A 110,658-nucleotide genomic window follows, 5' to 3' on the forward strand; every position below is an offset into this window, starting at 1 on the left:
TGTCATCAGATACATACTGCTATGCATCCAACAAGCATTGACGGTTCTATTTTTTCTTGTACTACTTGTATTGTTTATCAATATTTCAAAGAACTTGGTTGCTTTCGTTTCAAAAGCGGGTGCAAAGGTAAGGGATTTTATTTTAACTGCCAAACGTTTTCGGAAGTTTTTTTTAATTTTTCTTTTTATATCGTTTCTCAGGCTCTCTTGCGAAAGGGAAAGAAGGTAAAGAAGAAAAACAAACCGCGTTTCTTTGCGAATCGGACTGCAAAGATAAGAACTTTATTCAATAACATCCAAAACTTTCCGGAAGTTTTTTTGTTCTTATTTTAAGCTGCCGTACGCTTTTACACTAAGTCAACTTATCAAGGCTTTCTTCTCTTGGAAAGCGGGTGCAAAAGTAGTAGCTTTCAGCTTATGCTCCAAAATTATCGGACTGTTTTTTTGAATTATTTTTGGATATCCATGCTAAGGGGCTGATTCAGAAGGATGTTGTAGAACATAAATTTACCGGGGATGGCAGAAAGGGGGAAAGGGACACACCTTATTATATTCACACACGCGGATGCGGGCGCGAAGGGAACAGATTTCAACAGGAAGGAAGGGAAGGATAGCGGTGAGTCATTCATGAAGACAGTATGGATGGACTAAAAGCGGAGAAGAAACTCTCATGGAAAAGGGTTTTTCTATTGTCACTTGTCACTTTTCAAGTCAAACAGTTATTTATCAATGGATTAAGAGTGACAACAAGGTGATAATAGAGGTGATAACAGGGTGACAATAGGAAAAGCATGTGAGGGTATTGTCACTTTTTGGGGAACAGATTATCGCAGACAGACAAGGGACGTTCATGGGAAAGTGGCGGCTGAAAGGAAAAGAAGAAACTCCGAAAGTATACTGATAGCGATAAAGAAATACGGGGATGCAGGCAAGGGATTAGTTTCATGCGGGGAAAACAAAGGTTTCATATAGGAGAAACTCTAGTTTCAAGCAGGGGAAACTAAAGTTTCAAACCATCTGGAACTGGAGTTTCAAGAGGCAAGAAACTTCAGGAAACAACCGGAGACGGGAGCAGAGGACCGCATGAGTGGATAAGGAGGAACGCATGATTGGAGTGAAATGAACGCACGATTCAATCAACCCGACCATAACAATGTCCCGATTAACCTGTTCTCTTAGAAAAAACAGGAGTATGGATATAAGCGAAAAAAGCATTTATCACACAATAATAGAGGAAGTATCAGATCTTAATACCTGATATATCAATTATTAACAGATGGAACGTCAATTATTAATAGTTGACAGATAAGAGGTTAACATACTGAATACGAAACTATAGCATCAAGAAAAATGTGTATTAAAGCATGAATATAGAGTGAGAGCAAATGCCTGCTACCACACTTGCTACCACAGCTGCTATCACAGCTGTAACAACGATGAATAAAGGGATACAGACAGATAGTGAGAGCATGGGAGCAAAATCTATACTAAATCAATAGGAGGCTGAATCAGATGCAGCCAAATAAAGATTGAGCATCTCCGAGCAAAATCCACCTCCAGTTGTTATTCAAAGACAAGGATATATTATACAATAAAAAGTCAATGTCATGGAAAAAAACATTTTTAAGTTAGATAATGAACAGCTCAAAGTGATTGCATGCTCATTTCGTGATAAAATAGAAGAAGGGTTAAAGACAGAAAATGCAGAGATACAATGTATTCCGACTTTCATTACTCCCCAAACAACTCATATCAATGGTAAATCACTGGTACTCGACCTGGGAGGAACCAATTATCGAGTGGCAATCGTAGATTTCAATAAAGCAGCCCCTACCGTTCATCCGAATAATGGCTGGAAGAAAGATATGTCAATCATGAAGTCTGCCGGATATACCCGCGAAGAGTTATTCAAAGAACTGGCCGACATGATTGTAGGAATAAAGCGTGAGGAAGAAATACCCATCGGTTATTGTTTTTCCTATCCAGCCGAATCTGTACCGGGTGGAGACGCCAAACTGTTGCGTTGGACCAAAGGGGTAGATATAAAAGAAATGATCGGAGAATTTATCGGAAAACCTTTGCTTGACTATCTGAATGAAAGAAATAAGATCAAGTTTACAGATATCAAAGTACTCAACGATACTATAGCCAGTCTATTCGCCGGTCTCACGGACAGCAGTTACGATGCATACATCGGCCTCATCGTAGGGACAGGAACCAATATGGCTACTTTTATCCCTGCTGATAAAATACAAAAACTAAATCCGGCATACAACGCACAGGGGATGATACCGGTAAATCTGGAATCAGGCAATTTCCATCCACCCTTCCTCACTGCAGTAGATGACACCGTCGATGCAATCTCCGGTAACCCGGGAAAGCAACGCTTTGAGAAAGCGGTATCCGGCATGTACTTGGGAGACATTTTGAAAACGGCTTTTCCACTGGAAGAGTTCGAAGAGAAATTCGATGCTCAGAAACTGACTTCCATTATGAACTATCCGGATATATACAAAGATGTATATGTGCAGGTGGCACAATGGATATATGGCAGATCTGCACAATTGGTTGCCGCCTCACTTACAGGACTTGTCATGCTGCTGAAATCGTACAATAAAGACATGCGAAAAGTTTGTCTGGTAGCCGAAGGCAGCCTTTTCTGGAGTGAAAACAGGAAAGATAAAAACTATAACATTCTTGTTATGGAGAAATTAAGGGAACTTTTCAAGCTGTTCAACCTGGAAGATGTCGAAGTGGATATCAAAAGCATGAATAACGCGAACCTGATAGGAACTGGAATTGCAGCATTATCCTAATGCCCCTGGCATCGTTTGCTTCACATCGTATATGCATGTGCTGAAATCGACAGGAAAGTGAGACCGGGACTCGCAATAAGGGGATCAATATGTCTGTATCATTATTTGGGGTACGAATTATGCGGATTAACACGGTTTCCAGTAGTATATATAATCTCTTGGAACTGTGAAATCCGCATAATCTGTGCCCAAATTAGGTCTATTAGCAAGCCAATATTCATTTTGCCCCTTATCTGCCCGGCACTATTTATTATATGGAATAACGCTTAAACGATAATTGTCGTCAGGCAACAATTCCGAATCAAATTCGATTTCAATATCTTTAGACTCACCTTTCAGCAATGTAAAATAATTATCATTCATCAGCGCAGGTAATATACGTTCTCCGTCTGACGAACGGACGGCCTGCACGTGAACAGCAAAAGCGACTGATGGACCTACATTCTTAATCGTAGCTTTTATCACTTTCTTGTCTCCATGATCCGTCCGGTTCACTAGCTGAGATGTCACATTCAGCTTCGCTTTTGATAAAGTATTCAATGCTTTATAGTCGCCCGGCTTGTTGGAACGCCAATAGAAGTTGTCAGAAAGCAGATTTCCATTCGCATCGTTCAATTCCAGTTTTATAAAATGAACCGGAGACAAATCCGTCGGTTTCTTTTTCTTGCCATACAGTTCAAATTCATAGAGTGAATACCCCCACATAGTAGCGCATTTCACTCCCTGCATTTTTACATAGCGAGTACGTACAGGCTTTATCTTTATTTCTTCCAGTCCGCCTTTACAATCTTCATTGGAATAAATTTCCTTCCAATGCGCCGCATCATCAGAGATCAACAGTTTATAGGACTTGGCATGAGCTGCTTCCCAGTTCAACGCAATGGTGGCTATTTCCGCAGGTTCGCCCAAATCTACATAAATCCATTCATCATCACGAGGCTCACTCGCCCAGCGACTGCCGTCACTGGCATCAATAGCGGCCCCGGGCTCACCGGCATCTTTAGAGACGGAAGAAGCAAACGCTTTTTTACCAAAAGCAAGATTGTCCGTAGTAAAATTCAGATGGAAACAATAAGAATCCTTATTGGCAGCTGCATTCAATGTGACATTCTGAGTGTAACGTCCCATTTCTTTCCCATCCAGATTGTAGACTCTGGCGGTTGCTTTCAGTCCCTGCAAATCTTGTAAAGTAGTATTAATAACCTTCACACTATTATCAGCATAGCTCCACTGGATGTGAACAGGTTCGCACGCCTTCTTAATTCCCCAGTAAGCTCCTGTCAGATCATAATAATAATCATAGGTCTGCCACACCAAAGAAGGATAAGCCGACTGTCCCATCCAAGTCAGGATGCCGGATGCATCGTCCCATATATGATGCTGGAAACCTTCGTACATCGCCTTGTTCACTTCTACATTCACCAACTGGGCTTTCCGACAGAAATCTTCGATTCCCTTAGCTTTTCCATAATTATACTCCACCGTAGAGAAATATTTGTCAGGTCCCGCATTACCTCCGGAGTTACCAAAGAAATGTTTATTCCACATTTCATTGCGCGGCCACCAGTTCTTTTCGGGAATAAATTTCTTGAAGCTTTCGAAAGTAGTGAAAACTGCCGTACCAATTTCCGTACGAAGTCCCCACCCTCGGGTGATATTAGCACCATACCCATAAGGAGCTTTCGTAAAATACCAGTTAGGATGAGAATTCATCCAGGGGCCGCTACCGGAAAGCCCATCGCTGTGCGAATTGGCATGGTATGCCCTATCCCCTCCATCGTAAACATTCACATCTTCTTCCAGCCATTTATTGAGTGGGGGTAACGGATAACCCTCATTATCTCCGCACCACACAGCAATGCAGGCGTGATTGCGTAAACGCTTTATCTTTTCAACAGCATTCATATTGAAGGCAAAGACGTCATCAGGGAGATTGGAGTTTGAATTCAGCCAGAAATCATCCCAAACCATGATACCATATTTATCGCAGGCCTGATAAAACTCGTCATCAGTAACAGAACCTATCCAATTCCGTATCATATTGAAATTCATCTCCTGATGAAGCTTCACTTTCAAATCATATTCTTCCCCCCGACAGCGTAACATATATTCACTCATTCCCCAGTTGCCACCTTTAAGATATACAGGTTCACCATTTATTTTGAGATGAAGTATGCCATCCACCATTTCATAACCATATTCCCTTATACCGAATGTAAGCAGCTGTCTGTCTGAGACTTTTCCACCGACAGAGTATGTCAGCTCACACGTATAGAGATTCGGTTCACCGTAGCCGTTAGGCCACCACAAGGCAGGGTTACGGACTACCAGTTGCTTCAATTTCGTGTTATCGAGCAAGAAGTCACGTTGCTTGCCCGCTTCAATTTCCATTTCTTCCGAAAACTCAATGTTACCGGGCCGGATCACTCCTTTCAGTATTCCTTTCTGATCGACCGCTGTATTATTTCTCAGTTCCAGCTGCAGGCTTAAGGTCGCTTCGTCCCTGGAAGGCACCTTCGAACGTATCCATGGATCGATCATGGACACTTCACGGGTCTTAGTCAAATAGACATCATCGGTTATGCCACTTAAAAGTCCCGGTACATAAGGCATCCAGTCCCAGCCTGCACACGAAACGTAAGTAGGACTTGCATAGTTGGGAACCGGCGTTCCAACCCAATGTACAAGAACGGCCAGTACATTCTTGCCTTCTTTTGACAATAAGTCCGTTACATCAAAGTTTCCTCTGTGCATAAAACCATCAAGCAACCCCAGGCGTGTTCCATTGAAGAATATTTCTCCCTTGCGGTTCACTCCTTCAAAATTCAGCCAGACTTTTTCTCCGGTTTCCACTTTGGGAGAAAGAAATTCTGTGCGATACCAAAAATTGCGGTCGTACTTCGATTTATCTATCGTATACGCATTATCACCAAAATTCGGATCGGGCTCCAACCCTTCCGAAACGTACGAACCGAAAACAGTTCCCGGCACCGTTGCCTTCACCCAGCCTTCCGTATTATACCGGACGGACATAATCAACGAAGGATCGGTAACTTCCGCCTGTGCCTTCACTCTCCAGACAGCCAGATTTCCTTCGCTATTCAATGATATTTTTTCCTTTTGCGCTTGAGACGTGATACTTGATAACAGTAATGTAAGTATCAGTGTAATCTTCCAAATATTCATGCTCTTCTATGATTAATATTTCTTCTTTTACTAATAAACAATTAGTATTAGGACGATTGAACACTCAAATACTACTAAAAAAAGAAAGTTGATTATAGACTCACGAATCCTCTGTATGTGGTATGGTATTAGCAGATTACTTATAGTAAGGAGCTGTCTTAAAAGTACAGGCACCGAAGCTAACAATATGATTGTTAATGATATAATAAGATTCAGAGGAATAGGTTAAGCTTTGCACACCTCTCCTTTTTGAAAAAAGCATATCATTTTGAAAAGAGTAAGAACCCATAAATTATCAGATGACAATGAAAGTTTGCAAATTTGAAAGAATGAATAATGAGGATGAAGTCAAGCAAGTAATCGGTTGCATACAGAAAGAGCATCCTTACGTAGCCGTCATTCCTGTATTGACACAATTGCAGGAATGGTTACAGGCTATTTCCGTCAGTTGGTTTCATGAAGAAGATGAAACGTCTCATACGATAGTTAATGCCATTGAGGAATATTGCCGTACTCTGACCGACCGTCTCATTTCAGACCGGAAACTGAATCAAGACATGAAAGTCCAAATTGAGAAATGCATAGAAAAGATACAGGTCTTGGTGGAAGATAAGGCAGACTTACTGACCGACAAAATAATAAAAGCCGAAGTATACGGACTGTCCAATGAATTATTTGCCTGCTGCCTACGTCAGCAAGGGCTTCGTGCACAAACTCTGGATACCGGAAAGTTCATGCAAATCAACCTCGAAAGGAAACCGGATATTCCATATATCAAGGAGTCTGTTCAACAGTACATCAGCGAAAAACGGGATGCCGATATTTTCATCGCTCCACTTTCCCTCTGTAAAAATGTATATGGCGAAACAGATTTCATGAATGAAAAACGTAACGACTACTACGCCACAGTACTCGCCACCGCATTCGGAGCAGACGAACTGCTCTTATCTACCCAGATCAACCATATCTATGCAAACCGTAACAGCCGGAGAGAACAGCACTCACTGACATATACAGAGGCCGAACAACTGATCAACAGCGGAGTATACTTGCTCTATGCCGACTGCATCAGCTTAGCGGCACATTCCAATATAACTATCCGGCTGACGGACACTCATGACCTGACAACGGAACGGCTTTATATCTCATCCCACGACACGGGCAACAGCGTCAAAGCAATACTTTTTCAGGATTCTGTCACATTTGTACGTTTTACATCATTGAATGTCCTCCCCGGATATTTACTAGTGGGCAAATTGCTGGAAGTAATCAACAAATATAAGATCAATGTCATTTCAATGGCATCATCGAATGTATCCATTTCTATGGTGATATCAGCCAGCCCTGACACTTTGCGGATTGTGCAAAAAGAGCTCCACAAGTATGCCGAAATGGTTATTGACGAAAATATGTCTGTGATACATATCATTGGTTCGCTCCATTGGCAGCGTACCCAAGTAGAAAGTCATATAATGAACACTATCAAGGATATCCCCATTTCACAGATTTCTTATGGAGGAAGTGACCAGTGCTTCACCTTATCTGTACATACCACGGATAAAAACAGACTTATCAGTTTGCTGGCCGCCCATTTCTTTGAGAACGAGTTTGCTACCTGACTTCAATCCAGACATCCCACTTTGTCAGATCTTATACTCCTCGATCTTACGATATAAAGTAGTGAGACCTATCTTCAACAAACGGGCAGCTTCGGTCTTATTGCCTTTTGTATATTCCAAAACACGGGCAATGTGCCTTCGCTCCATTGCAGCCAGTTCAAAACTGCCCATGCTATCGTCCGAACATTCATAATGAGTATTCTGAATTTCAAGAGGCAAGTCACACACATCCAGACGTCCACCTTCACAAACAATCAGGCTGCGTTCAATTACGTTCCTCAATTCGCGGATATTGCCCTTCCACGGTTGTTGCTCCAGTGCTTGCAGAAAAGCCGGAGTCATTTCGCTGATTGCATACGACAGTTTTTCAGAAAAGCTCTTGGCAAAAGCAGTAGCAAGGATTCTTATATCACCGGTACGCTCACGGAGAGCCGGAAGATGTACCTGGAATACGGAAAGCCGATAAAATAAATCCTCACGGAAACGTCCCGCTTTGATTTCCTCTGCCAGGTTACGGTTGGTAGCAGCTATGATGCGCACGTTCACCCGGGTAGGTTTCGTATCTCCTATCTTTATATATTCGCCGGTTTCGAGGATACGCAATAACTTGGCTTGCAGTTCAAAAGCCATTTCACCGATTTCATCCAAGAAGATGGTTCCATTATTAGCTTCTTCGAACAGTCCTTTTTTATCTTTCAAAGCTCCAGTGAATGATCCTGCTTTATGCCCGAACATTTCACTCTCCAGCAGTTCCTTGCTAAAAGACGAACAGTTCACGGCAACAAAGTTCTGCTTATTCCGCTTACTATTATAATGTATAGCCTGAGCAAATACTTCTTTTCCGGTTCCCGTCTCCCCGGTCAATAAAACCGGAACATCAGTCACCGATACTTTCTGTGCCAGCATAACAGCCTCTTTCAGTACTTTCGATTCTCCCAGAATGGAATCAAAAGAATATAGCTGGCTGACTTTCTTTTCCAGTTTCTCCAACCGTACATTCATCTTCGCCTTTTCGACGGCACGGCTGATCAAAGGAATGATCTTATTATTATCGTCTCCTTTCGTGATATAATCGAATGCACCGTTTTTGATTGCCTGCACCCCGTCGGGTATATTACCGTGAGCAGTAAGAAGAATAACCTCTACATTCGGGGCTGTCTTTTTAATATTCAAGACCAGGTCGACTCCATTTCCATCGGGAAGAAAGACATCACACAAAGCCACATCCGGCTGTTGAATTTCCAACTGTCTGATAGCTGCCTTGCAATCACCCGCCTGACATACCTCATAGCCCTCCAGTTCGAGCATACGAGCCAATAGGCTACGAATCTGAACCTCATCGTCAATGATAAGAATTTTACTCATAATTAATTTATAAAAAATGAAGAAAGACAAACAGGGTGCGCAAATATAAGTCTTTTTTCTATGATCCGAGAACAATTCTCTCCACTTTATTGTTATTTCCATAGGAAACTATTTACGTGATAAAATTATGAAGATAATTATTATTGGAGGCGTTGCCGGAGGAGCTACCACTGCTGCCCGGATCAGACGCACAAATGAAACAGCTGAAATTATCCTTTTAGAAAAAGGGAAGTATATCTCTTATGCCAATTGTGGGCTGCCCTATTATATAGGAGGTGTGATTGAAGAACGGGAAAAGTTGTTTGTACAAACACCCGAAGCATTTTCTACGCGCTTCCGTGTAGATGTCAGAACTGAAAATGAAGTCATCTTCATCGACCGGAAGAGAAAGACAGTGACAGTGAGACAAAGCAGTGAAGACTCGTACGAAGAAAGCTACGACAAATTACTGATATCAACCGGAGCTTCTCCTGTAAGACCTCCCCTGCCGGGTATCGACCTGAACGGAATCTTCACACTGAGAAACGTTACAGACACAGACCGAATCAAAGAATATATCAACAGCCATGCTCCCCGAAAGGCTGTTGTCATCGGAGCCGGATTTATCGGGCTGGAAATGGCAGAGAACCTGCACGCGCAAGGAGCAAAAGTTTCTATTGTGGAAATGGGAAATCAGGTGATGGCCCCCATCGACTTCTCGATGGCATCTCTTGTACACCAACATTTGATGGACAAAGGAGTGAACCTGTATCTGGAACAGGCTGTGGCATCCTTCGAAAGAGACGGAAAAGAACTGAAAGTGATCTTTAAGAACGGAGAGTCTATCTCTGCCGACATTGTCATCCTTTCCATCGGCGTTCGCCCGGAAACGACATTGGCACGTGCAGCAGAGCTAACAATCGGCGAAGCAGGAGGAATTGCCGTCAACGACTATCTGCAAACTTCGGACGAATCGATTTACGCCATCGGTGACGCAATCGAATTCCGCCATCCGATCACCGGAAAACCGTGGCTTAACTACCTTGCCGGCCCTGCCAACCGTCAGGGGCGAATTGTAGCAGACAATATTCTGGGAGCACACATCCCCTATGAAGGAGCCATCGGGACTTCTATCGCCAAAGTGTTCGATATGACGGTTGCCTCTACCGGCCTCCCCGGCAAGCGATTGCGGCAGGCAGAAATCAATTATATGTCTTCCACCATTCATCCGGCCTCTCACGCAGGATATTATCCGGATGCCATGCCGATGAGTATCAAAATCACTTTCGATCCGAAGACAGGCAAACTGTACGGCGGACAGATTGTCGGCTATGACGGTGTAGACAAACGAATTGACGAAATCGCACTCGTCATCAAGCATGAAGGTACGGTCTATGACCTGATGAAAGTAGAGCAGGCTTATGCTCCTCCATTTTCTTCAGCCAAAGATCCGGTAGCCGTTGCAGGATATGTAGCCGAAAACATCATCACAGGGAAAGTACAACCCGTCTATTGGAGACAGCTAAGGGATATCGAACTGGAAAACAATTTCTTGCTGGATGTACGTACTCACGACGAATTCTCGCTCAACACACTGCCGGGTGCAGTGAACATTCCCCTGGACGAACTACGCGACCGGCTGGACGAACTGCCGAAAGACAAGATGATTTATACATTCTGTGCTGTCGGCCTCAGAGGATATCTTGCCTATCGTATCCTGATACAACACGGATTTGAAAAAGTACGCAACCTTTCCGGAGGATTGAAAACATACCGTGCTGCCACAGCACCTATCATCCTGAGGGAAGATAATGACAACGAAATAAAGGAAGCACCTGCACAGCCGAAGGCAAGCATACAACAGCCAACTCCTACCGTATCGCCTGTCGAAGCCGTGAAAACAATCCGTGTAGATGCCTGCGGACTGCAATGTCCGGGTCCGATTCTGAAAATGAAAAAGACGATGGACACGCTGGCTTCAGGAGACCGGGTAGAAATCACCTCAACCGATCCGGGATTTCCTCGTGATGCCGCCGCATGGTGTAATTCGACAGGAAATCAATTGATCTCCAAAGAGGCGACAGGAGGAAAATCTGTGGTCGTGATAGAAAAAGGCGAACCTAAATCCTGCAACATTGTTACTTCCTGTGAAGGCAAAGGGAAAACTTTTATCATGTTCAGTGATGATTTAGACAAAGCTTTAGCTACCTTTGTACTCGCCAATGGAGCAGCTGCCACCGGACAGAAGGTAACGATCTTTTTCACTTTCTGGGGACTGAATGTTATCAAGAAACTGCACAAGCCGAACGTAGAAAAAGATATCTTCGGAAAAATGTTCGGAATGATGCTGCCTTCCAGCTCCCGAAAACTGAAACTCTCTAAAATGAGCATGGGAGGAATAGGAGGAAAAATGATGCGGTACATCATGAACCGGAAAGGAATTGACTCGCTGGAGTCTTTACGCCAGCAGGCTCTTGAGAACGGTGTAGAATTTATCGCCTGCCAAATGTCTATGGATGTCATGGGAGTAAAACAGGAAGAACTTCTGGATGAAGTGACAATAGGTGGAGTGGCAACATACATGGAACGGGCCGATAATGCAAATATCAATCTGTTTATATAAAAAGAACAAACAAAAAGAACAAGCAGTATATGAAAACAATATGTGTAATGCGCGATGTATTCAAAGCAATGGCAAGATTTGAAGATTCATTTGAAAAAGTATATAAGATATCCTTAAATGAAGCGATGATCCTATGTGCCCTGCAAGAAGCCTCGCCAAAGAATATGACAGCTACAAGCCTGTCTAAACGGACGGAACTGACACCCTCACACGCTTCAAAAATGCTCCGGATTCTGGAAGAAAAAGAACTGATCGTCAGAACTCTCGGAGAAGTAGACCGAAGATTGATGCAATTCCATCTCAGTCAGAACGGTAAAAAGCTAGTCGGAGAATTAGAACTCGAAAAAGTGGAAATACCGGAATTACTGAAACCACTGTTCGAATCGACAGATTAATCAGGCAGTCGGATACTTTAAATATCGACTCGCTAAATAATAAAACGGTGAACCCTCTATAGTTATGTTACAGGTTGTTCACCGTTTCTTATTTATCCATTACCGCGTATTACTCTTATCGGATATACGCGCGTATCCTTATTCTTCAAGCCATCCTTTAAGAAGTGACATCACTTTTTGTTTCTGATCTTCGGGCATCGTACCGATGCGTGCCAGATGACTGCCTCCCGGCTCTACAAAAACATGAATATTCTTTTTATCCTTCAGCCAAGTCACTCCGGCAGCCGTCCAAGGATCATTCTGGCCATAGATGAAAATCATCTTCGGATCGTTCTTCTTCAGAAACCGTACAATCTGTTTGCTCAGTGTTTTATCGAATTTCATATTCTTCAGGTCTTCCGGCAGCATCAGCCGGCGCAGATAATCCTTACTGGTCTTTATAGAAAGGTAAGGCTTAAAGGGACTGATGTCATATCCATAATACCCTAATTCACGGGCAGCCTGCACGAAGAAAGAAAGAGTCGGACTGTCTGCTATAAAATAAGAAGGGCCGCTGATTGCCAGCAAATGATCCAGAAGTATATCATCAGAAGCGGATATTTCGGGGATACTATGAATGTCCGTTCCCCATTGCCAGATAGAAAAAGAGTATTCCAGCACACAGAAATCGTAAATCTCTTCTAAAGGAGCCCGGAATGTATAGTTCTTTTCAGCACATATTTTTTCAAAACGGGGTAACAAACGGGCCTTTCGTTTCAATACTTCCAACTGGAAATCTTCTATTTTTTTCCTATCGGCTTCCGTACCTGCCCGGCGAAGAAAAGGTTCGTGCCGCCCGTCTTCGCGGGCATAGCAGAGAGGGGCCACATAAGGCACGGAAACATCCACATCATCGGGAAAGAAAGCACGATATAATAAGGAAGTCTGCCCGCCTTTACTGATCCCCGTACTGATCCATTTGCCCGGATACAAGGCCTTGAAGGTTTCCCTCACGGCATGCAAATCTTCGGCAGAATTCGCAGCTGTCAGATATTGCCAGTCGCATGGTTCGGGAGTGGATTCGAGAAAGTAGCGGTGCTCTACAAAGATCATATTCGCATCGAACAAGTCTGAAAGTTCTTCCCGGTAAGTGGGGCGCAGAGCATACGCCGCCCCATATCCTTCGGTAACAATCACTGTGGGACGGTCATAACCGACATGCCCTACAATCACCCGCTGACGGAAACTTCCCTTTTCGGGATGCCGATGATCCAGCGGTTGAGTGAGGTACATTACATACTTTTCGGGGAACCGGCTCGTATCGAGAGACTTTATTCCGCTGACGGAATTATTTTTTTCGATCTTCTGAATAAACGATTCCTGTGCCGACAACGAGATAGGCGCAACTGCGATCAGCAGCACGATAGAGAACCATACGAAAAGAGGCATCCGAATATGTTTCATAAGCATTTGAGTGTTAATTTTCTCGCAAAGATAATCATTTGCACGAACCTTTTTACACATTTCTTGTTGTTTGTAACAAAAGCCCCAAGGTACCAGGGCGTGATTTTTATATAACCTAAACATTATAAAAGATATGAAGAAATTAATTCCTATTTTATTGGCGGTCTTTGCACTCGCTTCTTGCGAAAAAGACCCGGACATGGGTAAGCTGGATGACAACTATCTGGTATACACTAACTACGACAAGCAAGCCAACTTCAAAGACTTCAGCACATTCTACCTGGCTGACAAAATCTTGGTTATCTCTGACAGCAAAGAACCGGAATATCTCGAAGGAGAAGGCGCTGAGCAAATTCTGGCTGCTTATACAGAAAATATGGAAGCAAAAGGTTATCAACCGGCTGCCGATAAAGAAAGTGCCGATCTTGGTATTCAGGTAAGCTACATCGCAAGTACTTATTATTTCACCGGCTACACTCAACCTGAATGGTGGTGGGGATATCCCGGATACTGGGGAGCTAGCTACTGGGGTAACTGGGGTGGATGGTACTACCCGTATGCTGTGACTTACAGTTATAGTACCAACTCATTCATTACAGAAATGGTGAACCTGAAAGCAGATGAAGGTGAAGGCAAAAAACTTCCTGTAATCTGGACAAGCTATCTGACTGGATTTGAAACAGGCTCTAAAGCTATCAACCGCACTCTTGCCATTGAAGCAGTGAACCAATCATTCACTCAGTCACCTTATCTTACTAACAAATAAACAACTACAACTGTTATGAAAACAAGAAAGAATATATATTTCAAGGTAGTGGCGTTAGCAGCCATTGCCATCGCCTTTGCCATGCCGGCTAAGGCACAGCTATCAGACAATGGATATGCTAATATAGACTGGCAGTTCAATGTTCCATTGAGCAACAATTTCGCAGACAAAGCCAGCGGTTGGGGTATGAACTTTGAAGGTGGTTATTTCGTCACTCCCAACTTGGGTCTGGGTCTTTTCCTGAACTATCACAGCAACCATGAATATATTCCTCGTGAAACATTCAAATTGGGTGCAGGTGACGTTACTACCGATCAGCAACACACTATGTTCCAGTTGCCTTTCGGTGCCGCTGCCCGCTACCAGTGGAATCGTGGTGGATCTGTACAACCTTATGTCAGTGCTAAATTAGGTGCTGAATATGCTAAAATCCGTTCCAACTTCAACATGCTGGAAGCCAGAGAAAACAGCTGGGGATTCTACGCTTCTCCTGAAGTAGGTGTCAATGTATTCCCTTGGGTTTACGGACCGGGTCTGCACTTTGCTCTGTACTACAGCTATGGTACCAATAAAGCTGATGTACTGCACTACAGTGTAGACGGACTGAACAACTTCGGTTTCCGCGTAGGTGTTTCATTCTAACCCGAGCAACTACTTGATTTTACATTAATAAGCAAGAGCCCTTCTGTTTCGGCAGAGGGGCTCTTCACTTTTTATTTGTTTTGAATGGCATCATAGATTGCATCCTGTATCTGTTCGCGAATCTCCAGACGGCTTAATTTCCGGTTCGTAACATCCGGATAAATCCGGTTGCTCAGAAATACATATACCAATCTATTATCAGGGTCTACCCAGGCACACGTCCCGGTAAATCCAGTATGACCATATACTTTCGCCGGTGCATGCGTTCCGCAAGGACTCTTTTCCTGATTACGGGTATCCGGCTTGTCAAATCCAAGCCCGCGACGACTGATTTTAGAGACTTCCGCTGTAAATAGCTGACAGGTTTCTTTGCTCAAATAACGCTGCCCGTTCAGTTCACCACCATTCAGTAACATCTGGTAGACTTGTGCCACTTCACGTGCATTCGAGAATAATCCGGCATTTCCCGAGACTCCACCCTGAAAGGCAGCCGCCTCATCGTGCACAAATCCCTGAAGCGTAGTCTTACGCAAGAAGCGATCGACAGAAGAGGGAACGATTTCCGACTTCGGGAAACGGCGCAAAGGCAGATAACCCGTACGTTCCAGCCCCATCGGTTCGTAAAATTCACGTTGTAAGTAAGCATCCATCGGCATGCCTGCAAGCTTCTCCACCAAAAGCCGCAGCAGAATAAAACCTACATCACTATATCGATATGTCTTTGGCTTCATCGGAGCGTCTACAATCTTCTTCTCCATTTCCTTGAAGAAAGAAGGATTCAGCCACAGACTATCACAGATTTGCAAGGTGTAATCTCCGGTTTTAACCTTTGAAACATATTCCTTTTTAAATGCAAAATTAGGATTCACCCATGTGGAAGTTCCCAACTGCAACGGATGCCGTGCATCTTTACGGGACATGAACAGTCTGCCTTCATAACTATCTTCATCGATGGCTTCCCGATAGAAAGCAATTCCGGGCGGTAAACCGGACTGATGATAAAGGAGTTCCTGAATGGTGATATCTTTCTTGTTAGTTCGCTGAAGGAAAGGAAGATAGTCTGCAATCTTGTCTGTCAGGTTAAAGCGTCCCTTATCATAAAGCTTCATTAAAGCAAGCACCGTGCCTGTAGTCTTGGAGAGCGAGGCCAGATCGTAAATGTCAGTCGGCTGTACACGTGCACTTCCCGTTCCGGTGTGAGTGCCGAACGATTTGTCTACCATCACGTGACCATCTTTCATCACAATCACCTGACAACCGGGATAGGCTCCCTGACGCACTCCGTCCAAAGCAATAGAATCAATCCGTTGCAGGGCGACAGATGAAAGTCCATGTTCCTCCGGGATAAAGTGCAAAGGAGTTTTCGGAGTAATCGTTATACCGTCTCCTGCCTGAAAGAGTTCTCCGAGACTGGCTGATAATTTTCCATCTGCCGAGGCTTTGGCAAATAAGACATCCGCTACTTGTTTCTGTACATCTTCATTCGGGCTATGTCCCAGCACCACCGCCGAAGCACGGGCAACCGCACGCTGTATCTGCAACATCATTTTCCCCTGCGTAAAGAAAGCATAGATCACCGGAGTGTCAGTAGTAAACTTGCTGAAGAACGGCTGATAGGGTGATAGTTTCTGCTCGCTTACCGCTACAATAATCCGTTTATATGCAGCCAATGAATCCCTTAGCCGTTGGTTTGTTTCTTCTGTCATGCCGGGACGAAGACGGAAACGCGACAAAGAAGTATATTTTGACAACTGTTCCGCCAGGGCATCAGTTTCGCCTGCGTCACCGACTTCAAGCAATGCCATCGCTTCTTTTTTGTCCGCATGCAAAGGAAGAACATGATTTTCATTATTCAGCACAGTAATCGCAGCCAGATTCAACCGGCGGATTAAATCACGCGTCTGGGGAGTGTTAATCCGTTGTCCCAGCCCGGAGAGCTGAATAAAAGGTTTCTTTTTTAATCCCAGCACGTATTTATAGGTCAGCACCTTGCGACATTTTTCTTCAATATCTTCCCGTGTCAGTTCACCTTTGTCGATAGCTTCGAGTACAGCGGCTATCTCCTCCTTCAGATTACGGGGAGCCAGCACCATGTCATTCCCCGCCTTCAGTGCCTGCAGACTGACATTTCCATTGCCCGAAACACCTTTCATGGCAAGTGCATCCGTGAAGATCAGTCCTTTGAAAGCAAACTCTTCTGTCAGCAAATCATAAACGATATTACGGGACAGAGAAGAAGGAAGCCCGCCTACCGGCTCGATAACCGGCACTTGCAAGTGTCCGACCATCATACCACTCAGTCCGGCACGAATGGCTTCTTTAAAAGGATGAAGTTCTACACTGTCCAGCCGTTCACGAGTGAAAGGAAGTACCGGAAGAGCCTTATGCGAGTCTACATCCGTATCCCCGTGTCCGGGGAAGTGCTTACATACCGAAAGCACGCCGCCACTTTCCAGACCGGAAGCATAAGCTACCACTTTATCCGCTACCCGCACAGGGTCTTCACCGAAGGATCGGGTATTGATCACCGGATTCTTGGGGTTGATATTTACATCCGCTACCGGAGCAAAATTAACTTGTACCCCGAGTTGAGCGCATTGACGAGCCATCTCACGCCCGTATTCATAGATCAATTTATTGTCCTGAATACATCCGAGTACCATATTTCGAGGGAAAACGGGTGTGCCACGCAAACGCATTGCCAGCCCCCATTCTCCATCAAAAGTTATCATTAACGGTAGCTTAGCCATGCGTTGAGCCTGATTCGTCAGTTCCGCCTGAGTCTGCATCTTCCCACCGGAGAATAACAGCCCTCCGACTTTGTAGGTATCGACGGCATCCTTCAGAAGTAATTGGTTACGCTTGGTGTCTACCGGAGCAATCGTATATATAAATAGCTGACCGACTTTCTCTTTAAGAGTCAGCTTATTCATGATGGAGTCTACCCATTGATGACAACGGACATCTTGTTTAGCTTTATAAAGAAGTAAAGGTTCTACAGGAGTATCTGCCCCTTCTCCCTTGGCCTTGACAGGAAGAAGTAGCAGAATAACCAGTATATATGTCAATAATCTCATTTTTTATTCAAGGTCAAGTCCAGTCGTCCAACATAAATTCCATTCTTTCCAGTGTGCATAACGGGGACATTCTTCCCGTCTATATTCAGGTAATTTTTTGGGCCTTCCATAAAGGTATGTGAGTGACCGCCCAAAATGACATCAATATTACGGGTGTTGGCTACTAACTTCTCATCCATCTGGATGCCCAGATGTGACAGACATACAATAACATCACATCCTTCTTCTTTCAGTTGCTCAGCTATTTCATTGGATACGGCAATCGGGTCTTGATAGATTACTCCTTCGCACTTATTAGCTTGTATTAATCCTTCCGGTTTCGCACCCAATCCAAAAACTCCGACCTTCAATCCGAAACGTTCCAAAATGACGTAAGGCTTTACTAAGTCCTTAAGCACGGTAGCGTCAAGATCATAGTTGGCACATACTACCGGAAACTTGGCTAATTTAAACAGACGAGCCATGTTGTCCAGACCGAAGTCAAACTCATGGTTACCGATTGTCATCGCATCGTATCCCATTTCATTCATCAGGTTGACTTCTACTTCACCCTTGAACATATTGTAATAAGGAGTACCTTGAGAGATATCGCCACAGTCGAATAGCAGTACATCCGGATTTTCTTTGCGGAACTGTTGCAGGAAAGTGGCCCGGCGGACAAACCCGCCCTGACCATAATTCCGGTCACCTTCCTGAGTCATAGGTTCAATCCGGCTGTGCACATCACTGGTTTGCAGTATGATTATCTTTTTTGTTTCTTGAGCGATTGCCAATGCAGGAATTAAAAAAAGGAAAAGCATCAGCCGTTTTCCGGTTCTTCCTTTGAATATGTTCAAAATAGAAGTTATATGATTATGAGTTGTCATAGAATACTAAAATTTCATTGTAAGCCTTCGTTATTTATTCTCTTTTATTTCTTTATTTCTGGTCAGATGCCGGCACAACGGTGATACGTCCATCCAGTTTAGAGGTGATCTTTTTGCCCGCTGCCGTTTGTTGTCTTACATAATCGAGAAAGAGTCCGCGCAATGTCATTCCGTCCGGACACTCACGTTTATCAGCATTTGCCAAGGGAGTGAGTCCGTCGTTTCCATCCGCCAGATAGTCTATTGTAGCTACGGTATAGTCTTTATCATCTTCTATTTCTTTTCCCTGTACAATCGCTTTCAGTAGTTTTCCATCCTTGGTTATTTCCAGGTGTGCTCCGCTCAGTCCTTCGCCACGCAAAGAAGCTATTACTTCCATCAGTCTTTTCATTTCCGTACCCTTCATTGTCAGTACACAGAGAGAATTTTCAAAAGGAAGTATTTCAAAAACAGCATCGACCGTGATGTCACCTTGTGGGAGAATGTTACGCAAGCCTCCCATATTCATGATTCCGATATCTGCGGAATGCTTCAGTACACGATCTGCAGAAAGTCGCAACACCTCGGCTACCAAATTAGAAAGTAAGCTCTCCGGACGTCCTTTGTCCATCGTCGCCTCGCTGACGCCAATCACCTCATACATCATTTCATCTATTTTTTCTTTATAAGGTTTCAGTATGGCAGCAGCCTTTTCATCGGGATGAGTATCCCAAATTGAATCTATGCAAATCCGGGTTCCTTCTATTTGGGCAACTTCATAATTTGCCTGAACTTCACGGGGAGATTGGCAGGAAGTGAATAGGAATAGTCCTGTCAGAATGACTCCCGAAGTAAACTTTACGTAATTTCGTTTCATCTTCTTTCTTTTGTTTATGCTACAAATGTACATTTTATATTTTAAAGTCATGCGGAAGAAGAAGAAACTTATAGCAAGTTTAGTCCTATTTCAAGGAGAATTAGCTGCAAAATGCACTTAAAAATGTTAATTGAAAGTATTCTGAGGCAGAGTTGATTTAATTAAAAAAAGGACGTTCCCAGGGAAAAAGGGGAAATTAGGAACGTCCCTTGAATAGAGTTATCGAAAAGTCCGGTCTTTCGCAAGTGCGAACCTTTCCTCTCTTCACTAAAATAAACTAAGGACTATAGTGGGGAAATCCTTAGTGGGAAAAACGATTATCCGCTTCTTCACAGAAGCCGTATAATCGAAAAGTAGTCGCATTCGGCATTAGAGTGTCATTGATGTTTTGCATCACCAAAAACACCTTCATACCGATGAAGCAACCTATTTTCTTCGAAATATCTTCTTTATAATATCTTGTTCGTATCTCTGTTTATTCAGCGATGCAGATACTCACGCGGTTTTCTTCTGGTGTTTTGTAAGGCTGAACCGTGTCACCTTTCGAATCAACAATGATTCTATCAACGGTTACTCCTTTCGCTTTCAGAGCGTCTGCAACATTAGCTGCACGTTTTTCAGACAAAGTTTTATTAATTTTAGAATTACCAGTATTAACATCTGCATAGCCAATCACTTTTACTTTTGCTGACGGATTCTTCTGCAAATACTCTACCAGCATTTCAATCTTAGACTTCTGATCTTCTTGAATACGTGCAGAGTTCAAGGCAAAAAAGATATCCTGTTTCATTGGCTGTGCCACAACAACTTCTTTCTTGGGTTGTGGCTGTTCTACCACAGGTGCAGGTTTCGGTTGTTCCACTGCCACGGGCTCTGTTTCGTAATATACAGGTTTAGTTTCTGTATAGCCTTTTCCGAATTTAATATTCAAACCTACTAAAGCATTAAACTGCCAGTCAGCATTTCCTGCTTTCTTAGAGTTGAACTTGTCAGAGAGGACATTGGCGTTACCTTCGATGTTGATCGACAAGCGGTCGTTCAGCCGTAAATTACACCCCAATCCCATGCGTCCGGCAACGAGAAACTTTCCGTCTTGCCAGAGATATTCCATCTCATAAGTCCGTGTATCCAATGCATTCGCTTCATCGTTATCAAAACCACGGTTTAGCCCTCCTCCAAGAAAGACATAACCATTGAATACACGTTTAGGATTGAAACCACAAAACAGTGCACTAAGGTCAGAAACGATGTCGATGTTACCTTGCAAATATTTGTACTGGTAATCCTGTTGTGGAGAAACCCAGCCTCCTTTTGCCTGCCATCCACTGACGCCAACACGTGCCCGCCATGCCGGAGCAAACTGATAACCCACGTTGAGTGCTGCTGCCGGAGACATAAGATCACTAAACTTAGCTTCGCCAAGTGTATGAGCAGCACCTACTTGTACTTGCATAAGCCAATGAGGTCTGAACTCAGTTTTACCTGCTTCTTTTATTCTTTGTTCCTGTGCAAAAATAACTGTATTGCTTAATAGTAAAGCGAATACAGGCATCCACAATTTCTTTATGTTCATGCTTATCTTTCCTTTCTAATATGATATTGCATTAACTTTATTAAAGAAGGGTATCCTTCTTTTGAAAAAGATACCCTTCTTATCTTTGTCGATATTGCTATCGTGACAGATCGTATAGATTAGTCGTGAGTCGGAGTAATTGTTAATGTTACTGTGCTGGTTACTTCACCAAAAGTGTATTTAACCGTTACAGGAATAAACAATTTGAATGGTGCATTTATGGTAAATTTACCATTTTCATAAACGAGATCACCATATGTTATATCATCTGCCGTTTTCTGAAGATTGCATGTATAATTAATTGACATATTAGGTGCAACATCTTTCAACAGTTTTGGCGCAGCTTCGCTTGCATTCAATGTTGTCATAATTTTATCTTTGTCAATTGCAATTGCATTAGCACCCTCAACTCCATAATAATTATAGAAGTCTACTGGTGTAACAGCAAATGCTTTACCTCTCCAGTCTGTCAAACCAAGTAACTTACTCATGTCGATTTTAGCAGTTCCTGTAGTTGCATCCTGTAGTTCAGCAGACTTCAAGTCAACTACATTGATAGGACGCAAGAACTTCACATCAAATTTGTTACCAGTCAATGGCAAGATTTCATCACATTCATTAGTTACTACAATTTCAATGCCTGCAGTGAACGGATCCACGTTGTAAGCAGACTTATTCAGCAATGTCTGTGCATTCTTGTCATCCTTATTGTAAGTAATAATACCTTCAGCATCAATTGTAGCAATCTTAGTTGCAACAGCACCATTCTTGCTAGCATTCAATTGAGTACCGTTAGCAGTTACAGTGAATGTGTACTTATCAGTTCCAATAGTTACGACATTAGCTCCTGAGAAGATAAACTTCGCAGTCAACTTATCCTTCGCAAATGATGGGAAGTTTGTATCATTAACATCAGAAACAACTACCTTACGACCTTCAAATACATCAAACAGATCGAGCTTGAAGTCTGTTACCGCAGTAGTAACCGGCTCTTTCACATCAGCCTTTACATAAGACTTATCTGCTGACCAAGCTTGAGTTATCTTCTGATCATTCTTAATCACACCATTAGGCATTGCAATGCCTGCTTTCATCGTTATTGTAATATCTCCGCGAGTGCCGTCTACAGATTCGTAAGTTACATTAGCGAACATTTCAGCCTTCGAAGCTTTTACAAGAGCCAAAGCCTGTGCCGGAGTTACAACCCAATTCAATACATTAGTGGCAGTAGCCGGATCATCTTTAATTTCTGTTACTACACCAGTACTTCCTGTTCCAAGAACGATATTACCTGAACCGTCAACTTTCAATTTATAAGCATTATGGAACTCAGTTTTATTTAACTTCGCTTTAGCATAAACATCATTCATGTCAATGTAGGACAATGATTTGTCGAAGTTATCACAACCGTAGTAATAAGTACCCTTATTAAACTCTACTGGGAAACCATCTGTTGTACCCTTCACAATTTTCGTCTTGATCCATCCTACAGCTACCACCTGATTAGTAGCAATATCTACTAATTCCACACGTAACAGCGGTTCGCGATTTTCTGTAGCTTCTGAATCTTGTCCTTTATATTCAGGATTGATAGTACCTAATGCAGCGTCTGCAGCATTGAAGAATGTATTCTGCTCTGTTTCGTTGTTAGCACCTCCAATGTAGTTAGAAGGAGTAAAGACATACTTCAAGCCATAGTCTTCCACATTCTCCATCTTTATCAATTCAGTACCACCATTTTCCTTATAATAAGTAGTGATCAACTTAGCCAATTCTAGTTTACCATCAGTAGCTACAGTATAATCTTCTGCTGCAGTGATGGCTTCTTCTGCTTTACCCGCTAAAGCATTAGGAGTAGTACCAGTACGCGGCGTGGTCTGTCCATACAGAACCTTATTGTCAGTACCAACCAAAGTTTTCAAGACAAAATCTTTCATAACTACTCTGTATACGCTAGCATAATCAGAAGTAATCACTTTAGCTTCTTCACCACCAATTGCCTTAGTCTTAGCCTGCAAAGCATACACAGCTACCTTACCCGAATTCATTGCTGGTATTTTTTCTGCATCCGCATCCATTGCTACCTTAAGATAACGCTGTCCGTCCTTTTCAGTCTCAACTTTTGATTTTGCTTTGTTAGCAATCGGATTCATCTCAGCTGCACGAGATACAGGATAATAATCTTTATCAGCTGAAAGGAACGCCAATGTTTCAATCTGATCCATTGAGGCACTTGCCGGGTTCATGTGATAATATGCCCAAATCTGCGGAGTAATATAAGACTCCGTATCAGCAACCTTATAGATTTCACCTGTTTCTGTAGGAGCATCATATTTCTGAGCATTCCACTTATTATAAGTAAGATTGCTGGCTTTCAATGAAGGAATGCCTCCAACAAAACAGCTAGGCGCAAAGGTCAATCCCTTCAAGGGAACAGCATCAACAATAGAAAACGTACCATTAACAGGCTTACCGTCTTCAATGGTAGTAATCGTATAACCAGTAACAACACCTTCCGCATTTTTTATAGCTACGATAGAGCTTGTAGGAGTAGGTGTGGCAGGTATAGTAACACCTGTTTTCTTACCATTATATAAAACTTCGCCCTTGTCATTCATTGTCAGTTTTGCAGGGTCGAACTCTTCATACGTTGGTATTACTGGATCATCAGGGAAAGTGATATTGCCGGAACTTACTTCTGTTCCGTTCTTCTTCAAGATAACTTTTCCCTCTTTTGTGACCTCAAGAGAGTACTCAGGCATTTCCTTTGGCATCGGAATAGTGTATTCTTTGGTATCTGCACCAACCACAGTCAACTTACCTGTAACCGGATCGTAAACCACAGACTTCACATAGCCTCCCACTTGAGCTTGCAATTCCGAGAGAGTTTTTTCAATTCCATCGACTCTGGCATTTACCGCGTCAATGTCATCATCGTAGTCTTTACAACCTACGAACGATGCACCGGTAGCAAGCGCCAACGCTCCGAAAAACATCACTCTAATAAATTTTTTCTTCATAACTACTTAAAAATTACATTAATAATATATTATTAAACACTAAGTTCAAATAATACCTGCCCGTTACTTCTTAGGTAACGGGATAACGCATTTTCCCACTCCGTCAGAGGCGTCTGCGGGCTATTTTCAATAAATAAGTTATGACATTTTTAACCCCTGCTTTTGAGAGGCGGCAGAGGGGAGGGAAAGCTTTTGCAAAAATTAGAGAGCAAGGCGTGTGCTTCACAAAAAATCCGCGGTTTTGTCCGATGTGTTTCCTTTTTTTAGTAGTTTATTAGAAATAATATCTTTTTTGTTTGCATGTTTTCCAAAATATGTCCATATTTGCAGCGTATTTTCTTGCCGTTACCTAAGAAGTAACACCATATTAATCAGCAGCTTATCTTCAAAAACGTTTTTCTAAAGGGAGAGAAAACCGTTGCATTAGCCTCATCAATTTTCTTATTCTTAAAAGGTTTCAGATAAGTCTCTGTTACTGTGATGGATGAATGTCCCATAGCTTCCGAAATGATACCGGGATGCACTTCACTATAATATGCCATCGTAGCCCATGTATGACGGGCAGTATATGAACTTAAGTCAGCAGTCAGTCCTAACACTCCTTTCAGAATCACCAGTTGGCTATTGAAATAACGAAGGGCCTGCTGATATTCCCGATATGCTTCTTCTGTTCCTTCCTTGCTGGCGATCAGTGAAAAAAGATAAGGAGAGGCAGGATCAGTATTCATGTATTGCCTGATCAGTTTCATAGCTTCGGGCAGAAGAGTTACGGTCAGCATTCTGCCGGTCTTTCTTCGGCGGTAAGTCAGGACATTCCCCTCTATGTCACGTTTCTTTAGATAAGCAAGGTCCACGAATGGAATGCCACGAAGCATAAACATTAATAAAAACAGAGCACGTGCACGTTGCAAGTCCCTTGTTCTCAAACGGAGTTGGTTCGGAAATCTTGCCATCAATCGTTCCATATCCTCTTTATCCAATGCACGCTTCCTGTCAGCTTTCGTTCCGGTATAAACATAACGAAAATGATGAGGTACATAAACCGCTAAATGCCGGTCAACTGCCCGATTATACACTGCACGCAATGTACGCATATAGGTGGAAACTGTATTCCAGCTACAATCTCTTCCACGCAAATACGTTTCAAAATTCTTAAGAAACTCCTGAGTTACTTTCCGAAAAGGAAGATTCTCGCTTCCATGGAATGAAATGACGGCTCTCATACTACTTCTGTAAATATGAGCGGTCCCATAATTCCCACTTTCCCGCAGCCCATTAGCTACGTTTTTCATAAATGAAATTAAATTCCCCATTTTATACGAATTTAAATGATACTTAAAAGGCTGTTTTAAGAAGAAAACGTTTCCCTTTCCCACGTTTCTTCCATAACACCTTTTCTTTCTATTTCCCTAAATCTTGAAAGACAAAGATAGGGATATATTTGTTCAAAATCCCAGAGTACTATTAAACGTGTGACATTTTTGCAGATATCTTAAGTTTTATACAGGGAAAATAAAAAAGGGACGTTCCCAGGGAAAAAGGGGAAATTAGGAACGTCCCTTGAATAGAGTTATCGAAAAGTCCGGCCTTTCGCAAGTGCAGACCTTTCCTCTTTTCACTAAAATAAACTAAGGACTATAGTGGGGAAATCCTTAGTGGGGAAAACGACTATCAATCGCTTCACAGAGACAGATAACCGCAAAGAAGTCGCATCCGGTACTTACTGTACCGAGGAAGCAACCTGTTCTTCAGATTCTTTTTTATTATATCTTATCGATATTTCTATTTATTGATTACTCAGCAATACAAATACTCACACGGTTCTCTTCTGGTGTGTTGTAGGGCTGAACAGTGTCACCTTTAGAATTAATAAGCATTCTGTCGGCAGTTATTCCTTTTGCCTTCAAAGCGTCGGCAACATTAGATGCACGTTTTTCAGACAGAGTTTTATTAATTCTGGGATTACCTGTATTGGCATCAGCATAACCGGTCACTTTCACCTTTGCTGACGGATTCTTTTGAAGATACTCTACCAACATATTTATTTTAGCATGCTGGTCGTCTTGTATCTTTGCCGAATTCAAGGCAAAGAAGATGTCTTGCTTCATAGGCTGCACCACTACTGCTTCTTCTTTCAGCTGTTCTACCACCACAGGTGCAGGTTTCGGTTGTTCTACTACCACAGGCTCCGGCTCGTAATATACAGGCGGAATTTCTTTGTAGCCCTTGCCGAACTTAATATTCAGACCAAGGAGAGCATTGAACTGCCAGTCGGCATTTCCTGCTTTCTTAGAGTTGAACTTGTCGGACAGAACGTTGGCGTTACCTTCGATGTTGATAGACAGGCGGTCATTCAGACGCAGGTTACATCCTAAGCCTAAGCGCCCTGCTGCTAGGAATTTTCCTTTTGTCCAGAGATGGCCCATTTCGTATCCGGCTGCGTCTATTGCAACAGCCTCGTCATTGTCAAAGCCACGATTGAGACCTACGCCGGCGAAAACATAACCATTCAATACACGTTTGGGGTTAAAGCCGCAAAACAGCGTACTCAAATCCGAAACAATATCTACATTGCCCTGCAGATATTTATATTGGTAGTCTTGTCGGGGAGCGACCCAACTACCTTTTGCCTGCCATCCGCTGACACCCACACGGGCACCCCATGCGGGAGCAAACTGATAGCCTATATTTATGGCGGCAGCCGGAGAGATAAGGTCAGTAAACTTAGCTTCACCTACTGTATGGGCAGCGCCTACTTGCACTTGCATAAACCAATGACGCTTAAATTCTGTTCTTCCTTCCTCCTTGATTTGTCTCTCTTGTGCGGAAGCAAATGTTCCACTCAATAATAAGGCAAATACAGCTATCCACAAATTCTTTTTATTCATGCTTATCTCCTTTCTTTTCTATGTTAAGTATGATATTGCGATGATTTTATTAAAGAAGGGTATCCTCTTTGATGAAGATACCCTTCTAAAACTATATTTTCATTAAAGATTTACTTTAATTTAATCCTAAAGTCTTATCATTCTTACCCTCGTTGTTCTTTAAGAACCCAACAGACGGCATCTTATATTCTGTGTCGGCACGTTTCACAGGAACAGTAATCTTAAGTACCTTAGAAGTACAATTCTTGTTCCAGTCATGTGTAATTGTAACTGTCACGACAACCGGTTGATCATTAGTAACCGCGCTACCACCTTCCTGAGACAAGTTACTCCATGACAGAACACCCTTATCCGAAATAGATGCGTGAGTTACGACGAATTCTTTATTCTCTACCTGATCTGCAGCATTGATCGCATACTTAATGTTTACGTTATGTACTTCGTACAATGATTCACCTATTTTCAAACCATTGCGTACGAACCAACCGTTCTGAATAGCCGGATCCCACATCAAACCATTGGTTGTAGTCTTGTGAGTATCCCACAACTTGAACAGACGATATATCGGCAAATAATGACCTTCGTTTACATTGTCAGCAGCACCGTCAACCAAGTACCAAGAACCATTGTTTACTACTTCATAAGAAACAGGATCTACGAAACGTACATTGAATGTATAGAATCCGGTAGGCTCTTTCTTAGTTGTAACACCCGGTATTGCAATAGGAATCTTACGATCGACACCATAGCTACCAACATAAACATATGCTCTGATTTCAAGCGGTTGTTCAAGCCATTTACAGTCGAATTGATTGATTGTCAATACATGTTTGTTAGTCTCTTCATTATATGCCAATGTAACATCTCCACCATATTGAGTCGGGTTAACCAATTCGAAGCAAATAGTACCGCAAGGTAATACTTTAGCAAGGTTATTAGTCAACATTCCATCTTCAATATTACAGCTCATTTTAAACGTTCCACTGAATGGTTTTTCACCAGTGTTACTTTCTTCAGTCGGATAGCCATATCCCAACATATATTCTGTTCCGGCAATATGGTTGTTACCAGCAGCCCACATAGATGGGTTGTAAGTCCATTCTGCAGCAGGATCAGTTACATTGAACTCAGCCTTGATCTTGAATGCTTTATAAGTAGCTAACGTACTCTCAGTAGAGAAGCTCAATTCCACTTCATATTTACCAGCATGAGCTTCCGGAGTCAATCCGAAGTATAGGTAATTATTCTCAGTTGTCGGACCTCCAAAGATGTTCGCCCAGTCAATCATCAGATTCCAGTTCTTTGACGGATCTTTGTAGATATAACCACTGTTTATGTATGCAGCCCACTTCGTGTATTCGGTTCTAACACCGGTCTGTGCATCAGTAAAGAATACCTTCACACTGTTGGTACCACCTGTAATACCATCACCATACAATTCTACAAACTTCTCTTTACTTACACCTAACTTATTGAAGTACTGATCGAAGTCAATCTTAAGTCCATCAACAACATTAGCATTCGCAAATGCGCCATTACCCCACTGCTTCATATCTTCTCCACCAACGAGTGCAGTGCAGCCAAGTACCTGGTCTGTCAGATCTTCATTAGTCCAAGTATCAGTCAACTGTTCTGTTTCAACCAACTTGATTTTCAAGAGTTTAGACATTACCCATTTACCGTCAACAAACATTTTAACTTTAACAACCGGTTCACGGCCAATAGAAGCTGTCTGAACTTTACCATCTACTAAGATCGGAGTCATTTTTCCTGTCTTAGAGTCAAACGTCACATAACGTTCAGTCTGTCCTACTTCAGCCTCAGTATAATGAACATCTTCAAATTCGAAAGTAATATTTTCGAAGCCAAGATCTTCCAGTCTGTATTGTCCGTCTTTTGAAGAAAAGTCGGTATTCGTATAGAATTTAACAGCATAATCACGAATATAGTCTAACAATACCGGTTGGTCAGTATACAAGACATTGGCGATTACAGGTACGTTAATATTACTAGCAATGTAACTATTTCTTTGAGCAGCATTAAGCTCCTCAGCATACATGTGAGTCAAATCCGTAAATGTAGTAACCTGATCATTCAAATTACCATCTTTTATAGTTATACCGATCATTGCATCGTCCTGCTCAACCACCATACGTTTAGTGGCTACAAAATCAGAAACAACAATACCGTCATTAATAAACTTCTCGTTTTCATTCGTATTCTTAACGCGATAAGCAAGCATATTGACTTTACCGGCTTCACCGTATTTGCTGGATTCCTCCATAGGTTTGCCATCCGGATTATCATATACATTTTCTTCTGTTTCTTCAGAAGCTTTATACATCTTAAATACGTTCGGATTATCAGTATTATTACCAGCAGAAGCTTTCACAACCAGCTTACCTTGAGAGTTTACCGAAATCTTAGACAAAGGCAGTCCTATTTCAACAGCCCTGGTAGTGGTAGTAGCAGTCTGTTCAATAAAACCTAATCCCTCATAATATTTAGGATTAACGTTTGCAGGATTCAGCTTATACTCATATTCAGCCCATCCATTGACCAATGTGCGGTATAATGGCTGAAGAGCACTGTTGTATTCATATACTTTAGTAATACCTGTAGAGTTCTCATCATACCCGATAACCGGCAAGAATACAACATCGCCTAAATCTTCATTGATATTAGAAGTTACGTGAACTAAAGAAGATACGAAAGTAGCAGAATACTTATAAATCTTAGCAGAAGTAGCTTCGCCGGTTTCAGTTCTCAGATTACTGAAAATATAGTAATCTCCCATATCGGCCACAGAAACAACTCCCGGGATAATCCAAGTCATATCAGTCTTGTTCTCCGGTTTCACTTCATTCTTGTACCAGAATCCGTCTTCGCCCGGGATATAAGTATCACCATCGATTCCAGGCTCTCCTTGTTCACCCGGCTTTCCTTGTTCACCGGCAGGTCCTTGTTCACCCGGATCTCCCTTGTCTCCTTTAGCCTTGAACTCTGTTTTCTTACCATCTTGATACCAGTATCCGTCTTCACCAATCGTCCACTGAGTACCATCTTTTCCGGCATCACCATTTTTAATGGTAAAGCTCTTACCGTTGCTCAATGTTACTTCCACACCACCGGTAATGTTCTCAACTTTTGTGATTACAGATCCCCCTTCGATCAGCTTGTTGATTTCCGCAATAGCGTTGGCATTTTCGGTTATCTTCTGCTCTAACCGATCGATATCGTCATCGTAGTCCTTACAACCTACATATGAAAATGTGGTTAGCGCCAATGCTCCGAAAAACATCACTCTAATAATTTTTTTCTTCATAACTACTTAAAAATTACATTAATAATATATTATTAAACACTAAGTTCAAATAATATTCGCCCGTTACTTTGTAGGTAACAGGAAACAGCCTGTAGCTACTTCTGAAGAAGCGTCTAAAGGGTAGACAAGAAACATAAGTATCAAAATATATTTAACCCCTGCTTTAGAATAGCAGCAGAGGGGAGGGAAATCTTTTGCAATAATAAGAGAGCATGGTGTGTTCTTCACAAAAAATCCGCAGTTTTGTTTGGTGTATTTCCTTTTTTTAGTAGTTTATCAGAAAAAATATCTTTTTTGTTTGCATGTTTTCCAAAATATGTTCATCTTTGCAGCGTATTATCTCCCCGTTACCTACAAAGTAACAGGCTTTAATTCAAATAATTACCTACCGAGAAAGACTTCCTAAAGGAAGAGAAGACCATTACATTCGCTTCATCAATTTTCTTATTCTTGAAAGGTTTCAGATAAGTCTCTGTGACAGTGATAGATGAATGTCCCATTGCTTCTGAAATGACACCGGGATGTATCTCACAATAATAAGCCATCGTAGCCCATGTGTGACGCGCTGTATATGAACTCAGATCCGTAGTCAGTCCCAGCACTTGTTTCAGAATCATCAGCTGATAATTAAAGTTACGCAATGCCAACTGGTATTCCTTATATGCCTCCTCCGTTCCTTCCTTGCTGGAAATCAACGAAAAGAGATAAGGAGAAGCAGGATCGGTATTCATATGCTGTTTGATCAATTTCACCGCTTCCGGCAAAAGAGTCACAGTCAGCATTCTGCCTGTTTTCCTCCGACGATAAGTAAGGACATTTCCGTCTATATCATGTTTTTTCAGATAAGCAAGATCGACGAAAGGCATACCACGCAGCAAAAACATTAATATGAAAAACCACGGGCACGCTGCAATTCCCTGTTTCCCGAGTGCAGCTGTTTCGGAATATCTTTCATAAGACGTTCCATATCCTCTTTTTCCAATGCACGCTTTTTATCGGCACGTGTCCCCGTATAGACATACCGGAAATGATGCGGTACATAAGGTGCAATGCGTCGGTCTACTGCCCGATTGTACACAGCTCTCAGCGTACGCATATAAGTAGAAACCGTATTCCAGCTACAATTTCTTCCACGCAGATACGCTTCAAAACTTTTCAAAAACTCCGGAGTCACTTTTCGGAAAGGCAGATTACTGCTTTCATTGAATGCGACGACAGCACTCATGCTACTCCTGTAAATATGGGCGGTCCCATAATTCCCACTTTCCCGTAGCCCGTCGGCTACCTTCTTCATAAATGAAATTAAATTCCCCATTTTTTACTGTTTAAAATGATCAATAAAGGCTGCTGCCAAAGAGAAGTGAACCCTTCTCCACATTCCCCGGCAGCGCCTTTTTTCCTATTCCCAATCATAAAGATACAAATCTATTGCCACATTTGTTTGATGTAACCCCAAAAACATTCGATACCAGCTCCCAGCCGATCATTTTCTCCAAAACATTTGGCTATCTGACAAATAATTCGTTACTTTGCACCGCTTTCGCGCAATCGCTGTCAAGAGAAGAGATACTTGGTATGTTGCGTTGTAACGATAAAACAATTTAATAATAGCAACAATGGATTTAATTAAAATTGCAGAAGAAGCATTTGCTACCGGTAAACAGCACCCGAGCTTCAAGGCAGGAGACACTGTAACAGTAGCATATCGTATCATCGAGGGTAACAAAGAACGTGTACAGTTGTACCGTGGTGTTGTTATCAAAATCGCCGGTCACGGAGACAAGAAACGTTTTACTGTACGTAAAATGTCAGGTACTGTAGGTGTAGAAAGAATTTTCCCAATCGAATCACCGGCTATCGATAGCATCGAAGTGAACAAGGTAGGTAAAGTTCGTCGCGCTAAATTGTATTACTTGCGTGCTCTTACCGGTAAGAAAGCTAGAATCAAAGAAAAAAGAGTTAACAACTAAGCTGAACTCTGAGATTCGAAATAAAAAAGAGGAAGTTCCGGTAACGGGATTTCCTCTTTTTTATTGCCAAATTCTCAGCATAAAAATGAGAAACAGTTTTGGTTTTAAAGGAATATGAGCTTGGTTTTAAAGGAACGGAGTATTTCTTTAAAACCAAGCTCAGTTTGCTCACCGAACATCGTAATTTTATCAACTTTCAAGCGATTGAAATTCTATTTCATCTCAGATGCCCAACATTCTTCAAATATCATTTTATTTAAAACAAGAAATAAATTAGAGTAAAAAGCTAACAATCATCTCAAAAACATATCTAAATCAACAACAAACACATAATACAAAAACATCAAGAGAATCATAAATGCAAAATTTATCGCCTATTCGTAAGGAATATAAGGATTGATAACTTTATTGCAATTCCAGATGCATAAAATGTCCTGAATGTCCACTTCAAAAAAAGAATCGATTTTTAAAATAAAGTAGTTACTCCTATTCCATCTCTTGTGTTTTGAAAAGCAAAATATTATTTTGTTTTTCAAAACGAAATAATTATCTTTGCATAAAAGAGTGCAAACATGAGAATAATAGCTAAAAGCAAAATCGTTGATTATTACACCGAAAATCCAGAGGCTGAAATAGCCCTTGAAGATTGGTATCACAAAACAAAACTGACAGAGTGGAATAACTTCGCCGACATGAAAAAGACATTTAATAGTGTCGATAATGTAGGCAATCAACATTATGTTTTCAATATCAAGGGTAATAATTACAGGCTAATAGTAGTGATCAAGTTCACAATTAAAACGATTTTAATTCGATTTATTGGCACTCATGCAGATTATGATAAAATAGATGTTAAAAACATATAGATATGACAAAGATTCAGAATGAGACAGCTTATAAAGCTACAATGGAAAGAATAGAAGAACTTCTTCCATTAGTTGATGATAATACTCCTTTGTCTGACAAAAATCTTATTGAACTAGATTTATTGTCAGGGCTTGTAGAGGAGTATGAGGATGAGCATTATCCAATAAAAAGCCCATCTTTGGCTGATATAATGAAACTTCGTATGTATGAAATGGGACTTAGCCAAGCCAAACTATCAGAGTTGCTTGGAGTGAGCCCTTCTCGTATCAGTGATTATTTTACCGGCAGAAGTGAGCCAACCTTGAAAGTGGCTCGTGAAATCAGTAAAAAGTTGAATATTGATGCCAATATTGTATTAGGAATATAAAATTCGATGCAATCTTTTTAGCATATCTGAAAACACAAAAAATCCCCGGAAACTCAACGCCCCCGGGGATTCAATTACCTTTATTATAAAAAATCGATATTATTCTTTCAGATCTTTCAATTCCCAAGCCAAAGCACTGGCACCCAGCACCGCAGCATCAGAATCTTTCAGTTCGGAGACAAGCAATTTAGTCTTGCCTTTATAAATATTCAGAATATTGTCATCGATTGCTTTCTGAATCGGTTTCATGATATAATCACCCGATTTTGCCAGACCACCAAACAAAACAATAGCTTCAGGACTAGAGAATGCAATAGCATCTGCCAAAGCCTCACCCAAAATATTACCTGTAAATTCAAAGATTTCCTGTGCCAGCTTATCACCTTGTACCGCTGCATCGTATACGTCTTTCGAAGTGATGTTTTCAGCAGGAATATTACGAAGCAAGCTTGCATCAGTACGGGCAGCCAGGAATTCACGAGCTGTACGAGCTACGCCGGTAGCCGAACAGTAAGTTTCCAGACAACCTTTACGACCGCAACCACAAATGCGACCGTCACGACGTGCAATTACGTGTCCTAATTCTCCGGCAAAACCATCATGACCATAAACCATCTGACCATTGATAACGATACCACTACCTACACCTGTACCCAGAGTAATCATGATAAAGTCTTTCATACCACGGGCAGCACCGTAAGTCATTTCACCGATAGCGGCAGCATTAGCGTCATTTGTCAAAGCGGTAGGAATACCCAATCTTTCTTCAAACATAGCAGCCAACGGAAGAATTCCTTTCCAAGGCAAGTTCGGAGCAAATTCAATAGTTCCGGTATAATAGTTACCATTAGGAGCACCGACACCGATACCTCTGATCTTATCTACACCACCATTAGCAATGATCAACGGAAGCAAGTTTTTGCATACCTCATCCGCATATTCTGCAGCAGTCGGATAGCCGGCTGTTTTAATTGAGCTACTGGCAATAATAGTTCCGCGTGCGTCTACAATCCCAAAGACGGTGTTTGTTCCGCCTATGTCAATACCTACTACGTAGGGTTTCTCCATGTTTGAATTCATGATACTTTATTTAAAAGGGTTAGTTAATTATAAAGTTTACTGCACACAAATTACGTAAAGAAGATTGAGTCTACAAAATGTTTTTTCAAAAAAGTTCACTCTGTTTGCAACTTTTCGTATCTTTCGTGCGTCTAATAGTGAAAAACTAAAAGGAAAAAGAAACTTAATAAGGGAAATTGTGATAAAACTAACAGGCATTAACAAGACCTACAACAACGGAGCACCTCTCCATGTACTCAAGGGCATCAATCTCGACATTCAGCGAGGTGAGTTTGTTTCCATCATGGGAGCTTCGGGTTCGGGCAAATCTACTTTACTAAATATATTGGGGATACTGGATAATTACGATACCGGAGATTATTATCTGAACAACGTTCTTATCAAAGACTTGAGCGAAACGAAAGCTGCCGAGTATCGAAACCGTATGATCGGATTTATCTTCCAGTCATTCAATCTGATATCATTCAAGGATGCCGTAGAGAACGTGGCCCTTCCCTTATTTTACCAAGGTGTAAGCCGCAAAAAGCGAAATGCACTCGCTCTGGAATATCTCGACCGCCTGGGACTGAAGGAGTGGGCACATCACATGCCGAATGAAATGAGTGGAGGGCAGAAACAACGTGTAGCCATTGCCCGTGCATTAATCACCAAACCACAAATAATCCTTGCCGACGAACCGACGGGTGCTCTGGACAGCAAAACATCTGTAGAAGTAATGCAGATACTGAAAGACTTGCACCGAATGGGAATGACCATCGTCGTCGTAACTCATGAAAGCGGTGTTGCCAACCAGACTGACAAAATTATCCATATCAAAGATGGGATTATCGAACGGATCGAAGAAAATCTCGACCACGATGCCTCTCCATTTGGTCAGAACGGAATCATGAAATAAGTATTAGGTAATAAGTATTAAATATTAATTCCATGCGGTCACAACGCAGCCTAATACTTAATACCTATTATTTATTTTATTACTAATCACTTATTACTCAAAAAAATGATTGATATCTGGCAAGAAATATATAGTACCATCAAACGCAATAAGTTGAGGACTTTTCTCACGGGATTTGCCGTCGCATGGGGAATATTCATGCTCATCGTCCTGTTGGGCGCCGGCAACGGACTAATTCACGCATTCGAGCAGTCGGCCTCCGAACGGGCTATGAACTCTATCAAAATCTATCCGGGATGGACCAGCAAATCATACGACGGCCTGAAAGAAGGAAGACGGATACGACTGGACAACAAAGACCTGAATACGACCAATAAGAATTTCCCGGATCATGTTATCAAAGCCGGAGCCACTGTATATCAGGGAGGCGTAAACCTGAGCTTCGGATCGGAATATGTCAATCTGAATCTTTCCGGAGTATACCCCAATCATACAGAAGTGGAAGTGGTAAAACTCTTTAAAGGGCGTTTCATCAATGAAATCGATATTAAAGAACGACGGAAAGTAATCGTACTCCACAAAAAGACTGCCGAAATCCTGTTTGACAAAACACATACCGATCCCATCGGACAATTCGTGAATGCAGGTAATGTTGTCTATCATGTAGTAGGTCTGTACAACGACAAAGGAGACAGCGGCGACAGCGATGCTTACCTTCCATTTACAACTCTGCAAACCATTTATAATAAAGGAGACAAGCTGAACAACCTCATTATGACTACCAAGAATCTGGAAACAATAGAATCTAATGAAGAATTCGAAGCTCACTATCGCAAAGTGATCGGTGCCAACCAGCGTTTTGACCCGACCGACCATAGTGCTATCTGGATATGGAACCGATTCACCAACTACTTGCAACAGCAACAGGGGTCAGCAATGCTCCGTATCGCTATCTGGGTAATTGGTATTTTTACCTTATTAAGCGGGATTGTCGGAGTTTCGAACATCATGCTGATTACTGTAAAAGAACGTACCCGCGAATTTGGCATCCGCAAAGCACTCGGAGCCAAACCTCTTTCCATCCTTTGGCTGATTATCGTAGAAAGTGTCACGATTACCACCATATTCGGTTACATAGGCATGGTTGCAGGCATCGGTGCTACCGAATGGATGAACAATACCTTCGGAAACCAGACTATGGATAACGGTATATGGTCCGAAACGGTATTCCTGAATCCGACGGTCGATATAGGAATCGCCATTCAAGCTACACTCACATTAGTAATAGCCGGAACATTAGCCGGATTGTTCCCTGCCCGAAAAGCAGTCAGCATCCGACCGATTGAAGCACTTAGAGCCGATTAAAGATTATGAGAATAGACATAGATACTTGTGAGGAAATCCTCATCACCATCACAAGAAATAAAACGAGAAGCCTGTTGACGGCATTCGGCGTATTCTGGGGAATCTTCATGCTCGTAGCTCTTATCGGCGGCGGACAGGGATTGCAGGATATGATGCAAAAGAACTTTGAAGGATTTGCCACCAACTCCGGTTTCCTCGCCGCCCAAAAAACGGGAGAAGCCTATAAAGGATTCCGTAAAGGACGCTGGTGGGATCTGGAGGCCATTGACATCGAACGTCTTCGCTCCCAAGTGAAGGAAGTGGAAGTCATTACTCCTTCTGTTGCCCGCTGGGGGTCCAACGCAATATATGGAGACAAGAAATACGACTGTAGCGTGAAAGGATTATATCCCGACTATCTCCACATCGAATCACAGGAAATGGCATACGGACGTTTTATCAACGACGTAGACATCCGTGAAGCACGTAAAGTCTGCGTCATCGGCAAGCGTGTTTACGAAAGCCTGTTCAAACCGGGAGAAGATCCGTGTGGCAAATATATACGGGTAGACGGCATCTACTATCAAATCATCGGTATGTCTTCTTCCGAAGGAAACATGAACATACAGGGACGTGCCTCGGAAGCAGTCACCCTTCCATTTACCACCATGCAGCAGACTTACAATCTGGGCGGGCAAATTGACGTAATCTGTTTCACCGTCAAACATGGTGTGAAAGTATCTGATGTACAACCTCAAATGGAGTCCATCATCAAAGCCGCACACTACATTGCACCTAACGATAAACAAGCGCTTATGTACCTGAATGCCGAAGCCATGTTTTCCATGGTAGACAATTTATTCAACGGTATCCATATTCTGATCTGGATGGTAGGTCTGGGCACTCTGCTGGCAGGAGCTATCGGAGTGTCGAATATCATGATGGTCACCGTGAAAGAACGTACTACAGAAATCGGTATACGCCGTGCCATCGGCGCACGCCCCAAAGATATCCTCCAACAAATCTTATCTGAAAGCATGGTATTGACTACGATTGCCGGAATGTTCGGTATTTCTTTTGCCGTCATGGTATTGCAACTGGTTGAAATGGGAGCAAACTCAGACGGGGGAGACGCACATTTTCAGGTCAGCTTCGGTCTGGCAGTCGGAACCTGCGCACTGCTAATCGCATTGGGTATGCTGGCAGGACTGGCACCCGCCTACCGTGCAATGGCTATCAAGCCGATTGAAGCAATCAGAGATGAGTAGCAGTGGAATGATAAATGAAGAACAAAGAATTAAAAATTAAACATATATATTCAAGATGAAAAAGTATCTGAAAATCACGTTATTGGTAATTATCGCCATAATCCTTGTCGGAACATTTGTATTTCTTTATCAGAAATCCAAGCCAAAGGTTATAGTTTATGAAACATTGGCAGCAGAAGTGACAGACCTTGAAAAAACGACAGTAGCCACCGGAAAAGTGGAGCCAAGAGATGAAATTCTAATTAAGCCTCAAATTTCCGGTATTGTTGACGAGGTTTTTAAAGAAGCAGGTCAAAGCGTAAGAAAAGGGGAAGTAATCGCCAAAGTAAAAGTAATCCCCGAACTCGGACAGCTAAATTCAGCAGAAAGCCGTGTTCGTCTGGCAGAAATCAATGCAAAGCAAGCAGAAACCGATTTTGCCCGTATAAAAAAACTGTACGAGGATCAGCTGATCAGCCGCGAAGACTTTGAAAAAGGGGAAGTGGCAGTAAAACAGGCACGTGAGGAAAATCAGACTGCCAAAGATAACCTGGAAATTATTAAAGAAGGAATCACTAAAAACAGCGCTTCATTCAGTAGTACCATGATTCGTTCTACCATCGACGGGCTTATTCTGGATGTGCCTGTGAAAGCCGGTAACTCCGTAATCATGAGTAACACCTTCAATGACGGCACTACCATTGCTACAGTGGCAAACATGAACGACCTCATTTTCCGGGGAAATATCGACGAAACCGAAGTAGGACGTATCCACGAGGGAATGCCGATCAAACTGACAATCGGTGCTTTGCAGAACCTGACCTTCGATGCTATTCTTGAATATATCTCTCCCAAAGGAGTGGAGACCAACGGAGCAAACCAGTTCGAGATTAAAGCAGCCATCACGGTGCCGGATACCGTACAAATACGTTCCGGTTATTCTGCAAATGCAGAAATTGTATTGCAACGTGCCAACAAAGTGCTGGCAGTACCCGAAAGTACCATCGAGTTCAATGGTGATTCTACGTTCGTATATATCATGACGGATTCCGTGCCACAACAGAAGTTTAAACGTACACAGGTGACTACCGGAATGAGTAACGGTATCAAAATTGAGATAAAGAAAGGTGTAACCGCTCAAGACAAGCTACGCGGTGCTGAGAAAAAAGATAAATAACTGATTCCGAATGAAAGCAATTTATAAAACTATAGCAATTGTTCTGTTGAGCGGAACCGGTATCGGTTCCATTCAAGCACAGAATACCACCTCGCAGGCCTGGACTTTACGGCAATGTATCGACTATGCCATTGAGCACAATATCGACATTCGTCAGACAGCCAATGAAGCCGAACAAAATAAAATAAGTGTAAACACTGCTAAATGGGCACGTCTCCCGAACTTGAATGGTGGTGTCAGCCAAGGATGGAGCTGGGGCCGTACAGCTTCTCCCAAAGATAACTCATATAGTGACACTAACAGTGCCAGTACAGGTTTGAACTTGAGTACCAATGTACCTCTTTTCACGGGCTTGCAATTATCCAATCAATATTCGCTTGCCAAGCTCAATTTACAAGCGGCTATCGAAGATTTGAATAAAGCAAAAGAGGATATTGCAATCAATGTTACCTCTGCCTATCTGCAGGTTCTCTTCAATCTGGAATTGAACAAGGTAGCACAAAGTCAGGTAGACCTTAGCAAAGATCAGCTGAAACGTATTAAAGGACTGCATGAAGTAGGTAAGGCCTCACCTGCAGAAGTAGCAGAAGCACAGGCTCGTGTAGCACAAGATAATATGACAGCTGTACAAGCAGACAATACTTATAAATTGTCATTACTAAACTTAAGCCAGTTATTAGAATTGCCCACACCGGAAGGTTTCATCCTTGAAAATCCTAAAGAAGAGCTGGAGTTCGAACCACTAACGGCACCAGACGACATTTATACTCAGGCACTTGCATATAAGCCGGGGATTAAGGCAGCAGAATATCGCTTACAAGGCAGCTTGAAAAATATTCGTATTGCCCAAAGTGACTTCTATCCGCAACTTTCTTTCAGTGCAGGATTAGGAAGCAGCTACTATACACTAAACGGTGAATCGGAATTCGGTTTCGGACGCCAATTAAAAAACAATCTGAGCAAATCCCTTTCTTTCAACCTAAGTGTTCCGATCTTCAACCGTTTTACTACCCGCAACCGGGTACGTACCGCCCGCCTGCAACAAGCAAATCTCGCCTTACAACTGGATAACACCAAGAAAGTACTTTATAAAGAAATACAGCAGGCATGGTATAATGCCGTAGCTGCGGAAAGCAAATACAACTCCAGCGAAGTCGCAGTGAAATCCAATGAAGAATCTTTCCGGTTGATGAGCGAAAAGTTCAATAACGGAAAAGCTACTTTTGTTGAATACAACGAGGCCAAACTGAATCTGACCAAAGCTCTTTCAGACAAGTTACAGGCTAAATACGAATATCTGTTCCGTACCAAGATACTGGATTTCTATAAAGGACAGGCTATTGAATAGAAAGAGTTTCTGCCCTGTCAAAGAACAGTTATTTTAAAACATATCCGTTGGCTCATTCGTTATTATAGAAAGAACCAACGGATATGAAGCATTTAATTATCGCTGTCATTCTGATCATCAGTAATGTATTTTTAGGGATAGCCAAGCCAATGAAGAATCAAGCAGAAATCTATCTTGCAGGAGGATGTTTCTGGGGAACAGAACACTTTCTGAAACAAATCAGGGGAGTAGAAAGCACCCAGGTAGGATATGCCAACAGCAATGTTGCCAATCCGAGTTATGAACAAGTATGTTCGGGCAAAACGAATGCTGCCGAAACAGTAAAAGTCGTTTATAATCCCGAAGAAGTAAGTCTGGACTTATTGCTCAACCTGTATTTCCAGACTATAGATCCCACCAGCCTCAACCGCCAGGGAAATGATCGTGGAACGCAGTACAGAACAGGTATATATTATATCAGCCAAGCCGATATATCTGCCATCAATAAAGCTATTCAAGTATTGTCCACTCAATATCAAAAACCAATTGCTATTGAGGTAAAGCCACTGACAAATTTCTACCCGGCAGAAATCTATCATCAGGATTATCTGGATAAGAACCCGAACGGATATTGCCACATCAATCCGGCATTATTTGAAATGGCACGCAAGGCCAATGCTTCTAAAACCAAAAACTATCAAAAGCCGGATGATGCAACTCTCCGTAAGAAATTATCTGCGGAACAATATGCCGTGACTCAGAAGAATGCAACAGAACCTGCTTTCCATAACGAATTCTGGAATGAACACCGACCCGGTATCTACGTAGATATCACCACCGGAGAACCTTTGTTTGTTTCAACTGATAAATTCGATTCCGGCTGCGGATGGCCTAGTTTTTCCAAGCCTATCCAAAAAGAACTGATTGCCGAGAAGAAAGATACAACTCACGGAATGATACGGACGGAAGTACGCAGTAAAACAGGTGATGCCCATTTGGGACATGTATTCACTGACGGTCCGAAAGAAAAAGGCGGACTGCGGTACTGCATCAACAGCGCTTCACTACGTTTCATCCCCAAAGAGAAAATGAAAGAAGAAGGATACGAAGAATACCTGTCACTTATTAAATAGAATAACTTACATTGTTTCCAGACAGATACAATAAAAAACGGTGGATTCCTTGTCCGGGTAATCCACCGTTTTCGTTTGTTAACCTTAAGAGAGAAAGAGAATTTCACAATCCCCTGAGTATCGTTATTTTCCGGCAAGCAGCAGGTCTGCTTCATCTATTACCGGAGTCTGTATATTCATTGCCCAGTTACCTGCCGATTCTTCAATCCACTTGTAGTCATTCCACTTATAGTTCATATATGCAATCGGCATATTAGCATCGTTCAGTTCATAAACGCTCTTTTCTACAGAGTCGTCATAAGCTTTATGTGATTTATTCCAGCGTGCGTATAACAATGTGATCTCATTAGAAGAATAAGTATAATCTATCTTGAAATACGGAATCCACTTTTCGCTGGATGAATCCCATTTGAAAGCTTCTTTGGACGCCATTCTTTTTTGTTCATCATACGTAAAATCATATTTCATGTGACGATAGAGAGAGCCATCGAGTCTGTAAATAACCTTCGATACAACAACATCATCCACTTTCTCTTCATTAGTAATGAAGTTATTGTTCTGTGCTTTCAACTCTGCATTAGCGATACCGGCAAATACCATTGCTACTAAAACCATCATTCTGAATAATACTGTAGTTTTCATAATTGTATATTTTTTATTTGTTCAACTTTCTTTTTTGTTCTTCTGTTTATTAGACGGAACATCTATATTGAATGGTTGCAACTTTCTGAACTTTTTTTCATTTTTCAGTTGCCCGCCTTCGATTATATAAATGCAAGGGGTATGCCAAAACAGTAAACACCTAATAATCAGAACAAAGAAGGTATAAGCAGATGTACGAAAATGAACAGTTGTTCGCTCATAAACGGACATCATGTTAAAAAAGAACGACTTATATCCGGTTGAACAGAATATTATCTACCTTTGCATCCAATAATTTATTTAAAGGCAAATGATGAAAAAGAACAGCAAACAAAGTATTCTCCTGTTATCAATTGGAGGAATCTTATTTATCTGCCTTGTCGGTGTCTATCTAAGCCGTAGCATTCTTCTACGGAGTATAGCCAATAAACGTACTACTCACATCGAACAAACATACGGGCTGCACATTCACTATGAGAATCTGGAAATGTGTAGTCTGAATGAAGTCTCCATTCAGGGACTTTCTGTAGTTCCCGAGCAAAGGGATACTCTCCTTACGCTGCAAACTGTCAACGTCAAACTGACCCCCTGGAAACTACTGAAAGGAAACTTTGAAGTACGCAATATCCGTATGGACGGACTAACGATTGCTTTTATCAAACGGGACAGCGTAGCAAACTATGATTTTCTATTCTCCAAACGCCAATGCCAATCGGAAGCCACAACCAAACCTGCCACCGAAAGCAACTACAGCCATCGTATCGACCGGATATTGAACTTAATATATGGCTTTCTGCCCGAAAACGGACAACTGACTCAACTCAATATAACCGAACGGAAAGACAACAATTTTGTTGCCCTAAGCATCCCCGCCTTCACGATTGAAGACAATCGTTTTCAGTCGGCCATCAAGATAAAGGAAGATACCCTGACACAACAATGGAAAGCCACAGGCGAACTGAACAGAAAAGCCCGGATGTTGAAAACAGAACTTTTCGCTACCGGGAAAAAGAAAATCTCACTGCCTTATATCAACCGCCGCTTTGGGGCAGAAGTTACTTTCGACACCTTATATTATAGCATGACCGAAGAAAATCTTGCAAATAATCAGCTACGACTGAACGGTAAAGCCAGAGTCAGCGGTCTTGATATATTCCACAAAGCCCTTTCGCCGGAAGTTATCCATCTGGATCGAGGACAGCTTACGTATCAGATGAATATCGGCAATCATACGCTGGAGTTGGATAGCACCACTACAGTTCTATTCAACAAAATACAATTCCACCCCTATCTGCGAGCAGAAAAGAAAGAAGCTCAATGGCACTTCACAGCTGCCATAGATAAATCCTGGTTCCCGGCTGACGATTTATTCGGTTCTCTCCCCAAAGGGTTATTCAGCAATCTGGAAGGAATAAAGACAAGAGGTGAGTTGGCTTATCATTTTCTGCTGGACATCGATTTCGCTCAATTAGACAGCCTCAGATTTGAATCGGAGTTAAAAGAAAAAGATTTCCGGATCATGGAATATGGTGCGACACCTCTTTCCAAGATGAGCGAAGAGTTCACTTACACTGCTTATGAGAATGGCATGCCTGTCAGGTCATTCCCTATCGGCCCCTCTTGGGAACATTTCACACCATTAGACAGTATCTCTCCCCTGCTACGGATGTCCGTCATGCAAAGTGAAGATGGGGCCTTTTTCTATCACAAAGGATTCTTGCCCGATGCCATACGTGAAGCATTGATTTACGACCTGCAAGTCAAACGCTTTGCCAGAGGAGGCAGTACAATCACCATGCAACTAGTGAAAAATGTATTCCTCAACCGGAACAAAAACTTTGCCCGCAAACTGGAAGAAGCCTTGATCGTATGGCTAATAGAGACAGAGAGGCTGACGTCTAAAGAACGTATGTACGAAGTGTATTTGAATATTGCCGAATGGGGACCTCTGATTTACGGTATCCGGGAAGCCTCTGCTTATTATTTCAATAAACGGCCTTCCCAACTCACGACCGAAGAGAGTATCTTTCTGGCTTCCATTATCCCAAAACCAAAACACTTCCGCAATTCCTTCGCAGAAAACGGACAATTGAAAAAGAATATGGAAGGCTATTATAAACTGATTGCCGGACGTCTGGCTCAAAAGGGGCTGATAAGTGAAATCGAGGCGGATACTATCCGCCCCGATATCCAAGTTACGGGCGACGCCCTGAATAGTTTAGTCGGCGATACGCCGGAATCTAGTTCTCCTACCGCTGAGGAGCAATGACTTATTAATAAAGGAATAGGTTTTATCTTCTTGAGCTATTTCCTCTTTCTGAAGAACGGGAAGAAGAGCCTCGGCTACTGCTACTCGTGCTTCCTGAAGATGAGCTTCTTTCGGTCGATCTGGAAACGCTACCCCTACTGGAACTGCTGCCGGAACTACTGCTGCCCCGATTGGAAGTACTACCGGAACTGCTACTTCTGCCGGAAGTACTACTTCCCCGGTTCGAACTATCATGATTCCGGCTGCTCGTTGTACTGCCGTTTGTTCTACTTGAACTGCCGAAAGAACTGCTGCCACGTCCACTTTCGCGGTTCGTGCTGCCACCTGTCGGACGACGGTCAGAGTTCGAAGAACCTGTACTTGTTCCCGGACGACTTCCGGAATGATGATTTCCTTCACCTCTGTTATTATTTCTGCCCGGAGTTGTCTCCTTATTCGGTTTATCGTCTCTGGAAGGAGTAGACGGTCTGCCTGGAGTCGTTGGTCTGCTTGGACTCGACGGGCGTTCAGTTGTAGAGGGTCTGCCCGAAGCAGAGGGTCTTCCCGAATTTGAAGGTCTATGTCCCGATTCCGGACGGGGGCGGGAAGAATTTCCAGGCCGTCCCGATGAATTAGGACGTGATGATGTTCCCGGACGTCCCGAAACTCCGGGACGGGCAGGTGCATTATGCGGACGAACAGAAGTATTCGGGCGGAAGCGTACAGAACCGAAATCCGAACGACGATAAGAATGGAATACTCTCTGATCCCTTACCCGGTATGGAGTAGGATAATGGACAACGTTATTGTATCTTCCCCGGTAATAGCTCACATGATGAATATGCGGACGATAATGTGCACCACAGTAAGTCCGATAATGATAAGGTACACCAAAATAGAATAAACTACGATTCGGATAATTAATATAAATCCGGAAATTCCATCTTCCTCCGGTCACGTAAATCGGACGATAAAAATAATCAGCCCCCAGAAACCTGCGATATTGCCCATCACTCAATACCCAGCGAAGATCATCGTTACGAATATCCAAGGCCTCATAGTAATCGTCCAACGCCCATTCGTCACCCCGCACTACATAATCCATAATATTACGAAGAGAGTAGATGAAATCATAATTAATCTCATACACATCATTATACTGCGGATTACTCAAGTCCAACTCATATGCCATCTTATCAGTAAGGAAACGTGTCTCCTTACGCACCTTACTGGTGCTCATTCCCGCCATTACAGTGGTACTGGCAGTCACTACTAATAATATAAACAGAATTCTTTTCATGATTTCATTTTTTTTAGTTACGTCTGCTATCGTAAGATTCCGCGAACTCTCTCATCTCCCTCTTATCCATCTCAAAAGTGAAAACATCCGTTAGTATCGAGAAGTTCTTCTTATCTGCGATTTTCGGATAAAGCTTCTTTATCATATTCTTCTTATCTGTCTGAAAGGTACACATATCCACCAATTTACGACATTGGGCGCAAGTGAATCCCGAAGGAGGTACGACTTCATCCAGCATTCGGGTCCGGTCAGACTCAAATGATTTGCCTCTATATTCATTGAAAAAACGATCAAATTCAGCTGCGCTCATAGCTCTTGGCCGTACATATCCTGCATCTCCCGGTCGTTGCTCACCATGATAAGCCTGGATATATTTTTTCATGCTGTCACGGTCAAAAGAAGAAAAGAGCTTATTGACAACCGGACTGAAATTTTCTTTATCCACAATTTGCGGATACATACGCTTCATCACAGTCATCTGAGTATCTGAGCTATTAATCTGATCTATAATCTTTCCGCACTGTGCAGAAGTAAAGTTGCATTCCAACAAAACGTCGTCTATATACTTAATTTGTTCAGTAGGCATGATCACCATCCGGAAATCACGTAGAAAACGATCAAATTCGTCGTGCATCATAAGAGTTCTGCGACGGGATGTTTCTTCATACTGTGGAGGGCAGACCGGAGGCGTATTGGTTACAACAACAGAAGGAGGCATCATTACCGGAGGCGGCAGCAGAATTTCATCACCGTTAAATGTATCCATACTTGTCACCCTTCCATCTGCAAAATATACTATAATCTTAATCGAGTTTCCGTAAAGTACTGAAGAGACCCGATGGAACTCCCATTCTTCGGTGTTGCCATCAAAACGTCTGTAATCCGGTTTACCCAATATTCTTTCCACATTCTGGCGAGACATTCCTTGCTGCACTTCCATCACTTGCTTGTTGGACACGTAATAAGTAGAGCAGCTGCTGGCGATCACCCACAACGTAAAAAACAGGATTATATGTATCTTTTTCATAACCGTATCGTTTTTAGTTAATTATATCAGCGTCCTTCGTATTCCCTGATAAAATCGTTCATTTGAGTCTTGTTCTTAGAGAATGTAAGAGTAGCGGTCACCATAAAGAAAGCCTCTTTATCCACAATATTGGGATACATCATTTTCATTATTTTCAATCGTTCATTATCAAAAGTATAGAACTTCACCAATTGGAGACATTGTTCTGATGTAAAATCTGAATTAGTCAATGCAGCAGTTATCAACCCCATACGATCTTTATCAAAAGGCTCATTCTTCACACTATCAAGGAACTTCTTAAAGAGTTGATCACTCATCACTCTATCATAGCGATCATGCTCCGGACGATGTCCACTTTGTCCCGTTCCCGGTCTGCCGGGCCTTCCCGGACGGATATCTCCAGGTTCTTCTACAACGATATCATGTACTCCATTTCCGTTAAAGTAAACACGTTCATTATACAATCTTTCTCCTTTCCAAACGCGTTCTCCCGGACGGGTAGAACGGGAAGCATACACCTCAATCGTATAATTTCCCGGTTTCAAATTGGCAACGAAACAAGTGGTAGTAGGGTAACACATCTGTTTTCCTCCAAAATAAACAAGAATCGGAGTGTCTCCTCCATCAATCCTGATTCCACTGATAGACTGCGCTTTTAAAGAAAGAGCAGCGAGCAAAATGCAGAAACTTATTATTATCTTACGCATAACTTATCTAGTTTTGAAATTATTATCTTTAACTGATATCACAAAAATAGGGTGAGAAAACTCCCCACCCCAATGATTCTCTCTATTCTTGTATAGGGATTTCCCTATTCTGTTTAGGATTCCGCCAAAGTGATGCCATTCTCCTGCAAAGAAATCAACCGCTTCTTATACAAGTCGCCCACCCCTTTCTTGAATGTTTTCTTACTAACGCCAAAAGTATCATAGATATCCTCCGCAGGGCTTTTATCGTTCAGATGGATTCGTCCACCATGCTCTTTGATATAATCCAGCAGTGTCTTCGAGAAATCATCTATTTTTTCGAATCCCGGCTTCTGAAGGATCAAGTCTACCTTACCATCTTCGCGCACTTGTTTCACAAAAGCTCTCATCTGCATACCTGTTTCCAACGTACAGAATATCTCATTCTCATATAGCAATCCGCTATGCTTATTATCTATAATCGCCTTAAATCCCAAATCTGTCTTCTGCCATATCAATATATCCACCTCTGTACCCGGAGCATAATCCGGTATGTCTTTCGACAGATAGCGTTCTACCTTTGCCGAAGCTACGATACGATAGCTTTCATCATCCAGATGTGCATGAATAACATATTTCCGTCCAACCTGCATTTTCATCTTTTGCTCACTGAACGGAACAAACAAGTCTTTCATCAGTCCCCAATTCAGAAATGCTCCGAACTGATTTACCCAAGCAACTTCCAGACAAGCAAACTGTCCCACCTGCACCAACGGGGTCAATGTAGTGGCAATCAGTCGCTCATCTATATCCAGATAGAGAAATACATTCAGCATATCCCCTACCTGACAGCCTTCGGGCACATAACGGGTAGGTAACAAAATTTCTCCTTCTTCTCCTCCATCGAGATACAGACCGAAATCGACCTCCTTTACTACCTCGAGCTGATTGAACTTTCCTAATTCTATATTCATACTTCTATTTATTATATATTCCATATCTTTATAAAGAACAAAGATAATCTATTTTACGCACATCCCTTTCATGCACAGATATAACTTTTCGTTATTAAGGAAAACTATTTTCTATGAACAATCTGACGATTAAGGCGTTATCTTTGTAGCGACAACAAACCAGAACTGATTATTCACCTTATAAACATATATAATTATGGAATTTTTAACCAACGAGAAACTTACGATCGTAGGAGCAGCCGGAATGATCGGCTCTAATATGGCTCAAACTGCCATGATGATGAAACTTACCCCGAACATTTGTCTATATGATCCTTTTGCTCCCGCTTTGGAAGGTGTGGCAGAAGAGTTATATCACTGTGGTTTCGAAGGTGTGAATCTAACTTATACCTCCGATATCAAAGAAGCACTGACGGGGGCCTCTTATATCGTATCTTCAGGTGGTGCAGCCCGTAAAGCAGGCATGACTCGTGAAGACTTGTTGAAAGGAAATGCTGAAATCGCTGCTCAGTTCGGTAAAGATGTTCGCCAATATTGTCCGAACGTAAAACACATTGTTGTTATTTTTAATCCTGCTGATATCACCGGACTGATCACATTGCTTTATTCCGGTCTGAAACCGTCGCAGGTCTCTACACTGGCAGCATTGGACAGTACCCGTCTGCAGAATGAGCTAGTGAAATATTTCCATATCCCCGCCTCCGACATTCAGAACTGCCGTACGTATGGTGGACATGGAGAACAGATGGCAGTATTCGCTTCAACCACTAAAATAAAAGGAGAACCGCTGACTGATTTCATCGGAACTACCCGCCTTCCATTGGCTGAATGGGAAGCTTTGAAAGTGCGTGTAATACAGGGTGGTAAACATATCATCGACCTGCGCGGCCGTTCTTCCTTCCAAAGTCCGGCTTATCTTTCCATTGAAATGATCGCTGCCGCTATGGGCGGACAACCGTTCCGCTGGCCTGCCGGTACCTACGTATCCAATGATAAGTTCAATCACATCATGATGGCTATGGAAACTTCCATTACTAAAGATGGCGTTACTTATAAAGAGGTGGCCGGATCTCCTTCTGAACAGGAAGAACTGGAAAAGAGCTACGAACACTTGTGCAAGCTTCGTGATGAAGTGATCGAAATGGGTATCATTCCGGCCATCAAAGACTGGCATGCCTTGAATCCCAATATTGACTAACCAGTAATCATTAAATAATAAACACCGGAATTCGATGATATTTTTCAGTTCGGATTCCGGTGTTTTTTATTATTTATTCTTATCGATCTGCTATTAATCCCCCACTCTGGAACATCCTGCACAAACTCCCTTTACTACATAATTCACACTATTCAAAGTAAATCCTTTCGGCAGGTCGATTACCGGAATATGAATCTTCTCAAGACAGAATGTCCGATGGCATCTTTCGCAATAAAAATGCGAATGCAGGTCTTTCAGCACACAATTACAAGCATCATCACAAACTGCATATTTCCATGAGCCGCTTCCATCATCTATACTGTGTATCAGATGATGAGACAGGAAAAGTGTAATTGTCCGGGATATAGTCGACTTATCAACCGTATCCAGCAACGTTTCAAGATCAAGCTGAGACACTGCACGTCCCGCTTCCATCATACTCTTTAATATGAGAAGTCTTATTGCCGTCGGCTTGATGTCTCTTTTTGCCAACTTATCCAAATAAACTTTTTCTTCCATATTCTTTTATTTTATCATTTTCTGTATCCTCACAGCATTCATGATGGCAATCAGCGCCACACCGACATCCGCAAAGACAGCTTCCCAAAGTGTAGCCAGTCCACCGGCTCCCAATATCAGCACAAGCAATTTCACCCCAAATGCCAGTGAAATATTCTGCCATACAATCCTGCGCGTCAGTTTTCCTACCTTTATCGCCTCAGCAACCTTAGAAGGCTGGTCAGTCTGTATTACCACATCAGCCGTTTCAATAGCTGCATCACTGCCCAGGCCACCCATGGCAATACCTACGTTGCTTAAAGCCAGTACCGGAGCATCATTCATGCCGTCGCCCACAAAGGCAACCTGATTTTCGGCATGCCGGCGCAATTCTTCCAAATGCTTCACCTTTCCATCAGGAAGCAGATCACCGTAAGCTTCCGAGATGCCCAGCTTCTCTGCAAAGTTACTAACAATACTTTGTTTATCACCGGATAATATCTGAATGTTTTGGATTCCCAGCGCTTTCAAGTTCTGAACAGCTGCCGTTGCATCCTCTTTCAAAGTATCTGATAACAACAGATAACCGGCATAACTGTTCCCTATCGCACAGACAACAATCGTATCTGTGATAAAAAGGAGTTCGGGCGGATACTTTATCTGAAACTTAGCAAGTAGACGGCAATTACCTACCAAGACAGAGACGTCACCCACTGTCGCTTCCAGACCAAGTCCCGCATATTCTTTGCTGTCAGTAACGGGTGAGAGTTCTATATGCCGCAGCTTTGCATAGTTCACAACAGCTTTAGCAATAGGATGCGTACTGTCACGCTCTACCGAAGCGACTAATCTGACAAGCTCTTCCTCGGAAATACCGGGTTCGCATTTACAGGACTGTACCTCAAATGTACCTTTCGTAAGGGTTCCGGTCTTATCAAAGACCACTGTGTTTATTTTTGTAATGGCATCCAGATAATTCCCTCCTTTAAATAAGATTCCCAACCGGGAGGCCGCTCCGATACCACCGAAATATCCCAGCGGAATACTTACTACCAAAGCACACGGACACGAGATCACCAGAAAAACCAAAGCCCTGTACAACCAGTCATTAAAAGCAAACACAAACGGAGGACTTATCAATGAATAAAGGAATGGAAGCAGAACGATCAGAACCGCCAAACCCGTAACAATAGGTGTATAGACACGGGCAAATTTACGGATAAACAATTCTGCCGGAGCTTTACGTTCCGATGCATTCTGAACGAGTTCCAGGATACGGGCAAGGGCGCTCTTATCGAAAGGCCTGGTCACTCTTATCCGGATTACTTTATCGGTAACAATCATTCCGGCAAGTACTTCCTCATTCTTGCGTATGCTACGAGGTACACTTTCTCCTGTCAGTGCTGACGTATTGAACGCTGCTACATCATTCAGCATCATTCCGTCCAAAGGTACACGGCCACCTGTTTTTATTTCAATCGTTTCTCCTACTTTTACCTTCTTAGGATTCTCGACAACTACCCCATTTTCTCTGACGACTGCCGCCTCTTCCGGCCTGACATCTAATAGTGCCCCGATATTACGTTTTGCCCTATCAACAGCCTTTTCCTGAAACAGTTCTCCTATGGAATAAAACAGCATAACTGCTACTCCTTCGGGATATTCGCCAATATAAAAAGCTCCAAGCGTAGCTATAAACATCAGTGTGAACTCACTGAAGTAATCCTTATCCTTTATACTCTCCCATGCTTCTTTCATTACGGGTAAGCCGACCGGGAGATATGCTACAATATACCATATCAAGGAAAAATATCCTTCACGGAAAAAAGTGAAGTCCAAAGCATTCATTACAATTCCACTTATCAGCAGAATAAATGAAAGTCCCACTTTCCAATATTCAGAGAATATCGATTCTTGCTTTTCTATATGCTTTTCAGGTGCACATTCATGTGTATGTGCGCAACAACTACAATGTCCCATAATCATCCTTTCTTTTTATCTGTTGCAAAGGTAGCGAATGATTCGTGCAACAAAGTTGCAAACGTTGCAATTGTAAGGCGGTTTATTTCAGCAACGACACTTGGTGTATAAACAAAATAAATCAAAGCATTTGTGCAGGTTTCCTGCTCAATTAACTCCCCATGATTTATTCGGAGTATCACCTAACTCAATCACCAGATGTCCTCCTTTAACTAATTCTTCATGCGCCAACTGAAAAGAAGAGTGTTCCACTCCGTTCCAGCTTACTCTCTGAATATAAACATTCTTCGGAGAGTTATTAACCGTTTCAATAACAACCTCCTTGCCCGGATAATATCTGTTATCAAGCTGAATGGTAATCTTATCGAATATCGGAGATGTTATTTCATATTGTGGCGTAGTGGAGGCACCTCCCTGCACATCAAACAGACCGATAGCCATCAATACACCCAATGCCCCCATCTGTCCCTGATCTTCATCTCCATTGTATCCTCCAAACGGAGTAATATCACCGAAAACTTCTTTCTTGATGCGTCTCACCCAATATTGCGTAAGCCAAGGTGCACCGGCATGACTAAACAGATGCGCCATGTGAAGAGAGGGCTGATTCTCATAATCAATCCAGTTGTGAGCATGTTCTCCATGCTTACTTATGAAGTTATCCTGTGAAGCCAGTTCAAACTGTTGGTTGAGTTTCGTGACAAAAGCCTCATTTCCCCCTATTAAATAAATCAGATCTTTGATGTTATGGGGTACATAATAGGTAAAAATAGCAGCATTACTCTCCACAAATCCCGGCATGTTGAATCCTTTCCCAATCGGTGAGAAGTTCCTCATCCAAGAACCATCCGTTGTACGCGGACGCATCCATCCGCTTTGTTTATCGTACACATAGCGGTAGTTGAACGAGCGTTGCAAGTATTTCCGGTATACATCTTCTTTTTCCAGTCCTTTGGCGAACTGTGCCATGCACCAGTCCTCGTAAGCGAAGTAAAGAGTCATCGCACATCCCTCCGCATGAGGACTTTTAGTCGTTGGCTCCGGCACAAATCCCTTATCAACGTATTGCTGCATAAAATTACCGGGATTTGTCTTATAGCCTACATAATCACGGATACCACCCGGCTCAGAATTCTTCAAACAACCCTGATAAGCGGATTCTATATCAAAATCGCGGATTCCCTTATTATAGGCAGCCGCAATGAGAGGAGTGGCCTGATCACCCACCATCACATAAGTATAATTACCACCACTGGGGCCGCGAGCAATCATCCCGCCATTCGTATAATAATCCACTAAAGTAGAGACAAATTCACTCATTACTTTCGGATATGCTATCGACCACAATATATTCAGATTAAATTCACTTCCCCAAAAAGCATCCGAATTATATGTATTTCTTGTCGGTGTACCATTATCCAAAGGAACTTGACGCACTACAGGCTCCTCGCCTGTATTATCTATATATTTTCCATTGAAATCCGAAAACGTGTGACGGCCCAGAAGAGAATGCCAAAGGTCTGTATAAAACTTAATCTTTTCCTCTTCACTACCACCTTCTACGGTTATCTTGCCTAGTTCACGATTCCATTCGGCAAAAGCATCCTCTTTCACACGGTCAAAATTCCAGTGGGCAAGTTCCTTTTCCAGATTGATGCGAGCTTGCTCTTCACTGACATAGGATATGCCCACCTTCATCAACAAAGTTTGTTTTTTCAGTTTTCCAAACGAAGCGTATCCTCCGATATCTGCTCCTTCAATTGAGTTTTTATGTACCAGTTTCTTCTCCTTGCCTTCCTTCTCCCAGCCTCCGAATGCTGTCATATTCTGATTGAACCGGGCCACAAAATACACTGTCACCGGCTTTTTGCGACGTGATGTAGGTGCCAGAACAGAATATCCTCCGATTTCTTTTGATGATATCCGGTGAATAGCGGCCTTTTCTGTTTTTCCATGTGCCAGAAGAGCACCAACATCAAAAAGTACATTTGCTTTTTCTCCTGCAGGATAAGTATACCGATGCATACCGACTCTGGATGTAGAGGTCAGTTCCACTCTTATCTGATAAGTATCAAGTTCTACTTTATGATATCCGGGTTTCACTATTTCCGTCTCGTGAGAGTAGGTTGATTTATAGGCATCCATACCTTTGTGTCCCTTTACCTCTCCGGTTGTAGGCATCACCGGGACACCGGCAAGCTGCCAGCAATGTACGTGACTGAAACAACGTATCTCCTTGGAGTTATACAGATAACCTGAATTCCAGCTTCCTTCCGTCCATGTATCCGGGCTCAGACTAACCATTCCAAACGGGCGGGAAGCCGAAGAGAAAAAGAACCATCTCGATTTGTGAGTATCAATCTGAGGACGCACATAATCGACAGGGGTTACTTTCGGTTGCATCGCAAATAAATTTAATGCAATAATCTGTACACAGAAGAATATAGAAATATATTTATTCATTATAAAGTATATTATGTCTTTAAGACCTTCAAGTTGGACAAGCCTAATTATAGAGTTTTTTATTTTTTACGCTATTCAAACAGAACAACAGTAAATATTATGATACAAGTCAGTTAGACGCCGGCATCTAATCTGAATCAATAGTATTTGTCAATTCCACCAAATCCTGCTATTATTTTGTTGTCTTTCGTTTTATTGATAAAGTTATTTAATCGCTTTTCAAATTCTTCAGGTCGTTTCCTCGCTGCTTCAATATATGCTATTCGAATACGTTTATATGCATCAGAAAAACGTTGATAATTTTCCCATATTATTTTATCTTCTTTCAATCTGTCGATTATATCATCTGGAAAGACAAAAGGATCAGACAAAACATTTCGTATTTTATCCTCAAACTTAGGATGCACCATTTTATTTCCCAATAACCACTTAAGTCTTTCTTTGTTGGCTTGTGAGTATGTGCTTTTAGGGTTTCTAGGTGTGAAATGCTGAATTTTATGTTCTTCATCAAGCGACTTTATTGTACTGTCAATCCACTCAAAACAAAGGGCTTCTTCCACAGCGTCATTGTATGTAATACTTTTCTTTCCCGAAGATTTGCCGGGAAATACAAACCAAATTTCATTGGCAGTCTCAAAGTTGTCAATCAGCCACTTTCGCCAATCATTTCTGTCTTCAAAATATTTTATTTCCATTGATATAACAAGTCATTTAAACGAACAATTTTACTGCCTTTACTTTCATAACGAAGCATTTCATCAATTTTCCTTTTATCATAAACAGCATCTGTCCCTGCTATATAGAACTCATATTCTTTGTTACGAAAAACATCCGATCGCACACACCGGTATCCAACGATGCAAAGGCTTACATCTGCCAAATGTACTAAATCTTAGAAAAACAACCCCAAGTTACCTCTTAAAACATTGCTATTTAAGCAATGAAAAGTGATATAGACAGTAGATGTTAGCATCCACATATTAGAGAAGTACAGTTTCAATATCTGTTTCAACCGATGAAACAAAGTGTTCCATGCTTTGAAACAGAGTGTTTCATGCCTTGAAACAAAGTGTTTCGTACGGTGAAACAAAGTGTTTCAAGCTTTTGAAACTGCCTGAAACAAATATCAGGCAGAAATCATCTATATACCAACGACTTATAGCAATATAGCAAAATATTCATTTTACCGTTACTTCTATGCAGAAAAGGAGGACAAACAAAGTGAATAGCCTTCACCTACAGTGATATGGGACGAAGTATGGAGAAACAGGATGTGTAATATAAGGTAGTATTAAAACAACAGACAGTATTGCAGATATCTTAATCTACAATACTATCTGCAACCGTATAATTCATTATACATCAACACAATACACACGATTTGTTACAGATGGCAGATAATTACCACTTATATTCTTCTGTGTAGTACTCAAATGCCGGCTCTTTCTTGATACCTTTCTGACGAAACAATCGACGGATAAATTCCTGTTGTTCAGGGTCAATCGAGTATTCTTTACGATAAAAGCGATAGTATAGCGACCGTCCGAAATGTTGGAGCAGACGGTCTTTAATGGATACAGCATCTTTGAGAGGCACATCATCCAGCAAAGCCCGGACACCCCATGCCACACGTATCTTGCGAATAGACTTATAGAAAGGACAAGCTTTCGCGTCCTCCGGAATACAGTTCGGATTAACTACTGACAGTGTAGGATATTGATTAGTACTATGCACCGCCACCAAACGATGCAAACATTTCTCTCCTTTCGGACAGCAGGCATTGAAGCAGTGGGTATATCCATAGGGCACTGCCTGATAATTAAATTCATCTTCCATTATTTTATTCATGTTTGATATTATGTTAATGATAAAAGAAAAGACAGAAATTGCCCTAAGCAAACTTAAGGCAACTCCTGTCTTAACTATAAAAAATATTCTAATTAAAGCTCTATATCTTTCCGGTCATTCCGAATAAATTCCAGCAGTCTTTCCACTGCTTCTTCTTCCGGAATATTTTTCTCCACACAAACCTTGCCTTTATAAAGACTAATCTTTCCGCGTCCTGCACCTACATAACCGTAATCTGCATCCGCCATTTCACCGGGACCATTCACAATGCATCCCATGATACCAATCTTCAGACCTTTTAAATGCGAAGTAGCTGCCTTGATACGGGCAATCGTCTTTTCCAGATCATAGAGCGTACGTCCACAGCCCGGACAAGAAATATATTCAGTTTTAGAAGTACGGAGACGACCCGCCTGTAAGATTCCGAAAGCGATGCCATCCACTACCGCATGACTCAAACTTCCCTGATTGAACAAGAAAAGACCATCGCAAAGACCATCAAAAATCAATGCACCCATATCTGCAGCAGACTTGATCTGCAAATCCTCGGCATTATCTTCTGCATAATGCTGGAAAAAGACAACGGGATTCTGCAGCCCTTCCGTCATAAGCTGATGCACTAAAGCGCGATGCTCGCCCAAACGATTCGGATGATTGCTTTGAGAAATAATAACTACTTCGGGATGTGCCTTCAGACAGGCAATCACCTCATCCGTCTGTGCCATGTAAGGCATAAACAGGAATTTTAGTTCAGCATCACACCCGCCCATCAACGGCAACTGCACATGATTGAAAGCAGGCCATGTACCGGCTTCTCCCTGCCATACATCCGCATCGAGGATATACTCTACACCTGCTTCCCGCTGCTCGGGCAATGTTCTTCCGGCATAAGTGTAATCCGGCGTGAACTGCGGATTTACTTCCGTGCCTCCATCCATCCGCTCGGCTATGACTACAGGAAGATGTTCACCTCCGATATTGCGGACGGCTTGTGTCTTTCTGCGTGAAGGAGACAGATAATTGAATTCCGGCGCATCCATTCCCGGAATAAACGGATGGTCCTGCCTTAACAAGATATAGTCCACCAACTTACGTGCAACCGGAATCTCAGCCTCGGGAGCTTCGCTCAAAGACACACGGATAGTATCTCCCAACCCGTCACTCAGCAAGGCACCGATACCCAAAGCCGATTTGATGCGTCCGTCTTCTCCGTCTCCGGCTTCTGTCACCCCAAGATGTAAAGGGAATGACATACCTTCCTGTTCCATAACAGCAACAAGCAGGCGAACGGTTTTCACCATCACCACCGTATTGGACGCCTTGATTGAGATCACCACGTCTGTAAAATGTTCTTCTACACAAATGCGCAGAAACTCCATACAAGACTCTACCATTCCTTCGGGAGTATCTCCGTAGCGGGACATGATACGGTCTGATAGAGAGCCGTGATTGACTCCGATACGAATAGCCGTATGATTCTCTTTGCAGATATTCAGAAACGGAACAAAACGATCATGAATTTTCTGTATTTCCTGCGCATACTCTTCATCGGTATATTCCAGTTTTTTAAAAGTACGCGCCGCATCTACATAATTGCCCGGATTGATCCGCACTTTCTCTGCGTATTGAGCTGCGACATCGGCAACCTTCGGATTAAAATGTACATCGGCCACCAACGGAACCATATATCCCTGGCTACGCAGTCCGATATTGATATTCATCAGATTCTCCGCTTCTTTAATGCCCTGCGTAGTCAGACGGACATATTCTCCACCTGCATCAACGATGCGTTTGGCCTGCTCCACACAAGCCTCCGTATCCTGTGTAGACGTATTTGTCATCGACTGGACACGAATGGAATTGGGGCCGCCCAACGGCACAGCCCCAATATTTACTTCTGATGTTTCTCTTCGAGAGTAATTGAATAAATCCATTTTTTCAATTGACAATTGACAGTTGACAATTGACAATTGAGAATCGAGCATCAACAACCGGCTCAATAAAACGCCCAAAGCGCCAGCCCATTGTCAATTGTCAATCGTCAATTGTCAATTAATTAGTTTTATATTCAAACTTAACTTCTTTCAGTTCTTCGTTTGCTTTTACGATTTTCTTTTTCAGACCTTCCTTGTAAGCAGCAAAAGCCTCAGCCAAAGCCGCATCACTCAAAGCAAGCATCTGAATAGCAAGGATAGCTGCATTCATCGCTCCATTGATGGCAACCGTAGCTACCGGGATTCCGGGAGGCATCTGGATAATAGAGTAAAGAGCGTCTACACCATCGAGCACAGACCCTTTTACAGGTACTCCGATCACCGGCAGCGTAGTATTGGCTGCAATTACACCGGGAAGGGCGGCAGCCATTCCGGCAGCAGCAATGATTACTTTAATGCCACGGCTACGGGCATTCTTGGCAAACTCTTCCACAGCCTCCGGCGTGCGGTGAGCAGAAAGGGCGTTCATTTCGAACGGTACATGCATATCATTCAGCAGTTGCGCAGCCTTCTCCATAACAGGAAGGTCGGACGTGCTACCCATGATGATACTTACAATTGGAGTCATTTGATTTACAATTTTACGATTTACTATTTACTATTTTACTGTTCAGATACGGACGTTCGGGCATGAAGGCCGGTACGCCGGTATCTGCGAGGCTCGTTGTCTGATAAGGAGTTTATCCGTTGATGACTGCTTTGTATGCTTCGGCATCCAACAGGTCTTCCGCAGCTTTCACGTCAGCAGGTTTCATCTTGATCAGCCAGCCTTCGCCATAAGGATCTTTGTTTACCAACTCCGGATTTTCCTCCAGAGCTTCGTTCTGTTCGAGTATCTCGCCGGCCAGCGGTAAGAAAAGATCGGAAATGGTTTTTACCACTTCAATGGTTCCGAAAGTCTCTCCGGCTTCCAACGTTTCTCCTACAGTAGGGATGTCAACGAATACGATATCGCCCAGTTGTTCCTGTGCATAATCTGTGATACCTACGTAAGCGATGTCTCCTTCTACACGAATCCACTCGTGTTCATTCGTGTACTTTAAATTCTGTGGAAAGTTCATAATAATTAGTTTTTAGGATTTATATTGTTTTTAAAATAAAAAAACTCTGAACATAAAGTTGTACGCCGGATGGAGTACCAAAAAGGCGCATACCAAGCCGACAACAAAACCGGAAAGCACTTCGCCTAAAGTGTGATGTCCCAAAACAATCCGTGCAGAGCCCAATATGCCCGCAATCAGAATAAACAGGCACAACCACACCACCGGATTATAGCTGAACAGTGCACTGAACGACACCAGTCCACCGATAATACCTCCCATTCCTGCCATGTGTTCACTCAGTTTCCATTTCAGATTGACCAGAATGCAAATGATCGATACTACCAGAGAAACAAAAATAATTCCTGTCATATACCAGGGAATATTCAGTTTCCGCATCATCAACAGACAGAATACGTAAGAAATGATAGTCAGCAAGATAGGTACATAACGTTTCTTACGTTCGCTCAGGTCCTGACGGGCAAACCCGTTAATCTTGCGGAACAGGAAAATGGTAATGGTAGGCGTCAGTATGGTGAAGCAATAAACGATTCCCAGCACAATCCCCTTATAGAGTATCGGCATGATACGGAGATAAGAAAACAGGAATAACACCAGAAACGCCAAAAACGGGATAGAAAATGGAGTAAACACGATGGAGGTAACCCGTGCCACCCGCAACATTGTTTTATCCGCTATGATATGCTCTCTTTCTTTATCCATCAGCACCTAATAGTTAATACTTTATAGTTAATACTTTAAAACTCATTTCCTCAGCCTTGCCACCGGTATATTCAGCTGCTGACGGTATTTTGCCACCGTCCTCCGGGCAATAGGATAGCCTTTTTCTTTCAGGATATCTGCCAGTTCATCATCTGTCAGCGGTTTCTTTTTATCCTCCCCGTCAATGCATTCTTTCAGAATCTTACGGATCTCACGTACGGACATCTCTTCTCCGTCCTCCGTCGTGTAACCATCACTGAAAAAGAATTTAAGTGGATAGATACCGAAGTTAGTCTGTACATATTTGCTGTTGCTGACACGGGAAATCGTGGAAATATCCAGTCCGGTACGTTCTGCCACATCTTTGAGAATCATCGGTTTCAACAGTGACTCGTCACCCTCCAGGAAGAAAGGACGCTGCAAGTCGATAATCGCCTGCATAGTGGTCATCAGCGTATTCTGCCGCTGTTTCACCGCATCAATAAATCCCTGCGCGGCATCCATCTTCTGCTTCAGGAACATCATGGCTTCTTTCGACTCTTTGGACTGGTTTGCCTTATTTTTGGTATGTTCCTCCACCATCTCGGTAAAGTCACGACTCATACGGAGTTCGGGAACATTACGGTTATTCAGGCTTATGTTAATGGTTCCGTCGTCATAGGTGTCCACCAGAAAATCAGGAACTATTTGCTGAAAGCTTCTTCCGATAGCCTCTCCGAGCGAAGCACCCGGACGGGGATTCAACTTGGTGATCTCGGCAATCGCCTCACTGAAAGTTTCTTCTTTCACATCCAGTTTCTTGATGATCTTCTCCCAGTGTTTTCGGGTGAATTCTTCATAACAATCACTGATGATACGTTCTTCCAAGTCCAGTATCGGTGCCGGCTTTTTCTCCTCGCTCTTTTTCCGGAGGATCTGTATCATCAGGCATTCCTGAAGACTACGTGCTCCGATACCTGCCGGATCAAAATCCTGCAAGATGCACAGAGCCTCTTCCAGTTCCTCTTCCGTAGATTCGATGCCGGCATAAATAGCCAGTTCATCGCAGATACTCTCCAGCGATTTGCGAAGCAGTCCGTCGTCGTCCAGCGAACCGATCAGGTATTCTACCAGTTCGCACTGATGTTCGGTCAGGTTACGTTCACGAAGTTGTTCTTTCAGAATTTCATAAAAAGAAGTTGTATCGGAGAAAGGAATATCTTCCGCCTGCTCGTCCCGCGAGCGGTTGTTCTCCTGCAATTTATAGTCGGGAATATCGTCTTCGGTGAGATAATCGCTTAATGAATCATAATCGTTGGCATCGTTATCCATGCCTTCTTCCGAGTTGACATCTTCTGCATATTCATCGGCAGCAGTGTCTTCTTTACCTTCTTCAAGCGCCGGATTCTCCAATAGTTCAGCATGGATACGGTCTTCCAGCTCGACTGCGGGAAGCTCCAACAGCTTCACGACCAGAATCTGCTGTGGCGAGAGCGTTTGTATCTGCTGTTGCGCCTGCGATTGTATTTGACGGGAACCTTGTGCCATATTCGTTTTTGCTTTCTACTGTTTCTCGCTACAAAAGTAACTTTTTAACGAGAGATTACACAGATTAGTGGGATTATTTTTAATCCTATAACACAAAAATCTTTATCTTTGTTGCACGAACTTAAAAATTAGGACAGTATGTTTGCCAAAGAGACGTATATGCAGCGCAGAGCCCTGCTGAAAAAGAATTTAGGCTCCGGAGTTTTGTTATTTCTTGGAAATGACGAGTGCGGGCTGAATTATGAGGATAACACGTTCCGTTATCGTCAGGACTCCACCTTTCTTTATTATTTCGGTCTTTCGTGTGCCGGACTATCGGCTATCATTGATATTGACGAAGATAAAGAAATTATTTTCGGTGACGAATTGTCTATCGATGCCATCGTGTGGATGGGTTCACAACCTACATTACGCGAAAAATGCGAACGTGTCGGCATCAAGGAGCAGATGGCTTCCACCGATATAGTAGGTTATCTGCACAAATGTGTCCAGAGTGGTAAAGCAATTCATTATCTTCCTCCTTACCGCCCTGAACATAAACTGAAATTGATGGACTGGCTGGGTATACCGCCTGCACGCCAGGAAGGTTCCGTACCTTTCATCCGTGCTGTAATAGCTCAGCGTAACTATAAATCAGCAGAAGAAATCGTAGAAATAGAGAAAGCCTGTGACGTGACTGCCGATATGCACATCACCGCCATGAAAGTTCTTCGTCCGGGAATGTATGAATATGAAGTAGTAGCGGAAATGAACCGGGTGGCAGAGTCTAATAACTGCGAGCTGTCTTTCGCTACGATTGCCACTATCAACGGGCAGACCCTGCATAACCATTATCACGGGAATAAAGTAAAACCGGGCGATTTGTTCCTGATTGATGCAGGTGCGGAAGTGGAATCGGGCTATGCCGGTGACATGTCGTCCACCATTCCTGCGGATAAGAAATTCACAACCCGCCAGCGCGAAGTCTACGAAATCCAGAATGCAATGCATCTGGAATCTGTCAAGGCACTTCGTCCGGGCATCCCTTATATGGATGTATACGATTTGTCCGCCCGTGTCATGGTAGACGGAATGAAAGCTCTCGGACTGATGAAGGGAAATACGGAAGATGCTGTTCGTGAAGGAGCACACGCTTTGTTCTACCCGCACGGATTAGGCCACATGATGGGACTGGACGTTCATGATATGGAGAACCTGGGTGAAGTATGGGTAGGTTATAACGGTCAGCCGAAGAGTACACAGTTCGGACGCAAGTCTCAACGCCTCGCCATCCCACTGGAACCGGGATTTGTACATACAGTGGAACCGGGTATCTACTTCATCCCCGAACTGATCGAAATGTGGAAAGCGGAAAATAAGTTCGCCGATTTCATCAATTACGATAAAGTAGTCACTTACAAAGACTTCGGCGGTATCCGCAACGAAGAGGATTATCTCATCACGGAGACAGGCGCCCGCCGGCTCGGCAAAAAGATTCCGCTGACTCCGGAAGAAGTGGAAGCTTTAAGATAACCGGCTGCTTTACTCAACAAGGCACTAAAAATCACATAAGAAAACGATAAATGCCTGTACTATAATCAAGTATAGGCATTTATCATTTCAGGGGGACGGTCATTTTTTTAAGTATTAGTGTCATAATTCTTATCCTTATACACGACAATAGGCACTATATTTGCCAATATCCCCATCATAACAAACTATTAATACTTTAAACTAATGGCACGAACTACTTTATTACTTTTGTCTATTCTTTTTCTACTGCCTGTAAACGCATCTGTCAAAAAATTGCAGGTCGAATACCTTACCAATCCTATCGGGCTGGACATTACAGTTCCCCGATTCAGCTGGCAATTGGAATCAGCAGAAAGAGGAGTGAAACAAATAGCTTATCAAATTACCGTAGCAACTGATGCAGCCTGTTCAAATACAGTCTGGACTTCCGGAAAGGTAGCATCCGACAAATCACTGAACATCTGCTATGCAGGACCGGCTCTCGCACCTTCCACCCGTTATTATTGGAAAGTAACCGTATGGAACAATAAAACCGGTGAAGAAGCCTCAACAGAAAAGGCTTTTTTCGAAACAGGATTATTATCCGACGGATGGTCGGGAGCACAATGGATCAAAGCTACTCAAATAAACAAAAACTCTAAAATCAATCCGGAAGACAAAAAACAGGCCAAAGCACGCATGTTACTGGAAATGGATGTTACACTGACTTCCGGTAACGCATCCGTTCTTTTTGGCGCACGTGATGCTTCCAATGTATTCATGTGGTCTGTCAATACACTGGATAACGAAAAAGAGCCTCTAATCAGAAGACATATTTACGAAGGAGGACGGCTGCAAAGCTCAGACACCCCCATAGGCAAGTTCTTTTCCAAATCCGATTTACTGAATAAAGAACATCATCTGGCAATTGAAGCGAAAGAGGGAGTGATTAAGACTTCTATTGACGGAGTACTGGTAGATACTTATACGGATACTGACTCAAAACTATCGAATGGATATATCGGTTTCCGGGCATTCAGAGGTAATAATACCAATGAAACGGCTATGTTCGATAATATTGTACTGACAGAGTATGAGTTGAAAGACGGCAAAGAAGAAGCCAAAGTCGTTTTGAAAGAAGATTTTGAGAAACCTCAGTCCCTGTTTGAAGGAGGCGAAATCGTTTCAGTGGGAAATAATCACAAACTGAATATGGTTTCCGGCTCCGGTGATTATCGGGTGTTACAGGGTGCCATGAGCGGAGTACCTATGTTCCGTAAAGAATTTAAAGCAAAAAAGAAAATCGCATCTGCCCGCATCTACAGTTCGGCTCTGGGAGTTTATGATTTATTTATCAATGGACAGCGGGTAGGAAATAAGCTGGAAGATGGCAGCATACGCTATGACGAGCTGAAACCGGAGTGGACAGATTTCAGCAAAACAGCACATTACTTGACCTATGACATCACCCATCTGCTCCAAAAAGGGACTAATGCGGTCGGTGCGCAAGTATCCTCCGGTTGGTGGAACAGCGATGTCTGTCACGGAGAATATGGCGGTCATGAAGTAGGATTCATCGCAAAGATACTGCTGAAATATACAGATGGTACTTCGGAAACAGTAGTGACAGACCTTTCCTGGCTATCATCCATGGATGGTGCCATACGAATGGGAGACATCTACCACGGAGAAACGTATGACGCCCGAAAAGAAAGTGCATGGACAAAGCCCGGATATAATACCGCCAATTGGAATAAAACAGCTGTCAACCCTCACTTTAAAGGAGAATTAATCGCCTTTGCCGGACCAACCGTTCAAGTGCGCCCGCATTTGAACCGTACCCCTCTGTCTACTACCGTTTACCGAGGTGAGAAAGATGGAAAAATCAATGTGCTGAGTGTTACGGACAAACCGGCTCCCATTCGGTTAAAGAAAGGTGAAACGGCTATCTACAACTTAGGTCAGAACATGGTCGGCTGGGTTCGGTTCAAAGTAAAAGGTACTTCGGGCACGGAGATGAAACTCCGTTTCGGAGAAATGCTGAATGATACAGGAGACAAATCACGCGGTGATGATGGTCCTGCCGGAAGTATATATACCGCCAACCTCAGAAGTGCGAAAGCAACATTGAAATATATTCTGAAAGGAAGCAAAGAAGGCGAGTCCTTCCATCCGTCCATGACTTTCTTCGGCTTTCAATATTGTGAGATAACGGCTAGTGAAGATATCGAGGTGCTTTCCCTGACAGGTGAAGTAGTTGGCTCTGCTACAGAAGAGGGAGCTTCGTTCGTCACCAGCAGCAGTTCGATCAATCAGCTGTATAGCAACGTCATGTGGGGACAGAGAGGTAACTATCTGAGCATCCCTACCGACTGTCCGCAAAGAGACGAGCGTTTGGGATGGACCGGAGATACGCAAGTATTCTGTCGTGCCGCTTCCTATAATGCAAACGTATCCGCTTTCTTTGAAAAATGGATGAGAGATATGCGCGACGGTCAAAGAAGTGACGGTGCCTATCCGGATGTAGCCCCTCACTCATGGGTAGGTTATGGGCAGGCAGCCTGGGCAGATGCCGGCATCATCGTTCCCTGGACAATCTATCTGATGTACGACAATAAAAAGATATTGCAGGACAACTATGCATCTATGGAAAAATACATGGAATTCCTGTCACATCAAAAAGGAGACGGATATAACTATAACGGTGCCGGAACAAATTACGGTGACTGGTTATCATACGAAGATACTGAACGCCGTTTTGTCAGCGTATGCTATTACGCATATACGGCACAATTGATGGCCAAAATTTCGGAAGCGCTGAAAACAGATGACTGTGATGCCTATGCCGCTAAAGCGAAAGCCTATAGAAATCTGGCACAGGAGATCAAGGAAGAATTCCAGACACGCTATGTGGACGCAGACGGAGACTTAAAGCAAAAGAGCCAGACAGCCTACCTGCTTGCCCTGAAACAGGATTTGTTTCCAACAGAAGAAGCCAGGAAGAAAGGACTGGAAACACTGACCCGCAAAATTGCCGGTAACGGCAATCGCCTGAGCACAGGATTCGTGGGCACAGCCATCCTGAACCAGACATTAAGCCAGTTCGGAGAATCGGATACAGCTTATAACCTATTGCTCCAACGAGGCAATCCTTCCTGGCTATATAGCATAGACCAAGGAGCAACGACTATCTGGGAGCGCTGGGATTCATATACTAAGGAGAAAGGCTTTGGCCCTGTATCCATGAACTCGTTCAATCATTATTCATACGGGGCAGTTTCCGAATGGATGTACCGTACAATGGGCGGTATCGATATTGACGAAACACGTCCGGGATTCAAACACATCGTATTACAGCCGGTTCCGGACAACCGTACGGAAATTCCCGCCGGTCAGGAACGGATTAACTGGGTCAATGCATCTTTCCCTTCCTGTTATGGAGACATCAAGAGCAGCTGGAAAAAAGAAAATGACGGAGCGGTTTCTTATCAAATAAGCATACCGGCCAACACCACCGCAACTCTTCACTTACAATTGCCCACCCTCGACTACGTGGTAGAAGAAAGCGGAAAAGCTGCTGTAAAAGCAGAAGGCGTTTCTTCGATTACCTTCATGAACGGGAAAGCTGTATTGGAGTTACAGTCCGGTAGTTATCAGTTTGTAGTTAAAAAAGGAAAATAAATAGAACAGGATGAAAAATATATATTTAGTTACCGCACTTGCGTTTTGTACCCTGCAATCAATATCTGCCCAAAAGCAAGAAGCGTGCAAGCCTGCGAATCTTCAATGTGACCACCTTGTCAATCCTTTAGGTATCGATCATGCCAATCCCAGATTGTCATGGATGCTGAACGATACACGACAAGGAGCACGCCAGACCGCTTATCAACTATTAGTCAGTACAGACTCACTGAAAGTAAACGATGAGAAAGGAGATATCTGGAATTCGGGAAAGAAAGAATCGGACGAGATTCTTGTGACTTATCCGGAAAAGAATCTCCGGCCTTTTACGAAATATTACTGGAAAGTAAATGTATGGGACAAGGACGGAGTTAAAGCCTCTTCGGACATCAACAGCTTTGAAACAGGAATGATGGGAATGCAAAACTGGCAGGGTGCCTGGATTGGCGACAACAGAGATATCAATTATAAGCCGGCTCCGTATTTCAGAAAAACATTCAATACCCAAAAGAAGATAAAATCAGCCAGAGCCTATATTGCAGTGGCTGGTCTGTACGAATTGTATATAAATGGAGAAAAGATCGGTAATCACCGGTTAGACCCACTATATACCCGTTTTGACAGAAGGAACTTTTATGTGACTTATGATGTGACCCGGCAATTGCAAAAAGGCAAAAATGCAATTGGAGTATTGCTAGGAAATGGCTGGTATAACCACCAGTCAAAGGCAGTATGGGACTTTGACCGTGCACCGTGGCGTAACCGTCCTGCCTTCTGCATGAATCTGAGAATTACATACGAAGACGGCAGCGTCGAAGTTATCCCTTCCGAAAGAGACTGGAAAACATCATCTGGCGCATTGATATTCAACAGCATCTACACAGCAGAGCATTATGATGCCCGTCTGGAGCAGAAAGACTGGAGTACTGCAGATTTTGACGACTCCAAATGGAACGGAGTAGGTTACCGAGGAGCCCCTTCTCAAAATGTGGTATCCCAACAGGTTCAGCCAATCCGTATCGTAGAAACAATACCTGCAAATACATGGAAGAAAATAAATGATTCCACTTATATATTCGACTTTGCCAGAAATATGTCCGGAGTTACCCGCATTAAAGTATCCGGAGAAGAGGGAACGGTCGTAAAACTCAAACACGGCGAACGCCTCTATGACAACGGACGGGTAAACACATCGAATATAGATGTATACCACCGTCCGGTAGATGATTCGGACCCATTCCAGACAGATATCCTTATCCTTAGCGGAAAAGGGGAAGATGAATTTATGGCTCGGTTCAATTACAAAGGCTTCAGATATGTGGAAGTGACAAGCAGCAAACCAATTGAATTACAGCAAAATAGCCTGACTGCCTACTTTGTTCACAGTGACGTTCCTCAAAAAGGGGAGATAAGTACGTCGAATCCACTTGTCAACCGTTTGTGGTGGGCTACTAACAATGCCTATCTATCTAACTTGATGGGATATCCCACAGACTGTCCTCAACGTGAGAAGAACGGCTGGACGGGCGACGGACACTTTGCGATTGAAACCGCCTTATACAATTACGATGGAATCACCGTTTATGAAAAATGGCTGGCAGACCACCGGGATGAACAACAGCCGAATGGAGTATTGCCCGACATCATCCCTACAGGAGGCTGGGGATATGGCACGGATAATGGTCTGGACTGGACAAGTACCATCGCAATCATTCCATGGAATATCTACCTGTTCTACGGAGACAGCAAATTATTGTCAGACTGCTATGAAAATATAAAACGATATGTGAATTATGTAGATCGTACCAGCCCGAACGGTTTGACTTCATGGGGAAGAGGCGACTGGGTTCCTGTAAAATCCCATTCATCGAAAGAGTTGACTTCATCAGTATACTTCTATGTAGACACAAAGATACTGGCAAACGCGGCAAAACTGTTCAACAAGCAAGAAGATTACGAACACTACCAGGCTCTTGCCGAGAAAATAAAGAATGCAATCAACGCTAAATATCTGAATAGAGAAACCGGAATCTATGCCAGCGGTGTCCAGACAGAGTTAAGCGTACCTTTGATGTGGGGAGTTGTTCCCGAAGATATGAAAACAAAAGTAGCCAGGAATCTGGCAAAGAAAGTGGAAGAAGCCGGTTTCCATCTGGATGTAGGGGTATTGGGAGCCAAAGCCATACTGAACGCTCTGAGTGAAAACGGAGAAGCGGAGACTGCTTATAAAGTAGCTGCACAAGATACATATCCTTCATGGGGATGCTGGATAGCCAACGGTGCCACTACCCTATTGGAAAATTGGGATTTGAATGCCACACGTGATATCTCCGACAATCACATGATGTTCGGAGAAATCGGCGGATGGTTCTATAAAGGTTTGGGGGGTATCTTCCCCGATCCGCAACAGCCCGGTTTTAAACACATTATTCTGCGCCCCAATTTCCCGAGTGATTTGAAGCAATTTGAAGCCAGACATCACTCTCCCTATGGAGAAATCATTTCAAAATGGGAACGCAAGAAAAAAAGTGTTGTATATGTGGTTACTATTCCAGCTAACAGTAGTGCTACTTTATATTTGCCGGATCATGTAAAAGGAGAACGTATGATAGAACTAGAAGCGGGGCAGCATCAGTTTGAATGGAAGTTATTCTAACCTCAAAACTAATTTTTACCCGTAATAGAACATTTAGTCTACCTCTGTCTTTCTAATCTTTCCTAATATTGCATCGTAATTAATGAACTAATAATATGAAAAGTAGGACAACACATTTAATGACATCTATTTTGAATAGTAAAATGAATATGAGAAGATTTTGTTTGTCTGTCGGAGTATTGTTAACGACTCTGCTGGCTGTAGCCGAGAACAACCCCTATCGGAGTGACGTATTCTGGGTGACAGTCCCCAACCACTCCGACTGGCTTTACAAAACCGGAGAACAGGCAAGTGTAGAAGTGCAATTTTATAAATATGGCATTCCGGGAGACAACATCATTGTTAACTATGAAACAGGTGGAGAGATGATGCCCGCCGACAGTAAAGGAACAGTAACTCTACAGAAAGGGAAAGCAGTAATCCCCATAGGTACCATGAAAGAACCGGGCTTCCGTGACTGTCGCCTGACAGCCACAGTAGACGGTAAGACTTATTCTCATCATGTAAAAGTAGGCTTCTCTCCTGAAAAGCTGCGTCCATACACTACTATGCCTGCTGATTTTCAGGAATTCTGGAAGAAAGAAAAAACTGAACTGGCTAAATGTCCACTGGTATACACCAAAGAACATGTGAAAAAGTATTCTACGGATAAAATAGACTGCTATCTCATTAAACTCCAGATAAACCAACGCGGGCAAAGCATCTACGGTTATTTGTTTTATCCGAAAAAGGAAGGCAAATTTCCTGTTGTGCTATGCCCTCCGGGAGCCGGAATCAAGACCATCAAAGAGCCTTTACGCCATAAATACTACGCAGAACAAGGTTGTATCCGTTTCGAAATTGAAATTCACGGACTGAATCCGGAAATGAGCGAGGAAGAGTTCCGGGAAATCAGCGCAGCTTTCAACGGCAGAGAGAATGGATATTTGTCCAATGGTCTGGACAGCCGCGACAATTATTATATGAAACGTGTATATCTGGCATGTGTCCGTAGTATCGACTTTCTCACTTCCCTGCCGGAATGGGACGAAAAGAATGTGGTTGTTCAGGGAGGCAGCCAGGGAGGTGCTTTGGCATTGGTTACCGCCGGACTGGACCAACGGGTAACAGCATGTGTCGCCAATCATCCGGCATTAAGTGATATGGCAGGATATAAAGCCGGCCGTGCAGGAGGTTATCCACACTTCTTCAGAAATTCCGTAGATATGGATACGCCCGAAAAAATAAAAACAATGGCTTATTATGATGTCGTGAACTTTGCTAAACTAATTAAAGCTGATACCTATATGACATGGGGATTCAACGACAATGTATGTCCGCCAACCACCAGCTATATTGTATACAATATGCTGAACTGTCCGAAGGAATCACTGATTACGCCCATCAACGAGCACTGGACTTCCAGTGATACGGAGTATGGACATTTACTATGGATAAAAAAACATCTGAGATAAAACAGAATAATCACAAGATTACCAACAGACAAGATTACTCATAGATATCTTCCAAACATAAAAAGCCCCTGTTACAACTATAATTTGTTACAGGGGTAAATAACTTAAATATTAGCTTCCAGGAAAACAAAATGTTTTAGCCATTAATCATCCCACTCCGACGCAGGAAGAGTTTTCTTGCCATACCACTTCATCCAGGCAAAAGACTTCCTCTTTCGCAGATACATAGCATCCCCACAGAAAGTCAAAGCTTCCCAATCGAAAACTGAATGAGGAAAAAACATTTTCTCAAACCAGTAAAACAGATGATATGCTATGAACGGAAGTATCATCCACCACCATGATAACCACAGTGATAAGGCCAATGCCGGGATTAAAGTCAATAAAAAACATTCCCAGAATTGCCGCGCATGTATTCTCAACTCCATTTCCTCCCAGACTTCCAGATACTTATACCGAGTGAAGAATAACCCTCCTATCATAAAATAATGCTTCTTTTTCCCTAAAAAGCATTTCGCTAAAAAATTGTTGTAAAATATCATATACCCTTTTTTGTTGTGTAATAACATAAACGGAAAAAACATACAAATGTTCACTAAGTAAGTCTAATCTAACAGTTATTTCCTTTCCCTGGAATACAACAACATTATTGCCACGCTTGTTTTTTGCGGCGCGAAGTTACGAACTTATATTTATACAATGACTATAAATTCCAAAATAAATATCTTAAATAAAATTATTATCTAATATTTGAAGCTACTTCCTCCCAAAAACTCTCTGAGCAAAGATGTCGGGGGGATTTCTTTATCCTGCACCGGAACGAAATATTTAATAAATTTCAGTAACCGATATGCCTCACAATATTCCGGACAATTGCGCGGTACTCCCATCAGAATGGGTTCCGCATGTAAACGAAGAACCGCAAATTCATACAGCAAAGCAGAATTGAACATGACATCAGCATTTTCCTGATAAGGAAAAATCCATTTATCTTCACCGGCACGCACACTGGGCCAACGGGAAATAGTCTCGCGAGCCGAATATCCCCGATAATTAAAATCACGAATAATGCGGCGGAGCAGACGATTATCAGTCGTAGGTATCCAGTTGTGGTCATCCAAAGAAATAGTAGTCAATGCCGAAACATAAATCTTAAACTTCTTTTCCTCGGGAATATGTGGTGTCAATTCCGGATTCAACGCATGAATACCTTCCAATATCAAAATGGTATTATCTTCTATTTTCAGTTTATCACCTTTATACTCTTTCTTTCCAAGAGAAAAGTTAAAGCGGGGAAGTTCCACCTCTTCACCACGCAGCAAAGCCTGTAACTGCTGATTAAACAGTTCCAGATCGAGCGCATAAAGAGACTCGTAATCATAGTTGCCGTTTTCATCCAAAGGAGTTTCCTCACGGTCTACAAAATAATTATCTAATGATATCGGGAACGGTTTGAGCCCGTTTGTCATCAACTGTATGGAGAGCCGTTTACTGAACGTTGTCTTTCCTGAAGACGACGGACCGGAAATCAGTACCAGTTTCACACGATTACCGTTTTCTCCCCGGTGGAAAATAGTATCGGCTATCTGGGCTATTTTCTTTTCCTGCAATGCTTCTCCCACATTAATCAAATCCGTAGCATGCCCCTCTTCGCAAGCGATATTAAAATCTCCGGCATTGTTAAGGCCTGTAATGTAACTCCAGTTCAGATACTCCTTAAATACATCCAGCATCTTTTCCTGCTTCACCACTTCTTCCAATACATCCGGATTGTCCTTATTCGGAATACGCAAAAGCAAGCCATCGTAATATTTCACGATGTCGAACAACTTTAGATACCCGGTGCTGGGCAACAGATTACCATAATAATAATCAATGGTATCCCCTAACGTATAATAATAGGTATATAGTGAACCCGAAGTTTCGAGCAGTTTCACTTTATCATTCATTCCCCGTTCACTGAACACACGTACAGCCTCAGTCGTATGGCATTCGATCCGATGATAAGAAATATTTTCGGCTATGATTTCCTGCATGCGCTGCTTGATACGCGTCACATCTTCCAAGGTAATAGGACGTCCAATTCTCAAATTACAGAAATAACCTTTAGATACCGGATGCTCCACATACAGTTTTCCTTCCGGAAAAAGTTCGCTGACAGCCTTAAACAAGACGAAGCAGAGCGACCGTACATAAGTGCGCATCCCTGACGAATCACGTACATCGAGGAACTCTACATCCTTATTATTATAAACCTTGAAATTGAGTCCTTCGGAGCGGTTATTCACCTTGGCACTGACTACCTGATAAGGAAAATTAAGATTAAAACCGTAATAAATATCCAAAAGTGAGCTTCCGATAGGGAATTCTTTATAAATATTATTATTTTTGCAACATATTTGTAACATCTGTTTCATCGTAGTCTGTTTATAAGGTGAATACATGGGACTAAATATACTTAGTAATCAGATAGAGAACAAACAACCACTAAAATTATTATAGATGGAATATTCTTTTTATGATTTTTTAAAGCTCATAGGCTCGTTGGGGCTCTTCCTTTATGGCATGAAGATAATGAGCGAGGGCTTACAAAAGGTCGCAGGTGACAGGTTACGAAGTATCCTGACAGCTATGACCACCAATCGGGTAACGGGGGTATTAACAGGAGTGTTAATCACAGCCCTTATCCAGTCCTCTTCGGCGACAACAGTGATGGTCGTCAGTTTCGTTAATGCAGGACTGTTAACTCTCGCCGAATCCATTAGTGTCATCATGGGTGCCAATATCGGAACGACAGTTACCGCATGGATTATTTCTATTTTCGGATTTAAGGTTGACATGGCCGCTTTCGCTCTCCCACTTCTGGCCATCGCCCTTCCGCTCATCTTCTCCGGCAAGAGCAACCGTAAATCCATCGGTGAATTCATTTTCGGTTTTTCCTTCCTCTTCATGGGACTTTCTTACCTGAAAGCAAACGCTCCCGACCTGAACGCCAACCCGGAAATGCTCGCCTTTGTTCAGAACTACACGGATATGGGATTCTTCTCCATCCTCCTGTTCTTATTCATCGGTACCATACTGACAATGATCGTACAGGCATCAGCTGCCACCATGGCAATAACATTAATTATGTGCGCCAATGGCTGGATCAGCCTGGAACTAGGAGCAGCACTCGTATTGGGTGAAAATATCGGAACTACCATCACGGCCAATCTTGCCGCATTAACAGCCAACACACAGGCTAAGCGAGCAGCATTGGCCCATTTTGTTTTTAATGTATTCGGTGTTATTTGGGTATTAATCATCTTCCACCCTTTCATACAACTTGTCAATTGGGTGGTAGATACCTTCTTCCAAACTAATAATCCGGAAGTTGCTATTTCCTATAAACTCTCCGCTTTCCACTCTATTTTCAATATCTGTAACGTATGTCTTTTGATATGGGGTGTGAAACTGATCGAACGTACTGTATGTGCATTAATCCGTCCAAAGGAGGAAGACGAGGAACCTCGCCTGCGGTTTATCACCGGTGGTATGCTTTCTACTGCGGAACTTTCGATCTTGCAGGCACGCAAAGAAATTCACTTGTTTGCCGAACGTACGCATCGTATGTTCGGGATGGTGCAGGACTTGCTGCATACCGACAAGGATGATGACTTCAACAAACTGTTTAGCCGGGTAGAGAAATACGAGAACATCAGCGACAACATGGAACTGGAAATAGCCAACTACCTGAATCAAGTATCCGAAGGTCGTTTGAGTTCTGAAAGTAAGTTGCAGATACGTGCCATGCTGCGCGAAGTAACGGAAATTGAAAGCATCGGAGACAGCTGTTATAATCTGGCACGCACCATCAACCGGAAACGCCAGACAAATCAGGACTTTACCGAAAAGCAATACGAGCACATCCACTTCATGATGAAACTGACCGATGATGCTCTTGCACAAATGATTGTGGTGGTAGAGAAACCGGAACATCAAAGCATTGATATCAATAAGTCTTTCAACATTGAAAATGAAATCAATAACTACCGCAACCAATTGAAGAATCAGAATATTCTGGATGTTAACAACAAGGAATATGATTATCAGATGGGAGTCTATTACATGGATATCATCGCCGAATGCGAAAAATTGGGTGACTATGTAGTGAATGTGGTAGAAGCCAGCAGTGATGTAAAAGAGAAGAAAGCTTCCTGAAAAAGAAAAATCTAACCTAAGAAATGGATGGTCTGTTTTATGCTATAACGCATAAAACAGACCATCCATTTCTTTTTGTTTTTAGGCGAACCGTTCGTCCCCCATCCTAACATACCATTCTGAATATCTTCTTCACACAAGTGAAACAACTCCCCGTCTATACAAGCATCCATAGTTTACAAAGGTATTACGTTTTTTTACAGACATTAACGATTACATTTCTTTTCCATGAAGTTCCCGTTAAGCTTTTACTGCTCCTATTGTAAGTCTTGTTTTTGCATATACATTTGCACCAAAATACACAGGAGCCTATGTTTACTACCATTCTTCAATGACAAAGCAAAGGCTTTTTTAAGAAAACCAATTATCTAATTTAAAGCAAAAAAGATGAAATTTAAAAAAGTATTGATTGGAGTTGCACTAGCAGTAACATGTTTAATGAGTGCACAAGCGCAACGCCGCCATGAGATTCAAGTGCCCAATCCGGATGGGTATACTACACTAAAATGTGACTTTCACATGCACACCGTTTTTTCCGATGGCCTGGTATGGCCTACCGTACGCGTAGACGAAGCGTACAGGGAAGGACTGGACGCCATTTCTTTGACGGAACACATTGAATACCGTCCGCACAAGAAAGATATTGTGGCAGATCATAACCGTTCCTACGAACTTTCCCAGAAACAAGCCAAAAAGTTAGGAATACTTTTAATCAGAGGTAGCGAGATTACCCGTTCCATGCCCCCGGGACATTTTAATGCCATCTTCCTGTCCGACTCTAATCCATTAGAACAGAAAGGGTATAAAGACGCTTTCAATGAGGCCAAAAAACAAAATGCGTTTATCTTCTGGAATCACCCGGGTTGGGCACGTCAACAACCGGATTCTACACTGTGGTGGCCTGAGCATACACAACTTTACAATGACGGTTGCATGCACGGCATCGAGGTAGCCAACGGGGGACTTTTTATGCCCGAAGCCATTCAATGGTGTCTGGACAAAAATCTGACGATGATAGGAACTTCCGATATCCATCAGCCTATTCAGACTGATTATGATTTTGCCAAAGGCGAACACCGCACGATGACATTTGTTTTTGCCAAAGAACGTACTGTAGAAGGTATCCGTGAAGCACTTGACAATCGCCGTACTGCCGCTTACTACCGCGAATTGGTGATTGGGCGTGAAGAAATCCTCCGGCCATTCTTTGAAAAATGTATAGAAATAAAAGAGGTGAAGCGCACCGATAAAGAAGTGACACTCTCTGTTACCAATTCTACCGATCTGGTACTGAAGCTGAAAAAGACTGCGCATGATACTTCTCTGGTTTACTTCCGCGAAATGACACTAAAGCCACATACCCAACATACAATTTCTGTGAAATTTGAGAATGGTATCAAAGGAGGAGACTGCAATTTTGAGGTAACAAACTTCATTGTAGCCCCCGACAAAGGCTTGAATTACACCATTAAGCTGTAAAGTCCAACTACCCCAAGCGTAAACAATCAGAAACACGAAATAAATATATATACAAATTTAGCTGTGTAATGTCAGAGACTTAACGGACAGTATGCAGACAATCATTTAATTTTAAATTATTACTTTATGAATCGATACTTATCACTAGTCTATTTTCTGGGAGCTTTCTTCTATTTCTCCAGTTGTGAAAGCTACAATGAGTCCACGGAGAAAATCCACAAATCCGATAAACCGATTGTACTGACCTCCTTCTATCCCAAAGAAGGAGGAGCACGTGATAAAATTCTCCTGGATGGAGAAAATTTCGGAAACGACGTAAGCAAAATCAAGGTGTATTTCAACAACGCCAGAGCCTCCGTCGTTTCATCCAGTGGAAGCCGCATTTATGCTATTGTCCCCCGCCTTCCGGGCGATAATCCCCGTATTTCCGTGGTAGTCGATGCAGACTCCGTTACTTACGAAGAAACATATGCTTATCATACTCAGACATTAGTTAGTACAGTTACCGGAAACGGTGAAACAAGCTTTCTTGCCGGAACGCTTTCCACGGCTCAGGTGTATGGTAAATATCTGGATCTGGACGCCGAAGGTAATCTTTTCATGTCGTGGCGCGATGGCGGTACATTTGGAATCGCCCGAATAAACGAGCAGCAAAACATAGTGACTCCGCTGATTGAAGCAGGTTCTGCTGACCGTATACTTTATGCCAACGGTTTGACAGTGGACCGTGCCACCGGAATGCTGACTGCTGCACACGAATCAGTGAAAGAAGTAACGTTTACCTTCGATCCCCGGGAGGCTTGGTATCCGCGCCAGCGCAACATAAAATACTCACAGTCCGATTTAAATTCAATAGTAGATGCCGATAAGTACAAGAACTTTATCACTTTTTGTCCCTACGACGGATATTTGTATACGCGATACCGTGATGGAAAGGTCGCCAAGATTGATCCGGAGACATTTGAAGGCCATATTATTCATCAAGGACCCAGCGGATCACAATACGGACAAGCTATCAACCCTGCCAAACCCTGGCTTTTGTACATAACACTTCACTCCAATGCTCCTACCGCCTACAGACAAGGAATTTCGGTACTCGACCTCCGTGATCCGGATGGAACAGGCGGATTCAAACGGCTCAATGCTCCCGGCGGCAGTGCCTTTCGTGATGGTCCGATTGAAGATGCTCTGTTTAATTATCCCAAAGACATCAAGTTCGACAACGATGGTAACATGTTCGTAGCCGACTACGGGAACCATTGCATCCGTATGGTCTCTGCCGACAACATAGTTACGACAGTTGCCGGACAGCCCGGTGTTGCCGGATACAAGGACGGAGGGCCGTTAGAATCATTATTCAAAAATCCTTGGGGAGTGGCTGTTAATGAACAAGGTGACATTTACATCGCAGACTGGGGTAATGCACGCATTCGCAAATTAGTTATTGAATAACAAAGTCAATTTACAATGAAAATCAAACAGATTTTATACTTAATGTCGTTCTGCTTATTGCTTTCGGCAACAACTTTCGCACAACAAGTTCAGGAATTTACCATTTCCGGAACTGTAGTGGATAAGGATAAGCTATCCATGCCCGGTGTGTCGGTATACATCAAAGACAAACCCTCCAAAGGTACAACGACCGACAACGACGGCAATTTCAAGCTGAAAGTAGTTTATGGAGACAAAATGATATTTTCCTTTATCGGCTTCAAGCCGTCGGAGCATGTGGCCATCGAGCCCAAAACTGGTTTAACGATCACACTGCTTGAAGACAACAATTCACTTGACGAAGTGGTCGTTGTCGGGCTGGGAAACGTTCAGCGAAAAATCAGTTCGGTAGGTGCCATCACAACGGTCAGCACCAAAGATATTCAGTCTCCCTCCCCCTCCATCAGTAACCTGCTGGGAGGCCGGGCAGCCGGTGTCATTTCGTTGCAAAGCAGCGGTGAGCCCGGTCAAAACATAGCCGATTTCTGGGTGCGCGGTATCGGTACTTTCGGTGCCAACAGCAGTGCCCTTGTACTGATTGACGGTCTGGAAGGTGACCTTAACACCATTGATCCCGCCGATGTAGAAAGTTTCTCCATTCTGAAAGATGCGTCGGCAACTGCCGTGTATGGGGTAAGAGGAGCCAACGGAGTAGTACTGGTCAACACCAAGAAAGGTCTTTCGGGTAAAATTCAGATTACCGGACGTTTCAATACTACACTCTCCGTCCTCAATCGCTTACCGGAATATTTAGGAGCTTATGAATATGCTCAGTTAGCCAACGAGGCCAGAACGGTACGAAATGAAACTCCCTTGTACGACGAGACTGAGATGGGAATCATCCGCGATGGTCTGGACCCGGACCTGTATCCCAATGTGAACTGGCAGGATGAGATACTTAACAAAACCTTCTGGCGTCACACTTATTATGTAAGCGGTCGTGGCGGTAGTGATGTGGCGCGTTATTTCCTGAGCTTAGGCGGTAAAAATGAAAGTGCAGCTTATAAGGTAGACAAGAATAGTATTTATAGCTCGAATGTAAGCTATAACACTTATAATTACCGTATCAATCTCGACGTAAATCTGACCAAATCGACGAAAGTTTATTTAGGTTCCGACGGATTCCTGTCTCAGTTGAATCAGCCCGGTGTAGCCAATACCGAATATATATGGGGAGCACAGTCACGACTCACTCCATTGTCCATCCCGACCCAATATTCCAATGGTTTGCTGCCCGGTCGCGGAGCCGGAGAGCTATCATCACCCTATGTCATGATTAACCATACGGGAAAGGCTGCCAACGAAGTATACAAAGGCAAATCAACTTTAGCTATCAATCAGGACTTTTCCGAATTAGTCAGCGGACTTAAATTGCGTATTCAGGGAGCTTACGATATCCATAGCTATTTCAGTGAGCGGAGAAGCGTGCAACCTGCCCTCTACAATGCTTTAGGCAGAGCCAGCGACGGATCACTTATCATGCAGGAGACAGTACAGGAGAAAAAAGCCTCATACAGCAAGTCTACCCGTCAGTACCGCAAATACCACTTCGAAGCTACGCTCAATTACGACCGTCTTTTCGGCACAGATCACCGGACATCCGCACTGGTCTATTACTACATCAGTGATTCCAAAGACACAGATGACGCTACAAGCAATCTATCAGCCATTCCATTGCGTTATCAGGGGGTATCCAGCCGGTTTACTTACGGTTACAAAGACACTTACCTGCTCGACGTCAACTTCGGATATACCGGCTCAGAAAACTTTCAGCCCGGCAGACAATATGGTTTCTTCCCGTCCGTTGCATTAGGCTGGGTACCTACAGGCTACAAGTTTATACAAGAAACATTCCCATGGCTCGACTATCTTAAAATCAGGGCTTCGTACGGTTCGGTAGGTAACGACCGGATTACCGATGTCCGGTTCCCTTATCTTACTAAAGTGAATGAGGGTACAGGATCGACCTGGGGAGTCACGAATATCGAAATCATCAACGAGACACGTATCGGAGCCGACAATCTGGCTTGGGAAAAAGCCATCAAGTCCAATCTGGGTATTGAAGGGAAGCTGTTTAATAACAAGCTCGATTTCGTTGTCGACATCTTCCACGACCAGCGCAACGGAATTTTCCAACAACGCGTACAAGTGCCCGAATACGTAGGAGTTGTCTCTAATCCGTATGCGAATGTGGGTAAAATGAAAAGTTACGGTGCTGACGGAAATATCAGCTTCACGCAGGACATCACGCCAGATTTCGGCTTCACGCTACGAGGAAATTTCACGTATTCAAAAAATAAAGTACAAAACTGGGAGCAGGCTTATCTGGAGTATCCATATCTGGAGTATAATAACTTCCCGTACAATTCTATCCGCGGCTATCAGGCAATCGGACTGTTTAAGGACGAAGATGACATCAAATACAGTCCTAAACAAACCTTCGGAGAGGTAATGCCCGGTGATATCAAGTATAAAGATATCAATGGAGACGGTATAGTAGACAAGCTGGATATGGTGCCGCTGACACACAGCACCTACCCGTTACTGATGTACGGTCTGGGGGCGGAAATCCGTTACAAAAACCTGACTTTAGGTGTATTGTTCAAGGGAACCGGCAAGACTTCCTTTTTCTATGTAGGACAAAAGACCACGGTAAACGACGAAAGCCGCCTGAACGGAATGGGATATATGCCGTTCTTCGAAGGTAACACAGGCAATGTACTTACTTTAGCTGCCGATCCCGCCAACCGATGGATTCCCAGAGATTATGCCCTTGCACATGGAATCGATCCGTCTTTGGCTGAAAACCCGAACGCACGCTTTCCCCGCCTGCAATACGGTAACAATAGCAACAACAGCCAACTGTCTACCTTCTGGCAAGGCGATTCACGATACATACGCCTGCAGGAAATCACGCTGAATTACCATCTTGCCTGGGCATTTCTGAGACGCATAGGAGTCTCTTCACTGGATATCCAATTTGTGGGAAACAATCTCTATGTCTGGGACAAAGTGAAACTCTTCGACCCGGAACAAGCTCGTTGGAACGGTCGTGTATATCCCATACCATCCACCTATTCCCTGCAATTATATGTCAATTTCTAATAAATACATCACCCGATAGAATGAAAAGGTCAATAATAAAAATAATAACCAGAGCGTTTGTCCTGGTTCAGGCAGTCATGATAACAACATCCTGCAGCAATTTCTTAAACATAGATAATTATTTTGATGATGAATTCAACATCGATTCGGTTTTTACCAATGCCCGATATATGGAAGCGTATATGTGGGGAGCAGCAGCGATGTTTCCGGATGAGGCACAGACCATCCGAAACGGGTATACACCGGGCCCCATGGCCACCGATGAAGGATTTAACGGACTGACCGGAAGCGGAACAGCCAATATATATCATGGCATGGATTTCGCCAATGGAAAGATCACGCAGGATTTCTTGGGTTCCGGTTCACCCAACCTGAACCAATGGGGCAAATACTATAAAATCATCCGTAAATGTAACAGCATCCTGCAAAATCTGGACCGCCCGAAGGACCTGACGAACTCAGACCGGCTCAGACTGGAAGGCTATACACGTTTTATTCGTGCCTTCGCCTACTACAACATCTTAGTCGATTACGGTCCGGCAATCTTATTGGGAGATGAGGTAGTCAATACGAATGAGCCTATCGAATACTACGACCGCCCCAGAGCCACCTATGACGAAACAATGAACTATACTTGTGAAGAGTTTGAAAAAGCAGCCCGTTTGCTGCCTTTGCCTCAGGATGTTTCTACTCTGGACTTCGGACGGCCCACCAAAGGGGCTGCACTCGGTCTGGTAGCCCGCCTGCGATTGATACATGCCAGCCCGTTGTTCAACGGAGGACCTGTTGCCAGTGCCTACTTCGGCAACTGGAAGCGCAAGACTGATGGTGTACACTATGTATCTCAACAATATGACGAAAGCCGCTGGGCAGTGGCTGCAGCAGCAGCCAAGCGAGTAATGGATATGGGAGCATACAAGCTCTATACGTATGCGAAAGACGACAACACCCCGGAACTTCCTGCCGGAGTCACTTCCGACCCTCATTTCTACGACAACTATCCGGACGGAGCCAACGGAATAGACCCTTTTAAATCCTATTCGGACATCTTTACCGGTGAAGCTGTGGCAGCCATCAATCCGGAGCTAATCTGGGGAAGAAACACGACATACATCAACGAAACCATCAGTAAAGGTTCTTTCCCCCCCTCCATGGGTGGATGGGGACGTTTCTGTGTCACTCAGAAAGTGGTAGACGCCTATCTGATGGACGATGGCCGTACAAAGGAAGAAGCCACAGCCGACGGATATTACTCGGAAACAGGTTTCACTTCCGAACCGCGTAACTTTTCCGGTTATCCTCTCAACGCCGGCATATATAAGATGTATGCCAATCGCGAAATGCGATTCTATGCATCGGTAGGATTCAACGAGGCAGTATGGCAGGCATTGTCCAGTTCGACCCTCAACAACCACACGGCAAAGTACTACTATCAGGATGAAGACGGTCGGGGTGGAGTAACAGCCACCTCTCCCAACTACCCTATCACCGGATACGTCATCAAAAAGTACAATAATCCGATGGATGCCTGGACCGGAACAGGAGCCCGACATATCCAAAAAGCCTACCCGATTATCCGCTATGCAGAAATCCTGTTGTCTTATGCAGAGGCACTCAACAACCTGACCAGTGCCCATACTGTAGAACTGGACGGGCAGTCCTATACTGTAGACCGGAATAAAGAAGAAATCAAAAAGGCATTTAATCAAGTCCGTTATAGAGCCGGACTGCCGGGGTTAACCACCAGCCAGCTTGACAATACGTCTGAAATACAAAAACAGATAGAACGTGAACGTATGGTAGAATTCTTATGGGAAAACAGACGTTTCTATGATGTCCGCCGCTGGGGTATCTATGAAGAAACGGAACAGGAACCTATCCGCGGGATGAACCCCGACGGCGCCACCAAAGAGACTTACTACCAGCGTGTCATCCCGAGTTCCTCCTCTTTCCTGACAAGAGTCGTTGATAAAAGGTCTGTCTGGGTACCTATCCCACGTGACGAAATGAGAAGATTACCTTCTCTCGACCAGAATCCGGGTTATTAAATTAAACGATAAAGAAGAAGATGAAACGAAATCTTATAACGATACTCGCACTTATTATAGCGCTTTCGTCATGCAATGACGACGCACTGTTTGAAAAGGAAATGTACAAGAATGTTGTAGCACTGATCAGCAGTGACTATTACAACACCTTCGAAGAAGTAGTCACCTTATCTCCTACGGGAGAGGAGGCGACAGGATATATTGCAGCCTGCACGGGAGGTACGCATGCTCCGAAAAAGAATATGGTCATCGGGCTGGAAGAAGACCTGACTTCATTAGAGTTCTACAACCGTTCCCTTTATGACGTTGATGAAGCTTGTTATGCTAAATTCCTGCCCAGTGACAAATACGAGATTGTGGATTACAAGATTCAGATTAATGCAGGTGAACGGACAGGCAGAACCATGATCAAGATACGTCCCGAAGGATTGTCACCGGATTCTACCTACTTCGTAGGATTAAAAGCTACGGATATCTCCGGCGTCGAAATTAATGAAAGCAAAAACACCATTCTATATCAGATACTCATTAAGAACGCCTATGCAACACAGGGAGAAAACGTTTTCTATTCAATGACCGGTCTGGCAGACGAAATGGCAACCGCAGGCAACAAGAAGCTGTTTCCCCTCACTCACAACAGTGTACGCGTGATAGCCGGAACAGAGTCTTTTGAAAGCGATGTGAATCATATCAATAAAACCGCGATTATATTGGAAGTAGAAGAAAACAACCACGTCAAGATAAAGCCATACAAGGATATTGATGTCACTCCAATAGAAGGTGATTCTAAATATCCCAATATATTCAGGGTAGAGGAATCTTACGGACACACTTATAATGTATTTCTGTTGTCATACCGATACACGATCAACGGGAAAAGCAGAGTTATGCAAGAGGAGTTGCGTCTGGAAATAAATAGTTAACGCAAAAAACTTGTAAAATTAACCCTTTTCTCCATTAAATCATTACTTTTGCGTACTATCTACCTTTCGTACCATCTTGGTGGTACGAAAGGTAAGTTATAGTAGAATAAATTAATATTCAAGCCGATCCCATAGTTTACGGGAATGAAAGCTTTAAATACACAACAAAAAAACTAAACTTATGAGCGTACTGTATGATCTTTACGAAACTCCCGATATGATGACCGGTCATGATAAATACAGCTTTAAATTCACACCTTTATTAATCTGTTCGGATTAGTATTTTGATACGACGAGGAGACCATCTGAGTAATATATAATATATAAACTGACAAAACAAAGCTCAGCATGAGCTGAAATCAAAAAAGACCGGGATGCAATGCACCCGGTCATCTCGTAATAATCTCTTCTCTCTTTTAGTTTTTATCCTTCGTACGGTTCAAAGTCTTCTTTTCCGACTCCACAAAGTGGACAAGTCCAATCATCTGGAATGTCTTCAAAAGCTGTTCCCGGTTCAATACCGCTATCAGGATCTCCTTGTGCGGGGTCGTAAATGTATTCACAGACTGTGCAAATGTACTTCTTCATAATGTTCGCTTTTTATTGGTTTACTAAATAATATAACGTAAATAGCTGCAAATTGTTCAAACTTCTTTTTCATCCCAAGTAAAAAAGTTATCTTTGTAGCATATTTGTAGAACAAAGCCAACAAGTTACATCATGCTAATAGCATTGCTATCTATTCTGATCATTTTATGCGCAGTTCTCCTGCTCAGTTACCTATGGGAACGGAGAAAATGTCTTCGGATGCAAAAGCGACTATTCCGGGAATCCAGAAAACTGGAACATACCAGTCACATCGCCAGTGCTATTCTGAAAAATGTTCATGCCTATATTCTATTAATAGATAACGACTTCAAAGTATTAAAAACCAATTACTACCAACTGACAGGAACACAAAAGAGCCTGGAAGAAAAGAGAGTAGGCGACTTGTTGCAGTGCCGCAATGCATTATCAGCAGAGGGCGGTTGTGGTACACATGCTTACTGCGGTTCCTGCCCCATACGTTGCGCCATCCGTCAGGCTTTCGAGCAAAGAAGAGGCTTCACTGACCTGGAAGCAACCCTGAACGTACTGACTGCCGAAAAAAAATCCGTAGCATGTGACGCCGTCATATCCGGCTCCTATTTTCTCCTTAATGAAGAAGAAAACATGGTCCTCACCGTTCATGATATCACCCAACTCAAACAAGCTGAAAAGGAACTGACACTGGCTAAAGAGAAAGCTGAAAATGCCGATATTTCAAAGTCAGCATTTCTGGCTAACATGAGTCATGAAATCCGCACTCCCCTCAATGCCATTACCGGATTTGCCGAAATACTGGCCAGTGCCAACACAGAAGAAGAGAAGGCGCAATATCAGGAAATTATCAAAATGAATGCCGACTTGCTGCTGCAACTGGTGAATGATATTCTCGATATGTCGAAAATAGAAGCAGGTACACTGGAATTTGTATATACCAAAGTAGATATCAATCTGTTGCTATCCGACTTGCAACAACTTTTCCAAATGAGAGTCAACGAGGCAGGAGGAAATATTCAAATAATAGCAGAGCCGGGGCTTCCCTCCTGTACCATAGAGACAGACCGGAACCGGGTTGCACAGGTACTCTCCAATTTTACGACCAATGCCATTAAATTCACTCAAGAAGGAAATGTCCGTATAGGCTACAAGGCAAGAGACACCGAACTTTATTTTTATGTCACAGACACCGGAACCGGAATTCCCGCTGACAAACTACCGGAAGTTTTCGGTCGCTTTGTGAAACTGAACAAGGAAAAGAAAGGGACAGGACTGGGACTCTCTATCTCCAAAACCATCGTAAACAAACTGGAGGGACAAATTGGCGCAGACTCTGTAGAGGGCAAAGGATCAACGTTCTGGTTTACGATTCCCTATCGCACTTGTGGCCGTCCTGAATAAAGTTACTTCATAAAAAGTTTTAATTAAACATTTTATCACAATTTTATGTTGTATTTTTGCGGTCCTAACCAAACGCATGTATCTGCATGAGTACTACAAAAAAAGACGATTATTATCATTCAGGCCTTACGGACAATGAAGTCCTGCAAAGCAGAGAAAAGAACGGTGTCAATCTGTTAACACCCCCCAAGCGCCCTTCCCTTTGGAAGCTTTACCTCGAAAAATTCGAAGACCCGGTTGTACGCGTATTATTGGTAGCAGCCATATTCTCACTAGTCATTTCCATTATCGAGAATGAATATGCCGAGACGATCGGAATTATAGCAGCTATCCTGCTGGCTACCGGTATCGGTTTCTTTTTCGAATACGATGCCAATAAGAAATTCGACTTACTGAACGCTGTCAACGAAGAAACACTCGTAAAGGTGATTCGTAACGGACATGTACAGGAAATTCCACGCAAAGACGTCGTTGTAGACGACATTATCATATTGGAAACAGGCGAAGAGATTCCCGCCGACGGACAGTTACTGGAAGCTATCTCACTGCAAGTAAACGAGTCCAACCTGACCGGAGAACCGGTGATCAATAAGACCGTAATCGAAGCGGATTTTGATGAAGAAGCAACCTATGCCTCCAATCTGGTGATGCGTGGTACGACAGTAGTAGACGGACACGGCACCATGCGCGTACTGCATGTAGGAGACGCTACGGAGATCGGTAAGGTAGCCCGTCAGAGCACCGAAGAAAATCTGGAGCCGACCCCTCTGAATATACAGCTGACCAAGCTTGCAAACCTGATCGGAAAGATAGGATTTACCGTTGCCGGACTTGCCTTCCTTATTTTCTTTGTAAAAGATGTACTGCTGTTCTACGATTTCAGTTCGCTGAACGGTTGGCACGAGTGGCTTCCGGTTTTCGAGCGGACCCTCAAATATTTCATGATGGCAGTAACCTTGATTGTAGTAGCCGTCCCCGAAGGATTACCGATGAGTGTAACGCTCAGTCTGGCTCTGAATATGCGCCGCATGCTCTCGACCAACAACCTGGTACGAAAAATGCACGCCTGTGAAACCATGGGAGCTATCACCGTGATTTGTACCGACAAAACGGGTACACTGACGCAAAACCTGATGCAGGTACACGAACCTAATTTCTACGGAATCAAAAATGGCGGTCATCTGGCCGATGATGATATCAGTGCTCTCGTCGCAGAGGGAATCAGTGCCAACTCCACCGCTTTCCTCGAAGAAGCAGCCACCGGGGAAAAACCCAAAGGGGTGGGCAATCCAACAGAAGTCGCCTTGTTATTATGGCTCAACAGTCAAGGCAAAAATTACCTCGAACTGCGTGAACAGGCTCATATCCTCGACCAGCTTACATTCTCGACCGAACGCAAATTCATGGCGACTCTCGTCGAGTCTCCGATCATCGGAAAGAAAGTACTCTATATCAAGGGAGCACCCGAAATCGTACTCGGCAAATGTAAGGAAGTCGTGCTGGACGGAAGACGGGTGGATGCAGTCGAATATCGTTCGACGGTAGAAGCGCAGTTACTGAATTATCAGAATATGGCGATGCGTACTCTCGGATTCGCCTTCAAAATAGTAGGAGAAAACGAACCGAACGACTGTGCGGAACTGGTATCTGCCAACGACCTGAATTTCTTAGGGGTCGTAGCTATCTCAGATCCGATTCGTCCGGATGTACCCGCTGCTGTAGCCAAATGCCAGTCGGCAGGTATCGGTATTAAGATTGTTACCGGTGACACTCCGGGAACAGCTACGGAGATTGCCCGTCAGATCGGACTGTGGCAACCGGAAACAGATACCGAACGGAACCGTATCACCGGTGTTGCCTTTGCCGAACTTAGTGACGAAGAAGCACTGGACCGCGTAATGGATCTCAAAATCATGTCGCGTGCCCGTCCGACGGACAAGCAACGTCTTGTGCAGCTACTCCAGCAGAAAGGAGCCGTAGTCGCTGTAACCGGAGACGGTACGAATGACGCACCTGCTCTGAACCATGCGCAAGTAGGTTTGTCAATGGGTACAGGTACTTCCGTTGCCAAAGAAGCCAGTGACATCACGTTGCTCGACGACTCATTCAACAGTATCGGCACTGCCGTTATGTGGGGACGTTCTCTGTATAAGAATATCCAGCGTTTCATCGTATTTCAGTTAACAATCAACTTTGTTGCTCTGCTGATCGTACTGTTAGGTTCAATGATCGGAACAGAACTTCCATTGACCGTGACACAAATGTTGTGGGTTAACCTGATCATGGACACCTTTGCCGCTCTGGCTCTGGCTTCCATTCCTCCCAGCGAAACCGTCATGCAGGAGAAACCGCGCCGCAGCACTGATTTCATCATCAGCAAAGCGATGCGTACTAATATAATAGGTGTAGGCACTCTCTTCCTTGTCGTATTGCTCGGAATGATTTATTATTTCGACCACAGCGCGCAAGGTATGGACGTACACAACCTCACCATTTTCTTCACTTTCTTTGTCATGTTGCAATTCTGGAACCTGTTCAATGCCCGCGTATTCGGCACTACCGACTCAGCATTCAAGGGACTTTCCAAATCGTATGGCATGGAGTTAATTGTGCTGGCTATCCTGATCGGCCAATTTCTGATCGTACAGTTCGGTGGAGCTGTATTCCGCACGGTGCCGCTCGACTGGCAGACGTGGCTTCTGATTATAGGCGTTTCGTCCATGGTGTTATGGGTTGGAGAACTTATTCGCCTTGTTCAACGTATCATTCACAAAAGAGAAAATAATGAAAAGTAAAGGAATTAAAAACTTACTTATTGATTTAGGCGGTGTATTGATAAATCTGGACCGCGAACGCTGTATTGAGAACTTTAAAAAGATTGGGTTCCAGCATGTAGAAGAAAAATTCTGCACCCACCAGTTAGACGGAATCTTCTTGCAGCAGGAGAAAGGACTGATCACTCCTGCTGAATTCCGCGACGGCATCAGGGATATGATGGGAAAAGCAGTAAGCGATGAGCAGATTGATGCAGCCTGGAACAGTTTTTTAGTAGATATCCCTGCATATAAACTCGATCTGCTGCTCAAACTACGCGAGAAATACGTAGTCTATCTGCTCAGCAATACGAATGACATCCACTGGCAATGGGTTTGCCAAAACGCTTTCCCCTATCGCACATTCAAAGTAGAGGACTACTTCGAAAAGACTTATCTTTCTTATGAAATGAAAATGGCCAAACCCGAACCGGAGATATTCAAAGCAGTGACTGAAGATGCGGGTATCGATCCGAAGGAGACCTTTTTTATTGATGATTCCGAAATAAACTGTAAAGTAGCTCAGGAACTGGGTATCTCGACCTATACACCGAAAGCCGGTGAAGACTGGAGCCATCTTTTCAGAAAAAAATAAGATGGCAAACATGCAGATTATAAATGATACATCGGCTATGATCCCCGAACCATGTGTAGCTACCATCGGCTTCTTCGACGGTGTACACACGGGGCACCGCTATCTGATTCAACAAGTGAAAGAGATAGCGGCAGCCAAAGGTCTGCGTTCTGCATTAGTAACCTTCCCTGTTCATCCGCGCAAAGTGATGAACGCCACTTATCATCCGGAATTATTGACTACCCCCGAAGAGAAAATAAACCTGCTGGCAGGTACGGGAGTAGATTATTGCCTGATGCTCGATTTTACGCCCGACATTTCCCGGCTGACAGCCAAAGAATTCATGACTCAGGTGCTGAAGGAACGTTATCAGGTCAGGTATCTGGTGATAGGCTACGACCACCGTTTCGGCCATAACCGCAGCGAAGGGTTTGAGGATTATGTACGCTACGGACAATCTATCGGCATCGATGTTATCCGTGCACAAGCTTACACAAACGACATCCGGATAGATGCTTCCCAAAGCGTTCCGGTCAGTTCTTCTTTAATCCGGAAATTACTACATCAGGGAGACGTGGATATAGCTGCCCGCTGTCTGGGATACGAATATTTTCTGGACGGAACCGTAGTAGGAGGTTATCAGGTAGGCAGAAAAATCGGTTTCCCCACTGCCAATTTAAGCGTGGACGATCCGGACAAACTGATTCCCGCAGACGGAGTCTACGCCGTATGGGTTACATTCGACGGAAAAACTTATATGGGCATGCTGAATATAGGTGTCCGCCCCACTATCAACAATGGTCCCAACCGTACCATCGAAGTGAATATCCTTCATTTCCACTCCGACATTTATGATAAATTTATCCGGCTTACTTTCGTGAAGCGGACACGGCCCGAACTAAAATACGATAGCATCGACCAGCTAATCGCCCAACTCCACAAAGATGCAGAAGAAACAGAAACGATCCTCTTTGCTGCCAAACGGAGATAAATACCCCTTCCTTCCTCCATCATCAGCACAAATAATATCGAAAAACATATCTTTTTTATTGTTTTTCGATAAATATTTTCTCCTTTTTCTTTGTTAACTCAAAACTTACCTCTACATTTGCATATCGATAAACGATAAATAATCATCGAAAAACAACTATTTTCCATTCAATCATCTATTAAAAAATAACACTTTATGAAAAAGTCACTAATGAGCATATCGATACTGGTAGTATCCGTCTCAATGATTGCCATGTTTCTGTGCAGCTTTATTGCCAGTAAATAACAAACGATTATCTTTGTATCTCAGCTAAGAACACTACGAATATGAGAACTGCTATTAAACTGATATTACTGAATCTACTTATTGCACAAATCATTGCTCCTATCCTGGTCATGATTCCCTGTGTGATTTATCTGGTAGCCACTACCGGAAATTTAGACAAAGATGCGCTTATCACCATGCTCATGATTCCGGCGCAACTGGCCGGGCAATTGATGATGGGTGTCTATTTATGGAAGGCCGGCTACATCAGCACAAAGAAAACAACCTGGTCGCCTGTTTCGTCCTCTTATCTCTTTTTCAGTGCACTGACCGTCCTTACCTGCGGTTTTGTGGTATCTGCGTTAACAGAACTGATGGACTGGATTCCCAATATCATGGAACAATCTTTCGATATTCTCCAGTCCGGCTGGGGCGGCATTCTTGCCATAGCCATCATAGGTCCCGTACTCGAAGAGTTGTTGTTCCGCGGAGCCATCACCAAGGCACTGCTGCAACAGTACAGCCCGACGAAAGCAATTCTGCTTTCAGCACTTCTGTTCGGTGTTTTTCATATCAATCCTGCCCAGATCCTTCCGGCATTTCTGATCGGTATCCTGTTTGCATGGACTTATTATAAGACTGCCAGCCTCATCCCTTGTATACTGATGCACGTACTGAACAATTCTTTATCCGTATTTCTCAGTATAAAATATCCGGAAGCTGAAAACATGAGTGACCTGATGAATACCAGCACTTATCTAATGGTTATTTTTGCAGCAGTTTTGATACTTGCAGGAGTAATCTGGGGAATGCGCCGAACAACCATCCCCTACCCCTGGAAAGAAGAAACAAATATCACAGACTAAAATAATAAAAAGACAGCGATGAAAAAACGTTTGAACATTCTCTGCATATTGGTATTCATAGTTTTGGGACTTTCCCTATATACCACAGGATACCAGTTTGGAACAGGTATGAAAGCCGGCATGAGTCTGGCCAAAGAACAGCACAAAGAGCCGAAGCAATGCGACGGTACCATGCTGGCAGGTGATTTCCGGTTTGTAGATGTCGTACCTACAATCGCTATGATCAAACCGGACACGATCATCAATGCCCAAAGCAAAGAGAAAGTGCCCGTCATGTATACGCAAATGGCTGTGCGCATTGGGAAAGACGTGAATTACAGTTACCTGATTATCAGTAGTTCCTGCTCATTAATGAATACATTGCTCACCATTTCAGCACTCATCATCTTTGTCATGCTGATTCTGAGCATCAACAAATCACAGATATTTGAATGGAAGAATGTACGCCGCCTGCGCTGGCTGGGCAGTTTGCTGATCATTTCCTTTCTATTTTACCTGATTCCTCAAGTTGTCAATTACTGGGGATTAAAAGAAGTATTCGCACTCGACAAATACATCATTGCTCCCCTGGCGCTACAAGCGACTGATTTATTATTGGGACTTGGCTGTCTGATTGTAGCAGAGACATTCGCTATCGGACTGAAAATGAAAGAAGAACAGGAGCTCACGATTTAACTCAAACCGAGAAAATAGAATTATGGCAATTATAGTAAACCTTGACATCATGATGGCGCGCAGAAAAATCTCTCTGGGCGAACTGGCGGAGAAAATCGATATCACTCCCGCCAACCTTTCTATATTAAAAACCGGAAAAGCAAAGGCAATCCGCTTCTCCACGCTGGAGGCCATCTGCAAAGTACTTGACTGCCAACCGGCAGATATATTGGAGTATCAGGAAGAAATTAGTAAATGAAAGGAGTACGAAAGACAGCTGTTTACTTGATTTTAGGCACGGATAACACGGATTTACGCGGTTTTAAGAGATTATAAGCAACTAAAAACAGCGTAAATCCGTGTTATCCGTGCCTAAAATGATATGCTTATTATTTTCCTTCTTTCGCCTTAAATGCCAGCGCATACATACGTATCTGCTTTACCATCGACAGCAAACCGTTGCTACGTGTAGGAGACAGATGTTCTCTCAGCCCTATCTTATCTATAAAATAAAGATCAGCATTCAGAATTTCATCAGGTGTATGTCCTGAAAGGACTTTGATTAATAAAGCAATAATTCCTTTTACAATCAAAGCATCACTTTCCGCATTAAATACGATCTTTCCATCCACCTCGTCCGCCTGAAGCCACACACGGCTCTGGCAGCCTTCGATCAGATTCTGTTCGGTTTTATATTTTTCATCGAGTGGTTCCTGTTCATTTCCTAAGTCTATGAGCAGCTGGTATCGATCCATCCAGTCATCGAAGTCGCTGAATTCAGCAATTACTTCGTCTTGTAATTCATTAATTGACATGATGATATTTACGATTTACTGTTTAACAATTTATTAATTCAGCACAAAGCTGTCAGGTCTTTGAAGTAACAAAGAAGCGGACTAACAAGATCACTTTTCATTATAGATTACTTCCAATACCGTCTGTCCGACAGCCTTCAGGGTATTCTTGTCGATATGATCCATAGTATCATTGACAGTATGCCAAGTCGGGGTGAAATCACCATCCGGACTGGTGGGAATGATATCAATCGTCTTGATACGCGCCAGACGGTTGATGAACAGATGATCATCCGTTACCAATCCGCCGTTACCGTCCATGAAAGTTTTTCCGTAACCCAGTTTCTTGGCAGCTTTCCATACTTTCTTATTAATATCCGGTGCAAAATCTTCGGAATAACCTTCTTTCATAAATACGCTGCCTTCGCCACCTACCATATCCAGCAAGATGCCGAAACGTGCATTATATCCCTGCACATGAGAATGACGTGCCCAATATTGGGAACCGAGACACCAGAATTCTTCTTTATGCTTTCCTTCATAGAATTGGGGAGCACCATAATCTTCTGCATCCAGCAGGATAATATCTATACCCAGTTCCGGCTGCTGCTTATTGACCAGACGGGCAATCTCCAACAAAGCACCTACCCCGCTGGCACCGTCGTTTGCCCCCAAAATAGGAGTATGATGATTCTTTGAGTCAGCATCATTATCCGCCCACGGACGAGTATCCCAATGCGCGAACAATGCTATCCTCTTTTTACTTTCCGGCTTATAAGAACCGATAATATTTCTCGCTTTCAGCAGGGTACCGTCATAAGCTATGAGGTCCGCATATTGATTAGTAACCTGAGCACCAAAGGCTTCCAGTTGCTCCGCTAAATAATTTCCACAAGCGACATGCTCTTTCGTATTCGGAACACGGGGACCGAAATCGACCTGATTCTTCACATACAGATAAGCGCTGTCAGCGTCAAATTGAGGTACATTGACCACCACTTTTTCATTTTGCTCGTTCGCACTACTTGTCTTACTGCCTCCACCACAAGAAAAGGCAGAAAACATCATAAAGACACTTGCCAATACTATCATAGGTTTCTTTTTCATCGTCCTTTTATCTATTGAGGCTCCAAAATTAGTCATTTTCAGCACAGTATCGTTCAGATAGAATAGATTATTAACAAATAAACTTTAACTCGACATTCTTCTTTCCGACGGTAAATTCCACTTTTGCGCCATTGATAAGCGGCAGGTTATACGTCACGTGCCCCACCGGGAAGTTAAAACAAACCGGATAATCATACTCTTTCACCAGGTCTGCCAATGCTGCATAAAGCTCCTTACCCAGCGAACAATCTTCTTCATATTCGGTAAACTGCCCGATAATGAGTCCGGATAACTTTTCAAGTACACCGCCCAGCTTCAGGTTGTACATCATACGCTCAATCGCATGAGGGCGTTCGCTCACATCTTCGATAAACAAGACCGTTCCTTCTGCCGGAAGATCATAAGGAGTTCCCCGCAGTCCATAGGCCACTGCCATGTTTCCGCCTCGCAGAGTTCCCTGTGCAGTACCTTGTTTATTCAGTTTATGCTTTTCGCATGTATAAGCGGGCAGATTACCGAACAGGATATCTTTCAGATAGGCCACGCAAGGATCATCTTCCGGTTCCACAGTCAGATGGCGTGCCATCAGCGAATGCAAAGAGGCATAACCATTCTTCTGAAACAGGTTATGCAAGGCAGTGATGTCACTGAACCCCAACAACCATTTCGGATGTTCGCGAAAGGCAGTGAAATCTATCTTATCAATTAAATGTACAACACCGTATCCGCCACGACTGCAAAAAATGGCTTTCACCTTCGGATCATTCATCGCATCCTGCAAATCGCTCAACCGCTGTTTGACCGTCCCCGCATAGCGTCCGGAAGACCCTCCGGCATGTTTTCCTATGGCGACTTTCAAGCCCCACGATTCAATCCGTTTCTTTGCACCTTTCAGAAACTGTTTGTCGATCTTGCTGGAAGGTGATATTATGACTACTTTATCGCCCTTCTGTAAAAAAGGAGGAAGTTGAATTTTCATATTTATGCTCTATTTGAATGATTTCCGTTGATAAAAACGTACCCAGTCCACCTCCATTTCTACCGGAAGGTCTTTGGGATTGACTGCTCCGACCCATGAACCACCCAACTGCATATCAATCAGTAAATAGAACGGCTGATTGAACGGGAATTGCCCCTCCTTCTGCGTCCGTATACGGGGATAAGTAAACGTATGTACATCGTTGACAAAGAACGAAAGACTATCCGGATACATTTCGACAGCGAAAACATTGTAACGATCGGGATGGATCACTCCTGTGGAGTGCGACTTGGGATGATTCTTGATACCTAAAGTATACGTATAATGAGAATGAACCGTCTGGTAAGCGATAGAGTCATCATTCAGACGCTCCATCACATCTATCTCGCCTCCCGACGGCCATTTGGCATTTTCGGGCAACATCCAGATAGCAGGCCAGGCACCTTTTGCGGCATTCAGCCTGGCACAGATCTCGATCCGTCCGTCAGAAAAAGCCTTTTTACCTTTGGTATAAACGCCTCCTGTCAGATAAGGTGCCGTATCATTGGGCAGTGTCTGATTGACAATACCCCTCAGTACCAGTTTGCCTTTACGCATGGCATAGCAGGAATCAAAGTCCGTCATATAATTATTCCAGTCGGATTTCCCTCGCGGAATCTTACTCCAGACCTGCGAGTCAAAGTCCTTCCTTTGATTAAAGTTTTCTTCCCACACCAGCGACCAGCCGGCAGGAATTCTAGCCGTCGTTTTACAGGAAACGAGCATCCAACAAAGGAGTAATGTGCTAATAAACAATAGGTTTTTGAACTGTTTCATTTTGTTTTAAAGTTTAAGGGGGATTTATTTGCAAAAATACAGGAAAAAACGGTTCGGTGTATATCTACACAGTAAAACAACTGAAATATAACAAAATGTTACATAACAGGCGTAACTTTTCGGGTTGCAAGTATTATTTTCTCAATGATTTTTCTGATATTTGCTAAAAATCTAACGTTATGGAACCTATTCAGAACTTTGCCCAGCTAACAGCCCATCTTAAAGAACAGAATCGCAGAAAACGCATTGCCGTAGTCTGCGCCAACGATCCCAATACGGAATATGCTATCACCCGTGCTTTGGAGGAAGGAATTGCAGAGTTCCTTATGATTGGAGACTCGGCTATTCTGGAAAAATATCCCGCACTGAAACAATACCCTGACTATGTGAAAACCATTCACATCGAAGATTCGGACGAAGCGGCACGCGAAGCCGTCCGCATCGTGCGTGAAGGAGGAGCGGATATTTTAATGAAAGGCATCATCAACACGGACAATCTGCTGCACGCCATCCTCGACAAAGAGAAAGGACTGCTTCCCAAAGGGAAAATCCTCACACACTTGGCCGTGATGGAGATTCCGACTTACCACAAACTGCTGTTCTTCTCCGATGCCGCAGTGATTCCACGTCCAACGTTGCAACAACGCATAGAAATGATCTGGTATGCCATCTGCACCTGCCGTCATTTCGGCATTGAACAGCCCCGTGTCGCACTGATACACTGCACCGAGAAAGTCAGCGCCAAGTTTCCGCACTCTTTGGACTATGTGAATATCGTAGAGCTGGCCGAAGCCGGAGAATTCGGGAATGTAATCATTGACGGTCCGCTGGACGTACGCACTTCCTGCGAACAGGCAAGCGGAGACATCAAAGGCATTGTTTCCCCTATCAACGGACAGGCAGACGTGCTGATATTCCCGAATATCGAATCAGGAAACGCTTTCTACAAATCCGTCTCCCTGTTTGCCAACGCGGAAATGGCAGGATTGTTGCAAGGCCCTATCTGTCCGGTGGTTCTTCCTTCACGAAGCGATTCCGGATTGTCGAAATATTACAGCATCGCAATGGCCTGTCTGCAAGTAGCAGGAGACTGCAAATGCAGGGAAGAATTTAACAAAAGTCGTAACTCGTAATTCCTAAAAATAGATTCTATGAAAATACTGGTCATCAACCCCGGCTCCACATCAACGAAAATAGCAGTCTACGAGAATGAAACCCCGTTACTGGTTCGCAATATCAAACATTCGGTGGAAGAATTATCCGTTTATCCGCAGGTGATAGACCAGTTTGAATTTCGGAAGAACCTGGTCCTTCAGGAGCTGGAAGCGAACGGGATACCTTTCGAGTTCGATGCCGTCATCGGACGCGGCGGATTGGTGAAGCCTATTCCCGGAGGAGTGTATGAGGTCAACGAAGCAATGAAACGTGATACGCTACACGCCATGCGAACCCACGCCTGTAACTTAGGCGGACTGATTGCGGAAGAACTCGCCAGTTCCCTCCCCCATTGTCCCGCCTATATCGCCGATCCCGGAGTAGTGGATGAACTGGAAGAGGTAGCACGTATCACAGGCTCGCCGCTCATGCCGAAAATCACGATCTGGCATGCCTTGAATCAGAAAGCCATCGCACGTCGTTTTGCCAAAGAGCAAGATACAAAGTACGAAGAGCTAGATCTGGTTATCTGCCATTTGGGAGGTGGTATTTCCGTAGCAGTCCATCAGCACGGACGGGCCATTGACGCCAACAATGCATTGGACGGTGAAGGTCCTTTCTCACCGGAACGTGCAGGAACGCTCCCTGCCGGACAGCTGATCGACCTTTGCTATAGCGGGCAGCTTACCAAAGACGAATTGAAAAAGCGTATTTCCGGTCGTGCCGGATTGACAGCCCATCTGGGGACAACCGATGTGCCCGCCATCATTAAATCTATAGAAGAAGGCGACAAGAAAGCGGAACTAATATTGGACGCCATGATCTACAACGTGGCAAAAGCAATCGGCGGAGCCGCTACCGTACTTTGCGGAAAAGTGGATGCCATTCTGCTGACAGGAGGTATTGCCTATTCGGATTATATTATCTCAAGATTGAAAAAACGAATTTCTTTTTTAGCTCCTATACATGTCTATCCCGGGGAAGGAGAAATGGAATCGTTGGCTTATAATGCTTTAGGCGCGTTAAAAGGAGAACTGCCGGTGCAAATTTATAAGTAATTGCCGGAAGCATCCGTATTCTTTTCATCCGATAGAATGCCACCTTGTACCTGCGCGATCCTGAAAAAAATCTGATAGAGTTCTTTACCCCTCTGGCACCGGAACAATGTAGCCAGGAACTTCTCGAAGAAGATAAGAAATTTCAATAAGGAATATTGCCAAGAAGAAATGAGTTCACACAAGTGAACCGGGGAAACGACATTGAATGATTCAATCTTATATTAGAAAACTTCCCTATAAGTACAAGACTTGCTTCTGACAAGTACTTAAGTTGCCTGACTCTAGTACTACATTTGAGTAAAAGATGTACAACATCTGAGTGAAAGATGTACCACCTTTATAGTTCACACTATTCTATGGGTATTCTCAGCATTCAGCCCTTTCAGCCTTGCTCGCAAACGCCTTGATAGAAGGCGATAGCGGCTGAAGGCACTATTTTACACCCTAGTGTAAGGGCATTCTGAGTGGGGAGGGGTAGTTTCAGTCCTTTCAGCCTCGGTCGTACATAAACCCCAAAGCTGATTGGTTATAGCTATTCTGCTGACAAGTTATAGTTACTCAACACACGGACTGAATTCTGTAAGCCCGGAGATGGCCTTCACTTACCACCGAGATAAAGGTTACTCACTACCGAGATGAAAACGACTCACCACCGAGATGAAAGCTGGTGGAATACCGGCTTATTCAAATCAATCAATGGATCAATAGTTCAGAAAAAAACAGAGGGTCGGTTTACCTCGGACAGAGCCTTTGTTTGTTCCGAACAGAGACTCTGTTTGGAATAAATACAGGCTCTGTTGAATCGGAAATTATTAGCGTTTGAATCAATTCTTTTTCCGGCTGAAAGGGCTGAAGTTACTTACCCCTCTCAGCATACACCAGAGACGGGGTATAAAATAGTGCTTTCAGCCGCTATCGCCTTCCATCAAAGCGTTTGCGAGCAAGGCTGAAAGGGCTGAATGCGAAATGTCAACACTTTATTGGAGAGGGCTGTGTTCAGCCCAGATTTGACTCCAAGGAGCCTCAAGAATGAATAGTAGTTGGGGATATAGTTCCAGCACGCAGGAGATATAAATCCAATGTACAGGATATATAGATCCAATGTACAGGGTATATATAGCTTGTGTATTGGATGTTATACCCCTCTCAATGGCTGATTGTACATTCATTCCTTATCAGTTACGAACAAAAAAAAGAATAATATAATCCTCATAGCCAGTATTATTTGCTTAGATTCTAAACTTTTTGGGCAAAAAAGCCCTTTCAAAGAAATTTTTCTCATATCTTTGCAACGTGTTAAGTTAATAAATTGATTAAGGTCGATTTTTGACTGTTTCGAATCGGGAAGTATGGGGGTACTTTCCGATTCTTTTTTGTATGGGTAAACTATCATATTCATAATCATTATGTTTTTAAAGATTTTGAACTTACCCGTGCAACGATCATTCAGTACTTTTAGATTCTCTACTGTAATCTTCACATTATACATTTCTCCAATTTAGTAAGAGTGCAGTTGAAAGAAGAACCGTCGAAAGAATATAAGCCTTCCCACCAACGCAGATAATCATAGAAAGGCAGAATAGACTTTTTATACTTCCCCTGCAAAATGTATTTAAAGAACACATCTTTTCGCAGAAAAGCAAAATAACAGACAAAAAAATAGCCCGAATACTTAGTAATCGGGCTATTCCATTATCTAAAAGCGATCTGCTTTTTTACTTCTTTTCCGGTCTTGGCATCAACACTTTTCTTGAAAGTTTGAATTTTCCTGTCTTCGGATCGATGTCGATCAGTTTCACTTCAATCTCATCACCTTCCTTAATTCCGGCTTCTTCTACTGTTTCCAGACGTTTCCAGTCGATCTCGGAAATGTGCAACAAACCGTCTTTGCCCGGCAGGAATTCGATGAATGCACCGTAAGGCATGATAGAGCGAACTTTACCTTTATATACCTCACCTACTTCGGGAACAGCAACGATTGCCTTGATCATGCGCATAGCGTCTTCAATGCATTTCTTGTTTGTTCCGGAAACTTCGATGCGTCCTACACCATCTGTTTCTTCGATAGTGATCACTGCACCGGTTTCTTCCTGCATACCTTGAATGATTTTTCCACCAGGGCCGATTACAGCTCCGATAAATTCTTTAGGAATAGTCATTGTTTCAATGCGGGGAGCATGGTCTTTCAGGTCAGCACGCGGTTCGGCGATAGTCTCAGTGATCTTATCGAGGATGTGCATACGTCCTTCTTTAGCTTGATTCAAAGCGCGTTCCAGAATATCATAAGAAAGACCGTCTACCTTGATGTCCATCTGAGTAGCTGTGATACCGTCTCTTGTTCCGGTTACTTTGAAGTCCATATCTCCGAGGTGGTCTTCGTCACCGAGGATGTCAGACAATACTGCATATTTTTCTTCGCCCGGATTCTTGATCAATCCCATAGCGATACCTGATACCGGTTTTTTGATCTTCACACCGGCATCCATCAATGCCAGTGTTCCGGCACATACGGTAGCCATAGAAGAAGAACCGTTAGATTCGAGGATTTCTGAAACAACACGTACTACGTACGGATAGTCAGCAGGAATCTGTCCTTTCAAAGCACGCCAAGCCAAATGACCGTGACCAACTTCACGACGGCCTACACCACGTTGTGCCTTTGCTTCACCTGTAGAGAAAGGAGGGAAGTTATAATGCAACAGGAAACGTTCTTTTCCATGTTCCAATACATTGTCGATAATCTTTTCGTCGAGCTTGGTACCCAGAGTGACAGAAGTCAGAGATTGAGTTTCACCACGAGTAAAGATAGCAGATCCGTGAGGACCAGGCAGAGGGCCAACTTCGCACCAGATCGGGCGAATTTCCGTAGTCTTACGACCATCCAGACGCTTGCCTTCATCCAAAATAGAACGACGCATAGCTTCTTTCTCTACATCATGATAGTAACGGTCGATCAGCGCAGCTTTCTCTTCGAGTTCTTCTTCAGAGAACTGAGCCTTGAACTCTTCGCGGATAGCATCAAAAGCTTCGAAACGTTCGTGCTTATTATTATTTCCAGAAGCAGCAACGGCATAAGCCTTGTCATAGCAAGCCTCACGAACTGCCTTGCGCAATTCTTCGTCGTTTACTTCATGATTATATTCACGTTTCACCGTCTTTCCTACTTCTTCCATCAACTCCACCTGAGCCTTGCAATGAACCTTGATAGCTTCGTGAGCCACCTTCATTGCTTCCAGCAATTCAGCTTCGGATACCTCGTGCATTTCACCTTCTACCATCATGATGTTATCATAAGTAGCGGCTACCATCAGGTCCATATCAGCTTTTTCCAGTTGATCAAAAGTAGGATTAATTACAAATTGACCATCGATACGTGCTACACGTACCTCAGAAATCGGTCCGTTGAAAGGAATATCTGAAACAGCGAGTGCTGCAGAAGCTGCAAGTCCGGCCAGTGCATCCGGCATGTCTATACCGTCAGCAGAAAAAAGGATGATGTTTACATATACTTCTGCGTGATAATTATCAGGGAATAGTGGACGGAGAGCACGGTCTACGAGACGGCAAGTCAGAATCTCATAATCAGAAGCTCTACCCTCTCTCTTGGTGAAACCACCAGGAAAACGGCCGAATGCCGCAAATTTTTCTTTGTACTCTACCTGTAAAGGCATGAAATCTGTTCCGGGAACTGCATCTTTAGCGGCACAAACAGTAGCTAATAACATGGTGTTTCCCATGCGTAGCATTACAGAACCGTCTGCCTGTTTTGCCAACTTTCCCGTCTCGAGTGTGATGGTTCTTCCATCAGGTAACTCGATCGTCTTAACAATTGGGTTAATCATAAAAATTGTTTTATCTATACTTTTCTTTCAAAATTCCTGCAAAGATATACATTTATCGTTGTAATCAGGTGGAAATGAGCTAAAAAGTTAGATGCTATATGTTTTTTTTGCAAAATAGAGGTGAAGAAGCAGGCAAAAAGCTTTGAGTAATCTCGAAAAGACGTATATTTGCAACTCTTAAAAAACACACGAGATATGAAAAAGATAACTTTTGTAGCGCTTGCCGCACTTACCATTACAGCTTGTAGTTCCGGTCCTGAGTTTGAAGTGAACGGAGACGTATCAGGAGCCGACGGGAAAATGCTTTATCTCGAAGCTTCCAGTCTGGAAGGTATTGTCCCGCTTGATTCGGTTAAATTGAAAGGAGAAGGTACATTCAAATTCAAACAGCCCCGCCCCGAATCGCCTGAGTTTTACCGCTTGCGGGTAGACGACAAAGTCATCAACTTTTCTGTGGATTCTATCGAAACGATACAGATCAAAGCTCCGTACGTCGATTTCTCTACTGCCTACACGGTAGAAGGATCTGACAACAGCAACAAGATTAAGGAACTGACACTGAAACAAATCAATCTTCAAAAGAACGTAAACGACCAACTGAATGCGTTGCGTGCCAATAAACTGGGACACGACACGTTCGAAGAAAACCTGGCAACGTTACTGAAAAATTATAAAGAGGACGTAAAAGTGAATTATATATTCGCCGCTCCCAACACGTCAGCTGCTTACTTCGCCCTGTTCCAGAAATTGAATGATTATCTGATTTTCGATCCGCTGAACAATAAAGAGGACGTGAAATGTTTTGCGGCTGTTGCTACCAGCCTCAACAATGCATATCCGAACGCCGTACGTTCGAAAAATTTGTATAACATCGTGATCAAAGGTATGAAGAATACCCGCCAGCCACAAAGCAAGTCTCTGGAAATTCCACAAGACAAGATCATAGAAACAGGCATCATCGACATTGCTCTGCGTGACGTGAAAGGAAATACCCGCAAACTGACTGACCTGAAAGGAAAAGTAGTATTGCTGGATTTCTCCGTGTTCCAGTCACCGGCAGGAGCACCGCATAATATGATGCTTCGTGAACTATATAACAAGTATGCTTCGCAAGGACTGGAAATTTATCAGGTATCTCTCGACGCAGACGAACACTACTGGAAAACAGCTGCCGGCAACCTGCCCTGGGTTTGTGTGCGCGACGGAAACGGTGTCTATTCTACCAACGTAGCTGTATATAATGTTCGTCAGGTACCGTCCATCTTCCTGATCAACAGAAACAACGAATTGAAGCTTCGTGGCGAAGATATCAAAGACCTTGAAGCATCCGTCAAGTCACTGCTCTAAGTTGTTATAATTTAGCATATTTCATTTAAATATGTTACATAGCATCTTTTTTCACTTGACAGATATCACTTAAAAGGCTATCTTTGCAAAGAAATAATTGAGAAGAGGGTTCCAACATGTGCCATGTTGGAATTCTTTTTTGTTTATATGACCATTTTAAATAAAAAGGAGGAAAAACATCATGGCTTATATGTCAGAAGAAGGTTACAAAAAGTTAATGGCAGAATTGAAAGAACTGGAAACAGTGGAACGCCCTAAGATCTCTGCGGCCATCGCCGAAGCCAGAGATAAAGGCGACTTGTCGGAAAATGCAGAATATGATGCAGCCAAAGAAGCACAGGGGATGCTGGAAATGCGCATCAACAAATTGAAAGCGGTCATCGCAGATGCAAAAATCATAGATGAATCCAAACTAAAGACAGATTCTGTACAGATTCTGAACAAGGTGGAACTGAAGAACGTAAAGAATGGTATGAAGATGACTTATACCATCGTTTCCGAAAGTGAAGCCAACCTGAAGGAAGGCAAGATTTCCGTTAACACCCCGATCGCACAAGGTTTGCTTGGCAAGAAGGTGGGTGATGTTGCAGAAATTACCGTACCGCAGGGTAAAATTGCATTAGAAGTAGTAAACATATCCATTTAACAGTAAGGCAGGTCTCCGTGTGAGGCTTGCCTTCTTTTATCTATCAAAAGTTATGGCAACCATATTCAGTAGAATCATCGCAGGCGAAATTCCTTGCTACAAGATAGCGGAGAACGATCGTTTTTTTGCTTTTCTTGATATCAATCCGTTGGTAAAGGGACATACACTGGTAGTCCCCAAACAGGAAGTAGACTATATCTTCGATTTAAGTGACGAAGACCTCGCAGCCATGCACGTATTTGCCAAACAGATAGCCCGTGCCATCGAAAAAGCTTTCCCTTGCAAAAAGGTAGGCGAAGCGGTTATCGGTCTGGAAGTACCGCACGCTCATATCCACTTAATTCCTATTCAGAAGGAATCGGATATGTTGTTCTCCAATCCGAAACTGAAACTATCGGATGAAGAATTCAAATCCATTGCGCAAGCAATCAACTCCTCTCTATAAAACATGATGATGACATAAGCAAGCGGGCACCTTGAGAAAGGCGCCCGCTTTTTTGTATCATAACCGTCATCTTCTGATGTATATACAACTACTTCTTCAAAGGGTCCGGCGACTTATCTTTACTTTCGGCTACCTCAACCAGATATACACCAATACAGATAAAAATAATAGCGGCTGTCTGCGTCCAGCTAAAACGGTCCTGCCCCAAAGCCAGAGAAGCAATCGTCGCAACAATCAGAATCAGATAACCGTATATTGCCACAACTGTCGTTTTCAGATATTTCAAACCGACCGGAAGCAACATATAGCTGATCGTTGTTGGAAATACAAGTACAAACATCAGAATCAGGAAAGGTGTCCAATGGAACGGCATAGAAAACACCGGTGCATCGAATCCCGTAATAAATGTAACTATAATAGCAGAGACTGCCGCACCGGAAAATGTATATCTCAACATGGTCATCGCCCCGATGGAAGAAAGGATACGCTGGCTAAGTATCAGATAAACTGCATAAACGACAGAACTGAGCAGACAAAGCATATTCCCCATGAAAGCATCGGATGCCAGATCATCACTCTGCTGTGTCAGGATACAGACCAGCGCACCGATCAAACCGATCGAAATCCCGAGAATCTTCTTCCATGTCGCTTTCTCTTTATAAAAGAAGATCATAATCAGAAATACCCAGATAGGCTGAAGACTGGTAAAAATGGAACTGGACACCGGAGTTGTTTTACTCAGTCCGGCCAGATAAAGAAACATAAAGCCATACAGTCCGAATGCTCCCAACAGGAAAAGCAACCATTTATCTTTAGTAGATGACTTCTCCGGCGGCATGAACCATCCGATCACCCAGAATGCAACGGCGGCAAAGGTGCAACGAAGCGTCGCACCCGTCAACGGGCTCATCCATAAGGGAAGCAGATACTTCAAGGCATTCATATTTAAACCGCTGAATATTTTTGATACAGCCATACTCAGATTGGCTTCCAGTTTCTTATTCTTCATCTTTATTATTTCAATTGATCATTAAACAAAAAGGAATCGCGTCGCAGATAGGCCCAGAAGAAAGTAACGACCGTTATCAATAAATTGAAAATGAAAGGAAACTCCTGAGACTGAGTGTGAAACAACTTCTGGAGAAAATCGACAATAAAAGGATATAGCAGTATGGCGAGATAATTCATCATCATCACAAAAGCCAGCGCCAGGGTCGTCTTCTGAGGAAGTGCCGTATGTGTCGTTTTATCATAAAGCATAGGCTGGATAACTCCATATCCCAGCCCGACAAAAAGACCCCCCGGAATAATCATCCATTCGATCGGGGCAATCCAGATCAGAGCCAGCCCCACAGCCATAGATAGTAAGCTGTAAGCTTTGGTACGCTCTTTCAGCTCGTCCACAATCTTATCCAGACAAAATCCCGGAGCCATAATCGCCAAAAAGAAAAGCGATATCATCAGTCCCGAATCACCGCTGGTAAAATGGTGCTTCTCCATCAGGAAGGGCAGATTGAAGATAACTGCCAGCACAATATAGGTGGTCACCCCGTAGAAAAGCATAATCTGGAGCAAGTGCTTAGTATGGATTCCATATTTACTCCCTCCTGTATCTACAGAAGCAGATTGTTCGGGAGAGGAAGTTTCCGATTCAGGCTGCCGGACAACCGATTCATCCTGACGATCCTTCAGATGGCCGACCAGCAGAATCGAAACCAGAGGAAGCAGATAAACCAAAAACGGCAAATGCCAGCTAACTTCCGCCAGATAACCCGTGACGGCTGTAGCTATTACCAATGTAAAATTGGTGATAGCGGAACTCAGTCCGAACTGTTTCACCCGGTAAGCGCCCACAAAGTATTTCGACACCAATCCGGTAGATAAGGGAATGATTAATCCGGCTCCGATGCCCAGCATGGCACTCACTACGATCAGTTGCCACATTCTGTTGGAAATCAGATATAAAATGCCGCTTGCCGCAAAAAGCCAGAGTCCGATCTTCAGGATACGGACCAAATCAACTTTTTCCGTCAGTTTACCGCCCAGAAGGATAAAAGGGATAATCAGCAACGACGGCAACGAAGTCAACATCTGAATATCCAAGTCCGTTGCTTCCGGAAATATTTTAGTAAGGTCGCCCAGTATGGGCGAAACAGCCAGCCCCGGCAGAGAGGTCAGTGCCGAAATAGACCAGATAGCTAGTAAAGTGATGAGAGGTATAGTACCCCTTCCCGTCTGTATTTTCATATACCGGTTCGTTAAAAGTTTAGGTCTGATGAAAACAACAATGACCTTATAAAGTTCAAATGAGGCATTATTGAATACTCAAAAACTGAGTGAAAAACACCCATAAACTATCAGTTTATGACCTAAAAACTATCCGTAGACAGTTTTTAGGTCAAATTCCGTCAGTTTCTCCCCCAACGAACTTAAAAAAATCCCGTAAACTTGCATCATCGAAATTTAACAAAGAATACTCACAATTTAAAAAGCAACGTATATGAAAAGTTTAAGCTTCAGAAAAGATTTAGTAGGGGTACAGGAAGAACTGCTCCGTTTCGCTTATAAGCTGACAACCGACCGCGAAGAAGCAAACGATTTGTTGCAGGAAACATCATTAAAAGCATTAGATAATGAAGATAAATACACACCTGACACAAATTTTAAAGGATGGATGTACACGATTATGCGCAACATCTTTATCAACAACTACCGCAAGGTAGTTCGCGACCAGACATTTGTTGACCGTACGGACAATCTTTACCATTTGAATTTACCGCAGGACGCAGGTTTTGAAAGTACGGAGAACGCCTACGACCTGAAAGAAATGCATCGGGTAGTCAATGCATTACCCAAAGAGTACAGAGTACCTTTCGCCATGCATGTTTCCGGCTTCAAGTATCGTGAAATAGCAGAAAAGCTGAACCTTCCGCTAGGTACTATAAAGAGCCGCATTTTCTTCACTCGCCAAAAACTACAGGAAGAACTGAAAGACTTCCGCTAGACTTTAACGACATATTTCAATAGGTATCAAAATAACGATAACAACCGGCTACCATTCACACAACCAAAGGCAAGAAGGATTTATTTCTTTCTTGCCTTTGGTTATTTATATTCCGCCCGCCTTCCATTGGCAAAAAGTCCGCCCCCTTAATAAACGCCAAATAATGTAAAACCTGAAAACTTTCAAAACTATCTGCTGTTGTTGAGGGAAATTCGACGGGGAAAATCCCCATCGCCCTAAACCTTTAAAAAAACAAATTAGTATGGAAGATTTAAATTTCAGAAAAGGTGATGCAAAAACCGACGTATTCGGTTCAGACAGAATGTTACAACCCTCTCCGGTAGAAAAAATCCCTGAAGGACCAACGACTCCTGAAATCGCTTACCAAATGGTTAAAGATGAAACCTTTGCCCAAACTCAGCCACGTTTGAACCTAGCAACTTTCGTTACCACTTATATGGACGATTACGCTACCAAACTGATGAACGAAGCAATCAACATCAACTATATTGATGAAACTGAATATCCTCGTATCGCTGTAATGAATGGTAAATGTATCAATATCGTTGCCAACTTGTGGAACTCTCCGGAGAAAGACACATGGAAAACAGGTGCGCTGGCTATCGGTTCTTCAGAAGCTTGTATGCTGGGCGGTGTAGCTGCATGGCTGCGCTGGCGTAAAAAAAGACAAGCTCAGGGCAAACCGTTTGATAAACCAAACTTCGTTATTTCAACAGGTTTTCAGGTTGTATGGGAAAAGTTTGCACAGTTGTGGCAGATCGAAATGCGTGAAGTACCTTTGACTCTCGATAAAACCACTCTCGACCCCGAAGAAGCTTTGAAGATGTGTGACGAAAACACCATCTGCGTAGTACCTATCCAAGGTGTTACATGGACAGGACTGAACGACGACGTTGAAGCATTGGATAAAGCGCTCGACGCTTACAATGCAAAAACAGGCTATGACATTCCTATCCACGTAGACGCCGCCAGCGGTGGTTTCATTCTTCCATTCCTTTATCCGGATACGAAGTGGGATTTCCGTCTGAAATGGGTATTGTCTATCAGTGTATCCGGTCACAAGTTCGGTCTGGTATATCCGGGTCTTGGCTGGGTTTGCTGGAAAGGCAAAGAATATCTGCCCGAAGAAATGGCATTCAGCGTCAATTATCTGGGTGCTAACATTACTCAGGTAGGTTTGAACTTCTCTCGTCCGGCTGCCCAGATTCTGGGACAGTATTATCAATTCATCCGTTTAGGATTCCAAGGTTACAAAGAAGTTCAGTACAACTCTTTGATGATTGCTAAATACATTCATGATGAAATCGCCAAGATGGCTCCGTTCGTTAACTACTCCGAAAATGTAGTGAACCCACTGTTCATCTGGTATCTGAAACCGGAATATGCAAAAACAGCCAAATGGACATTGTACGATTTGCAGGATAAGCTGTCTCAACACGGCTGGATGGTTCCGGCTTATACATTGCCTTCTAAACTGGAAGATTATGTAGTGATGCGTGTGGTTGTTCGTCAGGGATTCAGCCGCGACATGGCAGACATGTTGCTGGGCGACATCAAGAACGCAATTGCCGAACTGGAAAAACTGGACTTCCCGACTCCTACCCGCATGGCTCAGGAAAAGAATCTTCCGGTAGAAGCCAAGATGTTCAATCACGGTGGTCGTCGTCATAAAACCGTAAAAAAATAAATTGATCTATGGATAAAAAAGTAACACTCGCTCAATTGAAAGAAGTGGTACAGGAGGCATACGATCAGGTAAAGACAAATACAGGCGGCAAGAACGCCGACTATATCCCTTACCTGGCAAATGTCAATAAAGATCTCTTTGGAATCAGTGTCTGCCTGCTCAACGGGCAGACCATCCATGTGGGAGATACCGACTACCGCTTCGGCATCGAATCCGTATCCAAAGTGCATACGGCTATCCTTGCTCTGCGCCAATATGGTGCTAAGGAAATATTAGAAAAAATCGGAGCTGACGCAACAGGATTGCCTTTCAACTCAATCATCGCTATCTTGCTGGAAAATGACCACCCATCTACTCCATTGGTAAATGCCGGTGCCATTTCTGCCTGTAGTATGGTAAAACCGATCGGTGACTCTGCCAAGAAATGGGATGCCATCGTAGAGAACGTGACTGATTTGTGCGGCAGCGCTCCCCAACTGATTGACGAATTATATAAGTCTGAATCGGATACGAACTTTAACAACCGTTCTATTGCATGGTTGCTGAAAAACTACAACCGTATCTATGATGATCCGGATATGGCGTTAGACCTTTATACCCGTCAGTGCTCCTTGGGAGTAACCGCATTACAGCTTTCTGTTGCAGCCGGAACTATCGCCAATGGCGGTGTGAACCCGGTGACCAAGAAAGAAGTTTTCGATGCCAGCCTGGCTCCTAAAATAACTGCCATGATTGCCGCCGTAGGTTTCTACGAACATACAGGCGACTGGATGTACACCTCCGGTATCCCGGCTAAAACCGGTGTAGGTGGTGGTGTGATGGGTGTATTGCCCGGACAGTTCGGTATTGCCGCATTTGCTCCTCCTTTGGATGGTGCCGGCAATTCTGTAAAGGCACAATTGGCTATCCAATATGTTATGAATAAACTAGGATTGAACGTATTCAGTGATAATCACTTGATCGTAGCCGACTAGTTTATTCGCTCTATGAGAAAAACAAAGAGGTTGTGTCAAAACGCTGGCACAACCTTTTTTTATGCACAAAGCCCAGACTTTCACAAGCCCGGGCTTTGTTATTACCCAAAGTTTTT

At 43.2% G+C, this 110,658-nt stretch carries 81 protein-coding genes and 2 pseudogenes; 44 read left to right on the forward strand and 39 right to left on the reverse strand.

Features of this window, described 5'->3' with window-relative positions; genetic code table 11:
• Positions 1-333 (forward strand): hypothetical protein (locus BLW31_RS24625; protein ID WP_369678471.1); only part of this gene is annotated, 333 nt, incomplete at its 5' end.
• A gap of 1,274 nt (positions 334-1,607) precedes the next feature.
• Positions 1,608-2,816, forward strand: coding sequence for a hexokinase family protein (locus BLW31_RS16020; RefSeq protein WP_010535445.1), 1,209 nt, complete (start codon positions 1,608-1,610; stop codon positions 2,814-2,816).
• Between the two features lie 243 nt (positions 2,817-3,059).
• Here the strand turns inward: BLW31_RS16020 and BLW31_RS16025 are convergent, their stop codons facing one another.
• Positions 3,060-6,002 carry a discoidin domain-containing protein gene (locus BLW31_RS16025; protein ID WP_010535446.1) on the reverse strand — a complete coding sequence of 981 codons (2,943 nt, stop codon included), beginning with the start codon at positions 6,000-6,002 and terminating at the stop codon, positions 3,060-3,062.
• A 305-nt stretch (positions 6,003-6,307) separates the two neighbouring features.
• Between BLW31_RS16025 and BLW31_RS16030 the strand changes: the two genes are divergently transcribed.
• Positions 6,308-7,621 (forward strand): amino acid kinase family protein, encoded by a 1,314-nt coding sequence (locus tag BLW31_RS16030; RefSeq protein WP_029425027.1) that lies wholly within the window; start codon positions 6,308-6,310, stop codon positions 7,619-7,621.
• A 24-nt stretch (positions 7,622-7,645) separates the two neighbouring features.
• Here BLW31_RS16030 and BLW31_RS16035 read toward each other — a convergent pair whose 3' ends face one another.
• Positions 7,646-8,986, reverse strand: coding sequence for a sigma-54-dependent transcriptional regulator (locus tag BLW31_RS16035; RefSeq protein ID WP_010535448.1), 1,341 nt, complete (start codon positions 8,984-8,986; stop codon positions 7,646-7,648).
• 127 nt (positions 8,987-9,113) lie between these two features.
• Here BLW31_RS16035 and BLW31_RS16040 point away from each other — a divergent pair, with 127 nt between their 5' ends.
• Positions 9,114-11,588: an FAD-dependent oxidoreductase gene (locus BLW31_RS16040; RefSeq protein WP_010535449.1), complete on the forward strand. Its 2,475-nt coding sequence runs from the start codon at positions 9,114-9,116 to the stop codon at positions 11,586-11,588.
• Between the two features lie 29 nt (positions 11,589-11,617).
• On the forward strand, positions 11,618-11,983 hold the full coding sequence (locus BLW31_RS16045) for a MarR family transcriptional regulator (RefSeq protein ID WP_010535450.1): 366 nt from the start codon (positions 11,618-11,620) through the stop codon (positions 11,981-11,983).
• 138 nt (positions 11,984-12,121) lie between these two features.
• Here the strand turns inward: BLW31_RS16045 and BLW31_RS16050 are convergent, their stop codons facing one another.
• The gene (locus BLW31_RS16050) at positions 12,122-13,426 is read right to left on the reverse strand and encodes a S28 family serine protease (protein WP_029425028.1); all 1,305 of its coding nucleotides are present in this window, start codon (positions 13,424-13,426) and stop codon (positions 12,122-12,124) included.
• 133 nt (positions 13,427-13,559) lie between these two features.
• Between BLW31_RS16050 and BLW31_RS16055 the strand changes: the two genes are divergently transcribed.
• Both BLW31_RS16055 and BLW31_RS16060 read left to right on the forward strand, forming a co-directional pair.
• Positions 13,560-14,192: a DUF4136 domain-containing protein gene (locus BLW31_RS16055; protein ID WP_010535452.1), complete on the forward strand. Its 633-nt coding sequence runs from the start codon at positions 13,560-13,562 to the stop codon at positions 14,190-14,192.
• A 15-nt stretch (positions 14,193-14,207) separates the two neighbouring features.
• Entirely contained in the window at positions 14,208-14,834 is a 627-nt protein-coding gene (locus BLW31_RS16060; protein WP_010535453.1) for a porin family protein, read from the forward strand.
• Between the two features lie 71 nt (positions 14,835-14,905).
• Here the strand turns inward: BLW31_RS16060 and BLW31_RS16065 are convergent, their stop codons facing one another.
• The 9 genes and pseudogenes from BLW31_RS16065 to BLW31_RS23845 all read right to left on the reverse strand — a co-directional run bounded on the left by BLW31_RS16065 (position 14,906) and on the right by BLW31_RS23845 (position 31,754).
• On the reverse strand, positions 14,906-17,911 hold the full coding sequence (locus tag BLW31_RS16065; RefSeq protein ID WP_010535454.1) for a serine hydrolase domain-containing protein: 3,006 nt from the start codon (positions 17,909-17,911) through the stop codon (positions 14,906-14,908).
• Positions 17,908-18,711: a bifunctional metallophosphatase/5'-nucleotidase gene (locus BLW31_RS16070; RefSeq protein ID WP_050544892.1), complete on the reverse strand. Its 804-nt coding sequence runs from the start codon at positions 18,709-18,711 to the stop codon at positions 17,908-17,910. The genes BLW31_RS16065 and BLW31_RS16070 overlap by 4 nt, the downstream gene beginning before the upstream one ends.
• A 118-nt stretch (positions 18,712-18,829) precedes the next feature.
• Positions 18,830-19,633, reverse strand: coding sequence for a 5'-nucleotidase C-terminal domain-containing protein (locus BLW31_RS16075; protein WP_010535456.1), 804 nt, complete (start codon positions 19,631-19,633; stop codon positions 18,830-18,832).
• A gap of 475 nt (positions 19,634-20,108) precedes the next feature.
• The gene (locus BLW31_RS16080; RefSeq protein WP_029425030.1) at positions 20,109-21,206 is read right to left on the reverse strand and encodes an OmpA family protein; all 1,098 of its coding nucleotides are present in this window, start codon (positions 21,204-21,206) and stop codon (positions 20,109-20,111) included.
• A 119-nt stretch (positions 21,207-21,325) separates the two neighbouring features.
• Positions 21,326-24,226: a hypothetical protein gene (locus tag BLW31_RS24495; RefSeq protein ID WP_029425031.1), complete on the reverse strand. Its 2,901-nt coding sequence runs from the start codon at positions 24,224-24,226 to the stop codon at positions 21,326-21,328.
• A 371-nt stretch (positions 24,227-24,597) separates the two neighbouring features.
• Positions 24,598-25,539: a tyrosine-type recombinase/integrase gene (locus BLW31_RS16095; RefSeq protein ID WP_029425032.1), complete on the reverse strand. Its 942-nt coding sequence runs from the start codon at positions 25,537-25,539 to the stop codon at positions 24,598-24,600.
• Positions 25,540-26,019: 480 nt separating this feature from the next.
• A complete protein-coding gene (locus tag BLW31_RS16100; RefSeq protein WP_010535460.1) occupies positions 26,020-27,114 on the reverse strand; it encodes an OmpA family protein in 1,095 nt (364 codons plus the stop codon).
• Positions 27,115-27,229: 115 nt separating this feature from the next.
• A complete protein-coding gene (locus BLW31_RS16105) occupies positions 27,230-30,439 on the reverse strand; it encodes a collagen-like triple helix repeat-containing protein (protein WP_050544890.1) in 3,210 nt (1,069 codons plus the stop codon).
• Positions 30,440-30,807: 368 nt separating this feature from the next.
• A pseudogene (locus BLW31_RS23845) lies at positions 30,808-31,754 on the reverse strand (tyrosine-type recombinase/integrase).
• Positions 31,755-32,055: 301 nt separating this feature from the next.
• Between BLW31_RS23845 and rplS the strand changes: the two are divergent.
• The 3 genes from rplS (at position 32,056) to BLW31_RS16140 (ending at position 33,643) form a co-directional block, all read left to right on the forward strand.
• Positions 32,056-32,409 carry a 50S ribosomal protein L19 gene (rplS, locus tag BLW31_RS16125; protein ID WP_005675578.1) on the forward strand — a complete coding sequence of 118 codons (354 nt, stop codon included), beginning with the start codon at positions 32,056-32,058 and terminating at the stop codon, positions 32,407-32,409.
• Between the two features lie 572 nt (positions 32,410-32,981).
• Positions 32,982-33,275, forward strand: coding sequence for a type II toxin-antitoxin system HigB family toxin (locus BLW31_RS16135; RefSeq protein WP_010535462.1), 294 nt, complete (start codon positions 32,982-32,984; stop codon positions 33,273-33,275).
• Between the two features lie 2 nt (positions 33,276-33,277).
• Complete coding sequence (locus BLW31_RS16140; RefSeq protein WP_010535463.1) at positions 33,278-33,643, forward strand: helix-turn-helix domain-containing protein; 366 nt, start codon at positions 33,278-33,280, stop codon at positions 33,641-33,643.
• Positions 33,644-33,742: 99 nt separating this feature from the next.
• Here the strand turns inward: BLW31_RS16140 and BLW31_RS16145 are convergent, their stop codons facing one another.
• Positions 33,743-34,723, reverse strand: a complete 981-nt coding sequence (locus tag BLW31_RS16145) for an ROK family protein (RefSeq protein ID WP_010535464.1) — start codon at positions 34,721-34,723, stop codon at positions 33,743-33,745.
• A gap of 178 nt (positions 34,724-34,901) precedes the next feature.
• On the opposite strand from BLW31_RS16145, the gene BLW31_RS16150 reads away from it, so the two are divergent.
• The 6 genes from BLW31_RS16150 to msrB all read left to right on the forward strand — a co-directional run bounded on the left by BLW31_RS16150 (position 34,902) and on the right by msrB (position 41,846).
• On the forward strand, positions 34,902-35,618 hold the full coding sequence (locus BLW31_RS16150) for an ABC transporter ATP-binding protein (protein WP_010535465.1): 717 nt from the start codon (positions 34,902-34,904) through the stop codon (positions 35,616-35,618).
• 105 nt (positions 35,619-35,723) lie between these two features.
• Positions 35,724-36,983 carry an ABC transporter permease gene (locus BLW31_RS16155; RefSeq protein ID WP_010535466.1) on the forward strand — a complete coding sequence of 420 codons (1,260 nt, stop codon included), beginning with the start codon at positions 35,724-35,726 and terminating at the stop codon, positions 36,981-36,983.
• Between the two features lie 5 nt (positions 36,984-36,988).
• Positions 36,989-38,230: an ABC transporter permease gene (locus tag BLW31_RS16160; RefSeq protein WP_010535467.1), complete on the forward strand. Its 1,242-nt coding sequence runs from the start codon at positions 36,989-36,991 to the stop codon at positions 38,228-38,230.
• Positions 38,231-38,285: 55 nt separating this feature from the next.
• Positions 38,286-39,386 carry an efflux RND transporter periplasmic adaptor subunit gene (locus BLW31_RS16165; protein ID WP_010535468.1) on the forward strand — a complete coding sequence of 367 codons (1,101 nt, stop codon included), beginning with the start codon at positions 38,286-38,288 and terminating at the stop codon, positions 39,384-39,386.
• 10 nt (positions 39,387-39,396) lie between these two features.
• The gene (locus BLW31_RS16170; RefSeq protein WP_010535469.1) at positions 39,397-40,734 is read left to right on the forward strand and encodes a TolC family protein; all 1,338 of its coding nucleotides are present in this window, start codon (positions 39,397-39,399) and stop codon (positions 40,732-40,734) included.
• Between the two features lie 83 nt (positions 40,735-40,817).
• A complete protein-coding gene (gene msrB, locus BLW31_RS16175; RefSeq protein ID WP_010535470.1) occupies positions 40,818-41,846 on the forward strand; it encodes a peptide-methionine (R)-S-oxide reductase MsrB in 1,029 nt (342 codons plus the stop codon).
• Positions 41,847-41,969: 123 nt separating this feature from the next.
• Here msrB and BLW31_RS16180 read toward each other — a convergent pair whose 3' ends face one another.
• A complete protein-coding gene (locus BLW31_RS16180; RefSeq protein WP_010535471.1) occupies positions 41,970-42,488 on the reverse strand; it encodes a DUF3836 domain-containing protein in 519 nt (172 codons plus the stop codon).
• 313 nt (positions 42,489-42,801) lie between these two features.
• On the opposite strand from BLW31_RS16180, the gene BLW31_RS16185 reads away from it, so the two are divergent.
• Positions 42,802-44,757 (forward strand): transglycosylase domain-containing protein, encoded by a 1,956-nt coding sequence (locus BLW31_RS16185; protein WP_029425035.1) that lies wholly within the window; start codon positions 42,802-42,804, stop codon positions 44,755-44,757.
• 22 nt (positions 44,758-44,779) lie between these two features.
• On the opposite strand, the gene BLW31_RS16190 is transcribed toward BLW31_RS16185, so the two are convergent.
• The 4 genes from BLW31_RS16190 to BLW31_RS16205 form a co-directional block, all read right to left on the reverse strand.
• Complete coding sequence (locus tag BLW31_RS16190; RefSeq protein ID WP_010535473.1) at positions 44,780-46,036, reverse strand: hypothetical protein; 1,257 nt, start codon at positions 46,034-46,036, stop codon at positions 44,780-44,782.
• A 13-nt stretch (positions 46,037-46,049) separates the two neighbouring features.
• Complete coding sequence (locus BLW31_RS16195) at positions 46,050-47,063, reverse strand: DUF4476 domain-containing protein (RefSeq protein ID WP_010535474.1); 1,014 nt, start codon at positions 47,061-47,063, stop codon at positions 46,050-46,052.
• A 26-nt stretch (positions 47,064-47,089) separates the two neighbouring features.
• On the reverse strand, positions 47,090-47,770 hold the full coding sequence (locus BLW31_RS16200) for a proline and serine-rich protein 1 family protein (RefSeq protein ID WP_010535475.1): 681 nt from the start codon (positions 47,768-47,770) through the stop codon (positions 47,090-47,092).
• Between the two features lie 113 nt (positions 47,771-47,883).
• A complete protein-coding gene (locus BLW31_RS16205; RefSeq protein ID WP_010535476.1) occupies positions 47,884-48,723 on the reverse strand; it encodes a CvfB family protein in 840 nt (279 codons plus the stop codon).
• Between the two features lie 196 nt (positions 48,724-48,919).
• Here BLW31_RS16205 and BLW31_RS16210 point away from each other — a divergent pair, with 196 nt between their 5' ends.
• Positions 48,920-49,921 (forward strand): malate dehydrogenase, encoded by a 1,002-nt coding sequence (locus BLW31_RS16210; protein WP_010535477.1) that lies wholly within the window; start codon positions 48,920-48,922, stop codon positions 49,919-49,921.
• Between the two features lie 93 nt (positions 49,922-50,014).
• Here the strand turns inward: BLW31_RS16210 and BLW31_RS16215 are convergent, their stop codons facing one another.
• The 10 genes from BLW31_RS16215 to rpoN form a co-directional block, all read right to left on the reverse strand.
• On the reverse strand, positions 50,015-50,440 hold the full coding sequence (locus BLW31_RS16215; protein ID WP_010535478.1) for a Fur family transcriptional regulator: 426 nt from the start codon (positions 50,438-50,440) through the stop codon (positions 50,015-50,017).
• A 6-nt stretch (positions 50,441-50,446) separates the two neighbouring features.
• Entirely contained in the window at positions 50,447-52,399 is a 1,953-nt protein-coding gene (locus tag BLW31_RS16220) for a heavy metal translocating P-type ATPase (RefSeq protein ID WP_022301520.1), read from the reverse strand.
• Between the two features lie 147 nt (positions 52,400-52,546).
• Positions 52,547-54,862 (reverse strand): GH92 family glycosyl hydrolase, encoded by a 2,316-nt coding sequence (locus BLW31_RS16225; RefSeq protein WP_010535480.1) that lies wholly within the window; start codon positions 54,860-54,862, stop codon positions 52,547-52,549.
• Positions 54,863-54,999: 137 nt separating this feature from the next.
• On the reverse strand, positions 55,000-55,557 hold the full coding sequence (locus tag BLW31_RS16230) for a YdeI/OmpD-associated family protein (protein WP_010535481.1): 558 nt from the start codon (positions 55,555-55,557) through the stop codon (positions 55,000-55,002).
• Between the two features lie 706 nt (positions 55,558-56,263).
• Positions 56,264-56,698: a DUF6078 family protein gene (locus BLW31_RS16235; RefSeq protein WP_010535482.1), complete on the reverse strand. Its 435-nt coding sequence runs from the start codon at positions 56,696-56,698 to the stop codon at positions 56,264-56,266.
• Positions 56,699-56,802: 104 nt separating this feature from the next.
• The gene (locus BLW31_RS16240; RefSeq protein WP_010535483.1) at positions 56,803-58,644 is read right to left on the reverse strand and encodes a 4-hydroxy-3-methylbut-2-en-1-yl diphosphate synthase; all 1,842 of its coding nucleotides are present in this window, start codon (positions 58,642-58,644) and stop codon (positions 56,803-56,805) included.
• A 118-nt stretch (positions 58,645-58,762) separates the two neighbouring features.
• Entirely contained in the window at positions 58,763-59,272 is a 510-nt protein-coding gene (gene purE / locus BLW31_RS16245; RefSeq protein ID WP_008763604.1) for a 5-(carboxyamino)imidazole ribonucleotide mutase, read from the reverse strand.
• Positions 59,273-59,384: 112 nt separating this feature from the next.
• Positions 59,385-59,765 carry a glycine cleavage system protein GcvH gene (gcvH, locus tag BLW31_RS16250; protein WP_010535484.1) on the reverse strand — a complete coding sequence of 127 codons (381 nt, stop codon included), beginning with the start codon at positions 59,763-59,765 and terminating at the stop codon, positions 59,385-59,387.
• Positions 59,766-59,795: 30 nt separating this feature from the next.
• On the reverse strand, positions 59,796-60,467 hold the full coding sequence (locus BLW31_RS16255; protein ID WP_010535485.1) for a membrane protein: 672 nt from the start codon (positions 60,465-60,467) through the stop codon (positions 59,796-59,798).
• A 42-nt stretch (positions 60,468-60,509) separates the two neighbouring features.
• The gene (rpoN, locus tag BLW31_RS16260; protein WP_010535486.1) at positions 60,510-61,994 is read right to left on the reverse strand and encodes an RNA polymerase factor sigma-54; all 1,485 of its coding nucleotides are present in this window, start codon (positions 61,992-61,994) and stop codon (positions 60,510-60,512) included.
• Positions 61,995-62,132: 138 nt separating this feature from the next.
• On the opposite strand from rpoN, the gene BLW31_RS16265 reads away from it, so the two are divergent.
• The 4 genes from BLW31_RS16265 (at position 62,133) to BLW31_RS16280 (ending at position 71,276) form a co-directional block, all read left to right on the forward strand.
• Positions 62,133-63,506, forward strand: coding sequence for an aminopeptidase P family protein (locus tag BLW31_RS16265; RefSeq protein WP_010535487.1), 1,374 nt, complete (start codon positions 62,133-62,135; stop codon positions 63,504-63,506).
• 204 nt (positions 63,507-63,710) lie between these two features.
• A complete protein-coding gene (locus BLW31_RS16270) occupies positions 63,711-67,166 on the forward strand; it encodes a glycoside hydrolase family 78 protein (protein WP_010535488.1) in 3,456 nt (1,151 codons plus the stop codon).
• Positions 67,167-67,176: 10 nt separating this feature from the next.
• Complete coding sequence (locus BLW31_RS16275) at positions 67,177-69,822, forward strand: glycoside hydrolase family 78 protein (RefSeq protein ID WP_010535489.1); 2,646 nt, start codon at positions 67,177-67,179, stop codon at positions 69,820-69,822.
• Between the two features lie 149 nt (positions 69,823-69,971).
• Positions 69,972-71,276, forward strand: a complete 1,305-nt coding sequence (locus BLW31_RS16280; RefSeq protein WP_162097083.1) for an acetylxylan esterase — start codon at positions 69,972-69,974, stop codon at positions 71,274-71,276.
• Between the two features lie 143 nt (positions 71,277-71,419).
• Here the strand turns inward: BLW31_RS16280 and BLW31_RS16285 are convergent, their stop codons facing one another.
• Together BLW31_RS16285 and BLW31_RS16290 are read right to left on the reverse strand one after the other, a co-directional pair.
• Entirely contained in the window at positions 71,420-71,818 is a 399-nt protein-coding gene (locus BLW31_RS16285) for a hypothetical protein (RefSeq protein WP_010535491.1), read from the reverse strand.
• A 201-nt stretch (positions 71,819-72,019) separates the two neighbouring features.
• Positions 72,020-73,693: a nucleoside kinase gene (locus tag BLW31_RS16290; protein WP_029425039.1), complete on the reverse strand. Its 1,674-nt coding sequence runs from the start codon at positions 73,691-73,693 to the stop codon at positions 72,020-72,022.
• 85 nt (positions 73,694-73,778) lie between these two features.
• On the opposite strand from BLW31_RS16290, the gene BLW31_RS16295 reads away from it, so the two are divergent.
• On the forward strand, positions 73,779-75,476 hold the full coding sequence (locus BLW31_RS16295; RefSeq protein WP_010535493.1) for a Na/Pi cotransporter family protein: 1,698 nt from the start codon (positions 73,779-73,781) through the stop codon (positions 75,474-75,476).
• A gap of 11 nt (positions 75,477-75,487) precedes the next feature.
• Here the strand turns inward: BLW31_RS16295 and BLW31_RS24500 are convergent, their stop codons facing one another.
• Positions 75,488-75,649, reverse strand: a complete 162-nt coding sequence (locus tag BLW31_RS24500) for a hypothetical protein (protein ID WP_022301526.1) — start codon at positions 75,647-75,649, stop codon at positions 75,488-75,490.
• Positions 75,650-75,863: 214 nt separating this feature from the next.
• Here BLW31_RS24500 and BLW31_RS16300 point away from each other — a divergent pair, with 214 nt between their 5' ends.
• From BLW31_RS16300 to BLW31_RS16320, 5 genes are all read left to right on the forward strand, one after another.
• Positions 75,864-76,955, forward strand: coding sequence for an Sb-PDE family phosphodiesterase (locus BLW31_RS16300; RefSeq protein WP_010535494.1), 1,092 nt, complete (start codon positions 75,864-75,866; stop codon positions 76,953-76,955).
• 126 nt (positions 76,956-77,081) lie between these two features.
• Positions 77,082-78,407 carry an IPT/TIG domain-containing protein gene (locus BLW31_RS16305; RefSeq protein ID WP_010535495.1) on the forward strand — a complete coding sequence of 442 codons (1,326 nt, stop codon included), beginning with the start codon at positions 77,082-77,084 and terminating at the stop codon, positions 78,405-78,407.
• Positions 78,408-78,422: 15 nt separating this feature from the next.
• Positions 78,423-81,551 (forward strand): SusC/RagA family TonB-linked outer membrane protein, encoded by a 3,129-nt coding sequence (locus BLW31_RS16310; RefSeq protein WP_010535496.1) that lies wholly within the window; start codon positions 78,423-78,425, stop codon positions 81,549-81,551.
• Positions 81,552-81,571: 20 nt separating this feature from the next.
• A complete protein-coding gene (locus BLW31_RS16315) occupies positions 81,572-83,599 on the forward strand; it encodes a RagB/SusD family nutrient uptake outer membrane protein (RefSeq protein ID WP_022301527.1) in 2,028 nt (675 codons plus the stop codon).
• Between the two features lie 20 nt (positions 83,600-83,619).
• On the forward strand, positions 83,620-84,522 hold the full coding sequence (locus BLW31_RS16320; protein WP_010535498.1) for a BT_3044 domain-containing protein: 903 nt from the start codon (positions 83,620-83,622) through the stop codon (positions 84,520-84,522).
• Between the two features lie 423 nt (positions 84,523-84,945).
• On the opposite strand, the gene rd is transcribed toward BLW31_RS16320, so the two are convergent.
• Entirely contained in the window at positions 84,946-85,110 is a 165-nt protein-coding gene (gene rd / locus BLW31_RS16325) for a rubredoxin (protein WP_010535499.1), read from the reverse strand.
• A gap of 219 nt (positions 85,111-85,329) precedes the next feature.
• Here rd and BLW31_RS16330 point away from each other — a divergent pair, with 219 nt between their 5' ends.
• The 7 genes from BLW31_RS16330 to BLW31_RS16360 all read left to right on the forward strand — a co-directional run bounded on the left by BLW31_RS16330 (position 85,330) and on the right by BLW31_RS16360 (position 92,926).
• A complete protein-coding gene (locus BLW31_RS16330) occupies positions 85,330-86,505 on the forward strand; it encodes a sensor histidine kinase (RefSeq protein ID WP_010535500.1) in 1,176 nt (391 codons plus the stop codon).
• A gap of 86 nt (positions 86,506-86,591) precedes the next feature.
• A complete protein-coding gene (locus BLW31_RS16335; protein ID WP_010535501.1) occupies positions 86,592-89,300 on the forward strand; it encodes a calcium-translocating P-type ATPase, PMCA-type in 2,709 nt (902 codons plus the stop codon).
• On the forward strand, positions 89,290-89,913 hold the full coding sequence (locus BLW31_RS16340; protein ID WP_010535502.1) for an HAD family hydrolase: 624 nt from the start codon (positions 89,290-89,292) through the stop codon (positions 89,911-89,913). The genes BLW31_RS16335 and BLW31_RS16340 overlap by 11 nt, the downstream gene beginning before the upstream one ends.
• 10 nt (positions 89,914-89,923) lie before the next feature.
• The gene (locus BLW31_RS16345) at positions 89,924-90,883 is read left to right on the forward strand and encodes a bifunctional riboflavin kinase/FAD synthetase (RefSeq protein ID WP_022300836.1); all 960 of its coding nucleotides are present in this window, start codon (positions 89,924-89,926) and stop codon (positions 90,881-90,883) included.
• Positions 90,884-91,209: 326 nt separating this feature from the next.
• Positions 91,210-92,013, forward strand: a complete 804-nt coding sequence (locus tag BLW31_RS16350; RefSeq protein ID WP_010535504.1) for a CPBP family intramembrane glutamic endopeptidase — start codon at positions 91,210-91,212, stop codon at positions 92,011-92,013.
• Between the two features lie 18 nt (positions 92,014-92,031).
• Positions 92,032-92,688, forward strand: a complete 657-nt coding sequence (locus BLW31_RS16355; protein WP_010535505.1) for a DUF2975 domain-containing protein — start codon at positions 92,032-92,034, stop codon at positions 92,686-92,688.
• A 22-nt stretch (positions 92,689-92,710) separates the two neighbouring features.
• Positions 92,711-92,926: a helix-turn-helix domain-containing protein gene (locus tag BLW31_RS16360; RefSeq protein ID WP_010535506.1), complete on the forward strand. Its 216-nt coding sequence runs from the start codon at positions 92,711-92,713 to the stop codon at positions 92,924-92,926.
• A 130-nt stretch (positions 92,927-93,056) separates the two neighbouring features.
• Here the strand turns inward: BLW31_RS16360 and BLW31_RS16365 are convergent, their stop codons facing one another.
• The 4 genes from BLW31_RS16365 to BLW31_RS16380 form a co-directional block, all read right to left on the reverse strand.
• A complete protein-coding gene (locus BLW31_RS16365; RefSeq protein WP_010535507.1) occupies positions 93,057-93,482 on the reverse strand; it encodes a SufE family protein in 426 nt (141 codons plus the stop codon).
• Between the two features lie 90 nt (positions 93,483-93,572).
• Entirely contained in the window at positions 93,573-94,568 is a 996-nt protein-coding gene (locus tag BLW31_RS16370; RefSeq protein ID WP_010535508.1) for a M20 family metallopeptidase, read from the reverse strand.
• A gap of 70 nt (positions 94,569-94,638) precedes the next feature.
• Positions 94,639-95,547 (reverse strand): S66 peptidase family protein, encoded by a 909-nt coding sequence (locus BLW31_RS16375; RefSeq protein ID WP_010535509.1) that lies wholly within the window; start codon positions 95,545-95,547, stop codon positions 94,639-94,641.
• A gap of 9 nt (positions 95,548-95,556) precedes the next feature.
• Complete coding sequence (locus tag BLW31_RS16380; RefSeq protein WP_010535510.1) at positions 95,557-96,363, reverse strand: glycoside hydrolase family 16 protein; 807 nt, start codon at positions 96,361-96,363, stop codon at positions 95,557-95,559.
• A 179-nt stretch (positions 96,364-96,542) separates the two neighbouring features.
• On the opposite strand from BLW31_RS16380, the gene BLW31_RS16385 reads away from it, so the two are divergent.
• From BLW31_RS16385 to BLW31_RS16395, 3 genes and pseudogenes are all read left to right on the forward strand, one after another.
• Positions 96,543-97,496: a phosphate acyltransferase gene (locus BLW31_RS16385; protein ID WP_010535511.1), complete on the forward strand. Its 954-nt coding sequence runs from the start codon at positions 96,543-96,545 to the stop codon at positions 97,494-97,496.
• 18 nt (positions 97,497-97,514) lie between these two features.
• Positions 97,515-98,576 (forward strand): butyrate kinase, encoded by a 1,062-nt coding sequence (buk, locus tag BLW31_RS16390; RefSeq protein ID WP_010535512.1) that lies wholly within the window; start codon positions 97,515-97,517, stop codon positions 98,574-98,576.
• A gap of 41 nt (positions 98,577-98,617) precedes the next feature.
• A pseudogene (locus tag BLW31_RS16395) lies at positions 98,618-98,725 on the forward strand (VOC family protein); the annotation flags it as partial.
• Positions 98,726-100,291: 1,566 nt separating this feature from the next.
• Here the strand turns inward: BLW31_RS16395 and pnp are convergent.
• Positions 100,292-102,418, reverse strand: a complete 2,127-nt coding sequence (gene pnp, locus BLW31_RS16405) for a polyribonucleotide nucleotidyltransferase (RefSeq protein WP_010535515.1) — start codon at positions 102,416-102,418, stop codon at positions 100,292-100,294.
• Between the two features lie 195 nt (positions 102,419-102,613).
• On the opposite strand from pnp, the gene BLW31_RS16410 reads away from it, so the two are divergent.
• The 3 genes from BLW31_RS16410 (at position 102,614) to BLW31_RS16420 (ending at position 104,856) form a co-directional block, all read left to right on the forward strand.
• Entirely contained in the window at positions 102,614-103,765 is a 1,152-nt protein-coding gene (locus BLW31_RS16410; RefSeq protein ID WP_010535516.1) for a TlpA disulfide reductase family protein, read from the forward strand.
• Positions 103,766-103,946: 181 nt separating this feature from the next.
• The gene (greA, locus tag BLW31_RS16415; RefSeq protein ID WP_010535517.1) at positions 103,947-104,411 is read left to right on the forward strand and encodes a transcription elongation factor GreA; all 465 of its coding nucleotides are present in this window, start codon (positions 103,947-103,949) and stop codon (positions 104,409-104,411) included.
• A gap of 52 nt (positions 104,412-104,463) precedes the next feature.
• Complete coding sequence (locus BLW31_RS16420; RefSeq protein ID WP_010535518.1) at positions 104,464-104,856, forward strand: HIT family protein; 393 nt, start codon at positions 104,464-104,466, stop codon at positions 104,854-104,856.
• An 88-nt stretch (positions 104,857-104,944) separates the two neighbouring features.
• On the opposite strand, the gene BLW31_RS16425 is transcribed toward BLW31_RS16420, so the two are convergent.
• Both BLW31_RS16425 and BLW31_RS16430 read right to left on the reverse strand, forming a co-directional pair.
• Positions 104,945-105,865: a DMT family transporter gene (locus tag BLW31_RS16425; RefSeq protein WP_010535519.1), complete on the reverse strand. Its 921-nt coding sequence runs from the start codon at positions 105,863-105,865 to the stop codon at positions 104,945-104,947.
• A gap of 5 nt (positions 105,866-105,870) precedes the next feature.
• Positions 105,871-107,103 carry an MFS transporter gene (locus tag BLW31_RS16430; RefSeq protein WP_010535520.1) on the reverse strand — a complete coding sequence of 411 codons (1,233 nt, stop codon included), beginning with the start codon at positions 107,101-107,103 and terminating at the stop codon, positions 105,871-105,873.
• A 253-nt stretch (positions 107,104-107,356) separates the two neighbouring features.
• Here BLW31_RS16430 and BLW31_RS16435 point away from each other — a divergent pair, with 253 nt between their 5' ends.
• The 3 genes from BLW31_RS16435 (at position 107,357) to glsA (ending at position 110,542) form a co-directional block, all read left to right on the forward strand.
• Positions 107,357-107,860: an RNA polymerase sigma factor gene (locus tag BLW31_RS16435; RefSeq protein ID WP_010535521.1), complete on the forward strand. Its 504-nt coding sequence runs from the start codon at positions 107,357-107,359 to the stop codon at positions 107,858-107,860.
• 262 nt (positions 107,861-108,122) lie between these two features.
• Positions 108,123-109,568 carry a glutamate decarboxylase gene (gene gad, locus BLW31_RS16440; protein ID WP_010535523.1) on the forward strand — a complete coding sequence of 482 codons (1,446 nt, stop codon included), beginning with the start codon at positions 108,123-108,125 and terminating at the stop codon, positions 109,566-109,568.
• Between the two features lie 8 nt (positions 109,569-109,576).
• Entirely contained in the window at positions 109,577-110,542 is a 966-nt protein-coding gene (glsA, locus tag BLW31_RS16445; RefSeq protein WP_010535524.1) for a glutaminase A, read from the forward strand.
• The last annotated feature ends 116 nt before the right edge of the window (positions 110,543-110,658 follow it).

This window comes from Bacteroides faecis MAJ27 (assembly GCF_900106755.1).
GTDB lineage: Bacteria > Bacteroidota > Bacteroidia > Bacteroidales > Bacteroidaceae > Bacteroides > Bacteroides faecis.

Excerpts from the sequence above, each read along its gene's own strand:
- BLW31_RS16165 (WP_010535468.1), top strand. The coding sequence starts at position 38,286 with ATGAAAAAGTATCTGAAAATCACGTTATTGGTAATTATCGCCATAATC.
- BLW31_RS16155 (WP_010535466.1), top strand. The coding sequence starts at position 35,724 with ATGATTGATATCTGGCAAGAAATATATAGTACCATCAAACGCAATAAG.
- BLW31_RS16105 (WP_050544890.1), bottom strand. The coding sequence starts at position 30,439 with ATGAAGAAAAAAATTATTAGAGTGATGTTTTTCGGAGCATTGGCGCTA.
- BLW31_RS16300 (WP_010535494.1), top strand. The coding sequence starts at position 75,864 with ATGAAATTTAAAAAAGTATTGATTGGAGTTGCACTAGCAGTAACATGT.
- BLW31_RS16285 (WP_010535491.1), bottom strand. The coding sequence starts at position 71,818 with ATGATATTTTACAACAATTTTTTAGCGAAATGCTTTTTAGGGAAAAAG.
- BLW31_RS16200 (WP_010535475.1), bottom strand. The coding sequence starts at position 47,770 with ATGCGTAAGATAATAATAAGTTTCTGCATTTTGCTCGCTGCTCTTTCT.
- BLW31_RS16060 (WP_010535453.1), top strand. The coding sequence starts at position 14,208 with ATGAAAACAAGAAAGAATATATATTTCAAGGTAGTGGCGTTAGCAGCC.
- BLW31_RS16420 (WP_010535518.1), top strand. The coding sequence starts at position 104,464 with ATGGCAACCATATTCAGTAGAATCATCGCAGGCGAAATTCCTTGCTAC.
- BLW31_RS16360 (WP_010535506.1), top strand. The coding sequence starts at position 92,711 with ATGGCAATTATAGTAAACCTTGACATCATGATGGCGCGCAGAAAAATC.
- gcvH (WP_010535484.1), bottom strand. The coding sequence starts at position 59,765 with ATGAACTTTCCACAGAATTTAAAGTACACGAATGAACACGAGTGGATT.
- pnp (WP_010535515.1), bottom strand. The coding sequence starts at position 102,418 with ATGATTAACCCAATTGTTAAGACGATCGAGTTACCTGATGGAAGAACC.
- BLW31_RS16365 (WP_010535507.1), bottom strand. The coding sequence starts at position 93,482 with ATGTCAATTAATGAATTACAAGACGAAGTAATTGCTGAATTCAGCGAC.
- BLW31_RS24500 (WP_022301526.1), bottom strand. The coding sequence starts at position 75,649 with ATGGATGCTTGTATAGACGGGGAGTTGTTTCACTTGTGTGAAGAAGAT.
- BLW31_RS16030 (WP_029425027.1), top strand. The coding sequence starts at position 6,308 with ATGAAAGTTTGCAAATTTGAAAGAATGAATAATGAGGATGAAGTCAAG.
- BLW31_RS16160 (WP_010535467.1), top strand. The coding sequence starts at position 36,989 with ATGAGAATAGACATAGATACTTGTGAGGAAATCCTCATCACCATCACA.
- BLW31_RS16045 (WP_010535450.1), top strand. The coding sequence starts at position 11,618 with ATGAAAACAATATGTGTAATGCGCGATGTATTCAAAGCAATGGCAAGA.
- buk (WP_010535512.1), top strand. The coding sequence starts at position 97,515 with ATGAAAATACTGGTCATCAACCCCGGCTCCACATCAACGAAAATAGCA.
- BLW31_RS16185 (WP_029425035.1), top strand. The coding sequence starts at position 42,802 with ATGAAAAAGAACAGCAAACAAAGTATTCTCCTGTTATCAATTGGAGGA.
- BLW31_RS16240 (WP_010535483.1), bottom strand. The coding sequence starts at position 58,644 with ATGGATTTATTCAATTACTCTCGAAGAGAAACATCAGAAGTAAATATT.
- BLW31_RS16065 (WP_010535454.1), bottom strand. The coding sequence starts at position 17,911 with ATGAGATTATTGACATATATACTGGTTATTCTGCTACTTCTTCCTGTC.
- BLW31_RS16210 (WP_010535477.1), top strand. The coding sequence starts at position 48,920 with ATGGAATTTTTAACCAACGAGAAACTTACGATCGTAGGAGCAGCCGGA.
- rpoN (WP_010535486.1), bottom strand. The coding sequence starts at position 61,994 with ATGGCACAAGGTTCCCGTCAAATACAATCGCAGGCGCAACAGCAGATA.
- BLW31_RS16180 (WP_010535471.1), bottom strand. The coding sequence starts at position 42,488 with ATGAAAACTACAGTATTATTCAGAATGATGGTTTTAGTAGCAATGGTA.
- BLW31_RS16070 (WP_050544892.1), bottom strand. The coding sequence starts at position 18,711 with ATGCTTTTCCTTTTTTTAATTCCTGCATTGGCAATCGCTCAAGAAACA.
- BLW31_RS16315 (WP_022301527.1), top strand. The coding sequence starts at position 81,572 with ATGAAAAGGTCAATAATAAAAATAATAACCAGAGCGTTTGTCCTGGTT.
- BLW31_RS16355 (WP_010535505.1), top strand. The coding sequence starts at position 92,032 with ATGAAAAAACGTTTGAACATTCTCTGCATATTGGTATTCATAGTTTTG.
- BLW31_RS16255 (WP_010535485.1), bottom strand. The coding sequence starts at position 60,467 with ATGGATAAAGAAAGAGAGCATATCATAGCGGATAAAACAATGTTGCGG.
- BLW31_RS16275 (WP_010535489.1), top strand. The coding sequence starts at position 67,177 with ATGAAAAATATATATTTAGTTACCGCACTTGCGTTTTGTACCCTGCAA.
- BLW31_RS16310 (WP_010535496.1), top strand. The coding sequence starts at position 78,423 with ATGAAAATCAAACAGATTTTATACTTAATGTCGTTCTGCTTATTGCTT.
- BLW31_RS16430 (WP_010535520.1), bottom strand. The coding sequence starts at position 107,103 with ATGAAAATACAGACGGGAAGGGGTACTATACCTCTCATCACTTTACTA.
- BLW31_RS16295 (WP_010535493.1), top strand. The coding sequence starts at position 73,779 with ATGGAATATTCTTTTTATGATTTTTTAAAGCTCATAGGCTCGTTGGGG.
- BLW31_RS16100 (WP_010535460.1), bottom strand. The coding sequence starts at position 27,114 with ATGAATAAAAAGAATTTGTGGATAGCTGTATTTGCCTTATTATTGAGT.
- BLW31_RS16270 (WP_010535488.1), top strand. The coding sequence starts at position 63,711 with ATGGCACGAACTACTTTATTACTTTTGTCTATTCTTTTTCTACTGCCT.
- BLW31_RS16190 (WP_010535473.1), bottom strand. The coding sequence starts at position 46,036 with ATGAAAAGAATTCTGTTTATATTATTAGTAGTGACTGCCAGTACCACT.
- BLW31_RS16040 (WP_010535449.1), top strand. The coding sequence starts at position 9,114 with ATGAAGATAATTATTATTGGAGGCGTTGCCGGAGGAGCTACCACTGCT.
- BLW31_RS16235 (WP_010535482.1), bottom strand. The coding sequence starts at position 56,698 with ATGGAAGATGAATTTAATTATCAGGCAGTGCCCTATGGATATACCCAC.
- BLW31_RS16320 (WP_010535498.1), top strand. The coding sequence starts at position 83,620 with ATGAAACGAAATCTTATAACGATACTCGCACTTATTATAGCGCTTTCG.
- BLW31_RS16095 (WP_029425032.1), bottom strand. The coding sequence starts at position 25,539 with ATGGGGAATTTAATTTCATTTATGAAAAACGTAGCTAATGGGCTGCGG.
- BLW31_RS16280 (WP_162097083.1), top strand. The coding sequence starts at position 69,972 with ATGAGAAGATTTTGTTTGTCTGTCGGAGTATTGTTAACGACTCTGCTG.
- BLW31_RS16290 (WP_029425039.1), bottom strand. The coding sequence starts at position 73,693 with ATGAAACAGATGTTACAAATATGTTGCAAAAATAATAATATTTATAAA.
- BLW31_RS16370 (WP_010535508.1), bottom strand. The coding sequence starts at position 94,568 with ATGAAAAAGAAACCTATGATAGTATTGGCAAGTGTCTTTATGATGTTT.
- BLW31_RS16435 (WP_010535521.1), top strand. The coding sequence starts at position 107,357 with ATGAAAAGTTTAAGCTTCAGAAAAGATTTAGTAGGGGTACAGGAAGAA.
- BLW31_RS16425 (WP_010535519.1), bottom strand. The coding sequence starts at position 105,865 with ATGAAGAATAAGAAACTGGAAGCCAATCTGAGTATGGCTGTATCAAAA.
- BLW31_RS16345 (WP_022300836.1), top strand. The coding sequence starts at position 89,924 with ATGCAGATTATAAATGATACATCGGCTATGATCCCCGAACCATGTGTA.
- BLW31_RS16350 (WP_010535504.1), top strand. The coding sequence starts at position 91,210 with ATGAGAACTGCTATTAAACTGATATTACTGAATCTACTTATTGCACAA.
- msrB (WP_010535470.1), top strand. The coding sequence starts at position 40,818 with ATGAAGCATTTAATTATCGCTGTCATTCTGATCATCAGTAATGTATTT.
- BLW31_RS16035 (WP_010535448.1), bottom strand. The coding sequence starts at position 8,986 with ATGAGTAAAATTCTTATCATTGACGATGAGGTTCAGATTCGTAGCCTA.
- BLW31_RS16050 (WP_029425028.1), bottom strand. The coding sequence starts at position 13,426 with ATGAAACATATTCGGATGCCTCTTTTCGTATGGTTCTCTATCGTGCTG.
- gad (WP_010535523.1), top strand. The coding sequence starts at position 108,123 with ATGGAAGATTTAAATTTCAGAAAAGGTGATGCAAAAACCGACGTATTC.
- BLW31_RS16145 (WP_010535464.1), bottom strand. The coding sequence starts at position 34,723 with ATGAATTCAAACATGGAGAAACCCTACGTAGTAGGTATTGACATAGGC.
- BLW31_RS16075 (WP_010535456.1), bottom strand. The coding sequence starts at position 19,633 with ATGAAACGAAATTACGTAAAGTTTACTTCGGGAGTCATTCTGACAGGA.
- BLW31_RS16225 (WP_010535480.1), bottom strand. The coding sequence starts at position 54,862 with ATGAATAAATATATTTCTATATTCTTCTGTGTACAGATTATTGCATTA.
- BLW31_RS24495 (WP_029425031.1), bottom strand. The coding sequence starts at position 24,226 with ATGAAGAAAAAATTTATTAGAGTGATGTTTTTCGGAGCGTTGGCGCTT.
- BLW31_RS16230 (WP_010535481.1), bottom strand. The coding sequence starts at position 55,557 with ATGGAAATAAAATATTTTGAAGACAGAAATGATTGGCGAAAGTGGCTG.
- BLW31_RS16330 (WP_010535500.1), top strand. The coding sequence starts at position 85,330 with ATGCAAAAGCGACTATTCCGGGAATCCAGAAAACTGGAACATACCAGT.
- purE (WP_008763604.1), bottom strand. The coding sequence starts at position 59,272 with ATGACTCCAATTGTAAGTATCATCATGGGTAGCACGTCCGACCTTCCT.
- BLW31_RS16025 (WP_010535446.1), bottom strand. The coding sequence starts at position 6,002 with ATGAATATTTGGAAGATTACACTGATACTTACATTACTGTTATCAAGT.
- greA (WP_010535517.1), top strand. The coding sequence starts at position 103,947 with ATGGCTTATATGTCAGAAGAAGGTTACAAAAAGTTAATGGCAGAATTG.
- BLW31_RS16410 (WP_010535516.1), top strand. The coding sequence starts at position 102,614 with ATGAAAAAGATAACTTTTGTAGCGCTTGCCGCACTTACCATTACAGCT.
- BLW31_RS16140 (WP_010535463.1), top strand. The coding sequence starts at position 33,278 with ATGACAAAGATTCAGAATGAGACAGCTTATAAAGCTACAATGGAAAGA.
- rplS (WP_005675578.1), top strand. The coding sequence starts at position 32,056 with ATGGATTTAATTAAAATTGCAGAAGAAGCATTTGCTACCGGTAAACAG.
- BLW31_RS16020 (WP_010535445.1), top strand. The coding sequence starts at position 1,608 with ATGGAAAAAAACATTTTTAAGTTAGATAATGAACAGCTCAAAGTGATT.
- BLW31_RS16135 (WP_010535462.1), top strand. The coding sequence starts at position 32,982 with ATGAGAATAATAGCTAAAAGCAAAATCGTTGATTATTACACCGAAAAT.
- BLW31_RS16205 (WP_010535476.1), bottom strand. The coding sequence starts at position 48,723 with ATGAATATAGAATTAGGAAAGTTCAATCAGCTCGAGGTAGTAAAGGAG.
- BLW31_RS16215 (WP_010535478.1), bottom strand. The coding sequence starts at position 50,440 with ATGGAAGAAAAAGTTTATTTGGATAAGTTGGCAAAAAGAGACATCAAG.
- BLW31_RS16195 (WP_010535474.1), bottom strand. The coding sequence starts at position 47,063 with ATGAAAAAGATACATATAATCCTGTTTTTTACGTTGTGGGTGATCGCC.
- BLW31_RS16080 (WP_029425030.1), bottom strand. The coding sequence starts at position 21,206 with ATGAACATAAAGAAATTGTGGATGCCTGTATTCGCTTTACTATTAAGC.
- BLW31_RS16220 (WP_022301520.1), bottom strand. The coding sequence starts at position 52,399 with ATGGGACATTGTAGTTGTTGCGCACATACACATGAATGTGCACCTGAA.
- BLW31_RS16335 (WP_010535501.1), top strand. The coding sequence starts at position 86,592 with ATGAGTACTACAAAAAAAGACGATTATTATCATTCAGGCCTTACGGAC.
- BLW31_RS16170 (WP_010535469.1), top strand. The coding sequence starts at position 39,397 with ATGAAAGCAATTTATAAAACTATAGCAATTGTTCTGTTGAGCGGAACC.
- rd (WP_010535499.1), bottom strand. The coding sequence starts at position 85,110 with ATGAAGAAGTACATTTGCACAGTCTGTGAATACATTTACGACCCCGCA.
- BLW31_RS16375 (WP_010535509.1), bottom strand. The coding sequence starts at position 95,547 with ATGAAAATTCAACTTCCTCCTTTTTTACAGAAGGGCGATAAAGTAGTC.
- BLW31_RS16265 (WP_010535487.1), top strand. The coding sequence starts at position 62,133 with ATGTTTGCCAAAGAGACGTATATGCAGCGCAGAGCCCTGCTGAAAAAG.
- BLW31_RS16055 (WP_010535452.1), top strand. The coding sequence starts at position 13,560 with ATGAAGAAATTAATTCCTATTTTATTGGCGGTCTTTGCACTCGCTTCT.
- BLW31_RS16305 (WP_010535495.1), top strand. The coding sequence starts at position 77,082 with ATGAATCGATACTTATCACTAGTCTATTTTCTGGGAGCTTTCTTCTAT.
- BLW31_RS16385 (WP_010535511.1), top strand. The coding sequence starts at position 96,543 with ATGGAACCTATTCAGAACTTTGCCCAGCTAACAGCCCATCTTAAAGAA.
- BLW31_RS16380 (WP_010535510.1), bottom strand. The coding sequence starts at position 96,363 with ATGAAACAGTTCAAAAACCTATTGTTTATTAGCACATTACTCCTTTGT.
- BLW31_RS16340 (WP_010535502.1), top strand. The coding sequence starts at position 89,290 with ATGAAAAGTAAAGGAATTAAAAACTTACTTATTGATTTAGGCGGTGTA.
- glsA (WP_010535524.1), top strand. The coding sequence starts at position 109,577 with ATGGATAAAAAAGTAACACTCGCTCAATTGAAAGAAGTGGTACAGGAG.